Origin of the sequence: Lacinutrix himadriensis (genome assembly GCF_001418105.1) — a bacterium.
Classification (GTDB): Bacteria; Bacteroidota; Bacteroidia; order Flavobacteriales; family Flavobacteriaceae; genus Oceanihabitans; species Oceanihabitans himadriense.
Genome location: NZ_LIQI01000027.1, coordinates 1 through 115,343 on the forward strand (window position 1 = coordinate 1; position 115,343 = coordinate 115,343).

The 115,343-nt window shown below is 32.3% G+C and carries 105 protein-coding genes and 2 pseudogenes (1 of these 107 running past the window's edge); 53 read left to right on the forward strand and 54 right to left on the reverse strand.

The window, feature by feature from the left end; translation table 11 throughout:
- The 3 genes from AMD28_RS13180 to AMD28_RS13190 form a co-directional block, all read left to right on the forward strand.
- The coding region (locus AMD28_RS13180) for a BspA family leucine-rich repeat surface protein (protein ID WP_055444618.1) at positions 1–2,517 on the forward strand (2,517 nt) is incomplete at its 5' end.
- Between the two features lie 26 nt (positions 2,518–2,543).
- Positions 2,544–2,756, forward strand: coding sequence for a T9SS type A sorting domain-containing protein (locus AMD28_RS13185; protein WP_055444619.1), 213 nt, complete (start codon positions 2,544–2,546; stop codon positions 2,754–2,756).
- Positions 2,757–3,130: 374 nt separating this feature from the next.
- Positions 3,131–3,673 carry a hypothetical protein gene (locus AMD28_RS13190; protein WP_055444620.1) on the forward strand — a complete coding sequence of 181 codons (543 nt, stop codon included), beginning with the start codon at positions 3,131–3,133 and terminating at the stop codon, positions 3,671–3,673.
- A gap of 153 nt (positions 3,674–3,826) precedes the next feature.
- Here AMD28_RS13190 and AMD28_RS13195 read toward each other — a convergent pair whose 3' ends face one another.
- Both AMD28_RS13195 and AMD28_RS13200 read right to left on the reverse strand, forming a co-directional pair.
- The gene (locus tag AMD28_RS13195) at positions 3,827–4,462 is read right to left on the reverse strand and encodes a response regulator transcription factor (protein ID WP_055444621.1); all 636 of its coding nucleotides are present in this window, start codon (positions 4,460–4,462) and stop codon (positions 3,827–3,829) included.
- Positions 4,446–7,541 carry a sensor histidine kinase gene (locus tag AMD28_RS13200; RefSeq protein ID WP_161804639.1) on the reverse strand — a complete coding sequence of 1,032 codons (3,096 nt, stop codon included), beginning with the start codon at positions 7,539–7,541 and terminating at the stop codon, positions 4,446–4,448. Before AMD28_RS13200 ends, AMD28_RS13195 begins: the two co-directional genes overlap by 17 nt.
- 107 nt (positions 7,542–7,648) lie before the next feature.
- Here AMD28_RS13200 and AMD28_RS13205 point away from each other — a divergent pair, with 107 nt between their 5' ends.
- The gene (locus AMD28_RS13205) at positions 7,649–10,009 is read left to right on the forward strand and encodes an ATP-dependent helicase (RefSeq protein WP_055444623.1); all 2,361 of its coding nucleotides are present in this window, start codon (positions 7,649–7,651) and stop codon (positions 10,007–10,009) included.
- Between the two features lie 27 nt (positions 10,010–10,036).
- Here the strand turns inward: AMD28_RS13205 and AMD28_RS13210 are convergent, their stop codons facing one another.
- Positions 10,037–10,909, reverse strand: a complete 873-nt coding sequence (locus AMD28_RS13210) for an alpha/beta hydrolase (protein ID WP_055444624.1) — start codon at positions 10,907–10,909, stop codon at positions 10,037–10,039.
- A gap of 47 nt (positions 10,910–10,956) precedes the next feature.
- Between AMD28_RS13210 and AMD28_RS13215 the strand changes: the two genes are divergently transcribed.
- Both AMD28_RS13215 and AMD28_RS13220 read left to right on the forward strand, forming a co-directional pair.
- Positions 10,957–11,577, forward strand: a complete 621-nt coding sequence (locus tag AMD28_RS13215) for an L-threonylcarbamoyladenylate synthase (protein WP_055444625.1) — start codon at positions 10,957–10,959, stop codon at positions 11,575–11,577.
- Positions 11,578–11,800: 223 nt separating this feature from the next.
- Positions 11,801–12,148, forward strand: coding sequence for a VOC family protein (locus AMD28_RS13220; protein ID WP_055444626.1), 348 nt, complete (start codon positions 11,801–11,803; stop codon positions 12,146–12,148).
- A 334-nt stretch (positions 12,149–12,482) separates the two neighbouring features.
- Here AMD28_RS13220 and AMD28_RS13225 read toward each other — a convergent pair whose 3' ends face one another.
- The 4 genes from AMD28_RS13225 to AMD28_RS13240 all read right to left on the reverse strand — a co-directional run bounded on the left by AMD28_RS13225 (position 12,483) and on the right by AMD28_RS13240 (position 15,494).
- Positions 12,483–13,343 (reverse strand): OmpA/MotB family protein, encoded by an 861-nt coding sequence (locus AMD28_RS13225; RefSeq protein ID WP_055444627.1) that lies wholly within the window; start codon positions 13,341–13,343, stop codon positions 12,483–12,485.
- Positions 13,344–13,448: 105 nt separating this feature from the next.
- Positions 13,449–14,426, reverse strand: a complete 978-nt coding sequence (locus AMD28_RS13230) for a glycosyltransferase family 2 protein (protein ID WP_055444628.1) — start codon at positions 14,424–14,426, stop codon at positions 13,449–13,451.
- On the reverse strand, positions 14,423–15,049 hold the full coding sequence (locus AMD28_RS13235) for a DUF998 domain-containing protein (RefSeq protein WP_055444629.1): 627 nt from the start codon (positions 15,047–15,049) through the stop codon (positions 14,423–14,425). The genes AMD28_RS13230 and AMD28_RS13235 overlap by 4 nt, the downstream gene beginning before the upstream one ends.
- On the reverse strand, positions 15,042–15,494 hold the full coding sequence (locus AMD28_RS13240) for a type I restriction enzyme HsdR N-terminal domain-containing protein (RefSeq protein WP_055444630.1): 453 nt from the start codon (positions 15,492–15,494) through the stop codon (positions 15,042–15,044). The genes AMD28_RS13235 and AMD28_RS13240 overlap by 8 nt, the downstream gene beginning before the upstream one ends.
- 151 nt (positions 15,495–15,645) lie before the next feature.
- Here AMD28_RS13240 and holA point away from each other — a divergent pair, with 151 nt between their 5' ends.
- The 3 genes from holA (at position 15,646) to AMD28_RS13255 (ending at position 17,887) form a co-directional block, all read left to right on the forward strand.
- Positions 15,646–16,650, forward strand: coding sequence for a DNA polymerase III subunit delta (holA, locus tag AMD28_RS13245; protein ID WP_055444631.1), 1,005 nt, complete (start codon positions 15,646–15,648; stop codon positions 16,648–16,650).
- A gap of 34 nt (positions 16,651–16,684) precedes the next feature.
- Positions 16,685–17,050, forward strand: a complete 366-nt coding sequence (locus AMD28_RS13250; RefSeq protein WP_055444632.1) for a cupin domain-containing protein — start codon at positions 16,685–16,687, stop codon at positions 17,048–17,050.
- Positions 17,051–17,122: 72 nt separating this feature from the next.
- Positions 17,123–17,887, forward strand: a complete 765-nt coding sequence (locus AMD28_RS13255; RefSeq protein WP_055444633.1) for a head GIN domain-containing protein — start codon at positions 17,123–17,125, stop codon at positions 17,885–17,887.
- A 138-nt stretch (positions 17,888–18,025) separates the two neighbouring features.
- Here AMD28_RS13255 and AMD28_RS13260 read toward each other — a convergent pair whose 3' ends face one another.
- A complete protein-coding gene (locus AMD28_RS13260; protein WP_055444634.1) occupies positions 18,026–18,817 on the reverse strand; it encodes an SDR family oxidoreductase in 792 nt (263 codons plus the stop codon).
- Between the two features lie 64 nt (positions 18,818–18,881).
- Positions 18,882–19,778, reverse strand: coding sequence for a sterol desaturase family protein (locus AMD28_RS13265; protein WP_055444635.1), 897 nt, complete (start codon positions 19,776–19,778; stop codon positions 18,882–18,884).
- Between the two features lie 142 nt (positions 19,779–19,920).
- Between AMD28_RS13265 and AMD28_RS13270 the strand changes: the two genes are divergently transcribed.
- From AMD28_RS13270 to AMD28_RS13290, 5 genes are all read left to right on the forward strand, one after another.
- Positions 19,921–20,955, forward strand: a complete 1,035-nt coding sequence (locus AMD28_RS13270) for an o-succinylbenzoate synthase (RefSeq protein ID WP_055444636.1) — start codon at positions 19,921–19,923, stop codon at positions 20,953–20,955.
- Positions 20,956–20,957: 2 nt separating this feature from the next.
- Positions 20,958–21,938 (forward strand): CPBP family intramembrane glutamic endopeptidase, encoded by a 981-nt coding sequence (locus AMD28_RS13275; RefSeq protein WP_055444637.1) that lies wholly within the window; start codon positions 20,958–20,960, stop codon positions 21,936–21,938.
- Positions 21,922–23,010: an AMP-binding protein gene (locus AMD28_RS13280; RefSeq protein WP_055444638.1), complete on the forward strand. Its 1,089-nt coding sequence runs from the start codon at positions 21,922–21,924 to the stop codon at positions 23,008–23,010. Before AMD28_RS13275 ends, AMD28_RS13280 begins: the two co-directional genes overlap by 17 nt.
- 93 nt (positions 23,011–23,103) lie before the next feature.
- Positions 23,104–25,218, forward strand: a complete 2,115-nt coding sequence (locus AMD28_RS13285; RefSeq protein WP_055444639.1) for a VWA domain-containing protein — start codon at positions 23,104–23,106, stop codon at positions 25,216–25,218.
- A gap of 98 nt (positions 25,219–25,316) precedes the next feature.
- Entirely contained in the window at positions 25,317–26,792 is a 1,476-nt protein-coding gene (locus AMD28_RS13290) for a TonB-dependent receptor plug domain-containing protein (RefSeq protein WP_055444640.1), read from the forward strand.
- Positions 26,793–26,916: 124 nt separating this feature from the next.
- Here the strand turns inward: AMD28_RS13290 and AMD28_RS13295 are convergent, their stop codons facing one another.
- Positions 26,917–28,545, reverse strand: coding sequence for an acyl-CoA carboxylase subunit beta (locus tag AMD28_RS13295; protein WP_055444641.1), 1,629 nt, complete (start codon positions 28,543–28,545; stop codon positions 26,917–26,919).
- Between the two features lie 145 nt (positions 28,546–28,690).
- Between AMD28_RS13295 and AMD28_RS13300 the strand changes: the two genes are divergently transcribed.
- The 6 genes and pseudogenes from AMD28_RS13300 (at position 28,691) to ettA (ending at position 34,294) form a co-directional block, all read left to right on the forward strand.
- Positions 28,691–29,056 carry a DoxX family protein gene (locus AMD28_RS13300; RefSeq protein ID WP_055444642.1) on the forward strand — a complete coding sequence of 122 codons (366 nt, stop codon included), beginning with the start codon at positions 28,691–28,693 and terminating at the stop codon, positions 29,054–29,056.
- Positions 29,049–29,581 (forward strand): annotated as a pseudogene (locus AMD28_RS13305) (NADPH-dependent FMN reductase). Before AMD28_RS13300 ends, AMD28_RS13305 begins: the two are co-directional and overlap by 8 nt.
- Positions 29,582–29,642: 61 nt before the next feature.
- Positions 29,643–30,080, forward strand: coding sequence for a MarR family winged helix-turn-helix transcriptional regulator (locus tag AMD28_RS13310; RefSeq protein WP_055444643.1), 438 nt, complete (start codon positions 29,643–29,645; stop codon positions 30,078–30,080).
- Positions 30,081–30,208: 128 nt separating this feature from the next.
- Positions 30,209–32,233, forward strand: a complete 2,025-nt coding sequence (locus AMD28_RS13315; protein WP_055445035.1) for an NADPH-dependent 2,4-dienoyl-CoA reductase — start codon at positions 30,209–30,211, stop codon at positions 32,231–32,233.
- Positions 32,234–32,351: 118 nt separating this feature from the next.
- Positions 32,352–32,534 carry a CAL67264 family membrane protein gene (locus AMD28_RS13320; RefSeq protein ID WP_055444644.1) on the forward strand — a complete coding sequence of 61 codons (183 nt, stop codon included), beginning with the start codon at positions 32,352–32,354 and terminating at the stop codon, positions 32,532–32,534.
- A 68-nt stretch (positions 32,535–32,602) separates the two neighbouring features.
- Positions 32,603–34,294, forward strand: a complete 1,692-nt coding sequence (ettA, locus tag AMD28_RS13325; RefSeq protein WP_055444645.1) for an energy-dependent translational throttle protein EttA — start codon at positions 32,603–32,605, stop codon at positions 34,292–34,294.
- Positions 34,295–34,399: 105 nt separating this feature from the next.
- Here the strand turns inward: ettA and AMD28_RS18535 are convergent, their stop codons facing one another.
- From AMD28_RS18535 to AMD28_RS13335, 3 genes are all read right to left on the reverse strand, one after another.
- A complete protein-coding gene (locus tag AMD28_RS18535; RefSeq protein ID WP_152975611.1) occupies positions 34,400–34,597 on the reverse strand; it encodes a hypothetical protein in 198 nt (65 codons plus the stop codon).
- A complete protein-coding gene (locus tag AMD28_RS13330) occupies positions 34,598–34,834 on the reverse strand; it encodes a hypothetical protein (RefSeq protein WP_055444646.1) in 237 nt (78 codons plus the stop codon).
- Between the two features lie 83 nt (positions 34,835–34,917).
- Positions 34,918–35,703, reverse strand: coding sequence for an MBL fold metallo-hydrolase (locus AMD28_RS13335; RefSeq protein ID WP_055444647.1), 786 nt, complete (start codon positions 35,701–35,703; stop codon positions 34,918–34,920).
- A 170-nt stretch (positions 35,704–35,873) separates the two neighbouring features.
- On the opposite strand from AMD28_RS13335, the gene AMD28_RS13340 reads away from it, so the two are divergent.
- The 9 genes from AMD28_RS13340 to AMD28_RS13380 all read left to right on the forward strand — a co-directional run bounded on the left by AMD28_RS13340 (position 35,874) and on the right by AMD28_RS13380 (position 46,166).
- Positions 35,874–37,217 (forward strand): hypothetical protein, encoded by a 1,344-nt coding sequence (locus AMD28_RS13340; protein WP_055444648.1) that lies wholly within the window; start codon positions 35,874–35,876, stop codon positions 37,215–37,217.
- Positions 37,218–37,410: 193 nt separating this feature from the next.
- Positions 37,411–38,448, forward strand: coding sequence for a hypothetical protein (locus AMD28_RS13345; protein WP_055444649.1), 1,038 nt, complete (start codon positions 37,411–37,413; stop codon positions 38,446–38,448).
- Between the two features lie 64 nt (positions 38,449–38,512).
- Positions 38,513–38,875, forward strand: a complete 363-nt coding sequence (locus AMD28_RS13350; RefSeq protein ID WP_055444650.1) for a four helix bundle protein — start codon at positions 38,513–38,515, stop codon at positions 38,873–38,875.
- 77 nt (positions 38,876–38,952) lie between these two features.
- Positions 38,953–40,908, forward strand: a complete 1,956-nt coding sequence (locus tag AMD28_RS13355) for an AAA family ATPase (RefSeq protein WP_055444651.1) — start codon at positions 38,953–38,955, stop codon at positions 40,906–40,908.
- A gap of 10 nt (positions 40,909–40,918) precedes the next feature.
- Positions 40,919–41,572, forward strand: coding sequence for a hypothetical protein (locus AMD28_RS13360; RefSeq protein WP_152975612.1), 654 nt, complete (start codon positions 40,919–40,921; stop codon positions 41,570–41,572).
- 34 nt (positions 41,573–41,606) lie between these two features.
- Entirely contained in the window at positions 41,607–42,194 is a 588-nt protein-coding gene (locus AMD28_RS13365) for an NUDIX domain-containing protein (protein WP_055444653.1), read from the forward strand.
- Between the two features lie 60 nt (positions 42,195–42,254).
- Positions 42,255–43,490 carry a DUF6638 family protein gene (locus AMD28_RS13370; protein WP_055444654.1) on the forward strand — a complete coding sequence of 412 codons (1,236 nt, stop codon included), beginning with the start codon at positions 42,255–42,257 and terminating at the stop codon, positions 43,488–43,490.
- Between the two features lie 64 nt (positions 43,491–43,554).
- Positions 43,555–44,088, forward strand: coding sequence for a hypothetical protein (locus AMD28_RS13375; protein ID WP_055444655.1), 534 nt, complete (start codon positions 43,555–43,557; stop codon positions 44,086–44,088).
- Between the two features lie 92 nt (positions 44,089–44,180).
- Positions 44,181–46,166 carry a hypothetical protein gene (locus AMD28_RS13380; RefSeq protein ID WP_241492512.1) on the forward strand — a complete coding sequence of 662 codons (1,986 nt, stop codon included), beginning with the start codon at positions 44,181–44,183 and terminating at the stop codon, positions 46,164–46,166.
- A gap of 203 nt (positions 46,167–46,369) precedes the next feature.
- On the opposite strand, the gene AMD28_RS13385 is transcribed toward AMD28_RS13380, so the two are convergent.
- Positions 46,370–47,845, reverse strand: coding sequence for a helix-turn-helix domain-containing protein (locus AMD28_RS13385; protein WP_083478319.1), 1,476 nt, complete (start codon positions 47,843–47,845; stop codon positions 46,370–46,372).
- A gap of 127 nt (positions 47,846–47,972) precedes the next feature.
- Between AMD28_RS13385 and aceB the strand changes: the two genes are divergently transcribed.
- Positions 47,973–49,571, forward strand: a complete 1,599-nt coding sequence (gene aceB / locus AMD28_RS13390) for a malate synthase A (RefSeq protein WP_055444657.1) — start codon at positions 47,973–47,975, stop codon at positions 49,569–49,571.
- A gap of 253 nt (positions 49,572–49,824) precedes the next feature.
- Positions 49,825–51,456, forward strand: coding sequence for an isocitrate lyase (locus AMD28_RS13395; RefSeq protein WP_055444658.1), 1,632 nt, complete (start codon positions 49,825–49,827; stop codon positions 51,454–51,456).
- A 171-nt stretch (positions 51,457–51,627) separates the two neighbouring features.
- On the opposite strand, the gene AMD28_RS19100 is transcribed toward AMD28_RS13395, so the two are convergent.
- The 3 genes from AMD28_RS19100 to AMD28_RS13410 all read right to left on the reverse strand — a co-directional run bounded on the left by AMD28_RS19100 (position 51,628) and on the right by AMD28_RS13410 (position 53,961).
- The gene (locus tag AMD28_RS19100) at positions 51,628–52,578 is read right to left on the reverse strand and encodes a GNAT family N-acetyltransferase (protein ID WP_083478320.1); all 951 of its coding nucleotides are present in this window, start codon (positions 52,576–52,578) and stop codon (positions 51,628–51,630) included.
- 70 nt (positions 52,579–52,648) lie between these two features.
- Entirely contained in the window at positions 52,649–52,939 is a 291-nt protein-coding gene (locus AMD28_RS13405) for a hypothetical protein (RefSeq protein WP_055444659.1), read from the reverse strand.
- Positions 52,939–53,961, reverse strand: coding sequence for a formimidoylglutamase (locus AMD28_RS13410; protein ID WP_055444660.1), 1,023 nt, complete (start codon positions 53,959–53,961; stop codon positions 52,939–52,941). Before AMD28_RS13410 ends, AMD28_RS13405 begins: the two co-directional genes overlap by 1 nt.
- Before the next feature lie 132 nt (positions 53,962–54,093).
- Here AMD28_RS13410 and AMD28_RS13415 point away from each other — a divergent pair, with 132 nt between their 5' ends.
- Positions 54,094–54,978 (forward strand): hypothetical protein, encoded by an 885-nt coding sequence (locus AMD28_RS13415; protein ID WP_055444661.1) that lies wholly within the window; start codon positions 54,094–54,096, stop codon positions 54,976–54,978.
- A 53-nt stretch (positions 54,979–55,031) separates the two neighbouring features.
- Here the strand turns inward: AMD28_RS13415 and AMD28_RS13420 are convergent, their stop codons facing one another.
- The 6 genes and pseudogenes from AMD28_RS13420 to AMD28_RS13445 form a co-directional block, all read right to left on the reverse strand.
- Positions 55,032–55,601: a hypothetical protein gene (locus AMD28_RS13420; RefSeq protein ID WP_152975613.1), complete on the reverse strand. Its 570-nt coding sequence runs from the start codon at positions 55,599–55,601 to the stop codon at positions 55,032–55,034.
- Positions 55,585–56,819 (reverse strand): annotated as a pseudogene (hutI, locus tag AMD28_RS13425) (imidazolonepropionase). Before hutI ends, AMD28_RS13420 begins: the two are co-directional and overlap by 17 nt.
- 84 nt (positions 56,820–56,903) lie before the next feature.
- Positions 56,904–57,248 carry a T9SS type A sorting domain-containing protein gene (locus tag AMD28_RS13430; protein ID WP_055444662.1) on the reverse strand — a complete coding sequence of 115 codons (345 nt, stop codon included), beginning with the start codon at positions 57,246–57,248 and terminating at the stop codon, positions 56,904–56,906.
- A gap of 26 nt (positions 57,249–57,274) precedes the next feature.
- The gene (locus tag AMD28_RS13435; RefSeq protein ID WP_083478321.1) at positions 57,275–58,333 is read right to left on the reverse strand and encodes an FG-GAP repeat domain-containing protein; all 1,059 of its coding nucleotides are present in this window, start codon (positions 58,331–58,333) and stop codon (positions 57,275–57,277) included.
- Between the two features lie 108 nt (positions 58,334–58,441).
- Positions 58,442–59,839 carry a class II fumarate hydratase gene (gene fumC / locus AMD28_RS13440; RefSeq protein ID WP_055444664.1) on the reverse strand — a complete coding sequence of 466 codons (1,398 nt, stop codon included), beginning with the start codon at positions 59,837–59,839 and terminating at the stop codon, positions 58,442–58,444.
- A gap of 290 nt (positions 59,840–60,129) precedes the next feature.
- Complete coding sequence (locus AMD28_RS13445) at positions 60,130–61,305, reverse strand: dicarboxylate/amino acid:cation symporter (protein ID WP_055444665.1); 1,176 nt, start codon at positions 61,303–61,305, stop codon at positions 60,130–60,132.
- 372 nt (positions 61,306–61,677) lie between these two features.
- On the opposite strand from AMD28_RS13445, the gene AMD28_RS18720 reads away from it, so the two are divergent.
- Entirely contained in the window at positions 61,678–61,851 is a 174-nt protein-coding gene (locus tag AMD28_RS18720) for a hypothetical protein (protein WP_162838505.1), read from the forward strand.
- 196 nt (positions 61,852–62,047) lie between these two features.
- Here the strand turns inward: AMD28_RS18720 and AMD28_RS13450 are convergent, their stop codons facing one another.
- The 4 genes from AMD28_RS13450 to prfB all read right to left on the reverse strand — a co-directional run bounded on the left by AMD28_RS13450 (position 62,048) and on the right by prfB (position 66,447).
- Complete coding sequence (locus AMD28_RS13450; RefSeq protein WP_055444666.1) at positions 62,048–64,453, reverse strand: TonB-dependent receptor; 2,406 nt, start codon at positions 64,451–64,453, stop codon at positions 62,048–62,050.
- Positions 64,454–64,566: 113 nt separating this feature from the next.
- Positions 64,567–64,872: an ArsC/Spx/MgsR family protein gene (locus AMD28_RS13455; RefSeq protein ID WP_241492513.1), complete on the reverse strand. Its 306-nt coding sequence runs from the start codon at positions 64,870–64,872 to the stop codon at positions 64,567–64,569.
- A gap of 106 nt (positions 64,873–64,978) precedes the next feature.
- Positions 64,979–65,323: an arsenate reductase (glutaredoxin) gene (gene arsC, locus AMD28_RS13460; RefSeq protein WP_055444668.1), complete on the reverse strand. Its 345-nt coding sequence runs from the start codon at positions 65,321–65,323 to the stop codon at positions 64,979–64,981.
- A 13-nt stretch (positions 65,324–65,336) separates the two neighbouring features.
- Positions 65,337–66,447 (reverse strand): peptide chain release factor 2 gene (gene prfB / locus AMD28_RS13465; RefSeq protein ID WP_152975614.1). Its coding sequence is split into 2 segments (ribosomal slippage): positions 65,337–66,383 and positions 66,385–66,447, totalling 1,110 coding nucleotides; the frame shifts between segments, so codons are not numbered across the junction.
- A 93-nt stretch (positions 66,448–66,540) separates the two neighbouring features.
- On the opposite strand from prfB, the gene AMD28_RS13470 reads away from it, so the two are divergent.
- On the forward strand, positions 66,541–67,560 hold the full coding sequence (locus AMD28_RS13470; protein WP_055444670.1) for a threonine aldolase family protein: 1,020 nt from the start codon (positions 66,541–66,543) through the stop codon (positions 67,558–67,560).
- A 210-nt stretch (positions 67,561–67,770) separates the two neighbouring features.
- Positions 67,771–69,447 (forward strand): OmpA family protein, encoded by a 1,677-nt coding sequence (locus AMD28_RS19105; RefSeq protein WP_055444671.1) that lies wholly within the window; start codon positions 67,771–67,773, stop codon positions 69,445–69,447.
- A 68-nt stretch (positions 69,448–69,515) separates the two neighbouring features.
- Here the strand turns inward: AMD28_RS19105 and AMD28_RS13480 are convergent, their stop codons facing one another.
- The gene (locus AMD28_RS13480; RefSeq protein WP_055444672.1) at positions 69,516–69,839 is read right to left on the reverse strand and encodes a YbaB/EbfC family nucleoid-associated protein; all 324 of its coding nucleotides are present in this window, start codon (positions 69,837–69,839) and stop codon (positions 69,516–69,518) included.
- 82 nt (positions 69,840–69,921) lie between these two features.
- Here AMD28_RS13480 and AMD28_RS13485 point away from each other — a divergent pair, with 82 nt between their 5' ends.
- The 3 genes from AMD28_RS13485 to capB all read left to right on the forward strand — a co-directional run bounded on the left by AMD28_RS13485 (position 69,922) and on the right by capB (position 74,503).
- Positions 69,922–71,982 carry a S9 family peptidase gene (locus AMD28_RS13485; protein WP_083478322.1) on the forward strand — a complete coding sequence of 687 codons (2,061 nt, stop codon included), beginning with the start codon at positions 69,922–69,924 and terminating at the stop codon, positions 71,980–71,982.
- A 63-nt stretch (positions 71,983–72,045) separates the two neighbouring features.
- Complete coding sequence (gene capA, locus AMD28_RS13490) at positions 72,046–73,086, forward strand: cysteate synthase (RefSeq protein ID WP_055444673.1); 1,041 nt, start codon at positions 72,046–72,048, stop codon at positions 73,084–73,086.
- A gap of 157 nt (positions 73,087–73,243) precedes the next feature.
- Complete coding sequence (gene capB / locus AMD28_RS13495) at positions 73,244–74,503, forward strand: cysteate-C-fatty acyltransferase (protein WP_055444674.1); 1,260 nt, start codon at positions 73,244–73,246, stop codon at positions 74,501–74,503.
- Positions 74,504–74,546: 43 nt separating this feature from the next.
- Here capB and AMD28_RS13500 read toward each other — a convergent pair whose 3' ends face one another.
- From AMD28_RS13500 to tsaD, 10 genes are all read right to left on the reverse strand, one after another.
- Complete coding sequence (locus tag AMD28_RS13500) at positions 74,547–75,728, reverse strand: THUMP-like domain-containing protein (protein WP_055444675.1); 1,182 nt, start codon at positions 75,726–75,728, stop codon at positions 74,547–74,549.
- Between the two features lie 7 nt (positions 75,729–75,735).
- Positions 75,736–76,824 (reverse strand): AI-2E family transporter, encoded by a 1,089-nt coding sequence (locus tag AMD28_RS13505; RefSeq protein ID WP_055444676.1) that lies wholly within the window; start codon positions 76,822–76,824, stop codon positions 75,736–75,738.
- Between the two features lie 52 nt (positions 76,825–76,876).
- Entirely contained in the window at positions 76,877–77,377 is a 501-nt protein-coding gene (locus AMD28_RS13510; RefSeq protein ID WP_055444677.1) for a TrmH family RNA methyltransferase, read from the reverse strand.
- Positions 77,378–77,406: 29 nt separating this feature from the next.
- Positions 77,407–78,585, reverse strand: a complete 1,179-nt coding sequence (locus AMD28_RS13515; protein WP_055444678.1) for an MFS transporter — start codon at positions 78,583–78,585, stop codon at positions 77,407–77,409.
- Positions 78,586–78,621: 36 nt separating this feature from the next.
- On the reverse strand, positions 78,622–78,960 hold the full coding sequence (locus AMD28_RS13520) for a gamma-glutamylcyclotransferase family protein (RefSeq protein ID WP_055444679.1): 339 nt from the start codon (positions 78,958–78,960) through the stop codon (positions 78,622–78,624).
- Positions 78,961–78,989: 29 nt separating this feature from the next.
- Entirely contained in the window at positions 78,990–79,631 is a 642-nt protein-coding gene (locus AMD28_RS13525) for a DUF4159 domain-containing protein (protein ID WP_055445039.1), read from the reverse strand.
- 4 nt (positions 79,632–79,635) lie between these two features.
- Complete coding sequence (locus AMD28_RS13530; RefSeq protein WP_055444680.1) at positions 79,636–80,340, reverse strand: 16S rRNA (uracil(1498)-N(3))-methyltransferase; 705 nt, start codon at positions 80,338–80,340, stop codon at positions 79,636–79,638.
- Entirely contained in the window at positions 80,340–80,966 is a 627-nt protein-coding gene (locus AMD28_RS13535; protein WP_055444681.1) for a peptidylprolyl isomerase, read from the reverse strand. The genes AMD28_RS13530 and AMD28_RS13535 overlap by 1 nt, the downstream gene beginning before the upstream one ends.
- Before the next feature lie 100 nt (positions 80,967–81,066).
- Entirely contained in the window at positions 81,067–81,393 is a 327-nt protein-coding gene (locus tag AMD28_RS13540; RefSeq protein ID WP_055444682.1) for a TfoX/Sxy family protein, read from the reverse strand.
- A 15-nt stretch (positions 81,394–81,408) separates the two neighbouring features.
- Complete coding sequence (tsaD, locus tag AMD28_RS13545; RefSeq protein WP_055444683.1) at positions 81,409–82,431, reverse strand: tRNA (adenosine(37)-N6)-threonylcarbamoyltransferase complex transferase subunit TsaD; 1,023 nt, start codon at positions 82,429–82,431, stop codon at positions 81,409–81,411.
- A gap of 102 nt (positions 82,432–82,533) precedes the next feature.
- On the opposite strand from tsaD, the gene AMD28_RS13550 reads away from it, so the two are divergent.
- The 6 genes from AMD28_RS13550 to AMD28_RS13575 all read left to right on the forward strand — a co-directional run bounded on the left by AMD28_RS13550 (position 82,534) and on the right by AMD28_RS13575 (position 92,177).
- A complete protein-coding gene (locus AMD28_RS13550) occupies positions 82,534–86,937 on the forward strand; it encodes a translocation/assembly module TamB domain-containing protein (RefSeq protein WP_241492514.1) in 4,404 nt (1,467 codons plus the stop codon).
- 153 nt (positions 86,938–87,090) lie between these two features.
- Entirely contained in the window at positions 87,091–88,077 is a 987-nt protein-coding gene (gene pfkA / locus AMD28_RS13555) for a 6-phosphofructokinase (RefSeq protein ID WP_055445041.1), read from the forward strand.
- 60 nt (positions 88,078–88,137) lie between these two features.
- On the forward strand, positions 88,138–89,139 hold the full coding sequence (gap, locus tag AMD28_RS13560; RefSeq protein ID WP_055444684.1) for a type I glyceraldehyde-3-phosphate dehydrogenase: 1,002 nt from the start codon (positions 88,138–88,140) through the stop codon (positions 89,137–89,139).
- A gap of 61 nt (positions 89,140–89,200) precedes the next feature.
- On the forward strand, positions 89,201–90,064 hold the full coding sequence (locus AMD28_RS13565) for an N-acetylglucosamine kinase (protein WP_055444685.1): 864 nt from the start codon (positions 89,201–89,203) through the stop codon (positions 90,062–90,064).
- The gene (locus tag AMD28_RS13570; RefSeq protein ID WP_055444686.1) at positions 90,064–90,432 is read left to right on the forward strand and encodes a methylglyoxal synthase; all 369 of its coding nucleotides are present in this window, start codon (positions 90,064–90,066) and stop codon (positions 90,430–90,432) included. Before AMD28_RS13565 ends, AMD28_RS13570 begins: the two co-directional genes overlap by 1 nt.
- 32 nt (positions 90,433–90,464) lie before the next feature.
- Positions 90,465–92,177 carry a phytoene desaturase family protein gene (locus AMD28_RS13575; RefSeq protein WP_055444687.1) on the forward strand — a complete coding sequence of 571 codons (1,713 nt, stop codon included), beginning with the start codon at positions 90,465–90,467 and terminating at the stop codon, positions 92,175–92,177.
- 193 nt (positions 92,178–92,370) lie between these two features.
- On the opposite strand, the gene AMD28_RS13580 is transcribed toward AMD28_RS13575, so the two are convergent.
- The 5 genes from AMD28_RS13580 to AMD28_RS13595 form a co-directional block, all read right to left on the reverse strand.
- Positions 92,371–92,598 (reverse strand): VF530 family protein, encoded by a 228-nt coding sequence (locus AMD28_RS13580; protein ID WP_055444688.1) that lies wholly within the window; start codon positions 92,596–92,598, stop codon positions 92,371–92,373.
- Between the two features lie 11 nt (positions 92,599–92,609).
- Positions 92,610–92,768: a hypothetical protein gene (locus tag AMD28_RS18635; protein WP_161804640.1), complete on the reverse strand. Its 159-nt coding sequence runs from the start codon at positions 92,766–92,768 to the stop codon at positions 92,610–92,612.
- Positions 92,769–92,807: 39 nt separating this feature from the next.
- A complete protein-coding gene (locus AMD28_RS13585; RefSeq protein WP_055444689.1) occupies positions 92,808–93,017 on the reverse strand; it encodes a DUF6500 family protein in 210 nt (69 codons plus the stop codon).
- Between the two features lie 15 nt (positions 93,018–93,032).
- Entirely contained in the window at positions 93,033–94,322 is a 1,290-nt protein-coding gene (locus tag AMD28_RS13590; protein WP_055444690.1) for a DEAD/DEAH box helicase, read from the reverse strand.
- Between the two features lie 149 nt (positions 94,323–94,471).
- The gene (locus AMD28_RS13595) at positions 94,472–95,200 is read right to left on the reverse strand and encodes a hypothetical protein (RefSeq protein ID WP_152975615.1); all 729 of its coding nucleotides are present in this window, start codon (positions 95,198–95,200) and stop codon (positions 94,472–94,474) included.
- Positions 95,201–95,369: 169 nt separating this feature from the next.
- Between AMD28_RS13595 and AMD28_RS13600 the strand changes: the two genes are divergently transcribed.
- The gene (locus AMD28_RS13600; protein WP_055445042.1) at positions 95,370–96,464 is read left to right on the forward strand and encodes a DUF3667 domain-containing protein; all 1,095 of its coding nucleotides are present in this window, start codon (positions 95,370–95,372) and stop codon (positions 96,462–96,464) included.
- A 109-nt stretch (positions 96,465–96,573) separates the two neighbouring features.
- Here the strand turns inward: AMD28_RS13600 and uvrA are convergent, their stop codons facing one another.
- Complete coding sequence (gene uvrA / locus AMD28_RS13605) at positions 96,574–99,360, reverse strand: excinuclease ABC subunit UvrA (RefSeq protein ID WP_055444692.1); 2,787 nt, start codon at positions 99,358–99,360, stop codon at positions 96,574–96,576.
- Positions 99,361–99,597: 237 nt separating this feature from the next.
- On the opposite strand from uvrA, the gene AMD28_RS13610 reads away from it, so the two are divergent.
- Together AMD28_RS13610 and AMD28_RS18725 are read left to right on the forward strand one after the other, a co-directional pair.
- Positions 99,598–100,182 (forward strand): RNA polymerase sigma factor, encoded by a 585-nt coding sequence (locus tag AMD28_RS13610; RefSeq protein WP_055444693.1) that lies wholly within the window; start codon positions 99,598–99,600, stop codon positions 100,180–100,182.
- A gap of 50 nt (positions 100,183–100,232) precedes the next feature.
- Complete coding sequence (locus AMD28_RS18725) at positions 100,233–100,379, forward strand: hypothetical protein (protein ID WP_162838506.1); 147 nt, start codon at positions 100,233–100,235, stop codon at positions 100,377–100,379.
- Between the two features lie 238 nt (positions 100,380–100,617).
- On the opposite strand, the gene AMD28_RS13615 is transcribed toward AMD28_RS18725, so the two are convergent.
- Both AMD28_RS13615 and AMD28_RS13620 read right to left on the reverse strand, forming a co-directional pair.
- Positions 100,618–101,175 (reverse strand): hypothetical protein, encoded by a 558-nt coding sequence (locus tag AMD28_RS13615; protein ID WP_055444694.1) that lies wholly within the window; start codon positions 101,173–101,175, stop codon positions 100,618–100,620.
- 164 nt (positions 101,176–101,339) lie between these two features.
- A complete protein-coding gene (locus AMD28_RS13620) occupies positions 101,340–101,996 on the reverse strand; it encodes an endonuclease III domain-containing protein (protein WP_055444695.1) in 657 nt (218 codons plus the stop codon).
- A 32-nt stretch (positions 101,997–102,028) separates the two neighbouring features.
- Between AMD28_RS13620 and bcp the strand changes: the two genes are divergently transcribed.
- On the forward strand, positions 102,029–102,481 hold the full coding sequence (gene bcp / locus AMD28_RS13625) for a thioredoxin-dependent thiol peroxidase (RefSeq protein WP_055444696.1): 453 nt from the start codon (positions 102,029–102,031) through the stop codon (positions 102,479–102,481).
- A 73-nt stretch (positions 102,482–102,554) separates the two neighbouring features.
- On the opposite strand, the gene AMD28_RS13630 is transcribed toward bcp, so the two are convergent.
- Positions 102,555–104,009, reverse strand: a complete 1,455-nt coding sequence (locus AMD28_RS13630; RefSeq protein WP_055444697.1) for a hypothetical protein — start codon at positions 104,007–104,009, stop codon at positions 102,555–102,557.
- A 129-nt stretch (positions 104,010–104,138) separates the two neighbouring features.
- Here AMD28_RS13630 and AMD28_RS13635 point away from each other — a divergent pair, with 129 nt between their 5' ends.
- Positions 104,139–104,900, forward strand: coding sequence for an MBL fold metallo-hydrolase (locus tag AMD28_RS13635; protein ID WP_055444698.1), 762 nt, complete (start codon positions 104,139–104,141; stop codon positions 104,898–104,900).
- 12 nt (positions 104,901–104,912) lie between these two features.
- Complete coding sequence (locus AMD28_RS13640) at positions 104,913–105,416, forward strand: hydrolase (RefSeq protein ID WP_241492516.1); 504 nt, start codon at positions 104,913–104,915, stop codon at positions 105,414–105,416.
- Positions 105,417–105,497: 81 nt separating this feature from the next.
- On the opposite strand, the gene AMD28_RS13645 is transcribed toward AMD28_RS13640, so the two are convergent.
- The 5 genes from AMD28_RS13645 to AMD28_RS13665 all read right to left on the reverse strand — a co-directional run bounded on the left by AMD28_RS13645 (position 105,498) and on the right by AMD28_RS13665 (position 110,742).
- Positions 105,498–106,154: an alpha/beta hydrolase gene (locus tag AMD28_RS13645; RefSeq protein ID WP_055444699.1), complete on the reverse strand. Its 657-nt coding sequence runs from the start codon at positions 106,152–106,154 to the stop codon at positions 105,498–105,500.
- A 2-nt stretch (positions 106,155–106,156) separates the two neighbouring features.
- Positions 106,157–106,501, reverse strand: a complete 345-nt coding sequence (locus tag AMD28_RS13650) for a hypothetical protein (RefSeq protein WP_055444700.1) — start codon at positions 106,499–106,501, stop codon at positions 106,157–106,159.
- Complete coding sequence (locus tag AMD28_RS13655; RefSeq protein ID WP_055444701.1) at positions 106,501–107,754, reverse strand: dihydroorotase; 1,254 nt, start codon at positions 107,752–107,754, stop codon at positions 106,501–106,503. Before AMD28_RS13655 ends, AMD28_RS13650 begins: the two co-directional genes overlap by 1 nt.
- A complete protein-coding gene (locus AMD28_RS13660) occupies positions 107,751–109,673 on the reverse strand; it encodes a BatA domain-containing protein (protein WP_055444702.1) in 1,923 nt (640 codons plus the stop codon). The genes AMD28_RS13655 and AMD28_RS13660 overlap by 4 nt, the downstream gene beginning before the upstream one ends.
- A 61-nt stretch (positions 109,674–109,734) precedes the next feature.
- A complete protein-coding gene (locus AMD28_RS13665; protein ID WP_055444703.1) occupies positions 109,735–110,742 on the reverse strand; it encodes a glycosyltransferase family 2 protein in 1,008 nt (335 codons plus the stop codon).
- 256 nt (positions 110,743–110,998) lie between these two features.
- On the opposite strand from AMD28_RS13665, the gene AMD28_RS13670 reads away from it, so the two are divergent.
- Together AMD28_RS13670 and AMD28_RS13675 are read left to right on the forward strand one after the other, a co-directional pair.
- Positions 110,999–112,891: a M61 family metallopeptidase gene (locus AMD28_RS13670; RefSeq protein WP_055444704.1), complete on the forward strand. Its 1,893-nt coding sequence runs from the start codon at positions 110,999–111,001 to the stop codon at positions 112,889–112,891.
- A 130-nt stretch (positions 112,892–113,021) separates the two neighbouring features.
- Entirely contained in the window at positions 113,022–113,354 is a 333-nt protein-coding gene (locus AMD28_RS13675) for a DUF6799 domain-containing protein (protein WP_055444705.1), read from the forward strand.
- 1 nt (position 113,355) lies between these two features.
- On the opposite strand, the gene AMD28_RS13680 is transcribed toward AMD28_RS13675, so the two are convergent.
- Together AMD28_RS13680 and AMD28_RS13685 are read right to left on the reverse strand one after the other, a co-directional pair.
- Positions 113,356–114,129 (reverse strand): TIGR02757 family protein, encoded by a 774-nt coding sequence (locus tag AMD28_RS13680; protein WP_055444706.1) that lies wholly within the window; start codon positions 114,127–114,129, stop codon positions 113,356–113,358.
- 14 nt (positions 114,130–114,143) lie between these two features.
- Complete coding sequence (locus AMD28_RS13685; RefSeq protein ID WP_055444707.1) at positions 114,144–114,713, reverse strand: hypothetical protein; 570 nt, start codon at positions 114,711–114,713, stop codon at positions 114,144–114,146.
- Positions 114,714–114,923: 210 nt separating this feature from the next.
- Between AMD28_RS13685 and AMD28_RS13690 the strand changes: the two genes are divergently transcribed.
- On the forward strand, positions 114,924–115,343 hold the 5' portion of the coding sequence (locus tag AMD28_RS13690) for a tetratricopeptide repeat protein (protein ID WP_055444708.1). 1,764 nt of this gene lie beyond the right edge of the window; only the first 420 of its 2,184 coding nucleotides appear in the window; its start codon is at positions 114,924–114,926; the stop codon falls past the right edge of the window.

Below are 115,343 nucleotides of genomic sequence, written 5' to 3' on the forward strand. Positions count from 1 at the left end.
ATCCAGTATTTAGATTTAAGTAACGTTGGGAATTTATATACCTTAAATTGTAGAAATAATGACTTAAGTTATTTAGATATTAGTAATGGGTTTAATTCAAATATAATTTTCTATAGGTCAGATGGTAATCCTAATTTACAATGTGTAAGTTTAGATTCACAAGAGGTTGTAGACGATTGGAATTATAGAACAGATACACCAACAACATTTCAAGTCGATGTATCCACTACTTTTAGCATAGACTGTTCATCTGCTTTTATCACCACTTGGAAAACGGATAATCCAGGCGTTTCAAATGATAATAGTATTACTATACCTGCAAATGGTTCAGGCCCATACAACTTTACCGTAAATTGGGGAGATGATACAGTGAGTAGTAATATAACGTCTAGTATAACACATCAATATGCAACCGCAGGAACATATACTGTAACCATAACTGGTGAGTACCCATGGTTTTGGTCTGGTAATACTGGAGATAAAGATAAATTACTTTCTGTAGACCAATGGGGAGACCAAATATGGTATTCAATGGATTCTAGTTTTTATGGTTGCTCTAATGTCGTTATTAATGCTTCAGATACTCCAGACTTATCTCAAGTGACTTCGTTTTATCGTATTTTTCGAAATGCTCCTGCTATAAATCAAGCGGTTATTGGTACTTGGGATGTTAGTACCATTACCAATATGGAACAAGCCTTTACTAATGCCACAACATTTAATCAAGATTTAAGTGACTGGGACATGAGTAATGTTACTACTACACTTAATATGTTTTCTGGTGCAAATGTATTTAATCAAGACATAACTGGTTGGGTCGTTGGAAATGTTACTAATATGGCGCATATGTTTAGAAACGCGGTAGCTTTTAATCAACCTATTGGAAACTGGAATGTTAGTAATGTAACGCTTTTAAATAATATGTTCGAAGGTGCAGTTGCCTTTAATCAAGATATAAGTGCATGGAATGTAAGTAGTGTTACAAACATGGCTAGTATGTTTTCTGGAGCTTCAGTTTTCAATCAAGATATAAGTACATGGAGTGTAAATAGTGTTACAAACATGTCTAGTATGTTCGATTCTGCCTCAGTTTTTAATCAAGATATAAGTACTTGGGATGTAAGTAGTGTTATAACCATGCGTAGTATGTTCCAATATGCCTCAGTTTTCAATCAAGATATAAGTACTTGGGATGTAAGTAGTGTTACAATCATGCAAAATATGTTCAATAGTGCTTCTAATTTTAATCAAAATCTTGGAGAATGGATAATTGGAAATATAGAAAGTGGTACTTACGAATTTAATCACGATTTTTACGATTATAGTTTATCTATGTATGGTATGTTTTCTGGAACAAACTTGTCTGTAGCAAACTACGATAATACATTAATCGGTTGGAGAGACCAACCAAATACACCAAGATACATTAGATTTTTTGCCGGAAGTCTTAATTTTTGCATTTCTGAAAACGCTCGAGGCTATCTAATTAGTAACTATAAATGGATAATAACAGATGGTGGTAAAAGCTGCTTTACTACGCCATCAACATATTTTATTAGCACATGGGAAACTACTACAGCAAATGAAACCATTACCATCCCTACAACAGGAGAAGGTTATAATTACGATATAGATTGGGATAACGATGGTGTTTTTGATGACTTAGGGGTTACAGACAATGCAACACATACTTATACAACTGCAGGTACGCATACAGTGTCTATAAGAGAAGATTTTCCGCGAATTTATTTTAACAATACAGGAGATAAAGACAAAATAAGTACTATAGAACAATGGGGAGCAATAGCTTGGCAAAGTATGGAAGCTAGTTTTTATGGCTGTTCTAATTTAGTTATTAATGCAAATGATACCCCAAACCTTTCACTTGTTACTTCTTTAAATAGTGCTTTTCGTAATGCATCAGCTATGAATCAAAATCTTAGCGAATGGAATGTAAGTAACATTACTAATATGTCATTTATGTTTTCAGGTGCTACTGTTTTTAATCAAAACATTGGTTCTTGGAATGTAAGTAGTGTTACAGACATGTCTAGTATGTTCTTAGATGCTTCCGCATTTAATGGAAACATAAGTAATTGGAATGTAAGGCAAGTAACTAGTATGGCAACTATGTTTAAGGATGCAGCTTCTTTTAATCAAGATATTGGGAATTGGAATATTAGTAAGGTAGCTATAATGGAACGAATGTTTGAAAATGCTACTGCTTTTGACCAGGATCTTGGAAATTGGGATATAAGTAGTATAGGGACTAGTTTTATACCTTATTATTCCCTTGCTAATATGTTTAATGGCGTTACCTTATCCTTATCAAATTATGATAGCTTGTTAATGGGGTGGAATACGCTTAGTGGGCTTGAAACTAATATTCCTTCAGATCTCCTTTTTAGTGGTGGTAATAGTAAATACTGTTCAGGAGAAGCAGCAAGAACCAATTTAATAAGTACATATCGTTGGGGTTTTACAGATTCTGGAATAGACTGTTCTACACTAGGTTAAATGAGGACACATTTAAAGACTTACGTATGTATCCAAACCCTGTAAAAAACAATATAACTATTTCATTACAAGACAATGCTACCTATTCGCTTTTAGATATAAATGGTAGATTAGTTAAACAAGGAGAGTTAATGCGTGGAGAAACTGTTTTAAAACTATCTGCATTATCCAGTGGCTTGTATATCATGAAACTGAAAACAGATAATCAAATAACCATCAAAAAAATAATAAAAGAATAACCCTAGCTATTAATCCATGTTTAAAAGCGTCTTCTTACTATACTATAGTTGGAGGACGTTTTTTTTGTTTTTATCTAGTTTTTAGTTTGTAGCCGATTTGTAATACAAATAAAGAAAATAAGAGGTAAAATATTTTTAGGTTATAAAAATTTGAATATTAGTGGATTAAGTCGTTTTTGACTACTACGTACCCCTACGTAAATTGATGTGTCCCTACTGCGTTTTTCAATAAAATACTATAATTTACATGACAAGATGGTAAATAAGTGAAACATAAATGGCTTAACAATATCTTGGTTTAGGAAAGTGTATTTAAAAGAAACCAAATAATCAAGAATACTAAAAATGAGTAATTACAAAAAATAACAGATCTTATGGATATGCAAGTTATTACAACAAAAATGTATAAAGATACTAGATTTACTACTGTAGAACTACTAGAACAACTAGCAAGGGTAGGTGATTTAAGAGCAGGTGGTGTCGTTTTTTGGGTAGACCCAAAGGATAATACACACGGGTTGGTTTGTGCTTTAGAAGATCAAAGTGATGGTATAAGGTGGGGAACTTCTGCAATAACAAGTGCTAATGCTTTGTCTATTGGAAGAGGAGCAGATAATACCAAAGCTATTATAGCAACAAATTATAATTTAGAAGAAACAAGTTATGCTGCAGGTTTGACTAGAGCATATCGTGGAGGAGGTTTTGAAGATTGGTACTTACCAAGTGATGCGGAGTTGCACGAAATGTATCAAAACAGAGTATGTATTGATAAAACTGCAATAGCTAATGGAGGTCAGATATTCTTTAATTCTGGCAATACTATTTTAGTTCTTCAGAGCTTAGTCCTAATGAAGAATATGCCTGGTGTAGAAATTTTGCGTCTGGCTCACAAGTCTATATGCGCAAGTATAACTTAGGCTGTGTGCGTGCAGTTCGCTCTTTTTAGTAATTTAATATTAATACAGTTGTTGGAAGTAGTGTAAAAAAAAGGACATTACTTATTTCGTTAACGATTCGCTGAGGTACTCCTAAAATGTTTCAACGTCAATATTTCACATGTAGTGAGATATTTATGATTCTAAAAAGACAAGCTCTTTATTTACTTTAGTCCAATCTAATAGGTTGTTCGTATTTAATTTTGCTATAATATTTGTCCGGTGTTTTTGTACGGTTCTTACAGAAATAAAAAGAGATTCAGCGATGTCTTTGGTGCTTTTGTCTTGTGAGATTAGTTGAAGTATTTTAATTTCAGATGGCGATAAAGTCTGTAGTTTTTCAAGCTCTGGAGAAATTTGATTTTCATAAACAGCATTAAATTCCGAGCTAAAATAAGTGTCTCCATTATGTATAGCTTCTATACATTTTTCTATTTCATTAAAAGGTTCGTCCTTTAGTAAATATCCAGAAATATTTAGTGTTTTAGCTTTAAGCACATATCTGTTTTCTTTGTGGGATGTAAGCACTATGAATTTGGTATTTATGTTTTTATTCTCACATTTTTTAATTACATCAAATCCCGAAAGTAAAGGCATTTGTATATCCAGAATAGCAATATCTGGTTTGTGTTTTAAAATTAATGCTAAGGCTTTTTTTCCATCTTCAGCGGTTGCAATAACATTATAATTATTACTTATTAATTCTTCGGTTAATCCTTTTAATAGCAAAGGATGATCGTCTGCTACTATAATTTTATTTTTTTTCGGCATATTTCACTGGTATTTGGGCGGTAATAATTGTTCCTTTTTTTGGATTGCTATCTATCGTCAATTCCCCTTTTAGTATACGAATGCGTTCGTATATCGTTTTTAGGCCTAAACTATTTTTTATTTTTGCATGGGTAAGATGAAATCCTTTACCATTATCCTCAATAGTTATTGTAATCGTATTTTGTTCTTTTATAACACTTACAGATAATGCTTTTGCTTCGGCATGTTTTAAAACATTATTGATGCATTCCTGAATAAAACGATAACAGTTTAAGGCTTGTACTTCATTAAAATAAGGATCGATTTTATTCACTTCTCCAGAAACAAATAAGCTGGTCTCTTTATCTATATCTAAAATTAACTGTTCAATACTTTCGGTGAGTCCAAGTTGTTTTAATAATGGCGGATATAACCCACGAGAAAGAGTTCGTACTTCTTCTAAAGTGTTATGGGTAAGCGTTGTTATTTCGTCTTGATTGGTGTTTTGTGCTTTCTTTTTAATTAATGTAAGTTGCTGACTAATACTATCATGAAGTTCTATGGCAATTCGGCTACGTTCTTCTTCTTGAGATTGTATTAAACCTTGAGAAAAGTTTTCCTGAAGGAGTTTTTTTATTTGCGCCTGTTTTAACATCCATAATAAAATAGCTATAATGAAGAGGCTAATTAACGCAATAAACCACCAGGTTTTATAAATAAATTCTCTACTCTTTATAGTGATGATTAAGGAATCTGCTATTTTTTTTCTAGAAAAATCTAAGGCTTCAATTTCTAAGGTATAATTTCCTGCTGCTAAATTCGGAATTTGAATTACATTCTGGTGTTTTAAGTCTACCCATTCCTTTTTGTTTAAGCGATACCTAAAATTGTAATCTTGCGTAATTTTGACTGCGTTTTTTAACCCAAAATGAAGCTCTAACGCTCTGTTTTCTGTTGGAAGTATAATGGGGTTGTTAGACTCTAAATCGACACGATTAAAGTTGGTCGTGTATTTTTTTAAGTCTTTATCATATTTATTCACCTGAAGTAAAACTAATTCGGAAGCATCTTTTTTTACTTCTAAATCTTCTGGTCTAAAATAGTTTAGTCCTTGAATAGTACCAACTAAAAATGCGTTGTCCTTTGTCTTTAAGGCACTATACCTATTGGCTTCGTTATTGCTTAAGCCTTCATTTTTAGAAAAACGTGTTGAGGTTTTGTCTTTTGGGTTATAAGATACAATGCCGTTAAAAGTATTAATCCACCAAAGATCCTTATTAAAAAGAATAGTCGCAATTCCTGCTTGTAAATCGTCTTTATAAAGTGTTGTGAAACTTTCGTTTTCCGGATTAAAGCCTATTATGTTTCCTGCTCTTGTTCCTAATAAGTAGCCATAATCTTTATGATAATCACACATTAAAATATATGCATCTTCCAGCTGGGTTTTATCATTATAGAATTTATGTTCTTTTGTTTTTAGATTATAGGTTAGAAGCCCTTTGTCTGTTCCTGCGACTACTAAATTGCTGTTTTTTTGTATTTCAAGATCATAAATATATAAGGAGTCTGTTGCAACTAACGGTTTATGTGTTTTTGTATTAGTGTTGAATTCCATTAAATTATAGTTTTGTGTACCATAAATAATAGTGCTATCGGTAGGTCGCTCCATACATATCACGGTGTAATGGTTAAAACTAGCTGTATTTAATGTCTTTATATTCGTTTTTAAAATGGCACCTTCATTGCTACTCCAAATAATACTATCGTTTTCTTTAATTATGTTTCTAGAAGATTTTGGAAGAAGTAATTTTTTATTTTTTTTAAGTTTTAAAGGAAGTACTTTATTTGTTGTAGTATTTAAGTTATACCATCCCTTAAGTTCCGTAGATACTAGGTAATTAGAAGTATCTATTTCGTAAATAGATCGTATACTTTTTGTTTTTAAATAGGTTTTTATTTTTTCGGAAGGAAACTCATAATAATGTAATTCATTATTATAGGTCGTCCAGAATCCTTCTTTTAAATTATTGGAAACAATTTCAAAACCAAAGTCAACATCAGAATAACTAACCTTTTCTGTGTGAATAGTTTTAAAACCATCCGATTCTAAAAGGTCAAAATGCATTTCTCTTTTTAATAAGGATATTATAATATGATTCCCTAAAGCATCATTATATGCATTAAAATAGGTTTTTGAAAGTGTTGTGTTTTTTATGTCAGAAGGTGTGATTTTTTTAGTTTCTTCATGAATCGTATATAACTGTGTTCTATTACGAATAAAAGCATAAAAACTAGAATCTACTTTGAATATGTCTTCCATCCAAAACTTAGTTTGGCCTTTTTTAGGATGGTTAAAAGCTTCTTGATCTTGTTTTTGTAATAGCTTTCCATTCCAATCAAATGCCATTGTTGGGAAGGAATTATCTCCAATAATACAATAGTCCTTAAAGGGAATAATCCGTGTCGAGGCAGATATTAAATATTGGTTATCTAAATAATCATAGCTAAATATAGGTTGTAAATCAAGGTCGTTTCCTATAATGTTAATTGTGGTTTCAGTTCCTGTTTGCGTTAAAATATAATCTTTCTCTTGGTATGTAAATACATTGGAAAGTTGCACTTGATCCTTTATCGATTTTCCAGTTTTTATTCTTGTAAAAATAGTAGTAATCGGATCAAATAAATATAAAACATGTCCAATAGCAGTGACCGCTTTTATATAAAACTTACCATCATTACGTTTATAGATTTGTCCTACTTTGTTGATGGGCTCTGCTAAAATAGGTAATGGTATATTATGAAAAGATTTTCCGTTAAAGCGTTGTAAGAATAGTTGCTTGTTATTTAAAACAATAGTTCTTACCTCATTATTCGTTCCGCCTAGCCATAAAAAACCATCATTATCTATACACATGGTGGTTACATGATGTAATTCTAATCCGTTTTGCTTTGTAAAGGTTTTTTTGAATAGTTTATTCGATTGCCCAAAAGAAAGGATAGAGAATAAAAATAAAAAGAGCAACAGACTTTTATGCATCAGGTTAAATTTGGGGATTTGTTGTACTTTTTTAGAAGAAAGTACATGGGTAAAGATATTCAAAAATAAAAAAAAGGAAGCAATACTATAATTGTTTATAATTATTAATAATTCTGAAGCATAAAAACTCAGGGATTGGTTATTTTCACGCTTTATAAAAGGAAAGAGATTTGGAGAAGTATTTAAGTCAGTTAAACGAAGCACAATTAGCACCAACTATTCAAAAAGATGGTCCTATGATCGTCATTGCAGGAGCAGGTTCCGGTAAAACACGTGTGCTTACCTATAGAATTGCATATTTAATGAGTCAAGGTGTAGACTCGTTTAACATATTAGCGCTAACCTTTACCAATAAGGCAGCAAAAGAAATGAAAGAACGTATTTCCAGTATTGTTGGTAATGAAGCCAAGAATTTATGGATGGGAACGTTTCACTCTGTATTTGCTAAAATCCTTCGTTTTGAAGGACACCATTTAGGATTCCCAAGTAATTTCACCATTTATGACGCGCAAGATTCACAGCGTCTTTTGGGTTCTATTATTAAAGAAATGGGCCTAGAAAAAGATATCTATAAAACGAAACAAGTTTTTAGTAGAATATCTTCCTATAAAAATAACTTAATAACCGTTAAAGCATACTTTAAGAACCCAGAATTAATGGAAGCCGATGTCATGACACGACGACCAAAAATGGGAGAGATTTACAAAGAATACGTAGATCGTTGCTTTAAAGCGGGTTGTATGGATTTTGATGATTTGTTATTACGTACCAATGAGCTATTAACGCGTTTCCCTAATGTTTTAGCACAATATCAAGATAAATTTAGATATATATTGGTAGATGAGTATCAAGATACAAACCATAGCCAATACCTTATTGTTCGTGCATTAGCAGATCGTTTTCAAAATATATGTGTGGTAGGAGATGATGCGCAAAGTATTTATGCTTTCCGTGGGGCAAACATTAATAATATTTTGAATTTCCAAAAGGATTATGACGATGTAAAACTTTTTAGACTAGAACAAAATTATCGTTCTACAAAAAATATAGTTGGTGCTGCCAATTCGGTTATTGAACATAATAAAACCAAAATTGATAAAGTAGTTTGGACCGCAAATGACGAAGGCGAAAAAGTAAAAGTAAATCGTTCCTTAACCGATGGTGATGAAGGACGTTTTGTTGCAGGAACTATTTGGGACGAAAAAATGAACAAGCAACTTCATAACAGTGATTTTGCAGTTTTATATCGTACCAATGCGCAATCTCGTTCTATTGAAGATGCCTTACGTAAACGCGATATTCCGTATCGTATTTATGGCGGATTGTCCTTTTACCAACGTAAAGAAATTAAAGATGTAACCGCATATTTACGTTTAATTCTTAATCCATCGGATGAGGAAGCTCTAAAACGTGTTATTAATTATCCAGGAAGAGGAATTGGGCAAACCACTATTGATAGGTTAGTGGTGGCTGCTAATGGCTACGGGAAAACAATTTTTGAGGTTTTACAAAACATTGATAAAGTTGAGATTAATATAAATGGTGGTACAAAAAATAAGTTGCGTGATTTTGTGACTTTAATTGAAAGCTATCAAGTAATGAATAAAACGGCAAATGCATTTGATTTAGCCGAACATGTTACCAAAAGTAGCGGATTAATACGCGAATTTAATAAAGACGGAACACCAGAAGGAATCGTGCGTTTAGATAACGTACAAGAACTTTTAAATGGTATTAAAGATTTTGTGGAAGGACAAATGGAACTAGCAGATGCTGGAGATTCTTTGGCTGAATTTTTAGAAGATGTAGCTCTTGCTACAGATTTAGATGCAGATAAAGGAGATGCAGATCACGTAGCATTAATGACCATTCACTTAGCAAAAGGATTAGAGTTTAATAATGTATTTATAGTTGGTTTAGAAGAAGATTTATTCCCTAGTGCTATGAGTATGAATACCCGTAGCGAACTAGAGGAGGAGCGACGTTTGTTTTATGTGGCACTTACTAGAGCCGAAAAACAAGCCTATTTAACCTATGCTTTGTCTCGTTACAGATGGGGAAAATTAGTAGATTCAGAACCTAGTCGTTTTATTGATGAAATAGATGAGGAATTTGTAGAAAATACTACTCCAAAAGAAGAAAGAAGATTTAACCCAATGTTAGATTCGGATATTTTTGGAGATACACCTCCTAATAAAATTAGATTTAAAAAACCGAAAGAACTTACTTTTAAGAAAAAAGGAGCCGCTAAAAAAGAACCAGAAAACTTTAAAATAACAGCACCAAAGCATTTAAAACCTGTTGCAAAAGTTACCGCAAGTACTAGCGAAAACACAAACACAAACACAAATACAAACTTGTTTGACGGAGAATTAAGAGTTGGTAGTGTTGTAAAACATATGCGTTTTGGAAAAGGAGAAGTTTTAAAAATTGAAGGTGTAGGCGGTGATATGAAAGCAGAAATTAAGTTTCTAACTGGTGGCGTTAAGAAATTATTGCTTCGTTTTGCTAAGTTGCAGGTGATAGGATAGGTTTGTTCAGTGTTCAGTGTTCAGTGTCTAATCTAAATGCGCTTCAATAAAAGTGTGTAGCTTAATCGTGGTATCTAGTAAATTTAAGTCGTCCCAACCATGACCCTCTTCTTGGTATAAGGTGAAATCATGAATAGCACCAAGGTCTTCCAATTTATCACGCATTGCTGCTCCTTGTGAAGTTGGTATTAAAGGATCTTCTCCACCATAAAATAAAATAGTTGGAGGCGCACTTGCGGTTACTTGGTGATACGGACTTACCTCTTCTAAATACGCAGTGGTTGTATCTACGCCAAATGTATTCAATATCGCTTGTAAGTTAGGATCTGTACTGTCTAGGTATGCAGGATCTGTAAAATTGGTAGGACCAACAATACTGCAAAGCATTTTTGTTTGGTTATTTATATCAAAAGCATAGCTCCAAAGCATCGATAGATGTGCACCAGCACTCACACCAAGAAAACCTAAATCGTCGGAAATAACATATTCGTTTTGCTTGTTTTTAAGGTGATTTACAACCGTTGTAATGTCATTTATTTGCATTGGGTACGCTTGTGTAGTATTATCTGCCAACCTATAATTCATGTTTACAATTGCTATATCTGGCAAGTTTTGTTTCATATAAACCTTAAAATCATTCATATCTGTTTTGTCGCCAGAAATCCAGCCGCCACCATGAACTAGTATCATGATTTTAGTTTCTAATGTTCGGTTTGCAGGAAGATATAAGTCGAAAACTTGGTTACTATCTGCACCATAAGAAATATTCAATTCTTCATAATATTCTAAAGGATTTAGAACGATTTCCTCCTCGTTATCTACGCTATTAGTTGAATTATCACACGAAAACAACCCAATTATAAGAAGGAATACGAATAAATGCTTGAAGATATTTTTCATAATAAATTAATTAACTACTTTGTAAACGTTTTTTAAAGATAGTTATTATGGCTGAGTTTATTAAGATTTATGAGGAAAACCCTAACAGTAAGATGATTAGGAAGGTGGTAGACGTTTTAAAAAAAGGAGGATTAATTATCTATCCTACAGATACGGTCTATGGTTTAGGCTGTGATATCACAAATACGAAAGCTTTAGAGCGTATTGCAAGAATAAAAGGAGTAAAGCTTGAAAAAGCAAACTTCTCTTTTATTTGTCACGATTTAAGTAATTTAAGTGATTACGTAAAGCAAATAGATACTTCCACTTTTAAAATATTAAAACGCGCGCTTCCTGGTCCGTATACTTTTATTCTTCCCGGAGCTAAAAGCTTACCTGTTGTTTTTAAAAAGAAAAAAACGGTAGGTATTCGTGTGCCAAATAACAATATTGCACTAGAAATTGTGAAAGCGCTTGGTAACCCAATTATTTCTACTTCCATTCGTGATGAGGATACTATTTTGGAATACACCACAGATCCAGAACTTATTTTAGAGAAATGGGATAGTCTAGTCGATTTAGTAATTGATGGTGGTTACGGAGATAATGAGGCGTCTACTGTTATCGATTTCTCGGAAGGCGATCCAATAATTGTAAGAGAAGGAAAAGGAAGTTTAGATATTTTTTAAACCAAAATCTTTTATTACATGTCACTTCGAGTGATTTGCGACGTAGGAGCTAATTGTATCGAGAAGCGCAGTGATTTGCGACGTAGGAGCTAATTGTATCGAGAAGCGCAGTGATTTGCGACGTAGGAGCAAATTGTATCGAGAAGCGCAGTGATTTGTGAAGCATGAGCTAATTGTATCGAGAAGCGCAGTGATTTGCGAAACTTTAAACGGAAACAAAACAATGAAACCAACCAACAACCACATCAACTACATAGAATTTAAAGCAACTGATTTAGAAGCAACCAAAGCGTTTTATACGAAGGTGTTTGGTTGGACGTTCACCGATTATGGTCCAACGTATATAGCTTTTGAAGATAGTGGAATTGCAGGCGGTTTTGAAAAAACAGAAGCAGCAATTACCAATGGTGCTCTTGTAGTTTTATACCATAAAAACTTAGATAAAATAAAACAACAAGTGATTGAAGCTAATGCTAAAATTAGCGTAGATACTTTTTCTTTTCCTGGCGGAAAACGATTTCAGTTTTTAGATCCTTCTGGTAACGAACTTGCGGTTTGGTGTTATGATTAATTCTTATTCCTGTGAAAGCAGGAATCTACATTAGATTCTGAATCCAGTTCAGAATGACAAAATCTAGGTTCGCGTTACAAAACTTAATCTTAATTTTTAATTCTCCACCTTTTTTAAAGAGAAGTGCTTTGCTCTTTTTTGAGCAAATTCGAGGTGGTTTTCGCGTTAAGGATAGAAAGGTTTGTTTGAGCTCATCTTTGATAGCGAGCCTGGATAGCCTGACTTTTTGCGATCCTGCTAGGTTTTAAAAACCTGGCAGGTATGAGTAAAAAGGAACGCCATAAAAAAAGCCCAACCTTGCGGTTGAGCTTTTAAATCTATTCTTTTCTAAAAATTAGTTTTCTTCAGAAAGTGCTTTCATTTCCGTTTCAATCATTTCATAAAATTGATCGATTTTTGGAAGAATGTAAATTTTAGTTCTTCTGTTAATTGCTCTGTTCTCTGCAGTATCATTAGATACTAAAGGTAAATGATCTCCACGTCCAGCAGCAATTAATTGTTCTGGTTTAACACCTAAACTTTGTAATGCTCTAACAATGGAAGTACTACGTTTTACACTTAAATCCCAGTTGTCCACTAAAACACCACCTCTATTATATGGTACATTGTCTGTATGACCTTCTACCATTGCTTCAAAATTAGGTTTACCATTAATTACAGTAGCAACTTTTCCTAAGATTTCATTTGCTCTATCCGAAATATTGTAGCTACCTGTTTTAAATAATAACTTGTCGGATAAAGAGATGAAAACAACGCTTTTCTCTACGTTAATTTGAATATCCTCGTCATTTAAACCAACTTCTTTCTTTAAACTCGTAACTAAAGCTAGTGTTACACTATCTTTTTTAGTTAAAGCATCTTGTAATCTAGAAATTTTAAGATCTTTTTCTTTTAAGCTTTCTAAAGATTTTTCAAGATTTGAAGCACCTTTAGTCGTTAATACAGTCATACCTTGAGTAGTTTGTATTAAATCTTTATTGGTGTCTTTCAAATTTGCTAATTGCTCTTGTAATGCAATTGCACGAGCACTTACAGCCGATTTGTCTTCTAAACAAGAGTTCAGTTTGACCGTTGCTGTATTTAATAAATCTTGTGTTGTTTTTTGTTTGGCTTCCATAGCAGCAAATTCTTTTTTAGAAACGCATGAGCTTAAAAGCAAAAGTGCTGTTGCACTTAGTAATACAATTTTTTTCATAATAAATGAATGGATTAAATAATGTTAATTTAACAGGACAAAATTATACAAAAGAATGATACAATATTCCATCATTAACAAAAACTTTAACATTTTTATAAACAATTAAAAAGTCTTGTTACCTTTTATAAAATAAGAAAAAACGATCGATTTTGTATGGTAATAATCCTTTTTCTTCGGAAGTGTTTTTCGCTCTTTTAATAATCTTGGTAATGCGGAGTAATAACTAAAATGCGCTTTAAATATTGCACCGATATGTGTTATTTTAAATTGAAGCAAAAACTTAATTGCTGCAACACCATCTAAAACTAATCTGTTGAAGATTAAAAAGAATAAATCACCGGAAGCATTTTTGGTTAGCGTGAATAAGCTATTTCTAAAATTTAGATAGGTTTTTTTAGGATTACTAGTTTGTAAAGTTGCACCACCAACATGATACACCGTAGAAGCGCCAATATATTTGGTTTGGTAGTTTAAGTTGAATGCTCTCCAGCATAAATCGATTTCTTCCATGTGCGCAAAAAAGCTTTCGTCAAAACCATCTAGCGTTTTAAAGGTTTCTTTTTTTATGAAAAAACAAGCTCCAGATGCCCAAAAAATGTTTGCATCTTGGTATTGGTTTTGGTCTTTTTCAATAGTATCAAAAATTCGTCCTCTGCAATACGGATAACCATATTTATCTATAAACCCGCCAGCAGCACCAGCGTACTCAAAGTATTCTTTGTTTTTGTAATCTAATATTTTTGGTTGAATGATGGCAGTTTCGCTATTGGTTTTAAATTCTTGAAGAATAGGAGCGAGCCAATTTTTGGTTACTTCAATATCGCTATTTAAAAGACAGAATATATCTTCTTCTACATGCTGTAAAGCTTGGTTGTAGCCTTTTGCATAACCGCCATTTTCGGTATTCTGTATGATTTTAATTTCCGGATAATTCGCTTTTACAAAAGCTACCGAATTATCGGTAGACGCATTATCTGCCACATAAATGGTTGCTTCTTTAGAGTATGCAACCACAGAAGGTAAGAACTTTTCTAAAAGTGCTTTTCCGTTCCAGTTTAATATGACGACAGCTATTTTCAAACGTTATTTTGGTTTTTAATATATAGCGCAAAGTTAAGCAACCAAAACAAAATAGAAGCTTCTAAAAGTCTTTGTTGTAAACCAATAAAATCACCTGCAGGATTACTCGAAATTAGAAAACTAAAAACGAAAGCAGCTATTCCACAAATAATAGAAATTAAGGTAATGTTTTTTCCGTATTTGTCCTTTTTCAAACCAAGTCCTATTATAATCAAACAGATTGGAGTAATTAAATAGGTCAAAGCACCAATGATATTATGAATGATTTGAGAGATACTCGGATTAATAAATTCTTTATTACAACCAGCGTCACAAGGGAAAATGCCTACTATAATGGTTGCAATACCGTAGCATAAAGCGAATCCTAATAGTCCCAGTTTTATCCAATTAGATTTTGGGAAAAACTTCATTGCCGAAATAGCGAATATGCTAGTAAATATCCCACTTGGTATGTATCCTAGAATTCTAAGGTATAGTCCGTATTGTGTGTCAATAGCGTAACTTTCGCTTATAAATTGTTGTATATGGTTGTAGTCTACAATTAGTAATCCTCCTAAAATGGATGGTACAATAAAAAATAGTGCACCTAGTAGGGCAAACCAAAAAGTAGTAGTTCTATTCATTTTTTACATAATCTGGAATATCTTTCAAAAACTGATAGCGTTCTGCTTCAAAATCCATTTCACAATAATAATGATTAATTCCGTTAGTAACCATTAAATAAGTAGCGTTTAAAGCTAAATTATAACGTGCAATTTGGTCAAAAGTAGTTTGGTCAATATTTATTTTTGCCGATTTACATTCTACTATTAAATGAATACTTCCGTCGGGATTAAAAATAACAATGTCGTAACGTTTACGTAAGTTGTTTACCTTTAATTCTTTTTCTACATTAATTAAAGATTTAGGAAATCCTTTTTCCTCCATTAAATATTTTACGCAATGTTGCCTAACCCATTCTTCGGGTTGTAAAACCATAAATTTTTTGCGTATTTCATCATAAATAAGCGTTTTATTTTCGCTATTTTTGAATCGAAACGAATATGTAGGGAAATTTAGTTTTTGCACTACACAAATTTATAATTATAATGTTACTTCTAGTGATTTTTGTGGAAAAGATTATCGAGAAGTTTTTGTTATTTTTTATATAAATTATAGTTATCCGTCAAGCGGAATGCAATCGTACTCCATGTGACAACATTAAAACAATTTATTTATTTTGGACGAAGTTAAGCAACTGATATTAGACATAAAAAAAGGAAACCTGAAACCCATTTATTTTTTAATGGGAGAAGAAGCCTATTATATAGATAGTGTTTCCGATTATATTGAAGCTAATGTTTTAGCCGAAGAAGAAAAGGGTTTTAACCAAATGGTGCTTTATGGTCGTGATGTAACAATTGATGATATTGTTGGTAATGCAAAACGATATCCAATGATGGCAGAGCGCCAAGTAGTTATTGTTAAAGAAGCACAGGATTTATCTCGTTCTATTGAGAAATTGGCTGCTTATGCTGCTAATCCGCAACCAACAACCGTTTTAGTATTTAATTATAAGTACAAAAAGCTAGATAAACGTAAAGCTCTATATAAAGCTTTAAAGAAAGTTGGAGTTGTTTTTGAAAGTAAAAAACTATATGAAAACCAAGTAGCAGATTGGATTCGTCGTGTGCTTTCCGGACAGAATTATACCATTTCACCAAAAGCGGCTCAAATGCTTGTGGAGTTTTTAGGAACCGATTTAAGTAAAATTAACAACGAGCTTTCTAAATTAAAAATTGTTTTACCAGCAGGAACCGAAATTACGCCAGAGCATGTTGAAGAAAATATTGGTATTAGTAAAGACTACAATAACTTCGAGCTACGTAAAGCAGTTGGAGAAGGCAATATCTTAAAAGCACATAAGATTGCACACTATTTTGCCGATAACCCAAAGGATAATCCGATGGTAGTAACGGTTTCTTTGCTTTTTAATTTTTTCTCTCAGTTATTACATTTACACGGATTAAGCGATAAGAATCCTAGAAATGTAGCTTCTGCTTTAAAAGTGAATCCGTATTTTGTAAATGAATATATTACTGCAGCTAGACATTACCCTATGCGAAAAGTAAGTGAAGTTATTGCTACTTTACGTGAGTTTGATGTGAAGAGTAAAGGTGTTGGTAGCAATTCTGTGTCTCAAGGAGATTTGCTAAAAGAATTACTGGTTAGAATAATGAACTAATTAAAATAGATTTCCGCTTTCGCGGAAAGTAAACATGAAAAAACTCATCATATTCCTTTTTTGTATTTCCCTTTTTTCCTGCAAAGAAAAAACTACACTTCCAGATCCTCTACAAGCAGGTTGGGAAGGAGAAAGTGTTTGTGAAATTGTGCATGAAGATAAAGAAGTACGTGTTTTAAAATGCACCTTTGCTCCAGGAGTTGGACACGAAAAACACGAACACCAACCACATTTTGGCTATACCTTAAAAGGAGGAACATTTAAAATTACAGATGCAAATGGCACAAAAACCATTAATGTAAAAGCAGGAACTAGCTGGAGTAAAGATACAGTAACACAGCACGAAGTATTAAATGTTGGCGATAGCACTTCTGTTTACTTAATAGTAGAGTACAAGTAAATTTTTACAAACTGTAACAGTTTCAAAAAAAGAATGTCTTTAGTTTATATTTATTCATTTAAAACATAACCAATGCATACTTTTTTTAAATTCAGAGCAAATCTTAGTATCCTTTTTATAGCAACATTTTTATTGCAAGCATTTGCAATTCAAGCACAATCCAAAACTTTTGCAGTAAAGACTTTCGATAAAGTAATTATTAGTCCGCATATAGAAGTTGTTTTTAAAACTGGAGATGAGGAAAAAGTCGTTATTGAAATGCTAAGTGAAGATCTAGATGAAATCCATGTAGAAGTGAAAAGTAAAACACTTCAAATCTATTTAGAAGATGCAAAAACAACTACAAAAGCCGATAAAGAAAAAAGTAGTAAACACAGAACGGTTGCTGCTTATAAAGGAACCGTTGCAAAAGCGATTGTGTATTATAAAAAAGTAAAAACCTTTTCGTTACGTGGCGAAGAGCGTTTTCTTTTTGAAGATCCAATCATTTCCGATAAAATAATATTTAATATTTATGGCGAATCACAAATAACCATGAAAGACGTTACTTTAAAAGAATTAAAAGTGGCTATTTATGGAGAAAGCTATTTAAAAATTGAAAACGGAAGCATCCAAAGTCAGAAAATCACTGGTTACGGAGAGTCTGTTGTCGACTTTTTACAAGTAAATAATAAGGAAACAAAGATTACTGCTTATGGTGACGGTAGCTACCAATTTAATGTTAGTGATAATCTTAAAATCACTTCTTATGGAGAACCAACAATAAACTATAAAGGAAGTGCTATTTTAGAAAACGGTATTTCTATTGGTGAAGTAGATATCAATAAACTGGATTAAGTAGCTCTTCGGGAAGTAATAAAGACGACTTAAATAATATTTTGGACAGCCCTAAAGTCGCCTCAAGGGGACAACTCCCAAGGTTTAATCATAGGATTGCCCCCTTGAGGGGACTTTAGGGGTGTTTTTTTTAATGATTTATCGCACTTTACTGCGCAACACCAATTTATGCAACAATCTAGGCGAGATTCGTTTTAAGTAAATCGCAAATCTTTCCTTTTTTCCAATATATGCTTCAAACTTTTCTTTACGGATTGCTTGAAGCATTTTTTTTGTAAATACATCTACATGCAATCCTTTTTCGGTCATTTCATCTTGATCTCCTTGTTTGCTACCGTCTGCTGTTAATGCATTTCTAGCCACATTAGTATTCACAAATCCAGGACAAATCATAGTTACTTTTACTTGGTCTTTTCCGTGTTCTAACCGCATGGCATCAAAAAAGCCATGTAATGCATGTTTTGCACCACAATAGGCAGAACGTAACGGAGAACTAAATTTTCCCATAAGACTTGAAACCACCACATAATGACCAGATTGATTCGCAACAAAATGGGGTAGAAGTGCTTTGCTTAAAGCAACAGTTCCTAAGTAATCCACTTCCATTAGTTTGCGATCTACTTCTAAAGTAGTTTCAATGATCGCAGAACGTTGGCTAATGCCGCCATTATTAATAAGCACATCTATTTTTCCAAATATAGAAATAGCATGGTTTGCTATAGAAGTTAAGGAATCTGTTTCTGCTAAATCTAAAGGTAACACCGAAACATTTTCCGAATGATTACATAATGCTTTTACCTTTTCTAATGCTTCTTTTCTTCTAGAAGAAAGTATCAGTTTGCAATTTTCTTTCGAAAGAGCAATGGCTAAGCTTTTACCAATTCCGCTGGAAGCTCCAGTAATCCAAACTACTTTGTTGTTAAATGTCATCTTGTGCTCGCGAAAGCGAGTATCTTTTAAATTAAACTTTTTTTGTCACGAATGCACGAATATTTTACTTACTGCCAACTGATTCCTCCCATTCCGCTCTCAAATCACCACTCAATTTTCCCGTTCCATCATGTTTCCATCCTGGAGGTTTTACTAAATACAAAAACCTGCTTTTTAAAGATTTCTTTCCTGAAAAGGCATCTTTAAACATATTAATCCATTCTATAAAAGCAATTTTTACAGGATTGTAGGTGTTTATGTTGCTAACCAAACCATAAATCACTTTTTCTTCTTTAAGTTCCGGCTGAAAGGTGCCGAAGAGTTTATCCCAAATAATTAAAATTCCGGCATGATTTCTATCTAAGTATAACGGATTACTTCCATGATGCACTCTGTGGTGCGAAGGCGTATTCATAACTGCTTCAAACCACGAAGGCGTTTTGTCAATAGCTTCCGTATGTATCCAGAATTGGTAAATCAAACTTATCGACATTTGTAACACGATCATTCCTGGATGAAACCCTAAAAGTGGTAACCATATCCAAAATATAAAAGTGTAAAATCCGCCAGACCATGTTTGTCGTAACGCGGTACTTAAATTATAATGTTGTGACGAATGATGCACCACATGTGAAGCCCAAAATATTCTGCATTCGTGTGAAATTCTATGAAACCAATAATAAGAAAAATCGTCTGCAAAGAAAAGAAGTATAAAGCTCCACCAAACAACAGGAATGGTGAAAATCCTAAAGTTTTCATACACATAAAAAAAACTTAGAAAAACCAAAGCTTTACTAAAATAGCCTAAAAACACATTTCCTAAACCCATGGTAATAGAAGTAAAAGCATCTTTTTTCTCGTAGGTTTTTATATTTTCTTTGGCAGTAACATAAAGTTCTAACAACATAGAAATTATAAAAAACGGAATGGCATAAAGGATGATATCTGGAAATTCAGTCATTTTGTTTTCTTGTTAAATGGATATTATTATACGAAGCGCATTTATCTTCTAAGGCTATAGCGAAGTTAGATTCGAAGTACAAATAGATCCATCTTTATACTTTGCAAAATACAAAAAATATTGTCTATTTTTGAAGCGAACTATGATAGCAACGTACAAACAATACATTTTAAACTTTAAACAAGCCAGCGGAACTTCGCGAGGTGTTTTAAAAACGAAAGAAACTTGGTTTCTAATTGTAGAACATCAAGGTAAGAAAGGGGTAGGAGAATGCGGACTTTTTAGAGGTTTAAGTATCGATGATGTTCCGCATTACGAAGAAAAACTACAGTGGACTTGTAACAACATCGATAAAGGTTTAGCCTTTTTATTAGCGGAACTCGTTGAATTTCCTAGTATTCAATTTGGACTAGAACAAGCTTTTGCTTCCTTAAAAAGCGATAATCCTTTTATTCTATTTCCTTCAGAATTTACAGAGACAAAAGCGAATATTCCTATTAACGGATTAATTTGGATGGGAACCGAAGCTTTTATGAAGCAACAAATAAAAGATAAAATCGAAGCTGGTTTTAGTTGTATAAAAATGAAAATTGGCGCCATAGATTTTCAAACGGAAATCGATTTACTACAATCTATCCGAAAAGAATTTATTTCTAAAGACATCGAATTGCGAGTAGACGCTAATGGTGCATTTTCTCCTTCGGAAGCTTTAGAGAAATTGAAAATACTTTCCCATTTAGATTTACATTCCATAGAACAACCTATCAAACAAGGGCAAATTCAAGAAATGGCAAGGCTTTGTGAAAACACTCCTTTGCCAATTGCTTTAGATGAAGAATTAATTGGTGTTTTTGATGTAACAAAGAAAGAAGATTTACTACTAACTATAAATCCGCAATACATTATTTTAAAACCAAGTTTGGTTGGCGGATTTGCAGGTAGTCAAAATTGGATAGATTTGGCGGAAAAACAAAATATTGGTTGGTGGATTACCAGCGCATTAGAAAGTAATGTAGGGTTAAATGCGATTGCACAATTTACCTACACATTACAAAGTAAATTGCCACAAGGACTTGGTACAGGTAGTCTTTTTACCAACAATTTTGAAAGTCCGTTGCAAGTAAAAAATGGTACATTGCAATACCAAAATAATAATAACTGGAATTTTAAATTATAAGTATGTATATAGAACAAGCGTTTAAATCATTACATGAGTGGTGGAGGTATTTACTAGGTTTCATCATTATTTTTATAATATGGCAATTAATAGGATCTATTCCGTTAATAGCAGGAATATTTTATTCTTTAGGATTAGAAGGAATACAAAATGGAGATTTTCCGACAGATATTTCAGAAATGGCTGAAATTTTAGGCAGTAATATGTTTTTATTTTTAATGCTATTATCGTTTGCTATTGGTTTGGTTGGTGTATTTTTTAATTCTAAAGTAATTCATCAACAATCTATTACAGCGTTAACAACAGCGAGAAAAAAAATAGATTGGAGTAGATTCTGGTTTGTCTTTATTCTTTGGGGAGCGGTGTCTTCGTCTTTTGTTTTAATAGATTATTTTATGGAACCAGAAGGTTATGTTTGGAACTTTGAATTAGTGCCATTCTTAACACTAGCAGTAATTGCAATACTATTTATTCCATTGCAAACGAGTATGGAAGAGTATCTTTTTAGAGGCTATTTAATGCAAGGATTAGGTGTTATTACGAAAACAAAATGGTTTCCATTATTTTTCACTTCTATTGTTTTTGGTTTAATGCATTTAGCCAACCCAGAAGTAGAGCAACTAGGTTACATCATCATGGTGTATTACATTGGTACAGGATTCTTTTTGGGTATTATGACACTTATGGATGATGGTTTAGAATTAGCCTTAGGTTTTCATGCTGCTAATAATTTATTTACGGCTTTATTAGTAACTGCAGATTGGACCGCTTTTCAAACCAATTCGCTTTTTAAAGATGTGTCTGAACCAACTTCGGCAGGATTTATAGATGTATTTATGCCTGTTTTTATCGTTTTCCCTATTATTCTTTTTATTCTAGCTAAAAAATATAAATGGAGTAATTGGAGTGAAAAACTTTTAGGACGCGTAGAAGAACCAGCAAAAGAGGATTATAAAATAATTGGTGATGATTCCAACATATAATAAGATACACAATCGTTTTAAATTAAATAGTAGCTCTTTTTTATATGAAGATCTTGAAGAAGTAGCCTATAGTTATGTAAAAGAAGGATTGCCTTTTGAAAAGGAAATTGGCGATTTTTTGATCGATTGGTTAGATGATAAAGATTATGTTTTAGCGCAAACTTCTGGTTCTACCGGAAAGCCAAAATCTATAAAATTGCAAAAGCAAGCCATGGTACATTCGGCAATTGCAACTGGTGACTTTTTTAATTTGCAACCAGGAGATACCGCATTACATTGTTTGCCAAGTCGATATATAGCAGGTAAAATGATGCTAGTTCGTGCTATGATTTTAGGTTTAGAGTTAGATATTACAGAACCAACGAGTCAGCCAGTATTTGATTATGAACAGCATTATGATTTTTGTGCAATGGTACCTTTACAACTTCAAAAAGTAAAAGCCTATTGTAATAATATTAAAACGTTAATTGTTGGAGGAGCTGCAGTTTCTAGTAGTTTAAAGGAAGCCATTCAAGGTATTAAAACCAATGTGTTTGAAACCTATGGCATGACGGAAACCATCACACATATTGCTGTTAAGAAGATTAATAATTTTAAAATTGAAACAGAATGTCATGCTGAGCTTGTCGAAGCATCTCATTTCAAAACCCTTCCAAATATTCATATTTCTCAAGACGAAAGAAACTGTTTAGTAATAGAAGCACCAAAGCTTTCTGAAACTAAAATAATTACCAATGATGTTGTAAAATTACATTCTGAAACTTCTTTTGAATGGCTTGGTAGATATGATAATGTGGTAAATTCTGGCGGTGTAAAATTATTTCCAGAACAGATTGAAGCAAAACTAGAATCTAAAATGAGTACGCGCTTTTTCATTACGAAAGAAAAAGAGGAAACGCTTGGAGAATGCATCATTTTAGTAGTGGAAAGCAAAAGTAATACGGTGGATGCTTCCGTTTTTTCTGGATTAACAAAATTTGAAATCCCAAAGAAAATCTATTCCGTAGAAAAATTTATAGAAAGTGCTAACGGTAAAATTCTTCGTCAGCAAACTTTAAAAAGTTTAAAATAGTACTTCACGCATTCAAAAGCATCGTTCACGCATTTGCGATTTTGTAATCTAAAGGTTTGGCATAAGTTTACGTAAACTTTAAAACCAAACCTTATGAAAAAAGTATTACAATTATTTTTTGTGTTGTTGTTTATAATACAATTACATGCGCAAGAAAAAGCAATATCTGGAGTTGTTAGTGACGAGAATGGTCAACCACTTCCAGCAGCAGTAGTTCTTGTAAAAGGAACAACCAACGGGACTTCTACCGATTTTGATGGAAAATATGCTATAAAAGCAAATGAAAAAGATACTTTAATTTTTAGCTATGTTGGCTATGCTAACAGATCTGAAATTGTTGGTAAATCGAATATTATTAATGTTTCCCTACAACCAGACAATACTTTAGATGAAGTGGTTGTTACTGCTTTAGGAATTAAAACATACAGAAATAAACCTCAGACGGCCATGGAGGTTGTGAGAGCAGCGGAGTTGAAGCAATCTTCCAATCCTAATATTATTCAAAGTTTAACTGGTAAAGTTTCAGGACTGCAAATTAACACTAAAAATAAGAGTCAAAATCCAACTACTCGTATTGTTCTACGTGGTAATCGTTCTACAGCAGGAAACAACAAAGCGCTAATTGTTATTGATGGTAAAATTGCTTCAGAAGAAGAATTAAGTAAGTTAAAACCTAATAAAATAAAAGAGGTAAATGTTTTAAAAGGAGCAAGTGGTGCTGCTTTATATGGAACTAGTGGTGGAAGTGGCGTTATTGTAGTGAACACCAAAAAAGGATCCTATCAGGCAAAGCAACAATTAAAAGTACTTAATGAATCGTACACCAAAATTCATGAAAATAAATTTAAAACCACAAGCGATTCCCCATTATCTACTTTTTCTATTGATGTAGATAAAGCGGCTTATAGCAATGTTAGAAGAATGATTAATAATGGGCAAAATATTCCTGCAGATGCTGTGAAGATTGAAGAAATGGTAAATTATTTCGACTATAATTATGCACAGCCAACAGGAGAACATCCTTTTTCCATTCAAACAGAATTAGCAATAACACCTTGGAATAACCAAACCAAATTAGTGAAAATAGGTTTACAAGGTAAAACGTATAGCAACCAAGAATTACCAGCAAGCAACCTTACTTTTTTGATAGATGTTTCTGGTTCTATGAGTTCACAAAATAAATTACCTTTATTAAAATCAGCTTTTAAATTATTAGTAAATCAGTTACGTGAACAAGATAAAGTGTCCATAGTTGTTTATGCAGGAGCAGCTGGAGTTGTACTAGAACCAACTTCTGGAAAAGATAAAAAGAAGATTTTAAAAGCATTAGATAAATTACAATCAGGAGGATCTACTGCTGGAGGAGAAGGTATTGAACTTGCGTATGCTTTAGCTGAAAAGAACTTTAAAAAGAAAGGCAATAACCGAGTCATTCTTGCAACAGATGGCGATTTTAATGTTGGAGCTTCTACGGATGCTGATATGCAAACCTTAATTGAAGAAAAACGTAAATCAGGAGTGTTTTTATCTGTTTTAGGATTTGGTTATGGAAACTATAAAGATTCTAAACTAGAAACATTAGCCGATAAAGGAAATGGGAATCATGCATTTATAGATACCATGCAAGAAGCACAAAAAGTATTTGGAAAAGAGTTTGGAGGTACATTGTATACTATTGCAAAAGATGTGAAAATCCAAGTAGAGTTTAATCCGAATAAAGTACAAGCATACAGATTGATTGGATATGAAAATAGAATGTTAGAAAATGAAGATTTTATGGACGATACAAAAGATGCTGGTGAATTGGGTAGCGGACATACAGTAACTGCTTTATATGAAGTGATTCCTGTAGGCGTAGATAGTGCGTATTTAAAAAGTATTTCGGATTTAAAATATACAAAAACAGAAGTGTCTACTCATTTTCAAGACGAATTATTAACCGTAAAGTTTCGATATAAAAAACCAGATGGTAAGAAAAGCATAGAAATGGTACATGTGCAAAAAGACATCGTTGTTACTGCTTCTTCAGATATGCAGTTTGCAGCAGCTGTAGCATTATTTGGTATGCAATTAAGACAGTCTCAATTTTATAATAATTCGAATGTTGAAGATGTAATTTCTTTAGCAAAAATAGGCAGAGGAGAAGATACACTTGGTTATCGATCAGAGTTTATAAGGCTGGTTAAATCGTATGAAAGTTTAAAATAACCATAAAATCAATTTAATTATAAAATGTAAGTTTAGTCTTATAATTTGTATCTTATATTTAACAATAAAAACCATATAACAATAAAAACCATATAATTATGAAAACTCTATTACACATATTATGTATCGGTATCTTTTTTCAAGCACAAGCTCAAACAGATACAACCAATACATTGAAATCTGATAAAACAACATTTATAGATACTATTGAAGAAGAAGAATTAATAGAATCTGCATTAGGACTTAAAAGAGATAAAAATGCAATAAGCACTGCATATACTGTGGTAGAAAGCGAGGATTTAGTTCATGCTAATACCTCAAATATTATTGAAAGCCTTTCGGGAAAAGTTAGTGGACTACAAATAGTGACAAAACGTGATGGGTTAAAAGCTTATTTACGTGGTGGTACTCGTTCATTATATGGTAAGAATGAAGCTTTAATTGTTGTAGATGGAATAGTTACGGATGGAAACTTTTTAAAAGCTATAAATCCTAACTCCGTAAAATCTGTAAATGTAATTAAAGGAGCTAATGGAGCAGCTTTATATGGAAAAGATGGCGGTAATGGAGTTTTAGTCATTACCACAAAAGGATCATTTAAAAAGAAAAACACTGTACCAAAATCTATTAATAAACTGAAATTATATAAAGGAAGTTTAAAAGTTAAAACCCATAAAAATAAGGCTAGTTATATGAAAATATATGCATCTGCAAAATCGGCTCAAGATGCGTATGAAATATTTTTAGACCAAAAAGAAACGCAAGAAAAAAATCCAGCTTATTATGCAGATGTTTTTAGTTATTTTATAGCATGGAATGCCAAAGATCAAACAAAAGCGGTATTAAATAATATTCTACAATTAGAACCAAATAATGTGGAACTTTTAAAGGCTATGGCATTCCAATTAGAAGCAGTAAAAGAATATGATTTGGCAGGTTCCGTATATCTTAATATTTTAAAATTAAGACCAAAAGATTCGCAATCGTTTAGAGATTTGGGCTTAATATATGCCGAAACAAATAAGCCACAACTTTCTTTTGATTTGCTTAATAGTAATTTATATGATGATTTAGATGAAGCATTATCTAGTTCTGCAAGTAATGAAATTATTAGTATGCAACAGATATCCAGAAAAGAAGTAAATCATTTATTGCAAAATAATACAGTAATGAATACGGAAAAGTTGGAGGAATCTCAAATTGAAAATGCCAAATATGATTTAAGAATTGTTTTAGATTGGAATCGTGCAAGTGCAGATTTAGACTTACAAGTAATAGATCCTTTGTTAGAAATATGCTTTTATGGATATCCTAAAACGCAAATAGGAGGCGCTTTAACATTAGATGTTAAAGATACGTATGGACCGGAAGAATATACTTTAAGAAATGCGAAAAAGGGTGATTATTATATTAAAATAAATTATGATAATGCTGTAGATAAAAAAGAGGTGCCAACATTTTTAAAGATTACTACATTTAAAAACTATGGTAAATCTAATGAGGAAAAAGCGGTGAAAGTTATTCGATTAAACAAAAATAGAGGAGATGATATTTTAGCTAAGATTACCGTTTAGAATAATACCATAAATATTTATTAAACAAAAAGCAGCACTTTAGTTAGTGCTGCTTTTTTGTTTGTAAACACAGTAATATTAAAATTAGACTGTATTTTATTTATTGATGTTTTATTCTTTAGAACTATACTTGTAAAACGCCCAAATTAAATTTCTTTTCAATAGGAGCATGGTCTGCAGCTTCAATTCCCATACTAATCCAAGTTCTGGTGTCTAATGGATTGATAACAGCGTCTGTCCAAATTCTAGAAGCCGCATAATAAGGTGATACTTGATTATCGTATCTGTCTTTAATTTTATTAAAAAGTTCTGCTTCTTTTTCTGGTGTAATTTCTTCTCCTTTTTTAAGTAAGGATGCTTTTTCAATTTGTAATAAAACTTTAGCAGCAGAATTACCACTCATTACGGCAAGTTCTGCACTTGGCCAAGCAACAATAAGTCTTGGGTCATAGGCTTTTCCACACATAGCGTAGTTTCCGGCTCCATAACTATTACCAATAATTATAGTGAATTTTGGTACTACAGAGTTACTAACCGCATTTACCATTTTTGCACCATCCTTAATGATTCCTCCATGTTCACTTTTGCTTCCAACCATAAAACCAGTAACATCTTGTAAAAATACTAATGGAATTTTCTTCTGATTGCAATTCGCTATAAAACGCGTAGCTTTATCTGCACTGTCATTATAAATCACACCTCCAAACTGCATTTCGCCTTTTGCATTTTTAACTAGTTTTCGCTGATTGGCAACAATACCAACAGCCCAACCATCAATTCTTGCATAGGCAGTAATAATGGATTTTCCATAGCCTGCTTTATATTCGTCATACTCCGAGTTATCTACCAAACGTTTAATAATCTCGAACATATCATATTGATCTGCTCTCGACTTTGGAAGAATCCCAAAAATATCCTCTTGCTTTTCAATAGGTTTAATCGCCTTTGCTCTATTAAAACCAGCTTTATCATAATCACCAATTTTATCTATTAATCTTTTAATAGTATCTAAAGCGTCTTTATCGTCTTTCGCTTTATAATCGGTAACACCTGAGATTTCACAGTGTGTAGTTGCTCCACCTAGTGTTTCGTTGTCAATACTTTCTCCAATGGCAGCTTTTACCAAATAGCTTCCTGCAAGAAAAATACTTCCTGTTTTGTCTACTATTAAAGCCTCGTCACTCATTATTGGTAAATACGCTCCTCCAGCAACACAACTTCCCATAACTGCAGAAATTTGCGTAATTCCCATACTACTCATTACCGCATTGTTTCTAAAAATGCGTCCGAAGTGTTCTTTATCAGGAAAAATTTCATCTTGCATAGGTAAATAAACACCTGCAGAATCCACTAAATATATTATTGGTAATCTATTTTCTATCGAAATTTCTTGTGCGCGTAAATTCTTTTTTCCTGTTATAGGAAACCAAGCTCCAGCTTTTACTGTAGCATCGTTAGCAACAACAACACATTGCTTTCCTTGCACGTATCCAATTTTAACAATCACTCCTCCTGAAGGGCATCCACCATGTTCTTCGTACATTCCGTCTCCAGCAAAAGCACCAATTTCTATGGATTTTGCTTTAGAATCTAAGAGGTAATCCACACGCTCTCTAGCTGTCATTTTACCTTTTGCATGATGTTTATCAATACGTTTTTGTCCGCCACCAAGTTTAACTTTGGCGAAACGTTTTGTTAAATCTGATACTAGAAGTTTATTGTGATCTTCGTTTTTATTGAAATTGATATCCATAAATAAGAATTATTTGCTACGAATTTACAAAACCAAACCTTGTATAAAAAGTGAATGTTTTGTTAAATAATATTACATGGTAATATGTACCTAGGTAGGCATATTGTTTTTATAGTATATTTGCTTCCAATTAAACGAACTAAAAATGAAAAGAGATAAAATTATTTTTTATGTAGCCACAGGATTACTAACGTTATTGATGTTGTTTTCCGTTAATATGTATTTTTTTAAACATGATGATGTAGCACAAATGTTTACCAGTTTCGGGTATCCAACCTATATTATTTATCCTTATGCTGTTGCAAAACTTCTAGGGTTATTTGCAATTTGGAATCCTAATTTTAAAATTATTAAAGAGTGGGCTTATGCAGGTTTTTTCTTTGCCTTTATCTTGGCATTCTTTGCACATTATATGATTGGGGATGGCGGGCAAACAGCAGCGTTAGTAGCAATAGTTTTATTAATTACATCATATATCTTTAATAAGAAAACACAAAAAAAACATGAATAAAATAATAGCATTCGCAGGTAGTAACAGCAAACAATCTATAAATAAACAATTAGCAACTTATGTTGCAAACCTTGTGGAAGAGGCTCATGTAACCGTATTAGATCTTAATGATTTTGAATTACCTCTATACGGAATCGACCATGAGATCACACATGGTATTCCTGAAAATGCTAAAGCGTTTTTAGAGAAGATTAAAGCATCGGATGGTATTGTACTTTCTTTAGCAGAACACAATGGTGCGTATGCAACCGTATTAAAAATATTTTTGATTGGATGTCAAGAATAGACGGAAAATTATGGAACAACAAACCAATGCTACTTATGGCAACTTCTCCAGGAGCAAGAGGAGGAGCGACTGTTTTAGAGATTGCTAAAGGACGTTTTCCGTTTATGGGAGGAAATATTATTGCTGATTTTTCATTGCCTTCGTTTAATGATAATTTTGTAGACGGAAAGATTACAAATGAAGAAATAAATAAGCAATTATTAGTAGAGGTAGAAAAGTTCACAAAAAATCTAATATAAAAACTGGTTTTTGCGCAAGAGTAATACCGATTACTGCAATTGAAAACTGAAAACTAAACAAATGGGAAATATTTCTAAAGACCTAAATTCTACATTTCCAAACCTTAAAATCAAAGCGATGCTTAACATTATGTTTACGGCAAATTGGATCCACAGTTATCATTATTCTTTTTATTCGCCTTTTAAAATTTCGTCACAGCAGTATAATATTTTACGAATTTTAAAAGGAGCAGAAGAAGCTTTAAAAGTGCAGACTATTAAAGAAAGAATGGTTGAAAAATCTCCGAATACTACTCGCCTAATGGATAAGCTTTGTGCTAAAGATTTTATCGAACGAATTGCTTGTCCAAGTGATAGAAGAGTAGTGCATATAAAGATTACAAGCCAAGGTCTAAAATTATTAGAAGATATTTCTAAAGCAAACCGTAAAGATTTACTTAAAAACCTAACGGATGACGAAGCAATTCAATTAAGTGATTTACTGGATAAAATAAGATAGAATTATGAAGAAAACAGTATTTTGTATGTAACTTATCAAAGTTTAATAACGACATTATATGACTTTTTTAAAAAAAATGTATATTTTTGAAGTATTATGCACGCATAACAAAATTTAGAAAGATCATTATGAAATACAAGCATATTTTTGAACCGTTAGATTTAGGATTTACTACTTTAAAGAATAGAATCTTAATGGGTTCGATGCATACCGGTTTAGAAGAAGAAAAAAACGGATTAGATAAAATAGCTGCTTATTATGCCGAAAGAGCAAAAGGTGGCGTTGGACTAATTGTTACCGGAGGAATATCTCCTAACATACAAGGTTGGACTGGTCCTTTTTCTTCCCGAATGAGTACCAAAAAACATGCACGTCATCATAAAGTAATTACAGATGCTGTGCATAAAGAAGGTGGTAAAATATGTATGCAGATCTTGCATTCTGGCCGTTATGGCTATCATCCTTTTATTGTAGCTCCTTCTAAAATAAAATCGCCAATAACACCTTTTAAACCTTTTAAACTAAAACAATCTGGTATTAAACGTACCATTAGAGATTTTGTAAACTCGGCAAGACTTTCTAAAGAAGCTGGTTATGATGGTGTTGAAATCATGGGTTCCGAAGGCTATTTAATCAATGAATTTCTAGTAGAAAGAACCAATAAAAGAACCGATAATTACGGAGGGAGTTATGAAAACCGTATGCGTTTACCTATAGAATTAGTAAAGCTAACTAGAGAAGCTGTTGGTACCGATTTTATTATTATCTACAGACTTTCTATGTTAGATCTAGTAGAAAAAGGTAGTACTTGGCAAGAAGTCGTGCAACTTGGTAAAGAAATTGAAAAAGCGGGAGCTACAATTATCAATACTGGTATTGGTTGGCACGAAGCTAGAATTCCTACTATTGCAACCTCTGTTCCTAGAGCTGCATTTACTTGGGTTACCAAAAAAATGAAAGCAGAAATTAAGATTCCTCTTATAACTTCTAACCGAATTAATATGCCAGAAACTGCCGAAAAAGTATTGGCAGATGGAGATGCAGATATGGTTTCTATGGCACGTCCATTTTTGGCAGATCCAGAATGGGTAAACAAAGCAGAACAAGAAAGAGCAGACGAAATAAACACATGTATTGGTTGTAATCAAGCTTGTTTAGATCACGTTTTTGAACGTAAAGTAGCAAGTTGTTTGGTGAATCCAAGAGCTTGTCATGAAACCGAATTGGTGTATAGTCCAACAGAAAATAAGAAAAAAATAGCAGTAGTTGGCGCAGGTCCAGCTGGATTAGCTGCAGCTACCATCGCAGCGCAAAGAGGACATGATGTTACTCTTTTTGATGCCGACAAAGAAATTGGTGGTCAGTTTAACGTAGCAAAACAGATTCCTGGAAAAGAAGAGTTTTATGAAACGTTGCGTTATTTTAATAAGCAAATAGAACTGCATAAGGTCACTGTAAAGTTAAATACGAGAGTTACTACAGAAGATTTAATCGCATCTGATTTTGATGAAATAATAATAGCTACAGGAATTAAACCTAGACAATTAAAAATGGAAGGGATTGATAATGAAAAAGTATTAAGTTATCTAGATGTTTTAAAATACAAAAAACCGGTTGGAAAACGTGTAGCAGTAATTGGTGCCGGAGGAATTGGTTTTGATGTTTCCGAATATTTATCGCATGAAGGGGAATCTACATCACAAAATATTGATGCATGGTTAAAAGAATGGGGAATTGATAAAACGTTGAAATCACGTTCGGGAATAGAAGGTGTAAAACCAGAATTTCATCCATCACCAAGAGAGATTTTCATGTTTAAAAGAAGTAAAGGTAAATTTGGTGGGAATTTAGGGAAAACTACGGGTTGGATTCATAGATCTACTTTAAAAAAGAAAAAAGTGCAGTTTATTAGCGAAGTATCTTATGATAAAATAACGGATAAAGGTTTGCATTATACACAAAATGAAGAAGCTAAAATTTTAGAAGTAGATACAATTGTTATTTGTGCCGGACAAACACCATTTAAAGAGTTATATCAGCCATTACTAGATGCTAATAAAAACGTGCATGTTATTGGAGGAGCAGATTTTGCATCCGAATTAGATGCAAAAAGAGCCATAAATCAAGGGGCTAGATTAGCAGCATTTTTATAAGGGAATCCATTTTTATATAGATTTTAATTCCTAAATGGTATAAAAAATATCTATCGATATTGGTCATTAAACTAACAAAAAACCGATATTTGTATATTAACTAAAATTGAAATAGAAAATGGCAATGAATAAAAATACAGTATTAGCTTGGGCTACATGGATTATGATTTTTGTAGGTTTAGCTTTAATTGCTTTAGGAGCATTTAGATATGATGATGTAGCAGGATGGGGATTCGCAGCAGTAGGAATTGGATTCTTTTCTATTGCATGGGTTTTCAATGCTTTAAAAGGAAGAATGTAATTCTAGTTATTTACTAAATTTAAGAATGAAAAAAAGTATATCAATATATTATACAACGTAAAAATATTATGAGTGACGATAAAAAAGTAATTTTTTCAATGTCTGGTTTAACCAAGACATTTCCAAGCGCACAAACGCCAGTTTTAAAAAATATTTATTTAAGCTTTTTTTACGGAGCAAAAATTGGAATATTAGGACTTAATGGTTCTGGTAAATCTACTTTGCTTAAAATTATTGCTGGAATAGATAAAAATTATCAAGGGGATGTTGTTTTTTCACCAGGCTACACGGTTGGTTATTTAGAACAAGAACCACAATTAGATGAAGACAAAACCGTTATGGAAATTGTTAGAGAAGGTGCTGCAGAAACGGTTGCCATTCTTGATGAATATAATCGTATTAACGACCAGTTTGGATTAGAAGAAGTATATAGCGATGCCGATAAAATGGAAAAGCTAATGAACCGTCAAGCGGAACTTCAAGATCAAATTGATGCTGCTAATGCTTGGGAACTAGATACCAAACTAGAAATTGCAATGGATGCTTTGCGTACTCCGGATGGAGACAAAAAGATAAGTGTACTTTCTGGAGGAGAGCGTCGTAGAGTAGCTTTATGTCGTTTGCTTTTACAAGAGCCAGACGTATTGTTATTAGATGAGCCTACCAATCACTTGGATGCAGAATCTGTACATTGGTTAGAGCATCACTTAGCGCAATATAAAGGTACTGTAATTGCTGTAACGCACGATAGATACTTCTTAGATAATGTTGCAGGTTGGATTTTAGAACTAGATAGAGGTGAAGGAATTCCTTGGAAAGGAAACTATTCTTCTTGGTTAGATCAGAAATCGAAACGTATGGCAAAAGAAAGCAAAACAGCTTCTAAACGTCAAAAAACATTAGAACGTGAGTTAGAATGGGTTCGTCAAGGTGCTAAAGGTCGTCAAACCAAACAAAAAGCGCGTTTGAAGAACTATGACAAACTGATGAGTCAAGATCAAAAACAGCTGGATGAAAAACTAGAGATTTACATACCAAACGGACCACGTTTAGGAACAAATGTTATTGATTCTGTTGGTATTAGTAAAGGGTATGATGATAAATTACTTTATGAAGATTTAAACTTCAGCTTACCACAAGCTGGTATTGTTGGTGTTATTGGTCCTAATGGAGCTGGTAAAACAACCATTTTCCGTATGATTATGGGAGAAGAAACACCAGACAAAGGAGAATTTAAAGTCGGTGAAACTGCTAAAATTGCTTATGTAGATCAAAAGCATTCGAATATCGATCCTGAAAAAACCATCTGGCAAAACTTTAGTGATGAGCAAGAATTGGTAATGATGGGAGGAAAAGAAGTGAATTCTAGAGCCTACTTAAGCCGATTTAATTTTTCTGGTGGTGAGCAAAACAAAAAAGTAAAATTACTTTCTGGTGGTGAACGTAACCGTTTGCACCTTGCTATGACACTTAAAGAAGAAGGTAACGTATTGCTTTTAGATGAGCCTACCAATGATTTAGATGTAAATACATTGCGTGCATTAGAAGAAGGTTTAGAAAACTTTGCTGGTTGTGCAGTGGTTATTAGTCACGATAGATGGTTTTTAGATAGAATTTGTACACACATTCTTGCTTTTGAAGGAGAATCTCAAGTTTATTTCTTTGAAGGTGGATTTAGTGAATACGAAGAAAATAAAAAGAAACGTCTTGGTGGTGATTTAATGCCAAAACGAATTAAGTATAAAAAGTTAGTACGCTAACTAATAAATATTAAGAATAAAAAAACCTGCTAAATGCAGGTTTTTTTGTTTTGTATTTTTTATAAGAATAACCAGATTTTTTTCTAATCTAGAACAATAGAAATATTACTTGTATAAGTGGCCAGAACCTAATTGGTAATCTGTAATTTCTATTTCTTGTATAGCTTTAAAATTGGTATCAAAAGTATCCAGTTCGTTTGATATATCTGCTTCGTGTTCGTTAGTGTATAAGTCTTTCTTTATGAAAAAAGCTAAAATTAAAATCACTATACAAAAAGTAACGGTACATATTGTAGTCAGCATTTATTCTTTTTTAGTAGTTTTACTATACATGTGTCCTTCTGTAAAATCGGTATATTCTTTATCTTCATCATCTAATAGATGATCTGTAGCTTTCATTAGTTTTTCGTTTTCCGATTTTAATTTATAAGATTTCCTTAAAACAAGAATTAAAACAATAGAAAAGAAAATAACGCTAACACTTAAAAGAGTAACAACACTAATTTGTTTTATTAAAGCAATAAAATGTGAAGTTATCATGGTTAAATGTAGATTGTATTTTTGAAATAATCTGCTCCAAATATATAAAAAACATTTTAAGTAATGTGTTCATTATTAAAATATTAATACCATTTTAATTGTATAACTTCAATATTCTTATTGCTATTATTAACAATAGTTTTAAATAATGCAACATCACTAAATCCTTCAGTGCCTCTAAAATGATATGGATATACTTGTTTTGGTTTAAATTCTAAAACAGCATTTGCAGCACTTTCAATAGGCATAGTATATGGTAAGTTCATGCAAACAAAAGCTTTGTCAATATTCTTTAAAGTGCGCATTTCTGGGATATCTTCCGTATCACCAGATATATAAATACGTTCTCCACCAAGGGTGATAACATAACCATTTCCTCTTCCTTTATCGTGAAATTTTAAAGCTTCCTTTCTTAAATTATACATTGGTATCGCTTCAATAGTATGCTTATTTACGGTAATTGTTTTTCCATTGTCTAAAACAATACGCTCTAAGGCGTTTAGTTCTGGTAGTTTTTCGGATACCGCTTTTGGCATCACAACAACAGCATTACTTAAATCTAGACTTTCTAATGTTTCTGTGCTTAAATGATCTCCATGAATATCTGTAATCAAAATTATGGAAGGCTTCTTTTGGTCTTTAAAAGCATCCGCACCACCAACAGGATCTGTGTAAATCACAGTATCTTCATATTCTAAAACCATAGTTGCGTGACTTATTGGTGTAATTTTTAAACTACTTTTTATTTCCGGTTTTGCCGCTGTATTTGCTTCTGTTGTAATTGCGGTTTCTGAATTGGTTTTGCTTTCGTTCTTACAACTAGAAAAAATTAGAAGCGTAAGAATAAGAAGTGATATGGTATTTTTCATAATATAGGTATAGATTTAATTTAAAGATAATATTCCAAAAGGAATTAATTAAATATGTAACAAAATATTATGATTCGCTACTTATATTTTAACGATTTCTTTTTGATACTGATATTTTTTATCGAAATTGCTTATCCAAATAGAGTTCAACTTAAAACACACAATACAATATGTCTGACGATTTTGATTTATTAGAAACAAACTCCAGCGAGAAAACGGAGAAAGTAGATGTTAACTGGGGAAAAGCCATAGACCAAATGAAGTCTAAATTGGCACAGGAAGATGATCCAGAAAGTCGTCAAAAAATCTTAAATGCAACATTAGATAATGTTGTAGATATGGCAGAAAAAGACAGAACTACTTTGTTAGATGCTATTAAAGATTTAACAGACTATCAAGACGAAGTTGGTATTATGTTCGAAGGCTTTTCCGCATTAAACCCAGCAGAACAAAAAATTATAGACGACGCTATTAAGCGTTTAGAGCGTGCAAAAGTAGAACTAGAAGATGCAAACGCTAAACCAGATACTTTTTGGAATAACCTTTGGGGAAGAAAAGGAAAAATAAAAGATGCAGAACAAGAACTGCAACAAGCACAAAAAACACGTGACGAAGCAGACAATAAAGCAAAAGCATTATTTCAACAACGTATAGAAAGTGCAGATGTACAAACCTTACTAAACGAGCTTTCTTTTAAAAGTCAGGCAGCAGTAAAACGCTTAAAAGACAGGGAAATTGAAATTAAAGAAGTAGAAGAAAGTCTTAAAACAGCTATTGTAGAAGCTTCCAATAACCATACAAAAGCACTACAGAAAAAGAAAGAAGTAGAAGATAAACTAGAAGCGCAATACGCGTTATTAAAACAAGCACGTCAAGCACTAGAAGAAGTAGCAGATAAACAGTCGGAAGAATATTCCAAAGCATTATCGGCAGTAACAATTCTAGAGCAAAAAGTGGAAGAGTTAGAAGGACTTAAAAACGCATACACAACACTTGCAGCTTCTAAAGATAGTTTTGTACACAAGCATAATTTAACCATTAAAGTATTAACTTCTTTACGTAGCAATTTACAAACGCATCGTGCAAAATTAAAGAGTGATACCGACGAGCGTCTTAAATATTACGATGGTTATGTAGTTGCTTTAAAAGCAAGAACAGATCAAGAATTCGCTGCAATTTTAGAGCATTTAGGTGTGAAAACCGATGAGCATATCGGAGAAACTTTAGCGTCTATGCATACTGCAAGCGCAAGAGCACGTCAAGAAATGATGGATAATATTCCGGTGCATGAAAAAGTAATGCAAGGTGTTTATGGTAGTTATGCAGAGGCTTTAAGCGAAATCAGAGCTAAAGATTCAGCAATACAAAAGAACTTTGCAGAGCGTTACGGAATCGATATGAAAGAGATTTTTGAAGATTACTATAAAGCAGATGCTAATGCACCTTCAGGTGGAGGAGACGAACCAGCAGATGCTCCTAAACCAGAAGCTAACGACGACGATTTATTAGGATAATTTAAAGAAGGCATGTCCAACGTAGCTTTTAATGCGAAGTTGGGCGTTTCCCTCTTTCGCTGAAAAGCTTCAGAGGGTCAGGCTTTCACTACTCGCTCTCTGCGAGGAGCTCAAACAAACCGTTCCATCCTTAACGCAACATTCGTGTAGCCATAAACTAAGAGCCCAAAGCTATAAGCTAATAGCAAAAATAATGATAGTAACACCTCTAGATTCCGCAGTACTCGACTCCAAAGAGCAATACGTTTTCTATCACAACATGGTAGATTTTGCACTTAAAGAACTCCTAGTAGCTGTACAACAAAAACAAATATTAAGCGAGCAAGAAATCCTTCTGTTTAAACAATACAGTGATTTACTATTGTATTCGGTAGAAGCCATGCGTGTAAAATACATGTATGACGATGAGGAAAACATGAAAGTAGATTTAACAGATTCTGGTTTTCCAAACTATTTAGAATTCCGTTATCTATTTAACGATTTAGAATTACGCGAAGAATACTTAGGGAAACTGACCAATATTGAAACTTTAAAAGAAGAATTTTTAGATACTCTACTTCATAAAAAAGAACCAATCAGTAAACGAAAATTATTTCAAGCAGCTTCCATAGTCTATTACGCTTCGGCAAAAAAGGAATATATATTCAATCGTTTTGTACAAGGTAAAATATTAGAAGCACCAGAAAATACTCCAGGAGAACATCTAGTAAGTTGGAGTTTTTATGATGTGTCACATAACCGACCATTTATTTGCTACATGTATTTTGATTATGATGGTAGCGATGTACAAAAAGAAAGAGACGAAATCTACAAGACGCTTAAAACCGTTGCAGATAGAGACATGAATCTAGATACCATGGCGTATGGTATTGATAAACGTTTACCAAAAGTGTTTCCTAAATTAATAAAACGTGTGGATTTAGGACCAATACATAATGTGTTTGCAAAAGATGAAAATCAAGTAACACACGCTATTTTAGAAGGTATTGCGAGTAAAACCATTCCGTTAAACTCTTATGCAATTTCTTTTAAAATAGATGAACTAAAGTCGGAAAGCGAATTTAAAGAAGGTAGTTTCTTTAGTAAGCAAACCTTTCAAAAATGGGATGCTATTTTTAGACAACGTTACGTATTTGCGCCACATCGAATTATACAATTACTATATAATAAAACACCAGAAATCATGAATAAGTTAGCAATGGCTCCGATTCAGATTTCAGAATTGAAATAAAAATAAAAAAAGTAAGCAGTCTGCAGTAATCAGTAAGCAGTCGATGAATGTAAAATGAGAATAAATGTCGTTTAAAACATTATTAGCATATCAAAAAGGGTTTGATTTAGCAATGGAGATTTTTCATTTGACTAAAGATTTTCCTAAATCGGAAATGTTCGGACTCACATCTCAAATGGTACGTTCTAGTAGATCTGTATGTTCAAATATATCAGAGGCTTATAGAAAAAGGCAATATGAAAAACATTTTAAGAGTAAATTGTCTGATGCAGATGGAGAAAACTCTGAAACGCAATTATGGTTAGATTTTGCAGTGGCATGTAAATATATTTCCGAAGAAAAAAATAATGAACTTATGAGTAAGAGCCTGGAAATAGGTAAGCTTATTAATTATATGATGAATAACCCAGGGAAATTCGGGTTATAAAATTATTAAAAACAGCAGAGTAAGTCCGTAACAGTAAGTACTGAAGACTGAAGACTGCAAACTGAAGACTAAAATAAATGGAACACAACTCAACATTCCCAATAAAACAAAATGAATTAGATATGCTTCGTGATGAAGCAACTAGTTATATAAAATCGGTGCAATGGGAACAAAGCCAACGTGCAAAAAATAAAGATAAGGACGCAAAAGACGAATCCATATTACTGTATTTGTCACGAGCAAATAACGGAAGCAATGTGAGTTTAACGTCTGTTTCTAAAACTATTTTAGCTTTAAAAAAGCGTTTGTTGCCAGAATCTGTAGCAATTCCAATTCATTTAAATCACACGCTTTACGCAGTTCAAGAAGGAATTACATTAGGTATTTGGATAAAAGATAGTTTTTACGACGCTTCCGGTTTATCTACCTTGATAGATAATAGATCTGCTTTAGATAGTGACGGAAAACGAGAATATGAAAGTAAAATGCACACAGCAACAGCATACATGCTTTTTGCTACTGCATATAAAATTTTATACGATTTAAAACCACATGCTTCCGACGATCTATCGGTTATGAAGCAAAAGTTTGCAGGCATTCCAGAAGTATCATTGCTTTCCCCTTTAAAAGGAATTGCTTGTCAGTTGTTTTATTACGATAAATACCTATCGCATCCAGATATTATAAAATCGGATAAAGATGTCATCGATTTTACAGTGGTTTATTTTGAAGCATTAATCGATGAAATTCAGCTTCGTAAAAGTAGTTTAGAATACACCGAAACGATTGTAGATAGAACCTATAAACTAGAAAAAAGTGATTTTGCCGTTTCTGGTTGGGATAATGTATTTCAAGGAACCGCAAAAAGTATCGAATTTAATAAAATAGAATTCGAACAAATTGTTGGAAACAGAGATGCAAAACACTTTGCAAGACGTTTAACAGAACGTATGCTGAGTTACGATTTTGAAGCAAAAAAGAATCCGTTTCAAGAACTTGGTGGTTTTATGCCTGTTTTTATGGGGTACGGAATTCCGGGAACGGGAAAGAGTATGCTTATTGCAGCTATTGCCACACGATTGAAAATGCATTGCGATAATTTAGATATTCCGTTTTTATTTCACCCAATGCCAGATACTTTAATTAGTACCTTTCAAGGTGGTTCTGCCGAGAAAATGGTGGAGTGGATGAAGCCTTTACAAGATCCTACCAAATTAATTTTTGCACCAATTGATGATGCCGAAAATAATCTGCAAGAACGTACCGCACAAGGTGTTTCGGCAGGAGTTAAAGAAGTAATTGGTGTGTTTTTAAGGTACACAGAAGGTGCTTATGCTGTGAATTATGGAAATAGTTCGGTAGGTTTATTTACCAATCTTCCAGAGATGTTAGATAAAGCGGTTATTTCTCGTGTACAAGGACGTTTTAAAATTGATGGTGCAAGAACGGAACATGACTTTTTAGATCAAGATCATTTATGGTGGCGAAAATTAGATACTACCATGCCAGATTTTGTAAATATGCAAGGTCCAGAAAACTATAGTTATCTGCAAGATCAAGGTTTAGCAAAAAGTATGGGAGAAATTCTAAATGTTTCTAACAAACCAACAGAACAGCGTGTTTTAGATGCGTATGGTAAAGTAGAAAAGCATTTTAAAACCAACCATCATTTGTTTTATGCGAATCTGTATATGGAGATTCAAAAGATATTTCCATTCTTTTCTTCTCGTGATGTGCGTAATATTCAAAGTGCGGTTTCGCTGCGTTTAACCGATTTCGATTTAGAAGAAGATTGGTTCGATAATCCGGAAATCTATTTCAAAAAAGATTACGATACCAAATTCAATATGCTGCAAGAATTAATGCGTGCCAATATGAAAGGTTTAGATTTTTCAGAAATAAGAAGACAAGAAGTAGTGCGCTATTTAGATAATGTAGCAACTATTGCAGATACCGACTTTAAACGTAAAGTAGATGCAAGAGTGAATCAAATGAATATAGATTTAAAGGCTAGAGAAACTTTTGGGAAATAAATAAGAGGGAATGAAAAAAGCTTGGTCGATATGTAAAGAGTATTACGTCACTTATTTGGTAATGGCTTTTGTATTTATGTTGTTTTTTTATTTTTCAAGTAAATCACCATCTGATTTGGAGAGATTTAAATTTTTAGCCATTTTTATTTCTATTTTCCTTGTGTTGATTGCAACAGCAGAATATTTAAGTCATACATATTATAGACCTTGGAAAATAAATAAAATGTTAGTTTCAGATCCTTTTTTGAAATTTTCAAAAAAAGGTTTTACTACCAATAAAATTGAAAATACGCTAATTGGAGAAATTGAAAAGTATACCATTTTAATGGGGATTCTATGGACAAATGATTTAAAAATGCCTGTCTATTTTTATCAAGTATTATTTAATCCGTATCAAAGAAGTCAGTACATACAAGAAAAAGAATACGATACCTATCAAAAGGAACTAAAGAAGGAGGGGCAAGTAATTAAGCTTAATAGTATTGTTAAAGAATACAATAGAAATAAACTTTTTATTAATACCTCTTATGAGAAGATGCATCAAGATATAATGGATTCTATTATTTTTCTAAAGGAAAAGAATTTGGATAGCATTAGTTTTGATGATTGGGAAGCATTAATTCCTGAAATAGAAAAGTACGGTAGAAGTTTACAAAAGATATAAAGAATAAAAATAGTATCGCTTTCGCGGAAATAAAATGAACAAACTAAAAAACATAACAAACAAAGTACTCTCTAGCGAATGGGCAACTTTAAATCAAATCGATTACGATTATCAATTTAACGATGGAAGCTGGAAGCGGGTATCTAGAGAGAGTTACGATAGAGGCAACGGCGCGTGCATTTTATTATACAACAAAGAAAAAGGGACTGTTATTTTGACGAAACAATTCCGAATGCCAGCCTATGCAAACAACAAAAATGAAGGTATGTCCATCGAAGTTTGCGCAGGAGCAATAGATAATAATGAAGCTCCCGAAGTTTGTATTATTAGAGAAGTAGAAGAAGAAGTTGGTTATAAAATACCAAAAGCAACTAAGGTTTTAGAAGCGTACACTTCTCCAGGAGCAGTTACCGAAAAAATGTATTTGTTTGTGGCAGCATATACAGATGCCATGCAAGTAAATGAAGGTGGCGGTTTAGCAAGCGAAAATGAAGAAATTGAAGTTATGGAGGTTCCTTTTACTAAAGCTATTGACATGATGAATAATCAAACTATTCTGGATGCAAAAACTATTATGTTATTGCAGTATGCACAAATACATAATTTGTTAATTCCTGCGTAGGCAGGAATCTCATGAATAAAAAAATAATAGTAACCAGATTACCGTTTTCACGGAAACAAGATGCAAAAACTAAAAAACGCAAATTTATACCAAAGCGAACTAATTCCAATAAGTGGAAAATTAGTAGCGCGTTACAACAAATGCCTAGCGAAATTAGGTTTTGATGCTACTTCGCTCACTCGTTTTTCTATCGACGGAATTGGTTGGAGTCCAGAAATAGCTGCAGAAAAAAAGGACATGCATTACCTAAATCATGGCGATGCAAATCCGCACGGAATCATCATTACACCATTACAAAAAGGAAAACCAGTGTACATTCCGTATCACACTTTCGATCGTGAAATGATGAAGCTTGTTTTTAGTACTTACGAAGCTAAAATTAACGACATCACCAGAGATTGCGCTATTTGTTTAGATTTCAATCAGCATATTGATGCTTTTTATGAGCCGTTAGATGTGCTTAAATACGATACGGTTTCTATAAATTTTCATCTGATAAATGAATTGTATCATGTACAAAAAGACCAATTTGAACTGATCGAAAAGTTTAAAAGAGGTAATCATTTTATAGACGAAGATTTACAGCAGCAATTATTAAATTCAGCGAAAACCTACGGCGATTTACGTCAGAGAGATTTAGAATTACCAGTATTAGAATTTAAAACAAACTCTTTTTATACAAGAGCACTTGGAGGTGTATATGTATTGCGCGATTTTATTAGTGAAATTGTAGTTTTCGAAGACAAGAAAAGCTATAAAGAAGCGATAAAAGATACTATTCATGACGTGTTAATTTATCATATCGAGCAACCGGAACTGATGGAGAAATTGCGAGATCACATGTTAATTGAATGTGATTTAGAAAAAGTTATAGAGAAGCCACAATACAGTCGTGTGAAAAAAATGATGCTGTATCAAGAATTAAAGGAAACCAAACATCCTATAAAAGATATTCTGAATGATAATGTGTTATTTAGAAGATACTTAAACACCATAGGTGTAGAAGCTTTAAAACGCGTAAATGGCGTAGAAATTTATTTAGAAAAAATAGAACGAAGCAACGCTTTTAAGATTCATGATTTAGTAGATCAAAAGTTTTATGATGCATTACACCAACCACATTCTTCCTTAAATGCAAAACACCAAGATTTAATATGGAAGTTGCTAATTAATGTGTCGCCTAAAGATGTGCTGTTTTTATATTGGTACGATAAAGAAGCATTTTATAAGGCTTATCAAACCTATAGCGACTCTATGAAAGATTGGGTTATAGAAACAATTAGTAACAATATCTAAAGAAATTAGACTAATTTAGTAGAAGAAACTTTTAACTTTTCACTCTTAACTTTTAACTTAGATTATGACACTAGAACTAATCATATTTATCGCATCCATTTTATTCGGAATTCTTTTGTATTGGAGAGAATCACAAGGAAATGGCGTATATCGCTTTTTTAATAAACTATTTAATGCTAAAGAGTTACAAATGCCTGCTACAAGTAAAAAAGGCTTTGTGTATCAGCAATCTTTATTGTTACGCATCGTGTTTATTACTTCTTTGTTTTTAGTAGGAATTGTTATCGCACGATTTTTAATTCCTATAGATATTGCAACTATTTCTTTATTTGCTTCTATGATTGTTGGAACCTTGGTAGGAACATACATCGCTAATTTTGTGTTTAAATCTGGCGAAGTGATAGACGAAAAAAGCGAATCTATTGAAGATGTTTTTCATGAAACTATTGAAAAAGGAAAAGATTTTATGGAAGACTTAAAAGAGAAAGGAGAGAAATCTTTTCATAAAACCGAAGATAAGATAGAAGAGATTAAGGAAGATGTAAAGGCGGAAACGAAAAGTGCAAGAGATCGTTTGAAGGATAAAGGATTGATGTAGCAAATTCCTGCGAAAGCAGGAATCTCATAAAAGAAAAATAAAACAAAAAAATAAGATTTCCATTTTCACGGGAATAAAAAAATAAATTTTCAATGATTAAAAACTACTGGAAAAAAGGAGGGAAGCAAAAAAGAATAGTAATTATAGGGTTACTAGTTTTAATCATCACACTATTTGTATTGCGTGACGATTATCAACCAGCTTTACTATTTGTTAGAAAGTACATTTTTGTAATTCTTTTAAGTGCTATCGTGCTCTTTTTTGGTTTACGAAGATTTAGAAATACGGCATCCGGAGGAAGTAGAATTGGTGTTTTGGTAATGATGATGCTGTTCTTTGGAACCCTTTATATTGCAGGTTGGCATTTTAAAATGTACGATTACATGAAAACATACAATGTTTTTAATAATCTCAATAAAATTGAAATCAACGAATTGCCTTTAACGCAAAACGAACGTATTCAGCCTTTACGAAATATTTATTCTATGGCTAACGAAAGCGTTGGTGAAACTAAAGATGTTTCTTTGCCACATTTAGTTAGAGTGGATGGCTTGAATAAATGGACTATGGCAATCCAACCTACAGAGAAATACGTTTGGCAAGGAATGAGTGATAATACCGAAGAAGTTTTTGCGGTATCTAGTACCACACCTTTTCCTCGTTTTTCTAGCGAAAACAGAATTTCGGTAACTTTTTCTATTGGCGAATCTTTAAAGTTTAGTAGAAATACATACAATGCAGTAGTGCAACGTTTTAATCCTTGGATGCTTTTTAATTACGAACCAAGCGATACGTTTTATATGAAAAATGATTCCGGGAAATGGGTCGAAGTAGTAAGTTTAATCAAGTGGAAAGGTTTCTTATTTCCATATCCAACATTTGGAGGTGTTATGGTTGTAGATAGTGGAGAACACGATTTTAACGATTATCTAGAACGTGTTACTATTGGTAAAGGAACTTTTATTTCACCTGTAGAAATGCAAAACCATCCATATTTAACGAAGCAGAATACCTTATCGGAAAAAGTTTCTCGTTTACAAGCAGAATCTTTAAAGTTTCTTGGCGGATTTAGTGATCCATTACCATGGAATATGAAAACAGCGGTGAAGATTCCGAATTTACCAAACGATCAAAATCAGCAACCATTTGTAACCGATTTCGATTTTTCAGATACCAAAGTAAGTGCGTATAGTGGTTTATATCATTGGTTCGGTTTAGAGCCGGTTGGTGATGAACGCACCAGTTTAACCTATAGTGTATTTGTTCCTGCAGATGGTACAGATGCTTTGTATTATTATGATCATGCTTCAAAAAAGCAAGGGTATGCTGGAGTTTCGGCAATGCCTTTAAAAGTAATAGAGTCTAGAAAAGAATATGATTGGTCGGTAAACAAACCCGTAGAATTTAGACCGTATATTAAAGATATCGCTGGTAGAAAACGTATGTTTTTCTTAGGAACTGTTTCTGCTATTAGAGATGAAAGTGCTCAATTTGATGGCTCTGCAACTCCGGATTTGGCCTTAATTGATAGCGAATACAGAGATGTCGTTTGGATTGATGCTAAACACCCGAGTCAATGGGAGAAAACAGTGTACGACCAATTAAACGAAGCTTGGAGATCTAGTGAAGGTATTGGTTACTATTTTGTAGACGAAACAAAAACCATAGAAACTGCCCAGAAGATTTTAGATTCTATTAAATCTATTCCTGCTGTAGATAAAGAGTCGTTGCAAATTGAAAAATTACAACGTCAGATTGATTCTATTAAGGCTTTAGAAGTTGAAAAAAGTATAATTAAAAGTGTCGATATAAGTGTTGAAAATGTAAAAATAAAAAAGGACAATGAGTTTGCTTGGGCTGTAGTGGGAATGATTAGAAACTTGACGTCTTCAAAGTTAAAAGGATATATAAAAATAAAATTTATTAATGATAAAGGAGATATTGTATATAATGCGATGACTAAAGTTAATGATGGTGATTTTATTAATTCAAATCAAGCTTCAAATTTTGAATATTATACGGAACCTGAAAATTTTAAGGGTGTTACAGATTTTTCGATTGACTTTATAAAAGAGTAGGTATTCTTTTGTTTAAATTAACTCCTCTTTCTTCTGATTTTCTTTACGGAAAATCAAAATTCATTCTCCTCTTAAAATAAGAGGAGAGCTCAAATAATTAAATACGTGTTATTAGAACTGGCTCCTCCTTTTAGTTAAAAGGAGGTGGATTTCTGGATAAAGAAATTCGGAGGATTTGTAATTCACAGTGAAACAAATTCTTCCTAACTAAACCGCTCATTTAATTCTGCAACCACATTTTCAATTTTAGTATTTTTTTCTATGCGATCTAAAAATATAGCTGGCGCTTTTCTAACTTCACAATTTTGAATGGCACATCGCTCACAAGTAACACCAACATCTTGGGTTATTATCTTTTTGTTTTCCGCAAACTGAAGCTTTTTAAGAAGTTGTTTATTTATTAGTAATCCAATACTAATACTTCGGTAATGGTTTTCTCTAAACGGATCTTTAGTCGCAGAGGAAAGCACTAAATACTTCATGTTATCACTTGGATAATTCGATATTTGCATATCAAATACATGTTCTTTATTGTTGACGCTAATTTCTTTTAATACATGTAAAGAAACCCAACGTCGGCAATAACTCTCGTTGGTTTCATTGGCGCGAGGAGAATGTTGATGCGATAAATGCAATTCTTTTTTAAGATGATATTTATCCGTTCCTGCTTTATGCGTAAATCGTAAAAAGAATAAATTCTGAATATTAAATTCCTTAGGTAAAATATTCGTTAAACGTTGGTAAAAAGATTCTGGCGAAGCATTAAAACTTTGCATTGTTTTCTCAAAAAGCGAAGTGTCAAAAGTCTTTTTATTAAAAAGGAGTTTTAGTTTTTCTGTGATTAATGCTTTAGGTAAAATCAATGCTCCTGCAAAATACGAAGCATAAAAATTATTTAACACCTGATCAAAATTCTCAAATTTTATCCATGAGAACGTGTATAATCTATCTTCTAATTTTAAATAATTATAAGCTAATTCTTTCGCGTAAATAAAAGTACGTTGTGCATCATCAATTTCACTTGCTAACAGTAAGTTTTTGTTTTTTGGGACAAAAACAGAACGCAAATTATCTAAGCTTTTATGTTTGTCTAATTCGTTATTATGAATGGTATAACCGTATTCTTCCACTAAAATATCTTCCAGGTCTTTGGAAGTAATCGGTTGGGTTAAATCGACTTGATATGCTTTAGCGAAAGCAATAACACTTTCCTCTAAATCATTAAAATAATTATTGTTTGCTTCTTGATACGAACGAAGCGAGGCTAAGTAAAAACTTTCTTTACTAAAGTTATAATGCTGTGCAATTTCAATAATGGTACTAATAAAAGCATTCACTTTTGCAGGAGCATTCGCTACAATCTCTATTAAGGTACTTTCTTTGATTCCGAAGACTTCTAACGGAATTTCTTTTAAAATCTTCGATTGAAGAATCTCACCAATAGGAGCGAGGTTCTTATCCAGTTTTAAAGATACCATTTGATCGTAAGGGATATCTAATTTTTCCGAAAGTGTTGCAATTTTATCCGGTTTCGGATATTTTTTTCCTTTTTCAATTTCGTTTAAATACGATTTTGAGAGTCCAGAAAGTTTCGATAAACCAAAAAGCGATAAATCCTTGTCTGTGCGTATTTGCTTGAGTTTCAAGCCAAATATGAGCTTTATATATTCTTCTTCCATAATTATAAAATCAAAGATACAAAATATTGCGAACTTTATAAAAAAAGCGGAAATATAAAATTTAGCGAACGTTCGCTTGTTTTATTAAAAAGTTTGTTTTAATATTGTAGAGTAAAATCATAACAACATGGAAAACACACTTTTAAAACAAACGAAGATCCAATTCGCGAAATCCGTAAAAAATTACTATCCTGAAATTTTAACCGATAATGCGCTCGCTTTTATAACTGCTTTGCATGAAAAGTTTAATTCGAAAAGAGTAGAGTTATTAAGTAGAAGAGAACAAGAACAAGCCGTTTTTGATACTGGAAAGTTTCCAGAGTTTCCTAGAGAGACTAAAAATATTAGAGAAGGCGAATGGACTGCAGGAAGAATTCCTTTAGACATGCAAGACAGACGTGTTGAAATTACGGGTCCTGTGGACAGAAAAATGATTATTAATGCCTTAAACTCCGGTGCCAAAACGTTTATGGCCGATTTAGAAGATAGTAATGCGCCAACTTGGTCGAATACTATTGAAGGACAACAAAACTTAATAGATGCCAATAATAAGACGATTTCTTTATATGATGCTAGAAAAGATAAGTCGTACCAATTAAATAGTAAAACAGCGGTTTTATTAGTAAGACCAAGAGGTTTACATTTAAACGAAAGACATATTCTTATTAATAATGAAGAGGCTTCAGGAAGTTTAGTAGACTTTGGTTTATATGTTTTTCATAATGCAAAAACCATGATGGAAAACGGAACGGCTCCTTATTTCTACCTTCCAAAATTAGAACATTACTTAGAAGCACGTTGGTGGAATGAGGTATTTACTTTTGCACAAGAATATTTAGATGTACCACAAGGAACCTTTAAAGCAACGGTTTTAGTAGAAACGATTACTGCAAGTTTTCAGCTGGACGAAATTATTTATGAATTGAAAGAGCATATTGTAGGATTAAATTGTGGTCGTTGGGATTATATTTTTTCCTATATCAAGAAATTCAGAAACCATCCAAATTTTGTAGTTCCTAATCGCGATCAAGTAACGATGACTACGCCGTTTATGGATGCCTATTCGAAGTTAGTTATTCAACGTTGCCATAAAAGAGGAATTCTTGCTATTGGTGGAATGGCAGCGCAAATTCCGATTAAAAATAATGAAGAAGCAAATGCTGCGGCTTTAGAAAAAGTTAGAAAAGATAAAGAACGCGAAGTCAAAAACGGTCACGATGGCACTTGGGTTGCACATCCAGATTTGGTTGCCGTTGCTATGCAAGAATTTAACAAATACATGCCAACACCAAACCAATTAAATGTGCTTCGTGAAGATGTACATATTACCGCTGAAGATTTAGTCGAAATCCCTCAAGGTACCGTAACCGAAGCAGGAATTAGAAAAAATATTAACGTTGGTATTTTATATACCGAAGCTTGGCTACGAGGTCATGGCGCAGTAGCACTTTACAATTTAATGGAAGATGCAGCAACGGCCGAAATATCCAGAACACAAGTTTGGCAATGGCTTAAAAACGAAGTCCAACTAGAGGATGGCAGATTGTTTACAAGAACCTTATTTGATGCCATTTTTGATAGTGAAGTCGAAAAAATCATTACCATAATTGGTTCCGATAAGATAGAGGATACCAAGTTTGAATTAGCAATTCAGTTGTTTGAAAAATTAGTAACACAAGAAAAATTTGAAGAGTTTTTAACGCTTCCAGCATACCAATACATTTAACCCATAGCATACAATAGAAAATCTATTACAGCTTGGAGCTACTGCAAATACTATCGCTGCGCAGCGCCTTTTATTTTCACCATAACAATGCTATGCTAAAAATAAAAAACACTAGTATTTATTGTATCTCCAAACTTCACAACGAAGTTCTATCGCATACTAAGGGAAAAAAAAGTCTCGCAACTACTGCAATAGTTTGCGAGACAACAATATCAAAATCTAGAAAAAAATCTTAATACGTAAATACAAAATTATGAAAAATTTAGCAGAAAGTAATTATAGTTCAGCTTTAGAAACAGTAAGAAATCTTAAAGCAAAGTATGGAAATACTTGGAATGCAATAAATCCAGAAAGCGCAGCTAGAATGGTGACACAAAATCGTTTTAAAACAGGTTTAGACATCGCGAAATATACAGCAGCAATTATGCGAGAAGATATGGCTGCTTACGATGCCGATTCTTCGAATTATACACAGTCATTAGGTTGCTGGCACGGATTTGTGGCCCAACAAAAAATGATTGCCGTTAAAAAACATCATAAAACAACAAGCAAAAGATACTTATACCTTTCTGGTTGGATGGTTGCTGCATTACGTTCAGAATTCGGACCTTTACCAGATCAGTCTATGCATGAAAAAACAGCAGTACCAAGTCTTATAGCAGAAATCTATGATTTTCTACGTCAGGCAGATGCCATCGAATTAAATGATTTATTTAAACGATTAGAAAAAGGGGAAGATGTACAAGATCAAATCGATAATTTTGAAACACATATCGTTCCAATTATAGCAGATATTGATGCTGGTTTCGGAAACGAAGAAGCGACGTATTTATTAACTAAAAAAATGATTGAAGCAGGAGCTTGTGCGATTCAGATAGAAAATCAGGTGTCGGATGCAAAACAATGCGGACATCAAGATGGAAAGGTAACCGTGCCACATGAAGATTTTATAGCGAAATTAAATGCTATTCGTTATGCCTTTTTAGAATTAGGAATAGAGGATGGAATTATAGTAGCAAGAACAGATTCGGAAGGAGCAGGTTTAACACAAAAACTTCCAGTAAGTCAAGAGCCAGGAGATTTAGCGTCGCAGTATTTAGCTTTTGTAGAAGCAGAAGAAATTGCTATTGATGAAGCTAGAGAAGATGATGTATTACTTAAAAGAGATGGTAAATTAGTACGTCCGGTACGTTTACCAAACGGATTGTATAAATTTAAAGACGGATCAAACATCGATCGTGTGGTTTTAGATTGTATTACCAGTCTTCAGAATGGCGCAGATTTATTATGGATTGAAACACCAACACCAAATGTGAAACAAATTGCACATATGGTAAATAGAGTGAAAGAAGTGGTGCCAAATGCGAAATTGGTTTATAATAATTCACCATCTTTTAACTGGACATTAAATTTCCGTAAACAAGTATTTGAAGAAATGCTTGCAGAAGGAGAAAACATGACTGCTTATGACAGAAATAATTTAATGAATGCAGAATATGATCATACTGAATTGTGCTTCCGCGCAGACGAAAAAATCAAAACATTCCAAAAAGATGGCGCAAGAGAAGCTGGTATTTTTCACCACCTAATTACATTGCCAACGTACCATACCACAGCATTGCATATGAATGATTTAACCGAAGGTTATTTTGGGGAAGATGGTATGTTAGCTTATGTAAAAGGTGTACAAAGACAAGAAATTAGAAAAGGAGTTTCTTGTGTGAAGCACCAAAGAATGGCAGGTTCTGATCTTGGAGATGATCATAAAGCCTTTTTTGCAGGTGATAGAGCTTTAAAAGCAGGAGGAGAAAATAATACCTCTAACCAATTTGAAGTGAAAGAAACTAATAATGCTAAAAAAGAAAAACTAGGTGTTGTAGCATAAACTATAACACAAGAGATGAACAAATTTAATATTTAAGTTTAATGGATTAAAAGACGCTTCTAATTTTTGAAGCGTCTTTTTGATTTCAATTTCATATGTCGCGCAGTCGAAATACTTTTAAAGTAAGTTCTTTAATTTTTGGACAGCGCTCCAACAGACATCTTTTCTTGTTTATAAAGGATATTCCATTTTAATATCACTACGTTGGTATGGCGAATCTTTTTCTAATGGCTGTTCTATGAATCCGTATTTTCTATAAATGTAGATTGCATTTTCTAGTTTTCGGCTCGAGTAGAGTAGTAGTCTTTTAAATTCTTGTTCTCTTGCAAAATCTAAACAATGTTGCATGAGTTTTTGTCCGATTTTAAAACCTCTATGTGCAGGAGAAACTGCCATTTTTGTTAGCTCGAAAGTTCCTTTTTCTTCTATTGGCATTAATGCTACTGTGCCAACAATTTCATTTTCTAGTTTAGCAAAAAAGACATAACCACCTTTAGCTATAATATATGTATCAGGCTTACTAATCACCTCTTCATCATAAGGCTCAACAACAAAATATTTTTTTAACCATTCTATATTTAAGTTGTAAAAATCTTTAGCGTACATGTTATCATAAGCAATGATTTCTAATGTTGTTGGTGTATTCATTTTTATTTTATCTATTATTAATTGACTTAAAGACTGTGCATTTAGTTTGCTTTCTAATTTGTTTAAATGTTCTATTAATGAGGATGAAGAATCCATGGTGAATTCTTTAATTATAGAATCGATGCCATTCCAAATAGGTATAATTTGAATAAGAAAATTTTTTCCTTTTTTGGAAAGCTGAATATTTTTTTTTCTTTTATCTGTTTTTGAAGCTGTTACCGCTATTAATCCTTTTTTAGATAATTTGTTTAATGCTTGTGTAACGGCAGGTTGTGATATGTTTAAAGACTCCTTAATTTCTGTATTGGTAACTCCTTTTTTATTGGCTATTATTTTGAAAGTGGGAAACAAATACGGGTCAAAGTCTATGTTAAAGTGATTGTATACGAGTTGCGTTTCCTTCATCATAAACTCACTAATTCGTTTTAATCTGGAACCTATTGCTAATTCTCCGAAACCTTGTAATGCATCCATGAATATAAATAGTTATATAAGTACTTATATAAAATTAATGTTTCGTTTTTATTTTTCCTAATAAATAGTATTATTTAATAAATATTATAGCAAAGAATAGGAGTAATAAAGATATTGAAGATATAAAAAAGGTAAGGTTGAAGATCGATTTATCGGCTACTTTTTTTCGAATTAAATCGATAACCAACCAAATAGGAATAAGGAAACTGACAATAAAAACAGGAGTAGAAAGTATTTTAGAAAAATCACGAAACCAATCGGATTTGACTTGATTTATTTCCATAAACAATAGGGTTATTATAAATATAAAAATAGCGAATGAAAAACCTAATCGCAGGAATTCTAATTGAATTTTAGACATTATTTGGTGGTGTTTGCTCTAATAAAATCGGTGATTAAATAGCTTATTAATTTACCGACTTGTGTTTCGTTTTCTGGAGTGGCAACCGCTTCACAAATATGTAAGTACGTTGCGTTTTTATGTTTAGCGAAATAATCTACAAAGCTTCTAGCTTTAGTAACCGAGAATCCACTTGGTGTCATGGCGCTACTTGGTATGTTTTCAATGGCATCACAATCTATTTCAATACCAAAAGGTTTTGCAGAAACATGTTTTAAAGCGCGCTCCATTTCTTTTTTAAACTTTAGTTCTCTTCGAACAGCAATTGCTTCAAACGTATTAAAAGCAATCCGTTTTTGTTTTACAATATGGTTTAAAATATTTTGTGAATTATAGTTTTCATGTAATCCAAAAATAAAGTAATTATTTAAAAACCCTTCCGCGAAAGCGTAGCTAAAACCATTACCGCTATGCCTTCCTTCTTCATCTCTAAAATCGGTATGTGCATCAAAATTAACAGCATTTACAGAGGTGTTTAAAGCGAGCGAACTTCCTTTAATATTACCATAAGCGTTGTTATGTCCGCCACCAATAATAATTGGTATTTTACCAGCCTTAACAATGGTATGCACTAAATTAGACACCTGTTTGTCTATTTTTTGTATCATTTTTCGAGCTTTTTCTACATCTTTCTTTTTAGTTTGATCTAGCGTTTGTAGTTTTTCTTGTGCTTCATTAAAATCTAAATGTCCTAAAATAAGGACTTTATTAGCATGTGTAAATTGGTTGCTTTGTATATTTAACAAAATTTTAATTGCGGCATGAAAAGTAGTGGAAGTGCCTGGTTTTCCGTGATTTGCGAAAACTCCTACATCTTCAGGTAAACCAATTAAAACATAGCTAACATCTAAATTTATAAGTTGCTCGTATATATTGGAAACAGCGGATAATACTTTAATGTGTTCGCCAAATTTTGACTCTTTTGGTCTTTTGCTAAGCAAGCTTTTTAGTTTTGTGTCGTTAAATAAAACCAATTTGTCCATAAAATGAAATCTGTTTTTTTAAGTAATTAAAAGTACATTTTTTTTACACGAAACAAGAATTATAATATTAAATAATAAATATATTTGAAACAACAATTACGCTCTAAATTTTAACCTTAAAAACAAGTAATTATGACAGATAAAAAAAATAGCATAGGATTAAAAGTAGCTTTAGGTATTGCATTGGCTTTATTTTTAGGAACTGGATTTTATACTTCTCAATTATATCAAGAGAAAAAAGAAAACGAGGTACAGCTTACTAAAGAAAAGCAATTAGTAATGAATGATTTGAGTAATATGGCAAAACAATACGACATTGCTATTGGTGAGAATGATATTTCTAATGAAAAATTAGTGGAAGCTAAGGAACGTATTCAAGGATTAATGGATTCTTTAAAAGTATCGGAAGCTAATATTGGTAGCTTATGGAAATACAAACAAAAGTATTTATCGTTACAAAAAGAAATGGATGTTCTTTTAGTGGAGAACGATAGATTGAAAGTAGAAAACCAATTATTAGCAACCTCTTTAGATAGTACGAAAGTTAGATTAGAAGAACGTACGATGTTTACAGATTCTCTATTAGTACAAAATACTGCTTTAGCTGAAGTTGTTGAAACTGCTGCCGTTTTAAATACGGTTGGTTTAAAAGGATATGGTGTTATAGAACGTAGTTCTGGAAAATTAATTCCTACAGAAAGAGCAAGACGTGTAGATAAGATTAGAGTTTGTTATACGGTTGCTAAAAATAGATTAGTACAGGCTGGAGATCAAGAGTTTTATGTGCAAGTAATTGGTCCTAATAATAATATTTTAGGAGAAAATGCGCAAGTACAGTTTGATGATCAAAGCTTAAATTATAGTGTTATTAGTAAGTTTAATTATGAGAATAATTCTTTAGATGTTTGCGAATTTGTTTCTGCAAGAGAGGATAGCGATTTTGAAAAAGGGCGTTACGTAGTAAATGTTTTTAATAACAAAGAATTAATTTCAAGCAATGAGTTTTCTTTAAAATAAAAGTTAGTAATTAATCCATTTAAAAGTCTGAAGCTATCTAGTTTCGGGCTTTTTTATTTGCTTAATTGTGAAATACAAGTTTCTCTTATATTCCAGATTTCTGAAAAGGAATAGGGGATGTTATTATCTTTAATCCAGGTTTTAATATAGTTTTTATGAAAAGCTAGCTTGTAATCTCCTATTTGTTTCGGAAGGATTTCTTCTTCAAATAGAATAGCATTTTTAAAGGAGGTTTGACTTTCTTCTATTCTTGTAAAATCTAATATTTTATTCTGAAACTTTAAATACGTGTGTGCTTCCGGAATATACGCTAAATTATAGTTTGCTAAAATTTCACCAATTCCTATAGTATTGGCTTCCTTCATTTTATAAATGCATAAATAAAACAGCATATGATCTGCTTCATTTTCCATAGCAATTTCTTTTAAAAAGGCGTGTTTTGTAGAACAAGTCCCTTTGTTTTCTTGTAGAATAGAAGTGTAGTTAGCTCTGTCTGTATTTCTTCCGTAAGGTAGTTCTTTTACATAGTTACAAACCGAAACAAAATCTGTTAAACCCAATGCAATGCAGGATTTAGATACTGGTTTGATATTCTTTAAGTTAAAGTTATAGGATGGTTCCATTTATTATTACAGTATCTATATGGTTTTCACCAAAAGCGTACGGTAAAAAGTTATAGCTTGGTACCTGTTTTGTGATGATTAGATTTGCTTTCTTTCCTCTGGTAATACTTCCGTATTGATGTGAAATCCCCATAGCATAGGCACCATTTATGGTTGCTGCATTTATAGCTTCTTCTGGTGTCATTTTCATTTTTATACAAGCAGTGCTTACTACAAAATTCATGTTTCCGCTTGGTGTAGAGCCTGGATTATAGTCTGTAGCTAAAGCCAAAGGCAATCCGGCATCTATAATTTTTCTAGCAGGCGTATATGGGATGCTTAAAAAGTAGGAGCAAGAAGGTAGTGCAACAGCAATGGTATTACTACCTTTTAAGGCTTGAATGTCTTCGTCTTTTAATTCTTCTAAAGGTCTACTGAAAGTGCATTATGTTTTACCCCAAGCGCAATTCCGCCAAAAGCGTTAAATTGATTGACATGAATTTTAGGAGTTAGGCCATGTTTTTTTCCTGCTGTAAGTAATCGATCGGTATCTTCTAAACTAAAATAGCCTTTTTCGCAAAACACATCCATATAATGGGCAAGCTGTTCTTTTTCAATTTTAGGAAGCATCTCGTTTATTATTAAATCGAGGTAGCCTTTTTTATCTTCCTTGTATGTTTTTGGTAAAGCATGAGCACCTAAAAAAGTTGCTTTTACTTTTATAGGGAATTCTTTTTTAATGCGTTTTATAACACGAAGCATTTTTAATTCTGCTTCTACCGTTAATCCGTATCCAGATTTAATTTCTAATGCACCAGTACCAAGTTTCATGACTTTGTGTACTCGTTGGATAGATTGTTGGTATAAATCTTCTTCGCTTGTGTTTTGAAGTTTTTCGGCTGAATTTAAGATACCGCCACCACGATTTGCAATGTCTTCATAGCTCAATCCGTTAATTCTATCTACAAATTCTTGTTCTCTGTTTCCTGCATAAACAATGTGTGTATGCGAGTCACACCAAGTAGGTAGTACAGTCTTTCCTGTGGCATCTATTACTTGCTCCGCTTCTAAGGAGGTTAAATCTTGCATGCTACCATATTCTACAATAGTATCATCTTCTATGTATAGGTATGCGTTTTTAATGGTAGGAAGTATTTTCATTTCCTTTCCAGAAACCTTTAAAACGTTGGTATCTCTAACTTGTAGTAGTTCTTTAATATTGGTAATTAGTACGGACATAGATTTTTATTAAAGTATAAATTTAGGGAAATAAAAAAGCGTTGGCAATATGCCAACGCTTTAAATTTTATAAAATGTAAAAATTTATTGTTTTACAAACTTGTACGTAGTGTTGTAGTCGTTAAACTTAATAATGTAAACACCATTGGTAAGTTTAGAAACATCTAAAGATTGTCCAAGTTTTACAACGTTATTTATAACGCGTTTTCCTAAAACATTATAAACAGAAACGTTTAAATCTCCAGCAATATTGCCTTTAAAATGTAAACTGTTTGTTGTTGGGTTTGGGTACATTGTGATTTCTTGGATAGTGTTTTCTTCTACGTCAAGAGTAATTAATTTATTTTCAAACCAGTTTAAGTCATTTTGATAATAGCTAACAGTTGCAAAATCTAAATCTCCATCATTATCAAAATCATTAATGGTCATACCAAAAATAGTAGATTGTGTGTTATCTAATGGGATTTCTGAAGAAAACCCACCAGAATCATTACTTTCAACCAGATTACATCTTGGGGTTGCGTAGCTCTATCAGATGCTACTAATAAATCATTTTTTGCATCATTATCAAAATCTGCAACTTTTACTAAAGAAGTTCTAGTAATGGATGTAGCTATAGTAGTTGGCTCAAATGTAGTTGCAGTACCACTACTATTTTTAGTGTAGTAAGCAATGTTAGCGCTACCTCCACTTGGGTTGTTATCTGATTTTAAAATGTCAAGAGTACCATCATCATTTACATCTTTAACTTCTATATCAAATAAATAACCATTTCCAGAGCTTACCGTATTCATATATTTTGTAAAAGAAACAGTTCCTGCACCGCTAGGTAATAGGTTGTTATCATAAATTTCAATTGTACCAGCATCTGTATTAGCAATAACTGCATCTAAATCACCATCTGCATCATAATCTACTAAATCAATAGCTCCAGGACCAGTTGATGGAACTGATGCTATAGTATTAGGACCTGTAAAATTACCAGAACCATCATTAGAAAACCAAAAGACATCACTGGAACCATATGCAAGAACGGCAACATCTAAAGTTGAGCCTGCATCAATATAACCAGTAGTTACAGCTCCAGCTCCAGAAATAAGTGAATTACCTATAGTTACTGCATTAGCAAAAGTACCGTCACCATTATTTGCAAACCATACTAAATTACTGTTTCCATAACTAGTAGCTAAAATATCATTACCATTAATTCCGTCAAGATCTGCAATATGCACACCTTCAACATATAATAAAGCTTCTGCTCCAGTAGCAACTAAAGTAATTGGAGTATCAAAAGTACCATCTCCGTTGTTTCTGTACCATTCAACAGTATTACCTCCATCTGTACCAATAACTATATCTACAAATGCATCATTATCTAGTAATCCAGAATCAATGGCATACGGGTTAGCTCCAGTAGAACTATCTATTATAACTTTTGATTCAAAAGTTGTTTGAGCGAATATCATTGTACTTATAGAAAGTATAGATAAACAAGTAAGTAATTTTCTTTTCATTTGTTTTAGATTTTTTTTTAAGGTAAATACTTTGTAACTATTTGTTTACAAATATATTAAAATAATTTAAATTTATGTTTTTTATCGATAAAACAAAGCGGTTAATCGTTATTTTAAGCCACCAACCATGTTCTCTGGCTTTACCCAAGCGTCATAATCTTCAGCAGTAACATAGCCAAGATTTATAGCTTCTACTTTAAGTGTTGTACCATTTTTATGTGCTGTGTTTGCAATTTCAGCAGCTTTATAATATCCAATTTTGGTATTTAAAGCAGTAACTAACATTAAAGAGTTGTTTAGTAATTCTTTAATAACCGCATGGTTAGGTTCAATTCCTGCAGCACAATGTTCTTCAAAACTTTTACAAGCATCTCCAATTAGTTGGGCAGATTGTAACACATTTGCAGCCATCATTGGTTTAAAGACGTTAAGTTCATAATGTCCTTGCATACCACCAACACTAACCGCTACATCATTACCCATTACTTGTGCGCAAACCATTGTTAAGGCCTCACATTGTGTAGGGTTCACTTTTCCTGGCATAATAGAACTTCCAGGTTCGTTAGCAGGAATAGAAATTTCGCCAATACCAGAACGAGGACCAGAAGCCATCATACGAATATCATTTGCTATTTTATTTAAAGAAACTGCTAGTTGTTTTAAAGCGCCATGTGTTTCTACTAATGCATCGTGTGCAGCAAGAGCTTCAAATTTATTTGGTGCAGTAATAAAAGGTAATCCTGTAAATTCTGCAATAAATTCGCTAACACGTTTTGCGTATCCTTTAGGTGTATTTAAACCAGTACCAACCGCTGTTCCACCAAGTGCAAGTTCACTCAAGTGGTCTAATGTGTTATGTAGTGCTTTTAATCCGTGATCTAATTGCGATACATAACCAGAGAATTCTTGACCAAGTGTAAGTGGTGTAGCATCCATTAAATGCGTTCTTCCAATTTTTACAACGTCTTTAAATTCTTCCGATTTCTTTTTTAACGTATCTCGTAGTTTTGTTACGCCAGGAATGGTATTTTCTACAATTTTCTTATAGGCAGCAATATGCATTCCTGTAGGAAAGGTATCATTAGACGATTGTGATTTGTTTACATCATCATTTGGCTGAATTACTTTTTCACCTTCACCAATAACTCTTCCTGCAATTTGTTGTGCTCTATTCGCAATAACTTCATTTACGTTCATGTTACTTTGCGTACCAGAACCCGTTTGCCAAATTACTAACGGAAACTGATCGTCATGCATTCCAGTTAAAATTTCGTCACATACTTGTGCAATAAGATCTCTTTTTTTAATAGCTAAAGCACCTAACTCACAGTTAGTAAATGCTGCCGCTTTTTTTAAGTAAGCAAAACCGTAAACAATTTCTAAAGGCATAGATGCAGTTGCACCAATTTTAAAGTTGTTACGAGAACGTTCTGTTTGCGCTCCCCAAAGTTTGTCTGCAGGAACGTTAACGTTCCCCATTGTGTCTTTTTCTATTCTGTATTCCATAATATTGATGCTAATTTTAACGATGTAAATTTACGTATTTATGGTTTATTGGAGGATATGTTTTTGTGTTTATTTGTTAGAATATTATTTGATTTTTAGAAAATGAATACGAGAAATATTCAGAGTAAAAAAGGGAATTCGCTTTCGTATAGGAAAATAGGGGATACCAATTCTTCCGTTTGAAGCGACAGCATAAACATCTGACCAATACAAATGCTACTAGAATTATTCCAGAGCACTTCGTAAGGAAAAAAAAGAAAACCTATAATTTTTCGTCTATAACTTTAAAATTAAGCAGTTGCTTTTTCTTTGGTTATTTCGTTAACGACTAAAGAAATCGCGCCATCACCAGTAACGTTACAAGCAGTTCCAAAACTGTCCATTGCAATATATAAGGCAATCATTAATCCTAACATTTCTTCATTGAAACCTAGCATAGATTGTAAGATCCCAATAGCAGCCATAATTGCTCCTCCAGGTACTCCAGGTGCTGCAATCATAGCGATTCCTAATACAAAGATAAATCCTGCAAAGAGTGTGAAATCAAAAGGCATACCATGTAAAATCATTAGTGCCATAGCGCAAGCAGTAATTTTCATAATACTACCAGAAAGATGAATGGTAGCACATAAAGGAATAACAAATCCTGCAATTTTTTCTGAAACACCATTGTTTAAAGCTTGCTTTAAGGTAACCGGAATAGTAGCTGCCGAAGATTGCGTTCCTAATGCCGTGAAATATGCAGGCATCATAGTTGCTAATAATTTTAATGGATTCTTTTTTGTAAGAATACCTGCAATAGTATATTGAAGTAATAGTAGTAAAATGTGTAGGGCAAAAATAACTCCGATAATACTGATAAATACAGAAAGAATAGAGAATACTTTTCCGCTAAAAGACATGCTTGCAAATATTCCTAAAATAAAGAGTGGTAATAATGGTACAATTACGTTTTCGATTAATTGCATTATAATTTTCTGAAAATCTTTGACCACCGATTTCAAAGTAGATTTCTCCTGTGCGGCAAGTCCTAAACCAATTACAAATGCCAGAACTAAAGAAGACATTACATCTAATACTGGCGGAATATTGATACTAAAATAAGGTAATAATTCTGGACTAGAATCGGAAATATGAGCAGCGTCATTAACATGAGATTCTAAAAGTAGTGGGAATATATTAGAAGCAGTAAAATACGTCATAAACCCAGAAAACAAGGTCGAACCATAAGCAATACCAGCGGTAAGTAATAATAATTTACCAGCACCTTTTCCTAAATCGGAAATAGCAGGCATTATTAAACCCATTATAATTAACGGAATTGCGAAATTTAAAAACTGTCCAAAAAACGCATTGAAAGTGGTAAAAACTCGATTTATGGATTCAGGTAAATATTGTCCGAAAACAATTCCTAAAACTATTGCTAGAAAAACTTTAAATAGTAAGTTCGAAAATAGGGACTTCATAAGTATATGCTAATTAATAGTAAACAATAACTGTTTTATTTTAAGCTCGCTAATATACAACCAATCTTAGTACAGCACATTTTATAATGCTTTTTTTATGTGTTATAATTCCCTTAGGTTAGTTGGATAGTTTTATCATTAATACTTTAAAAACAGTGAATAGCTTTATAGTTGTTCTTTTCGATTTTATTCTAAGATACAAAGTGCATTTATGTAGAGTAGATATAGCTGAAATGTATTTCATCAAATTTTTAGAATAAATCTAAAAAACTACTATTAATAACTCTGTTAATAATTCTACATTTTATATTGCATAAAAAAACACTTTGTTTTATATTTGCAATATCAACAAATAAGATACCAAAAAAAATTATGTTCGAATTTGACCAATACTTAGGCTTTTTAGCATTCTTAACCATTTTAACTATAGGTTTCTGGTTAATGATATTTTTAATGACTTTTATTATACCTTACTGGATTGGTGGTTCTTTAATGGAGTTTTTAAAAGAAAAAAGAGACGAGAAAAAAGCTGCGCGTAACGCATAAGCTTTAAGTTTATATATTAAAAAGGGGAAACACAATGTGTTTCCCCTTTTTTTTGTTTGGGACCCTTTTAATATTTCTATGGATCAAATTTTACCATAAAAGAAACAGCTCCTACCTTTTAATAGGGTAGGAGCTGTTTCTTAATTTATGAGATTGCTTTATAATTTGCAATTTCAAAAGGGTATGCTATTATATGTTATCCTTCAAATTCTTCATCTCCACCACTTCCTCTAGAGCCTCTTTCTTTTTTCTTTTGATTAAATCTGTAGGTAAAAGATAAGTTGAAACTACGTTCTCTCCATTGAAACTCACTAGTACTAAAAAAAGTATCTGTGTTTGTTTCCATAGTACGTTTTCTAGAGTTAAATAAATCGCTAATATTAAAAGCAATAGACGCTTTGTCTTTAAATAAATCTTTACTAAATGCTATATTGGTTGAAAAAACACCTTCACGTTTGTTTTGTGCGTCTTCACTCGGACCACTATAATTCATACTTGTTTGCCATTCTATATCTGCAGGTAATGTATATTTAGTATTTAATCTTGCATACCAACTCGTGTTTTCGTTACCTAAATCTGCTCCGTTTGGATCTACACCTTCGGTTTTAGATTTAAAGACATTAAAGTTTGCGCTGGTATTAAATTTACGAGATGCTCTGTACATAAGTGTGAATTCAAAACCATATCTATCTTCGCTAGATAAATTAATAGGTGTACGTTGTATTATGGATACATCTTCACCATCTACATTTACGGTTTCTCCTGTGTCAAAACTGATAAAGTTAAATACGTCTGTAGCATGTTGGTAATACGCAGATGTATTCAGTGTTACTTTTCCAAAACGGTTTAAATAACCAAGATCAAAAGTACCAGAATAACTAGGATCTAAATCTGGATTTCCTTGAAAAACACTAGATACACTAGAACGAGATGGGAATGGATTTATATATCTAGAACGAGGTCTACGTAAACGTCTGCTATAACCAAGCGTTACATTTTCTGCATCTGATAATTCATAATTTAAATTTACAGTAGGAAATAAACCGGTGTAATCTTTTTTACTATAATCATAACTAGATGGCTGGTCTATAGTAATTCTAGTATTTTCTAAACGTAAACCTAATAAATAAGAAAATTTTCCATGTTTACTACCATATTGTGTGTAAACAGCGTTTATATATTCTCTATAGTTTAATATATTGGATAGATCGTTATCTACATAAAAAGCATTGGTATCATCTAAAAGTGCTACCTCATAATCTGTAGATAGATTGTTGAAGTTACCACGATAACCTAATTCAAATTGTGCTTTTTCTCCAATTGGTAATACATAATCTCCTTGTAATAAAATACGTTCTTGATCTTCAAGCGTACCTACTTTTTCAGTTAAAATATCGTTTACTTCTACTAGAGAGTTTTCATCTTCTGTACTGTCTTCGTATTGAAAATCGAAAGTAAGCTTGTGTCCGCTAGTTTTAAAGTTTTTTGTAAAATTAGCAGCGTATTGAATGGTTTTGTCATCTTCTAATTCTGGGTCAAAACGAGAACTTGAACTAGTTAGTGCATTGTTAATGTCGTATTGAACTAAGCTATTTGTAGTGTTACTTTCATTATTGTTATCGCTATAAAAAATAGAAGTAGTTAATGAAGCAGAATCATTAATGTACCATTCTAAACCTAAATTCGTATTAAATCCTTTTCTAATACGTTCGTAATCTTTCGTTTCTTTAATTCTATTTCCAGCATCTTTATAGGTTGTATTTGTAAAAGAACTTCCTGGTGATTCTCTGTAATTGTAAGCAGTGGTATTGAATATGTTTACATTTCCTGTTCTGTAGTTTATGTTTCCAGATATTCCTGCGGAAGGGTTATAACCAGCGTTTGTAGTTATTGCTCCATTTAATCCTTGTAATTTACTTCTTCGTAAGATTATATTTATAATTCCGGCAGTACCTTCTGAATCATATCTTGCGGAAGGCGAAGTAATAACTTCTACTTTCTCAATAGATTCTGCTGGTAATTGACGTAATGCTTCTGTAGAGTTTAAACCAACTAATCCGGAAGGTTTTCCGTTAATTAATATACGTACATTTTCTTGTCCTCTTAAAGATACATTTCCTTCCACATCTACTGCAACCGAAGGTACGTTGTCTAATACATCACTTACGGTACCACCACGAACGGTAAGATCTTTACCAACGTTATATATTTTTTTGTCTAATTTAATTTCTACAGTAGTACGTTCTGCAATAATTTCTACCACATCCAAAGATTCTGCATCTTCACTAAGAAATAGTTTTCCTAAATTAGTGTCTGCAAAAAGTTTTTGATCTGCAATTGTCTTTGTACCAAAACCAATAAATTCAACCGATACATCATACAGTCCAGCAGTAACAGGGATACTGAAGTTTCCATTTTGGTCTGTAATACCTCCAGTAACCATTCTGTTTTCCTTTTTACTAAAAAAAGCAACTGTAGCATATTCTAGAGGTTGTAGCGTTTCCTGTTCTAAAATACTTCCTGTAATGGTTACTTCTTTTTGAGCAAAAGAATGTAATGTGAAAAATAAAATGCAAATGAATGCGAAAAATTGTTTAGTCATGATTAGTTTTTAGCGTAAGACAGCAAAAATAAACCATGGTTTAAATGGGTTTGGTTAAAAGTTTGTTAAATAAAAAAAAGCTCCAAAATAATTAAATCTTGAAGCCTTCTATATTAGCTAGCTAGTATGCTTAGTATTTTTTCTGGCGGCTTGCAAATTGCTGCTTTGTCGCCATTAATAACAATTGGTATTTTTATGAGACTTGGAAATTCAGTCATCATTTTTATGTATTCTATATCTTCAAATTCGTCAACATTAGAAACTAATTCTTGGTAATGATCTTTCCAAATAGTAGCTTCTGTTCTAATGAGTTGAATGGGCTTAATATTTAAAAGTTTAACTATTCTTTTTAGTTTTCTTTCGGTTAATGGGTTGTCTATATGTCTAATTACCTTATGTCTTTTTTTTATTTTTTTCAAAATATTAAGACACTCAATAGACTCTATTGATTCTGGGTTGTGGTATATTAAAATCATAATGTAGGTAGGGATTTGGGCTTATTTTTGTTTTAGGGATTATTGTAAGTTATGTTATTAATTCAAGTATTAGTTCTGGCGGACGACCAATGACTGCTTTATCACCTTTTATAACTATAGGTCTTTCTATTAGCTTTGGGTATGTAATCATTGCATCTATTATTTGGGCGTCTGTTAATGCTTTGCCTTTGTAATTCTCTTTCCAAATAGCTTCGTTTTTTCTTACTAAATCTATTGGGTTGATTTTAAGTAAGTTAATTATTTTGGTTAACTCTGCTTTATTGGGAACGGTTTCAAGGTAATTAATTATTTTATATTCTTGACCAGAATTCTTTAATATTTCTAGTCCGCAGCGAGACTTACTGCACCTGTTATTATGGTATATTGTTATCATATAGCGCTTTAGGTTATAAGTTATTTGTTTCTGTAGTTTGCTGCCCCATCATCATGAGATATGCCTTTAAAAAACCACCAATATCGCCATCCATTACCGCATCTACATTTCCAGTTTCATGCGCAGAACGAACATCTTTTACTAGTTTATAAGGATGCATTACGTAATTACGTATTTGGCTTCCCCATTCAATTTTCATTTTACCAGCTTCTATATCTTCACGTTGTGCCAATTGCTTTTGTAATTCCATTTCATACAATTGCGATTTTAGCATTTGAAGTGCTCTAGAGCGATTATCGTGTTGCGAACGTGTTTCAGAACAGGATATTTGAATTCCAGTAGGTTTATGTGTTAATTGGACTTTAGTTTCTACTTTATTTACATTCTGTCCTCCAGCACCACTAGATCGAGCGGTTACAATTTCTATATCTGCAGGATTGATTTCAATTTCTATGGTATCATCTACTAAAGGGTACACGTAAACAGAAGCGAAACTGGTATGACGTTTTGCATTACTATCAAAAGGAGAAATACGTACTAATCGATGTACGCCATTTTCGCCCTTAAGCCAACCAAAAGCAAAATCACCTTCAATTTCTAGCGTAACGGTTTTAATTCCGGCTACGTCGCCTTCTTGATAATTAAGTTCTTTTACTTTAAAACCACTTTTTTCAGCGTACATTAAATACATACGCATGAGCATACTTGCCCAATCGCAACTTTCTGTTCCTCCAGCACCAGCAGTAATTTGTAAAACAGCACTTAAGCTATCTCCTTCTTCAGAAAGCATGTTTCTAAATTCTAGATCTTCAATAGAAATTGTTGCTTTTTCAAAACGAGTTTCTACATCTTGTAAAGTAGCTTCGTCTTCTTTAAAGAATTCATAGATGACTTCTAAATCTTCCACTAATGTTTTAGAGGTGTCATAATCAGTAACCCATTTTTTCTTCTCTCGAAGCGATTTCATAATCACTTCCGCAGCTTTAGAGTCATTCCAAAAATTAGGATCGAAAGTTTGTTCTTCTTCGTTTTGTATTTCAATTAACTTAGCATCTAAGTCAAAGATATTGCCTTAGCGCACTAAGACGTGTATTAAGATCTTTAATTTGATCTGTAGTAATCATAATGTAGTATGTTTTCAACAAAAATATACTTTAATACGCTGTCTAAAAATTTATTTTCGTTTAATTTTACAGTAGTTTTAAATAGAAACCATAATGATAATAGATTTAAGAAGTGATACAGTAACAAAACCAACGAAAGCAATGCTAAATGCTATGATGGAAGCATCTGTTGGAGATGATGTATATAAGGAAGACCCTACGGTTAATGCTTTAGAAGCCCGTATAGCGGAAATGTTTGGTAAACCGAAAGCAATGTTTTTCCCTTCAGGAACAATGGCAAATCAAACAGCTATTAAGTTACATACAAATCCTGGAGAACAAGTAATTTGTGATAAATACGCACACATCTATAATTATGAAGGAGGAGGAGCAAGCTTTAATAGTGGTGTTTCTTGTAAGTTAATAGAAGGACACAGAGGGATGTTTACAGCGCAACAAGTAATAGATAGTATTAATCCTCCAGAATTTTATCATAGTGCATTATCGAGTTTAGTGGAAGTTGAAAATACAACCAATAAAGGAGGAGGAGCTTGTTGGGATTTTAACGAACTACAAAAAATTAGAAAAGTTTGTGATGATAATACACTTGGTTTGCATTTGGATGGAGCAAGACTTTGGAATGCTTTGGTTGCAAAAAAGGAAACTACAGAACAATATGGAAATGTATTTGATACCATTTCTGTTTGTTTAAGTAAAGGATTAGGTTGTCCTATTGGTTCTGTATTAGTTGGAGATGAAGAAATAATGGAAGGAGCCATGCGTATTCGAAAGATTTTTGGAGGTGGAATGCGACAAGGAGGCTATTTAGCTGCTGCAGGAATTTATGCTTTGGATAATAATATACAAAGACTAGAAGAGGATCATACTAAAGCTAAAGAATTAGAAGCAATTTTAACCAAAGCAACCTATGTTAAAAAAGTAGAGCCCGTGGAAACAAATATTGTAATCTTTGAATTACAAAATGAGATCGACTCTAAAGCCTTTATCCATAAATTAGAAAACAAAGGAGTATATATAGTAGGAATGGGGGAAAACAAACTCCGATTAGTTACACATTTAGATTACACGAATAAGATGCACACCTATGTTTTAGACTTGCTGAGCGATTTTTAAAGTTTTCTGCCTAATAATCAGTAATTTAAAAAACGACTAAGTGTTTCATCGAGTAAAAATGTATTTTATCGAAATGTTAAAGAGTTCTTAATGTTTAATCAATAATTAGTTTGATAAGTTTTAATTTTGTTGGAAATTAGAGTTGTTACTACTCGTAAAGTATCTGAAAATTAGAACAATATTAATATTTAACCATTAAATTACTTAAAAATGAAAAAAACCTTACTAACAATCTTATCTTTTGTCGTTTGCATTTCTGCAGTTGCTCAAGATTTACCAACAAATCCTGAACCAGGAAAATGTTACGTTCGATGTGTAACACCAGATGTATGGGTGAATCAAGATGTAACTATTCAAGTATCTCCAGCGTACAAAAAGTTAAGTACAGTACCAGCAAAATATACTACGGTTACGGAAGACGTAGTTGTTGCTAATGCAAGCCAACGTTTAGAAGTTGTTCCTGCTGTATATGAAACACAAACTTTTGAAGTAACTGTACAAGAAGCTTCACAACGTTTAGAGAAAATTGCTTCAAGAACAGAAACACAAACGGAAACGGTTGTAACTAAAGAAGCTTCTCAACGTTTAGAACTTGTTCCTGCTGTTTACGAAACGCAATCTTTTCAAGTTGTAACGCAACCAGCTAGCCAAAAATTACAAATTGTTCCTGCTGTTTACGAAAACCAAAGCTTTACTGTTGTAACTAGCGAAGCTGGTCAACGTTTAGAAGTTGTTCCTGCAGAATACGGAACAGAAACTAGAACTTACAAAAAGAGAGAATATGGTACTTCTTTAAGAATTGTACCTGCATCTTTCTCTTCTAACTACCAAGTTATTGAAACAAAACCAGCTACTGCTAAATGGCAAATGAGTGATACTCCAGCTGCTGAATGTCAATCTGCTGATCCTAACGATTGTAGATACTGGTGTTATAAGAGCGTACCTGCTCAAAACATTACTGTAAATACTACGGAATTATCTGCTGATGCTTCTTTTATTAGAACTCCTGATTGTGATACATCTTCATCTAACGATGATTGTGGTATGGGAACTTATTCAGTTAAAACTGTTGTAAGACCAGCTACTACTAGAGTAATTGATATTCCTGCTGTAACTACAGAGGTTAACAAAACTGTAATGGTAACACCTCCAACAACAAGAGTTATTGAAATTCCTCAACAAGTAAAAACAATGAAAAGAGTTGTAATGGTAACACCTCCTACAACTAGAGTAATTGATATTCCTCAAGAAACTAAAACAGTAACAAGAACTGTTATTATTCCTGAGACTACAAAAGTGGTTTCTATTCCTGCTGTAACTAAAACGATGAAGCGTACTGTAATGGTAACGCCTCCAACTACAAGAGCTATTGATATTCCTCAACAAACTGCTACATTAAAGAAAACAGTTTTAGCTGAAGATTCTAAAGTTGTTGAAAATACTGTTCCTGCTATAACTAAAACAGTATCTAAAGAAGTTTTACAAACAAAAGGTGGTTTAACTACTTGGAAAGAAGTAGAATGTACTTTATTAGAATACAATGACCTTAACATAAACTGGAACTTAGGTTCTGCTACTTTAACAGAAGCTGCTAAAAGAGAAATTGATGCAAAATTATTACCTGCTATTGCTGGTGGTGTTTCTGTAGAGATTGCATCTCACACAGATTCTAGAGGTTCTGCTTCATCTAACAGATCTTTATCTGAAAGAAGAGCGCAAGCGGTTACTAACTACTTAATCTCTAAAGGAATCAATTCTTCAAGAATTGTATCTAATGGATATGGTGAAACTAGATTAGTAAACAGATGTGCTGATGGTGTTTCTTGTACTGAAAGAGAGCACTTAGCTAACAGAAGAACTCAATTTAGAGTACTTAGTCAACAATAATCAATAGTATTGATATATAAAAAGGGGAAGCTAATTAGCTTCCCCTTTTTTTTTGCTTTAAACTTTCGTTATTTAAACATATCCATTCCTGGAATGTTTGGCATACCATCTTTGGCTACTGCGGCAACTTCCGTTTCATTGACTTGTGTTGCTCTTGCTATAGCTTTATTTAGTGTTAGAATTAAATAATCTTCTAATTCCTCTTTGTCTTCTAATAAAGCATCATCAATAGTTATAGATTTAATTACTCTGTTAGCAGTTATAGTAACCTTTAACTTCGCATCATTACTTTGCTCGTCTACTAAAACAGAATCTAAACGCTTTTTAGTTTCTTCTACTTTTTTTTGAGTTTCTTTAAGTTTACCCATCATACCTGCAAGGTCTCCAAACATAATTTTATAATTTATAATTTCATGCAAAACTATTTAATTTTTCTATTTTTGAAGAATATAATTTTAGAATTAATTATTTCATTTGAAAAAAGCACATACTCCTCCAAAAGCGAAACAAATTCAAGAAAAACTTGTAGCGCATAAGCACGAAAGAATCGATAATTATTTTTGGCTTAAAAACAAAGAAGACCAAGAAGTTATAGACTACTTAAATGCTGAAAACAAATACACTAAAGAAGTTTTAGCGCATACAGAGCCTTTTCAAGAAGATCTTTTTAAAGAAATGAAAGCTAGAATTAAAGAGGATGATGCTTCAGTTCCATATAAGCTGAATGGCTATTGGTACATTACTAAATTTGTAAAAGGTAAAGACTATCCTATTTACACACGTAAAAAAGACACCTTAGAAGCTGTAGAAGAACTACTGTTTGATTGTAATGAAATGGCAAAAGATTTTAACTACTTCAAATTAGGAGGCGTTTCTATTAGTCCGGATAATACCATGGCTGCTTTTTCAACGGATACCGTAAGTAGAAGACAGTATAATATTAAAATTAAAAATTTAATTACTGGCGAAATTTATTCCGAAGAAATAAAAAACACAACAGGAGGAATTACTTGGGCAAATGATAATACGACCTTGTTTTACACAAGAAAAGACGAAGTTACCTTACGTTCACATAAAGTATATAAACACAAGTTACATACCAAAGTAGAAACCGATACAGAGGTGTTTCATGAAGAAGATGAAACGTTCAACACTTTTGTATATAAAACGAAATCTAAAAAGTATTTAGTGATTGGTTCTTCTAGTACTTTAACTTCAGAATATCAAATTCTAAATGCAGATGATCCAGATGGTACATTTAAAGTTTTTCAGAAAAGAGAAAGAGAATTAGATTATGCTATAGCACACTATAAGGATAGTTTTTTTATTATTTCTAATAAGGATAAAGCGATAAATTTTAAGCTTCAAAAAACAAACGAAAACCAAACTGAAAAGGAGTATTGGCAAGATGTTTTACCACATAGAAAAGATGTTTTATTAGAAGATATCGAAATCTTTAAAGATTATTTGGTAGTAAGCGAAAGAGAAAATGGCTTAAATAAAATTAGAATCATAAGCTGGAATGGTAAAGAAGATTATTATTTACCCTTTGACAATGAGACCTATACTGCAAATACAGGCAGTAATCCCGACTTTGATAGTGATGTTTTAAGATATAGTTATAATGCACTTACCACTCCAAGTTCTGTAATCGATTATAATTTTAAAACGAAAACCAAAGAAATAAAAAAAGAACAAGAAGTTTTAGGAGGTACTTTTAATAAAGATAATTATACCTCTAAACGTGTTTGGGCTACTGCTAGAGATGGCGTGAAAATTCCAATTTCTTTAGTATATAAAAAGGGATTACAATTAGATGGTACCAATCCGTTATTGCAATATGCGTACGGTTCTTATGGTTCTACCATAGATCCTTATTTTTCAACCATACGATTAAGTCTTCTAGATAGAGGATTTATTTTTGCCATTTCACATATACGAGGAGGGGAATATTTAGGAAGAGATTGGTACGAAACAGGGAAATTAAAACTAAAGAAAAATACTTTTCATGATTTTATAGACTGTTCTAAATACTTAATTGAAGAAAAATATACTTCCAATAAACATTTGTATGCCAATGGCGGATCTGCAGGAGGCTTACTAATGGGAGTAATTGCTAATTTAAATCCGGAGTTATACAATGGTATTTTAGCTGCCGTTCCTTTTGTGGATGTAGTTACAACTATGTTAGATGATACTATTCCGTTAACTACGGGAGAATATGATGAATGGGGAAATCCTAACGATAAAGAATATTACAATTATATGCTTTCCTATTCGCCTTACGATAATGTAAAAGCGCAAGATTATCCAAATATGTTAATTACAACAGGTTTGCATGACTCGCAAGTGCAATATTGGGAACCAGCAAAATGGGTTGCAAAACTTAGAGAATTAAAAACAGATAATAATAAATTACTGTTACATACAGATATGGAATCTGGTCATGGTGGCGCATCCGGAAGGTTTGAAAGCCTGAAAGAAGTCGCTTTAGAATACGCATTTTTATTAGATTTAGAAGGAATTAATGAATAATAAAAAATTTTACGTATTTTTGCCCAGTTTATGTTACTTCTTGTAGCAGAATAAAACGTATTTATGGCACAAAAAAATCAAGTATTTGATAACGTTTTAGATTTAGTAGGTAATACACCATTAATTAAACTAAATACTATTACAGCTCCTTTTAAAGGTGAATTTTACGCAAAAGTAGAAGCTTTTAATCCAGGACACTCATCAAAAGACAGAGTTGCATTATATATTATAGAACAAGCTGAAAAGAAAGGAATTTTAAAACCTGGCGATACCATTATAGAAACTACTTCTGGTAACACCGGATTTAGTATTGCTATGGTTAGTATCATTAAAGGATACGATTGTATTTTGGCAGTAAGCTCAAAATCTTCACCAGATAAGATTGATATGCTTAAAACCATGGGAGCAAAGGTATATGTTTGCCCAGCACATGTAAGTGCAGACGATCCTAGATCGTACTATGAGGTTGCAAAGCGATTACACGAGGAAACCAAAGGTTCTGTATATATCAACCAATATTTCAATCAGTTAAATATAGATGCACATTATAACTCTACTGGCCCTGAAATTTGGGAACAAACCGAAGGAGAAATTACACATCTAGTAGCTTGTAGCGGAACAGGAGGAACAATTTCTGGAACTGCAAAATACTTAAAAGAGCAAAATCCTAATGTTAAAGTAATAGGAGTAGATGCTTTTGGATCTGTAATTAAAAAATATCATGAAACTAGAGAGTTTGATGAAAAAGAAATTTATCCATACCGAATTGAAGGTTTAGGAAAGAATTTAATTCCAACAGCAACCGACTTCGATGTTATTGATTCTTTCGTGAAAGTTACCGACGAAGAAAGCGCACATACCGCAAGAGAAATTGCAAAAACCGAAGGTTTATTTGTAGGTTATACTTCAGGAGCAGCGATGCAAGCAGTAAAACAACTAGAAGAAGCAGGTGAGTTTGATAAAAACTCTAAAGTAGTAATTTTGTTTCCAGATCATGGTTCGCGCTACATGAGTAAGATCTACAGCGATAAATGGATGACAGATCAAGGCTTTTTTGATAGTCAAAACAAAGTTGCAGCAGAAAGCATTCAGTATATAAAATAATAAAACATAACATAATTAAAGATAGAAAGTTTCCTAAAAGTTGCTTTCTATCTTTTTGTTGTTAATAATAGAGTATAAAAACATTGTGTTTAGTGCACAGAAATATTTAATTTCGCAGGACTAAACTAAGGCAGAACTAAACTAAGATAGATAGCAGATGAAAGATTTATTTGAAAAAATTTACAAAGATAAAGGTCCGTTAGGAAAATGGGCAGCACAAGCAGAAGGGTATTTTGTGTTTCCGAAACTAGAGGGAGAGATTTCAAACCGAATGAAATTCCAAGGTAAAGATGTAATTACATGGAGTATTAACGATTACCTAGGATTAGCAAATAATCCAGAAGTGAGGAAGGTAGATGCGGAAGCAGCTGCAGCTTATGGTTCTGCGTATCCAATGGGAGCTCGTATGATGTCTGGTCACACAGAGTTACATGAGCAACTTCAAAATGAATTGGCTGCATTTGTAAGTAAAGAATCTGCTTATTTATTAAATTTTGGTTACCAAGGGATGGTTTCTACTATAGACGCTTTAGTATCTAAAGATGATATTATTGTTTATGATGTAGATGCACATGCATGTATTATTGATGGTGTACGTTTACACATGGGAAAACGTTTTACTTACAAACATAACGATGTAGTAAGTTTAGAAAAGAACTTAGAAAGAGCCACTAAAATGGCAGAACACACTGGAGGAGGAATTCTTGTTATTTCTGAAGGTGTTTTCGGAATGCGTGGAGAACAAGGTCGATTAAAAGAAATTGTTGCACTTAAAGAAAAATATAATTTTCGTTTATTCGTAGATGATGCACACGGATTTGGAACTCTTGGTAAAACAGGAGCAGGAGCAGGAGAAGAACAAGGTGTTCAAGATGATATCGATGTGTATTTTGCAACTTTCGCAAAATCTATGGCAAGTACTGGAGCTTTTATTGCTGCAGATAAAGAAGTAATTGATTACTTAAAATATAATTTACGTTCTCAAATGTTTGCAAAATCTTTGCAAATGCAATTGGTTGTTGGTGCTTTAAAGCGTTTAGATATGCTACGTACTATGCCAGAATTGAAAGAGAACCTTTGGAAAATTGTTAATGCGTTACAATCTGGATTAAAAGAACGTGGTTTCGATATTGGTACTACACAAAGTTGTGTAACTCCTGTTTATCTTAACGGAAGTATTCCAGAAGCAATGGCATTAGTTAGAGATTTAAGAGAAAACTACGGTATTTTCTGTTCTATTGTGGTGTATCCAGTAATACCAAAAGGATTAATATTATTACGTATGATTCCTACTGCAACACACACTTTACAAGATGTTACAGAAACTTTAGATGCTTTTGAAGCAATTAGAGAAAGATTGGTAAACGGAACGTATAAACGTATGTCTGCTGCTTTAATTAAAGCAATGGGAGAATAGTTGTAAATACAAGTACAATATATATTAAAAAAGGTTGCATATTTTATGCAACCTTTTTTGTTTGTATAACCATTTTATTATTTTCTAAATCTGTGGTAAAAAAGAGATATACATTTCCGCCATCTTTTATTTTATGCTTTTTTCGGATTTGTTCTACACTTTCCGGAAAGTTACGCGTAGTAATATTCGCTTTTTCAAAACCTTCCTTTTTTAGAACCTTCTTATTATAAGGCATTACTTTTTCAATTTTAAAAACTCTTCCAGGGAAATCTATTAAAGTATCGTTGGTATATAAATGCGAATGTTGCTGTAGTTTAAAAACTTCTAGCGTATTTGTAATCGTATGAAATGCGCCAGATTTCATTATTGCTGCATTAGGCTCATATAAATATGCTAAAGGCAAACTATATTGGCTAATGGTAGAAATCTCTTCTTCTAACGGAAAATTAAAAGTTTCAGCGCTGTCTTTTTTAATATTGCAAGTTTCTATAGTTACTCCATCTGTATAGTCCTTTTCTAAAACCCAAAGTAATTCTTTTACTTCATTGTTCACTGCAACGATATGAATGGTTTTCACGTGTTTTAATTCGTTTAAACCAATAGTAAGATCTAATAGTGGCGACGTTTTAATTAAAATGTTATTCGCTTTATTAAAGAGTACATCTATATGTTCTGGTACGTTTGGTAAACAATCCTTTAAAAAGAAAACCTTGCCTTTGCTATCGTGTCTTCTAGAAGGATCTATATAAATCCAATCTAAAGAAATTTGAGTACTCTGTAAATATGCTAAACCATCTTGCGCAATAGTTTCGATATTTTCTACTTTTAATTGTTTGTAATTATGGGCTACTATTTGTGAGAGTTGTTCGTTAATTTCACAATGAATAACCTGGTTAAAATGTTTAGCAAAATAATAACAGTCTACACCAAAACCTCCTGTAAGATCTATAATTGTCTTTCCTTTTAATAAACTGGCTTTATGTTTTGCTGTAGTTTCAGAAGAAGTTTGCTCTATATTTAATTTGTTAGGATAGTAAATCTCTTCCGTAGAAAACCAGGTAGAAAGCTTTGTCTTACAACGTTTTTTTGCTTCTATCTGTTCTATTATTTCCTTTGTTTCTAGGGAAGGGAAATCGATTCCTTTTAATAACAAGGAAGCAATATTAGTATCTAGATTGCTATTTATAAAGGCTTGTATTTCTGTATTTAGAAGCTGTTTATTCAAAATATAATTATAAACCTTTAGTGAGTTTTTTAACGATTTTATTATCCGATAAAAATTCTTTTAAAATCACTTTAATCGCTGTGTATGCAGGAACAGCAACAATAAGTCCAACAATACCGAATAAAATACCAGCAATTAAAATAACTAAAAATATTTCTAGTGGATGTGATTTTACACTTTTAGAAAATATTACGGGCTGGCTAACAAAATTATCTACAAGTTGGCCAATTAAGAATACTACAAATACCCAAAATGTTTTTGGTAATACAACATCTTGAAAGCTTTCGCCAAGGCTACTCGTCATGGTTAATGTTAGCATTAAGAAGGCACCAATTAACGGACCAACATAAGGAATTAAGTTTAGTAATGCACACATAAAAGCAATAACTATAGGGCTTTCTACACCAATAATCATTAAACCAATAGTGTAAATAATAAAGAGGATTAGTATTTGAAATATTAAACCAATAAAATATCTAGATAGCAAATCTTTAATTTTTACCGAAGAGTTTTTCCAACGAGATTCATTTCCATCTGGAATAAAAGTCATTATGCCATTTTCAAAAAGTTTACTGTCTTTTAAAAAGAAAAAAGAGATAAACAAAACGGAAAATAAACCAATACTAAAGCTTCCTAAACCACTAATTAAAGAATTAAAAAAATTAGGTATTAAGGAATAATCAAGCTTAGAAAGTAGGTTAGAGTTTTTTATAGATTGCTCTACATCTATATTATTTATTTGAAAGTAAGCAATTGCTTCACCATATAAATCTTCTATATTACCTTGTAATTGATCAATATCTAAAAGGGCTAAATTATGTCCTTGTTCTACAATTAAAGGAATAAATAAACGTACCAAACCAAAGAGTAAACCAATTAAAATAAGCATGGTTACTATTACTGCGATCGTGTTTTTAAATTTTAATCTTCTTCTTAAAAATAAAATAATAGGTCTTCCAATTAATGAAATTACGGCTGCAATTGCGATATACACAATTACCGATTGAATTTTAAATAGAAACAAAAGGATTAAAACGACACCAAGAATAATTCCTAGTGCTTTTAAAATACCATTAGATATTTGATTTGAAGTCATGTTGTAAATATAATTAATTCCGGTGAAGACAGGAATCTAATTTTGTAACTTATTAAGAAAGCTGTTTCGTCATTTCATACAAAGCGATGGTCGTTGCTTGTACCACATTCATACTACTATTTTGTCCAAACATATCAATATGAAGTACAGCGTCACATTGTTTTAAAATATCTTGCGAAACACCAAAATTCTCATCACCAATTACAATTGCTATTGGTTTTTCTTTGGGAAAGTTGCTCGTGTGTATCGATGTACTTTCACTAGTAATTTCTAGAGCAACCACATGATAACCTTCTTCTTTGCATTTGGAAACCACTTCGGAAGCATTTTCTTTCCCTTCAAAAGGCACCACTTTTTCTGTCGCACGCGACGTTTTTGTCATTTTTCTTCCTAACGGAATCTGTTCCCCACAAAATACTATTTTTTCAACACCAAAGGCATCAGCAGTTCTAAAAAGGCTTCCAATATTAGGAGCATTGGTAACGTTCTCACAAATAATAGTTATAGGGAACGTACGTTTGTTAAAGTTGGTATTATAGTGATTGAGTTGCATTTGTTTCAAATAGAATTTACGCGAATATATTATATTTTTAATGCATTTTTCTTCCGTAACATAATCAAACCAAAAATAGGCCCTATAGCCAAGATAGTATAAATGCTATTAGAGTCTGTTAATTCTAGCATTTTAGTGATAAGCTGAATACTAATTATAGTTATTGAAAATCCAATACAATTAACAATGGTAAGTGCTGTCCCTTTTATTTCGGATGCTGCATTTTGAGCTACTAATGTAGATAATAGAGGGGAGTCTGCAATAACTACCATTCCCCAAAAAATAAGAAAACTAATAAATAAATTTTCAAAATTACTAGAAAATAGTAAAGGAGAAATAAGACAACAAATACAAGATAAAAGTAGTGCTACAAATGCTGTTTTTTTGGTTCCTTTTGTTTGTGCAATATAGCCGCTAAGAATACATGCGAAACCACCAATTCCTATTATAGCGAAAGATAGCAACGGTATGTTAAATTGTACGAGATCATGCTCCTCGCTATATTTTTTAAGCATTATTGGTACAAAAGTCCAAAATGCATATAATTCCCACATGTGTCCAAAGTAGCCAAAAGATACAGATCGAAATTCTCTGTTTTTAAAGACTCCTAAAAAAATGGAAAGATCTGTTTTCTGACTAGGTTTTCTGTAAGGGCCATCTGGAACAAGAAATACCATTAGTAATCCTCCTAATAATGCAAGAGAGGAAGTTGCAAGGATTACAGATTCCCACGAAAAAGTATCTGTCATTTGATTTAATATATGCGGAAAAGCAGTTCCTATTACCAATGCACCAACTAAAAAACCAAGGGATTTACCGAGTCCTTTTTGGTAATAATCGGCAGCTATTTTCATTCCAACAGGATAGATTCCTGCAAGAAAAAAACCGGTAAAAAAACGAAAGATTAGTAAACTAGTTAAGGTGTTGGCGTGATACATTACACCTAAGTTAAACAGGGCACCAAGTACAGCGCTAATTAAAAATACTTTGGAAGGTGAAAAACGATCGGCAATAGTAAGAATCGCGAAAACAAGTGTTCCTATAATAAATCCGAATTGTACAGCAGAAGTTAAATGTCCTAAAGCATCTGCTTTTAGGTTAAAATTAAAAATTAAATCGTTTATAACGCTATTTCCAGCAAACCAAAGGGAAGTACAGCAAAACTGAGAGATTACAATAATAGGAAGTATTAACTTGGATGGTTTCATGTATTGTGATATCTCGCAACTGGTAATTATCGTTTTTTATCCGTTATTTTTTAAATATACAAAACCAGTTTCACCAGATTTAAAAGTGATTTCAACACGTTTATAATCGTCTACTTCGTATGTGTCTGCATGGATTAATTCTTCATCGGTCAAATCAAATAAAGTTCCTTTTACAAAATCTGTTATGTTTCCAGTATATTCCAGAATCGGGTGTATGTTAGTGCCACTGGAGGCAATTACTTTTGGATCGGTAATTTTTATTTGAGATAGGATGAATTTCTCTAAGACTTCATTACTTCCTATTAAAATTCTTCCAAAAACATCTTGTTGCACCTTTTTCATTTGAAGCGTTCCGTAAGAGAATAGTTTTGGCATATCTAATGTATCTGGTTCGACGCTTTCAATTAATTAGAAAAAGCATATTTAATAATATTCGCTCCCATTTGTAGTGCTTTTTCTCTTATCTCTGCAGGATCATTATGTACCGCTGCATCTTCCCAGCCATCACCTAAATCACTTTCCACAGTAAAAAGTAATACTAATCTGTTTTCGTGAAATAAACCAAAGGCTTGCGGTCTTTTACCATCGTGCTCATGAATTTTTGGTAATCCTTTAGGAAAGGAATACGCCATATTAAAAATTTCATGGTTTGCAGGAAGCTCTACTAATTCTTGATTTGGGAATACTTTTTTTAATTCTTTGGTAACATATTGTTGCATACCGTAGTTGTCATCAATATGCAAAAAACCTCCAGAAGTTAAATAGTTGTGTAGATTTTCGGCTTCTGCTTCACTAAAAAAAACATTTCCATGACCTGTCATGTGTAAAAAAGGATACTGAAAAATATCGGTACTGCCAGTTTCTACCGTTTCTGGTTTTGCAGTAATTTTAGTATTAATGTTATTGTTGCAAAAAGTAATTAAGTTTGGTAATGCTGTAGGATTACTATACCAGTCGCCACCGCCTTTATATTTTAAAATGGCTATTTCTTGGGAAAATGAGGCAAACGTAAATAACGAAAAGGCAATAGTAAAAAGTAGTTTCATAAAATTACTCATTTATAAATGCTACAGAATGACATGCAACAATTGCCGCAGTTTCTGTACGTAATCGGGTTTCTCCCAAAGTTACAGGAATAAAATGAGACTGAAGAGCTTGCTCGATTTCTTTAACAGAAAAATCACCTTCTGGACCAATTAGAATAGTAATATTTTGTTTGGCTCTTAATTCGTTTTTCAACGATTTCCTATGCGTTTCTTCGCAATGCGCAATAAATAGGTTGCCAGAAAAGTCTTGTTTTATAAAGTCTTTAAAAGCAATTGCTGGATTTAATTTTGGTAGGTAACAGTTTAGCGATTGCTTGGTTGCCGACTGTATTATTTTTTCGAAACGTTCGGGCTTAATAATTTTACGTTCGCTATGATCACAAATAATAGGAGTGATGCTATCGATGCCAATTTCGGTAGCTTTTTCTAAAAACCACTCGTAACGATCATTCATTTTTGTAGGAGCTACAGCAAGATGAAGCGTATAATTCTTTTTAGCTTGTAATTTTTTATCGATAATTTGTACCACACATTTTTTGATATCTGCAACCGTAATTTGTGCCGTAAATAGCCAACCATTTCCATTAGTAATTTGTAAGGTTTGGTCTACCGATTTACGAAGCACTTTTACAATGTGCTTGCTTTCCTCTTTATTGAAAGAGAATGCTGTGGTGTTTTCTGTTATATCTGGATTATAAAATAATTGCATTATTTTAAAGGCTCTACAATTTTTAATACTTTAATTTCTTGAATCTCTTTTGGGTCAAAGGTTTTTAAAACTACATAATACCATTGGTTTTGTACAATATCTATGGTGAAAACATCTCCAATTTTATAAATGCTATCCGATATTTCTGCTTCAAAAGTAGGATGTGTAACCCCTTTTTCAAACCATCCTAAATCTCCTCCATGATTTGCATTGTCATCCATAGAGTATTGTTTTGCTAATTGGCTAAAAGGTGTTCCTTCTTTATATTTTTTAAGTATTTTATCTCTAGTAGCATTAATTTGTGAGATGGACATTTTTAAACCATCAAAGAAAATATAACTAACTCTGTAATTTGTAGTTGTGGTTTTTTCTACGACTTTATATTTTGTTTTTTCAGTATCACTTTTTACAATAGCTCGTCCGCTTTTATACAATTCTACAGCTAATCCTGTTTGATGCTTTGCTTCATTAAACGTAACAATTTTATTTTTTTCAGATTTATTTTCTTTCATGTATTCTTTTGCTTCTTTCATGTTTACAATGGAGTCAAAATCTTTGACTTGTGCATCTTGAGCAGAAATAGTAATAGAAAATAATAAGGCTACTAGTAATAAAAGTTTATTCATCTGTATTTGGGATTTAATCTTATCTAGCAAAAAAACAAAATTTATAGATTATATGAATGGTTTTCTATAAGGTTATTAACAGAAATTTCAACATCTGTAGTTATAATTTGCTTTTTGCGTGCTCTAAACCTAATTCGAGGTAGTGTAAGAGTTGTGTTTCGGTTTTAATACCTTCCAAAGAAACGTATACAAATTCTTTGATTGGCTTTTTTGTAAAATCCATTGGTCTTACAGCATCTTTGGCTAATTCTATTTCCATTTTATCGGAAATAATGCGAACCATCAAATCCTGTTTCATAACACCAACAGTCATTTTCCCTTGATATAAAAACGAAATCCCTCCAAACATTTTCTTTTCTGTAAACACTTCCGAATAATAACGAAGTTGCTCTCTAATCCTGCTTGCTAGTTGCTCGTTATATGCCATAGATTTGTCTTTGTATTATATCTTCAACCTAGAAGAAGCAGTAACATCTTGTGCTGTAAAATCACCTTCTAAATATTTTAAATAACCAACAATACCAATCATTGCCGCATTATCTGTAGTAAATTCAAATTTAGGAACATAGGTAGTCCAACCAAATTTTTGTTCGCCATTTTTCAACGCTTCTCGTATTCCCGAATTTGCAGAAACTCCACCACCAATAGCAATATGATTAATTCCTGTTTCCTTGGTTGCGAGTTTGAGCTTGTCTATTAAAATACCTATGATGGTGTACTGTATAGAAGCACAAATATCATTTAGATTTTCTTCAATAAAACTAGGATTTATTTTTACTTGCTTTTGTATGAAATATAAAATAGCTGTTTTTAATCCAGAAAAGCTAAAGTTTAATCCAGCTACTCTAGGCTTTGTAAAAGCAAAAGCTTTCGGGTTTCCTAGTTTTGCGCGTCGGTCAATTTCTGGACCAGCAGGATAGCCTAGACCAAGAATTTTTCCACTTTTATCGAAAGCTTCACCAACAGCATCATCTATAGTTTCGCCAATAACTTCCATTTCAAAATAATTGGAAACCTTCACAATTTGTGTATGTCCGCCAGAAATAGTCATTCCCAAAAACGGAAAAGGAGGTTTACTAAAACCTTCTTCATCTATAAAATGCGCCAAAATATGCGCTTGCATGTGGTTGACATCTATTAGCGGAATATCTAAACCAAAAGCCAAAGATTTTGCAAAAGAAGTTCCAACAAGTAAAGACCCCATTAATCCGGGACCTCTTGTAAAGGCAATGGCATGAAGCATTTCTTTCGTTATTTCAGCTTTTTCAATGGCTTGATGCACCACTGGAACAATATTTTGTTGGTGTGCTCTAGAAGCTAATTCTGGAACCACGCCACCATATTCTTCGTGTATTTTTTGGCTAGCTACAACATTACTTAAAACCTTGCCGTTTAGTAAGATAGAAGCTGCTGTATCGTCGCAAGAGGACTCAATTGCAAGTATGTAAATATTTTGTGAGGACATTAGTAAATATTAGGCACAATAATTGTTAATTTTGACTTCAAAGTTATAACTTTAAAACGTATCAAAAAATTTTTAAAAATAGCATCCAAAATAGTAGCAGTCTTGCTACTGCTTTTCATCATATTGGTGTTGGTAATTTCTATTCCTGCTGTTCAAACGAGACTAGGTAAAATTGCTACCAATTGGTTAAATACAGAATACGGTACAAATATTAATATTAATAGAGTAGGACTTCAGTTTAATGGCGATGTGGAGCTTAAAGAAATTCTTATTAGAGATTATAAAAAAGATACGCTAATAAGTGCTGTAGAATTAAATACTTCCATCCTAAATTTTAAAAATCTTATCAATAGCAAACTTGCTTTTGGAGATATCGATTTAGAAGGATTAATTTTTAATATTAAAACCTATAAAGGAGAAGAAGATACCAATCTAGATATTTTTGTTGCTCGTTTTGATGAAGATAATCCAAGAAAAAGAGAGAATACTTTTTTAATGTCTTCTAGTGATATTTCTATTTATGATGGTACATTTCGACTTATTGATGAAAATAAAGAAACGCCAAAAATTTTAGAATTTTCTGCGATTGATATTAATGCAACTAATTTTTTAATTAATGGTCCAAACGTAAGTACTAGAATAAATACGCTTGTATTTAAGGATAGTCGTGGTTTGGTAATGAAAAATCTTTCTTCTAATTTTTCGTATACCCTTGAAAATATTAAATTCGATAATTTAAAACTTAAAACAACAAACTCTTCTTTAGAAGGAGATTTAAAGTTTTCTTATGATAGAGAAGATTTTTCAGATTTTACAAATAAAGTATTAGTAGACGCTAATTTTACAGATGCTAGCGTTGCTTTAGATGAATTAAATGTTTTTTATAATGAATTTGGTATTGGACAACGAGCAAATTTTAATGCTAAAATATCTGGAACATTAAACGATTTAAATGTTGATAATCTAAACCTGACTACCAATTCTAGAACAAAGATTTATGGCGACTTAAACTTTAAAAACTTGTTTCATGCTGCAGATAATAATTTTTCTATGCACGGAAAATTCTCTAATCTAACCTCTAATTATAAATCTTTAAAAGCATTATTACCAAATGTTTTAGGAGAAGCCATTCCTTCGGTTTTTGATAAATTAGGAAACTTTAGTATTAATGGAACCTCGTTTATTACAACTTCGACAATAAAAGCAGATCTTAAAATTGAAACAGATTTAGGCTATGTGGTTTCTAATCTAGAAATGAAAAAAATTGACGACATTGATAATGCAACTTATAAAGGAAATATTATTTTCGATGACTTTGATATTGGTACTTTTTTAAACGATCCAAATCTGAAAAAAGCGTCTTTAAATCTAGATGTAGACGGAAAAGGTTTTACCCAAGAAAACTTAAATACAAAAGTAGAAGGAGATATTTATTCTATAAATTATAATGAATATATCTATCAGAATATTCTTGTTTCGGGTAATTTAAAAGACAAGGTCTTTAACGGGAAAGTAGATTCTCAAGACAAAAATTTTAAACTTAGTTTTAATGGTCTAGCCGATTTTTCAGAAGAAATAAACAAATTCGATTTTGTTGCGAATGTAGATTATGCCAACCTAAAAGCGTTAAACTTTATAAAAAAAGACAGTATGTCTGTATTTAAAGGTATTGTCGATATGAAAATGCAAGGCACAACTTTAGATAATGCTGTTGGTAGTATACAATTTAATAAAACCTATTATCAAAACGAAAACGATGAGTATTTCTTTGATGATTTTGCCGTAGAATCTACATTTGAAAATAAAGTAAGATATATTAAAGTAAACTCGCCAGATATTATTGAAGGACAAATGAGTGGTGTTTTTCTTGTCGATGATATCGATGAATTATTTATTAACGCTATTGGTAGTTTGTATACAAAATATAGTCCTTATGAGGTTTCTACAAATCAATATATAGACTTTAATTTTAAGATATATAATAAGATTATTGAGGTCTTTTTGCCGGAATTAACACTAGGTAAAAATACCTTTGTAAAAGGAAGAGTAGAAAGTGACGAAAAAGAATTTAAACTTACTTTTAAATCCCCTAAAATTGAATGGTTAGATTACTTTGCAAATACTATTGAGTTGCAAGTAGATAATAAAAACCCATTATTTAATACCTATGTAGAAGTAGATAGTTTACATACGGATGTGTATAATATTTCAAAATTTAATCTCATTAATGTAACTATTAATGATACGCTTTTTATGCGTTCTGAATTTAGAGGAGGAAAAACAAATAACGATTTATACAACCTAAGTTTCTATCACACTAAAAACGAAGCAAACCAGTCTATTGTTGGTTTTAAAAAATCAGATGTAACCTTTAAAGGAAACCAATGGTACATCAATGAAGAGAAAAATAATTATAACAAAGTAACTTTCGATCCGGATTTTGAAAATTTCAATTTAGATCAATTTGTACTCAATCATAATGAAGAAGAAATTCAGCTTTCGGGAATTATAAATGGTAAAAACACCAAAGATTTAAAGCTACATTTTAAGAATGTATTATTAGATAATATAACGCCAGATATTAATGATTTAAGTCTAAAAGGATTAGTAAATGGTACATTAAATGTGGTGCAACAAAACGGAAATTACCTTCCAGAGTCTACTATAACTATTGATGATTTAGAAGTAAATGATTTAAATTTAGGTTCTTTTGCAGCAAACATAAAAGGAAATCAATCTTTAACCAATTATACCTTAAACGCTAGTATTAAAGATGATGAGAAAAAATCGTTTAGTGCCATAGGAGATATCGACGTATCTTCAGAAGCATCTAATATAAATGTCGCAATTCTTTTAAAAGATTTTAATTTACAACCATTAAATCCATTTTTAGAAGGTGTTTTAAGAGATATTAGAGGTTTAGCAACAGGAAAAGTAAAAGTAACTGGAAGCTTGAAAAAACCAAGTATAGATGGCCAATTAGAGTTAAACAAAGGGGGGTTAGGTATTCCAGAGCTAAATGTAGATTATAGCTTTGCCGATAAATCTTCGGTTACTCTAAATAATCAAACGTTTAGATTTAATAGTATAGATATAACAGATACGGTTTATAATACAAAAGCAATTTTAGACGGAAGCTTAAGTCATGTAAACTTTGGCGATTGGAGCATGAATTTAAACCTAGAAACAGATAGACTTCTGGTTTTAAATACTACAGAAGATGAAGACCGATTATATTACGGAACTGGATTTGTAGGTGGTACCGCAAGTATTACTGGTCCGGCAAACCAATTAAGAATAAACGTAATTGGAGCCACTAAGAAAGGGACTGTCTTTAAAATTCCTTTAACAGATAACGAATCTTTTGGCGACAATTCTCACATTCACTTTTTAAGCCCTGAAGAAAAACAAGCAAAATTAGAAGGAATTGATATAATAACAGAAGATATTTCAGGATTAGAATTGGATTTCGATTTAGATGTAACACAAGATGCAGAAATTGAAATTGTAATGGACAAAGAAAGTGGAAGTACCATTAGAGGTCGTGGAGAAGGTGGTTTACTTGTAGAAATAAATACCAACGGAAAGTTTAGTATGTATGGCGATTTCTCCGTCTTTGAAGGAACGTATAAATTTAGATATGGCGGAATTATACAAAAAGATTTCACCGTAGTTCCTGGTGGTACGCTTGCTTGGGATGGTTCTCCTCTAAAAGCACGAATAGATATTAACGCTGTTTATAAAACACAAGCAAATCCTTCCCCTTTATTAGATTCTCCAATAAACAGACGTATTCCTGTTAACTTAAAAATAGCATTAACTGGTGAGCTTGAAAAACCTGAACCAGATTACGAATTTGAATTTCCAAATTTAAGTTCTACGGTAAGATCAGAGCTAGATTATAGATTAGAATCTAAAGACGATAGAAGTAATCAAGCAATCTATTTATTAGCTACAGGTTCTTTCTCCAGTAGTTTGAGTGAGCTTAATGTAAATGGTACTATTGAAGAAAGAATAAACGGAATTATAAATGGTTTACTTTCTGATGGTGATAATAAACTGCAAGTTGGATTAAATGTAGAGCTGGGTGAAAATACACCAGATTATCAGTCAGACGATAGGTTAGGAGTAACCCTACAAACCAATATTAGCGATCGTGTTCGTATAAACGGTAAAGTTGGTGTGCCAATTGGAGGAATTAGTCAAACAGCTGTAGCTGGAGATGTGCAAATAGATTTTCTTTTAAATGAGGAAGGTACATTCACTGCAAATGTTTTTAATAGAGAAAATAGTATTCGAAACTTTGGTGAAGAAATTGGATATACTCAAGGACTTGGTATTGCATATAATGTCGATTTTGATACTTTTAAAGAACTTATTCAAATTATCTTCAAAGGAAAGAAGAAAATTGCCAAAGAATTAGAGGAAAAAGAAGCCAAAGAAAAAGAAGCAAATGCTTTGCCTGATTTTATAGGTTTCAAAAAGAAAAACGATACTCTAAATTAACTTTCTCATTCCTTTTATCTTCTAAAAACTAAATACTTCACATTTAATTTAGCAACTAAAACGTTATAGTTTCAAGATTGTGTTAAATTATGGGGAAACCTTCCTTTTTTGTTAAATTTCTTTACTAGCTTTACTAAATAATAGATGAAAATAATGGCAAAAACCATAAAAAAAATTGGTGTTATGACTTCCGGAGGAGATTCTCCAGGAATGAATGCTGCTATCCGTTCTGTAGTTCGAGCATGCGCATATCATAATATAGAATGCTTTGGTATTTATAGAGGATATGAAGGCATGATAGAAGGCGATTTTATTAAAATGAATGCACGTAGTGTAAAAGGTATTATTAATAAAGGAGGTACTATTTTAAAATCTGCACGATCTAAAGAATTTAGAACCAAAGAAGGTAGAGCAAAAGCACATGAGCAATTAGTAAAAGCTGGTATAGATGCATTTGTTGTTATTGGTGGAGATGGTAGTTTTACAGGAGCAATGATCTTTAATCAAGAATATAATTTCCCTGTAATGGGTATTCCAGGAACTATCGATAATGATATTTTTGGTACTACACATACTTTAGGTTATGATACCGCATTAAATACTGTTGTAGAAGTAATTGATAAAATTAGAGATACTGCTAGTTCGCACAACCGTTTATTCTTTGTAGAAGTAATGGGTCGCGATGTTGGTCATATTGCTTTAAATGTAGGTGTTGGAGCTGGAGCGGAAGAAATTTTAATTCCGGAAGAAGACTTAGGTTTAGATAGACTTTTAGAGTCTTTAAGACGAAGTAAAAAATCTGGAAAATCTTCTAGTATTGTCGTTGTTGCTGAAGGGGATAAAATAGGAAAAAGCGTTTTCGAACTGAAGGATTATGTCGAAGAAAACATGACCGAATACGAAGTACGAGTTTCCGTTTTAGGGCACATGCAACGTGGTGGAGCACCTTCTTGTTTCGATAGAGTTCTAGCAAGTAGAATGGGAGTAAAAGCAGTAGAAAGCTTATTAGAGGGACATAGTAATTTCATGGTCGGACTTAAAAACGATATAATAGATGTTACGCCATTTGATCAAGCAGTAAAAGGAAAATCAAAAATTAACATGGAACTTCTTAGAGTTTCAGACATCATGTCAATATAAAATTAAATATCATTTAAACGTGTGTCTGTTAAAAGACCACATAATATCATTAAATAAATTATGTCAACATTAAAATTAGGAATTAACGGATTTGGAAGAATAGGAAGAATCGTTTTTCGTGCAACAGTAAAAAGAGCAAATGTAGAAGTAGTAGCAATTAACGATTTACTAGATGTAGATCATTTAGCTTACTTATTAGAGTACGATTCCGTTCATGGAAAATTTGATGGTACTATTGAAGTAAAAGACGGAAACCTTGTTGTAGACGGAAAAACAATTCGTATTACTGCAGAAAGAGATCCTAAAAATTTAAAATGGGATGCTGCAGGAGTAGATGTAGTTGCAGAGTGTACAGGTATTTTTACAACTTTGGAAACTGCAGATTACCATATTCAAGCAGGTGCTAAAAAAGTTGTTATTTCTGCACCAAGTAAAGATGCTCCAATGTTTGTAATGGGAGTAAATCATAAAGATGTAACAGCTTCAGATAAAATTGTATCTAACGCATCTTGTACTACTAACTGTTTAGCACCAATTGCTAAAGTAATTGAAGATAACTTTGGTATTGAAGAAGCTTTAATGACAACCATTCACGCAGCTACTTCAACACAATTTACTGTAGATGCACCATCTAGAAAAAACTATAGATTAGGTCGTTCTGCAATGAATAATATCATTCCAACTTCTACAGGAGCAGCAAAAGCAGTAGGAAAAGTAATTCCAGAATTAGACGGAAAAATTACAGGGATGGCTTTTAGAGTGCCAACTGTAGATGTATCTGTGGTAGATTTAACAGTGAAAACAAAAAAGAACACTTCTTTAGCTGAAATTAAAGCAGCTATGAAAAAAGCTTCGGAAGGAGAAATGAATGGTGTTTTAGGATATACCGATGAAATGGTAGTATCTCAAGATTTTGTAAGCGATGACAGAACAAGTATTTTTGATTCGGAAGCTTCTATCGAATTAAACCCAGGATTCTTCAAATTAATTTCTTGGTATGATAACGAGTTTGGTTACTCTAACAAATTAGTAGATTTAGCATTACACGTTAATTCACTATAATTAATAAAAAATTCTACAGCTGCTCATAGATTATGAGCAGCTTTTTTTTTACTTTTAGCTTATGATATTAATAGTAGATAGCGGTTCTACAAAATGCGATTGGATTGCAGTAGACGATAAAGGAAACCAATGTTTTGAAAAAGTAAGAACCAAAGGATTAAATCCTGCCATTCTTCCAGAAAAGAAACTTAAAAAAACAATAAAAAGTAGTGATGTACTTATGCAACATAAGAAAGAAGTCACTAATATCTTTTTTTATGGAGCAGGTTGTGGTACTCAAAAACCCAAAATGTTACTCAAAGGTGTCCTAGAATCTGTTTTTAAAAATGCAGTTGTCGAAGTGGAAGAAGATACCATGGCTGCTGTTCGCGCTACTTTAAATCATAAAGATGAAGCTGCTGTAGTTTGTATTTTAGGGACAGGATCTAATTGCAGCTATTTTGACGGACAACAATTACATCAACGTGTTAATTCTTTAGGGTATACACTTATGGATGATGCTTCTGGTAACTACTATGGTAAGCAATTATTGCGCGATTATTATTTTAATCACATGCCAGAAGATTTAAAAGTAGCCTTCGCTAGTAAGTACAATGTAGAGTCCGATTACATAAAATATAACTTGTACAAACAACCCAATCCTAATGCATATTTAGCTGCATTTGCTGAGTTTATGTTCTTAAATAAAGAATCTAAATATATTGCAGATTTAATTAAATCAGGAATTCGATTATTTACAAGAAATATGATCTTTCAGTTTACAGATGTATTACCAAATGTACCTGTGCATTTTGCAGGATCTATTGCTTTTTTCTCTCAAGAGGAAATAAAAGAAGTAGCTAAGGAATTAGGTTTTACGGTTGGTAATTTTGAAAGAAGACCTATTGAAGGTTTATTAAAATTTCATGTAAATAATTTAAGTTAATGGAAATTGCAATCATAGCACATGATGGAAAAAAAGCAGAAATGGTTCAGTTTTTAAACGAACATAAAGATGTTTTGCTTCAAAAACAAATTTCCTTAATTTCTACTGGTACTACAGGGAAAAAAGTAAAAAAAGCAGGTTTTGAAGTCACTAGATTACTTTCAGGACCACTTGGTGGAGATGCTCAAATTGCTGCTAGAGTCGCAGAAGGAAAATGTGATATGGTTTTGTTTTTTAGAGATCCGCTAGAAAAACATCCACATGAACCAGATGTACTTATGCTAATGCGTTTATGTGATGTACATGATGTTCCGTTAGCAACCAATCCTGCTACGGCAGAATTATTAATAAAAGGAATTATGTTATAAGAATTCTAAAAATTAGAATTATCTTGTAACGCATGAATAATGACGCTTCCTCAGAAAAAGTAAATAAAAATAATTACGATACTATTATTATAGGCTCCGGAGTTGGAGGCTTAACTTCTGCTATATGTTTGGCTCGAGCAGGACAAAAAGTTTTAGTCCTAGAACAACATGATGTTCCTGGTGGTTGGTGTCATAGTTTTTATTTAAACGGTTATCGTTTTACTCCTGGAGTACATTATGTAGGTTTAATGAGTCCTGGAGAATCTTCCAATCAATTATATTCCGGTTTAGGTATTGCTAATGATATTGGCTTTTATAGAATGAATCCGAAGGGATTTGATCATTGTTGGATTGGTGAAGAGCGATTTAACTATTCCGCAAATTGGGATGAATTTGAACAAGATTTAATTGCCCGTTTTCCACACGAAAAAAAAGGAATCACAAAATACTTAAAGTTAGTCCGAAATGTTGGTAGGCAACTACAGCTTATTCCTAAAGTAAAAGGCTTGTGGCAACAGTTAACTATTCCGTTTCGTACCAAACACATGGGGAAATATTCTCCTTTTACATTAAAACGTGTCATCAATTGGCATGTGAAAGATCCTTTACTTCAAAATATTTTAAATATTCAGTTTGGTAATCATGGATTACCTCCAGGAAAAGCGAGTTTTATTATGCACGCTGCTATTATGTGTCATTATGCCGAAGGCGGATTTTACCCAATGGGTGGAGGAGGAGCTTTGGTAAAAGCAATGACCAATAAAATAAAAAGCCATGACGGAAAAATACAAACAAGCACGTCTGTAAAACGTATTTTAGTAGAAGGTGAAAAAGATAAAAAGGCTATAGGAGTAGAGTTAGCTTCTGGTGAAAAGATTTTTTCAGATAGAATTATATCGAATGCCGATCCTGCAATTACCTATTTTGACCTTATTGGTGAAGAACATTTAAGCAAAAATATTTTAAAGAAATTAAACAAGACCACTTACTCTTGTACTTCATTAATGCTGTTTTTAACGGTCGATATGGATGTGAAAAAAGCAGGTTTAGATTCAGGGAATATTTGGAGAATACCAAACCAAGATATGGACGATTCTTATGCCGATATGCAGAAAAAAGATATTCTAGAAGGGGAAGAGTTTTCCGGAATGTTTATCAGCTGTACTTCGTTAAAAGATCCTATAAGTTTTGATGGTCGTTACCATACGCTGGAAGCGATAACGTATATTCATTATGATGCTTTCGAAAAATTTAAAAATGAAGATGTAGAACGTTCCCCAGAATATTTAGCTTTTAAGGAACAAATTATGGAAAAGTTTTTAGTGACTTTAGAAAAAGTAATTCCAGGTATTTCAGCAAAAATTGTACATAAAGATTTAGGAACACCGATGACCAATGAGTTTTATATAAATTCCACCGAAGGAAGTGTTTATGGAACTGAAAAAAGCTTACGCCATATTGGACCTTTCTCTTATAAGCCAAAAACCGAAATTGAAAACCTATATATGTGTGGTGCATCTATTGCAGCACACGGCGTAACAGGAGCTGGTTATTCTGGAGTACAAACAGCAGCGACTATTTTAGGTTGCATGCAAGACGATTTATTAAAAGAAGACAACACACAAGAACTACGAATTTTTGAAGCAGAAGATGCTTCTAATTATCCGGAGTGGATGCTTAAAAAAATGGAAGTTAAGAAATTGCGTTTGGCTAAAAATGATGTGTTTGCAAATGCAGATAAGTAGCGTTTTTATAAATTAGTATTGTCATTTCGAGCCTGTCGAGAAATCTCAATAATAATAATAATAATAAATCTCACAAAAGATTCCTCCATTGCAGTCGGAATGACACAGAGTTTCAACTTAATATTTAAGACTTATATAGTAAAGACGAGTCTGTCATTTCGAGCGTAGTCGAGAAATCTATTACAAGTAAACTTTAGCTTCTCTTTTTAGATAACATTTTTAAATACAAATTCTCCACTTTGGTTCTAGCCCAAGGCGTACGTCTTAAAAACTTTAAACTAGATTTTACCGAAGGATCATCCGTAAAACATCTAATTTTTATGGTATACCCTAAATATTCCCAACCATAATGCGCAACCAATTCATTTATGATTTGCTCTAGTTTAACACCATGTAAAGGGTTGTTGGGTTGTGTACTCATAATGAATTCGGTTATAAGGCTGGTTTGCTAACTTTTCCTGTAATCACTAATCCAATTCCGATACCAATTAACACTCCAGAAATGAAATCAGTAGCATCGTTTTCTAAAGTGAACTGAATTATAATTCCGATAACTAATAGCACTAATCCTATAATTCTTGTTTTATTCATAGTTTTTTTTCTTTGAAAGCGTTACGAAACAAAAAGTAACTATTCCACTAAAGCTTTAATCTTAACTGCTTTTTCAAAATGATCTAACTTATGTGTCATTATCCACCAAGTAGCAGCTTCCATTAATAATTCTGGATTGTCATTTTTATTTGCAAAGAATGCATAAAAAGACAATCCTACATTATCTCCTTTTTGCTGTATTTTTTGGTTACAGACTTTAATTATTTTATCCTTTAAAGCTTCCGTCACTTTATATGCTTTTGTTTAACGGCTACGTCTAGAGTTACCGCTTTTATTTCTGTTGGAATTATTGCTAGATTTGTTAGAGGAAGCTTTTCCTTTACTTCTAGAATTCGAATTTCCTCCTCCAGAATTTCTTCCTCTTCCTTGTCCTTGTTTTGCTGGTTCTTTTGGTTCGTTAGGATCTGGTTCAAAACCTTCTAAAGTTTCCGAAGGAATTTTCATTCCTACTAACTTTTGAATATCATTTAAATAACCTAGTTCTTCCGTACAAACTAAAGATAAAGCTTCTCCTTTTGCTCCAGCACGACCTGTTCTACCAATTCTGTGCACGTAATCTTCAGAGATATTAGGTATCTCGTAATTTACAACATGTGGAAGTAACGGAATATCTAATCCTCTTGCAGCAATATCTGTAGCAACAAGTACATTTACTTTTCCACTTTTAAAACCAGCTAATGCTTTGGTTCTTGCTCCTTGACTTTTATTTCCATGAATGGCAGCAGCAGGAATATTTGCTCCTATTAATTTTTTAGTTAAATTATTAGCACCATGTTTGGTACGTGTAAATACTAAAACTTGATCCCATTGACCATCAATAATTAGTTGTAATAATAAAGCTGTTTTTTTAGCTTTAGCAACACGATATACTTTTTGTTTAATAGCATCTACGGTTGTGTTTTCTGGTGTAGCTTCTACTTGAACGGGTTGGTTTAAGATACCATTTGCAAGTTTTTTAATGTCTTTACTAAAGGTAGCCGAAAACATTAAATTCTGCCTTTTAGCAGGCATTAACTTCATAACACGTTCGATATCTCTTAAGAATCCCATGTCCAACATTCTATCTGCTTCGTCTAAAACAAATATTTCTACACGCTTTAAAGATAATAAGCCTTGGCTTTCTAAATCTAATAAACGACCAGGAGTTGCGACTAAAACATCTACACCTTGACGAATGGTTGCTGCTTGTGGTTTTTGGTTTACACCACCAAAAATAACGGCAGATCTAATATTTGTAAATTCACTGTATTCTTTAACGTTAGCATACACTTGTGCAGCTAATTCACGAGTTGGCGTTAATATTAAAGCGCGAATTGGTCTGTATTTTTCTTTCGGGTTTTCGGAAAGTAAATGTAATAGTGGTAAGGTGAAACCTGCGGTTTTTCCTGTTCCTGTTTGTGCCGAGGCTAAAACATCTGCTCCTAATAAAATTGGAGGTATTGCTTTTTGCTGAATTGGACTTGGAGTAGTATATCCTTTTTTCTGGATTGCTTTCAATAAGGCTTCTGATAAGCCTAAAGATTTAAATGACATATAGTAATTGTTAAATGACAAATTATATATGCCATTTTTTTATAAGTTGCAAAGGTACGTTTATTTATTTTGGTGTAACTAAAAAACCTCACGAAGTCGCTTTGGGTAACTGTCTCGTGAGGTTCTTGTTATATTTTTATAGAGTATTTCTAACGCTTTGCTTTTTTTAGTTTTTTCTGCTTAACGGTTTTACCATTTTTTTTGTAGTAGTAAAAATCATCGTTGTTATAGTCGTTGTGATCATTATCCCAATCATTATGGTTATCAAAATGATTTATAGAACAAGAGGTCATTCCGCAAACCCCACAACCTTGGTTGCTATAGTTAACATGACCAGTCATACCTATAACATATCCATTTCTATCATAACGTATATGTAAACCACCAACTTGATCTAACATGCCGTATCTGTTATAGTTAATATATACAGAACCTAAACGTTTTACTTGTCCTTCTCTGTTATAGTTAACAAATACATTTCCAATTCTTCTAACTTTTCCATGGCTGTCGTGTGTTACAATAACACCACCATTTGGTATGCTTGAATTAGTATAGGTAACTCTAGTTCCAGGTGCTCCAAAAGTACGATTTACACTTCTTGTGCGTGTGCTTGTTATAGGAGTTCTAGTACGTGAATTTGTTGTTCTATAATAAGAATCTCCATTTGTGTAGTCTAGATTTGTATTAAAATCAAAACTTCCGTCAGGAAAGATTAAGAACTCCACTCCACGTTCTACAAACTGAATTGGTTGTGCAAAACTGTAGCGTGAAATATTTAAATCTTCACCTTGTTTTTGTGTTGCAGTAATTTTTTCTGCTGCTGTTACAGATGTTAATGTCATTAACAATCCTGTAAATAATAGTACTAATTTTTTCATAGTATTCAGGTATTAGATTATGCCTACTCATTTAGCTTTTCGGCGTACGCTATTTGTTTTGTAAGTTTCAATTGTCGTGCCAAAAATGTACACCTCTAACTTACAGGTTATTAAGTGTGTTATTTTATTGGTTTCTTTTTTCTATTTTTATACAAACCAACCAAATACCATGTCTGTACAGTTAAAAGATTGTAAGAATTGCGAAAAACCTTTTGATGAAGCTTATGAATTTTGTCCGCATTGTGGACAAAAGGATAAAGATGAATTAACCATTGGTGTTTTGTTTTATAATACCATTAGTAATTACTTTTCTTTTGATGCTCGTTTTTTTAAGAGTTTTCTTCCGTTGTTATTTAAACCTGGTTATTTAGCTGAAAAATTTATTGAAGGGAAACGTTTACTGTATTTGCATCCTGCACAAATGTATTTGTTTATTGCTATTGTGTTTTTCTTTTTAAATTCTTTTAGAGTAAGTAATTGGAGTAATAAATTAGATACAGAATTAGGAAAAGCATTTAATAGGGAAAAATTAATAGACACTATTACAGGAGATCGTTTTAAAGACTCTCTTAACGTAGTTAAACTTTCAAAAAAGATCCAAGAAGATTCTATTGCTAGAGCAGAAATTCGAGAAGCATTAGAAGCAAACAAGTTTTTAACTGGTATGGATGAAAAGGTAATAGATTCTATTGTTACTAATGTAAATCCGAATCCTATAAATTTTTCTTTTGAATCTAGTGAAGATAAAATAGATTCCTTAATTCGAGTAGGCGCTACAGATAAAACTATTTATAAAGAATTTGGTCTTGAAGACAACGCTGGAGCTTTTCAAAAACGAATTTATTCACAAGGCTTAAAAATGTATAAATCAAGAAAAGCAGGTGGAATATTCCAAACCTTTTTTGATACGATTCCTATTGCTATGTTTTTTATCCTACCAATATTTGCTTTAATCTTAAAATTATTTTTTAGAAAAACGGGCCGTTATGCACATCATTTAGTGTTTAGTTTTTACTATTTTACATTCCTATTCACCGTATTTAGTTTAATTCTCGGAATTAATTTTATTGTAGAAATTCCAGATGGTATAGATACATTAATTGTGTTTTCTACCTTTATATATTTGTTTTTAGCCATAAAACGATTTTACAAGCAAGGTTGGTTTAAAAGCTTTTTTAAGGCAAATTTAGTAACCTTACTATTTTTCCCTATAGCATTTATTGCTGGACTTATTGTATTTGGGTTTGCGGTTATGTCTTATTAGATCTGCTATAGTATAAATGCAGGAAGTGCTTTTCATGCTAAATGTATTTCGGCATCTTATTTCGTAGGAATAGATTTTAAAACGCGTTCAGAATGACGAAGTTTGCGTTTTAAAGTTTCTCCTTTAAATACTTTCCGGTAATAGAGGCTTTTACTTTTACAACTTCTTCAGGTGTTCCAAATGCAACTAGTTTACCTCCAGTTTCTCCTCCTTCAGGACCTAAGTCAATAATATGATCTGCACATTTAATCAATTCTAAATTGTGCTCTACAACAATAATAGAATGGCCTTTTTCAATTAAAGCATAAAAGGATTTTAGTAATTTTTGAATATCATGAAAGTGTAAACCAGTAGTAGGTTCATCAAAAATGAATAAAGCATTTTCTTGTCGGGAACCTTTTCCTAAAAAGGTTGCAAGCTTAATACGTTGTGCTTCTCCACCAGAAAGGGTAGAAGAACTCTGACCTAAAGTAACATAGCCTAAACCAACATCTTGCAATGGTTGCAATTTGGTTTGTATCTTTTTCTGTTCGTGTGCTGTAAAAAACGAGATAGCATCGTCTATGGTAAGATTTAAAATATCATCGATACTTTTATTCCCAAAAGTAACTTCTAATACTTCCTTTTTAAAACGCTTTCCTTTACAAGTTTCACATTCTAAATGCACATCTGCCATGAATTGCATTTCAATAGTAACTTCACCTTCTCCTTTACAAGTTTCGCAGCGTCCGCCATCTACATTAAAACTAAAATGCTTAGCAGCATAGTTTCGTATTTTACTTAATTTCTGACTCGCATATAAAGCACGAATATCATCATAAGCCTTTACATAAGTCACCGGATTAGAACGTGAAGAACGACCAATTGGGTTTTGATCTATAAACTCAATATGTTTTACGTTGGTGTAGTTTCCTTTTAATTCGGAAAACTGACCTGGTTTATCTCCAAAACCAATAAGGTGCTTTTGTATTGCAGGAAAAAGAATCTTTTTTACTAGTGTACTTTTTCCACTTCCAGAAACTCCTGTAACTACGGTAAGCATGTTAAGCGGAAAAGTGACATCTACATTTTTAAGATTGTTTTCTCTAGCGCCAATTACTTCCACAGCATATTTGGAAGTTCTACGTTTTTTAGGAACTTCAATTTTTAATGTTTCATTTAAATATTGAGCTGTTAAGGAATTAGAGGCTAAAATATCTTTAAATGTACCTGTAGCCACTACGTTTCCACCAAAAGTACCAGCTTCTGGTCCGATATCTATAATTTCATCTGCTTCCATCATGATGTCTTCATCATGTTCTACTACAATTACGGTGTTTCCTAAGTCACGAAGTGCTTTTAATACTACAATTAAACGCTCTGTATCTTTAGGATGTAGACCAATACTTGGTTCGTCTAATATATACATAGAACCAACCAAGCTACTCCCTAAAGAGGTTGCAAGGTTAATACGCTGACTTTCTCCACCAGAAAGCGAATTCGATTTTCGGTTTAAAGTTAGATAATCTAAACCTACATTAGATAAAAAGGAAAGTCTGTTGTTTATTTCTTTTAAAAGTCGTTTTGCAATAGTTGTATCATTATCATTTAACGCTAATTCCTTAAAGAAAATAGCCAATTTATTTAATGGCATTTCTACTAAATCTGTTATCGTTGCGCCACCAATTTTAATATAATTAGCTTCGATACGCAAACGTTTACCATTACAAACTTTACATTTTGTTTTTCCGCGGTAACGCGAAAGCATTACTCGGTTTTGAATTTTATATGCTTTGCTTTCTAGTTCGGCAAAGAAATTATTTAAACCTTCAAAGTATTGGTTACCAGTCCAAATTAGTTGCTTTTGTTCTGCGCTTAACTCAAAATAAGGTTTATGAATAGGGAAATTATAATGATGCGAATTATTCACTAATTGGTCTTTATACCAACTCATACTTTCTCCACGCCAAGGGAAAATAGCGTTTTCATACACCGAAAGTGCTGTGTTTGGAATCACTAAATCGTCATCGATACCAATAACATCACCATAACCTTCGCATTTAGGACAAGCACCATAGGGATTGTTAAAACTGAATAAATGTACATTAGGTTCTAAAAAGGTAATACCATCCAATTCAAACTTATTACTAAATTGACGTTGTTTATTGTCGCTTAACGTTTCTAGGAAACATTCTCCTTTACCTTCAAAAAAAGCAGTTTGTGAAGCATCTGCTAATCGGTTATAAAAATCTTCATCGTCTTTAGTGATAATTCGGTCTACAACAAGAAAAATATCTTTTACATCTTCTTTAATATCTTGAGTTTCGTCTAATCTAATTATTTGATCTTTGACTTTAATTCTTGCGTATCCTTGCTGATTTAAAACTTTCAGTTTGTCTTGTAACTCTCTTCCTTCTTCTAAATGAATAGGAGCGAGGAGCAAGAGTTTTTCTCCTTCGGCAAAAGATTTTACATATTTAATAACATCTGCAACCGTATCTTTTTTTACTTCTTGTCCAGATTTTGGAGAATAGGTTTTTCCAATTCTAGCAAATAAAAGTTTAAGGTAATCGTAGATTTCTGTACTAGTACCAACGGTAGAACGCGGATTGGTAGAATTTACTTTTTGCTCGATAGCAATAGCAGGAGCAATACCTTTTATATAATCTACTTTTGGTTTGTTTAATCGACCTAAAAACTGACGAGCATAACTAGATAAGCTTTCTACATAACGTCTTTGACCTTCGGCATATAAGGTATCAAAAGCCAAACTAGACTTTCCAGAACCTGACAAACCGGTAATTACGACTAATTTATTTCTTGGGATTACGACATCAATATTTTTAAGGTTATGCAATTTTGCACCTTTTATAATGATATTTTGTTTCGGATTTACTTCAGAAATATTAGTGTACATAAGCTTTTAAAGGAATAATTGTGCAAAGATACTACAACTAGTTCAGCTTAAAAAATAGATTATTGTGTAATAAAATGTTAAAAAAAGTATTTATTTTTTGTTTTTTAGGAATGATTCTTGTTATATTTGACTCATACTAACATAAATAACAAAATACTAGCTTATAGCATAACATTACTTTTTAAATTTTAACCCCAAGTATTAGAAGGCTTTCTTCTGTGCAAAAAAGTAATCATTATGCAAAAAGAACTTACAACCGACGCTACTCTTGTTAGTAACTACATTAAAGGAGATGAAAGCGCTCTAGGAATTTTAATTACTAGACACAAACAGAGAATTTATAGTTTTATATACTCTAAAGTATATGATAAAGATATCGCGGAAGATATTTTTCAAGATACTTTTATTAAGGTTATACGAACATTAAAAAAAGGTTCTTATAATGAAGAGGGTAAGTTTTTACCTTGGGTTATGCGTATCTCTCACAACTTAGTTATTGATCATTTTAGAAAAAGTAACCGAATGCCTAAATTTAGTAATACAGGGGAATTTAGTATCTTTTCTGTATTGAGTGATACTGCATTAGATGCCGAAAAAACAATCATTAAAGAACAGGTAGAACGTGACGTTAGACGTGTTATGGATGAGTTACCAGAAGATCAAAAAGAGGTTTTGGTAATGCGTATGTATAACGATATGAGCTTTAAAGAAATTTCGGAAAAAACAGGTGTAAGCATAAACACTGCTTTGGGTAGAATGCGATATGCTTTAATTAACATGCGAAAAATTATTGATAAGCATAATATTATTTTGACTAATTAACAATAATATAAAGTATGTTTCGTTTTTAGAGTATAACAAACACATTTTAAATGGCAAAACTTTACTCTAAACATCCTAAAAAGGAACAAGTTAATCAGAATCCTAAACAAGAAACAATAGATTTTCTTCTTAGTTATTCTAAATCTTTAAGTGTCTTACACTACAATAACTTGAAGTTTGAAACACTTCTAAACTAAATAATAAAAGTCCTGATTTTTAATCAGGACTTTTTTTTATTCCTACGTAAGCAGGAATCTCTTAGAATTAATTCTATTTTTTAATTAGGAATAGAAACAAAATATAACCTTAAAAATAGCTTCACACTTTAGGGCATACGCTCCAAATTTTCCATTTAGGAAAATCCAACTCCTCTTGACTAAAGAGAGGTGCAAGTTCTAATCATATTTTTTTAAACGACAATGCTATTATTTACTTTTAGAGTTGGTTTTTTTTTGTAAATAATAATTCTTCATAATTATACGTGTTTAAATAATCTATTCTAATCTTTTCTAGATGTTTGCTTATTAAATCTTTATTTTTGTAATCTTCAGATAAACAGTTTTTTAAATTTTCATCAAAAACGGTTAATACTAAATAGTAGTTTCCTTTTGATCTACTTGTATGTGCACTTTCTAAAATTGGATTATTTCCATTTTGTTCCCGTTTTGCATCTACTAAAATAGGAACTAAATTTATTGTTTTTGTTTCTCTTTCTGTTTCATAAAAAGATAAATAATAGGTTTCTCCATCTATTAGTATTGGTACATTGCTTTCTACATCTATGTAGTCTCTTTTAAATTTATTATTGATATAGGTATAAAAATGATTTGCATCTTTTGGGTCTTCAAAAATAAAAGCGTTTTGTTTTGGCAATCCTTTTTTGAATTTTTTAGCTACCATTAGTTTATAGGTCTCAATTTTTGGTGCTATTTTGGTTGGTATACAGGAAGTAAAAACGAATATAACAATAATAAATAATGCTGTGATTTTCATAAATATATTTTAGAAATAGCAACAATTAGTATGCCATGAATTCTTTAAAAATAGCTTCGCATTTTGGGGCAAACGCTCCGAATTTTCTTTTTAGGAAAATCCACCTTTCTTTAACTAAAGAGTGGATCAAGTACTATTAATAATTTTATAAAACGATAATATTCTTATTTGCTATTCGCGTAATACGCTTTTAAAACAGTACTTCTACCAATAGTTTTAGTAATAATATCCTTTTCTAAATCCCATCCTCTTGCTGGAGAATATTCTCTACCATACCAAATAATTTGTAAGTGTAAATCATTCCAAATTTCTTTAGGAAACAATCGCTTTGCATCTTTTTCGGTTTGCGTAACGTTTTTTCCATTGGTTAAATTCCATCGATACATTAATCGGTGTATATGCGTATCTACAGGAAAAGCAGGAATTCCGAATGCTTGACTTAAAACGACACCTGCCGTTTTATGACCAACAGCTGGTAGTTCTTCTAAATCTTCAAAACTTTGAGGAACAATACCATTATGCTTTTCAATTAAAATCTTTGATAAACCATAGATGCCTTTACTCTTCATTGGCGACAATCCGCAAGGCCGTATGATTTCCTTAATTTCTTCCACAGAAAGTTTTATCATATCATAAGGGTTATCTGCTTTTGCAAAGAGTAAAGGGGTAATTTTATTTACTCTTACATCTGTACATTGGGCAGAAAGTAAAACAGCAATTAGCAACGTATATGGATCTTTATGGTCTAACGGAATTGGTATTTCTGGATATAGAGTGTTTAACGTTGTTATAACAAAATCTACTTTTTCTTGTTTGGTCATTGTTGTATCTTTGAAAAACAAAAATAAGAAATATGAAGACATTAATAGTAGGAGATACCGTTCCAAATTTTACAGTTAATAATCAAGATGGGGAAGCTATTTCTTTAAGCGATTATAAAGGGAAGAAACTTATTGTTTTCTTTTACCCAAAAGCGAGTACTCCAGGTTGTACAACAGAAGCTTGTAATTTACGTGATAATTACAAAGTTTTACAAGAGCAAGGCTACGAGTTACTTGGTGTAAGTGCAGATTCTGAAAAAAGACAAACCAATTTTAGAAATAAATATGTGTTTCCTTTTCCGTTATTAGCAGATGAAGATAAAGTCGTTATTAATGCTTTTGGTGTTTGGGGAGAAAAGAAATTTATGGGAAAAACCTATGATGGTATTCATAGAAAAACTTTTATTGTGGATGAAAATGGAGTAGTAGCCAGAGTTATTGATAAGGTGAAAACAAAAGATCACGCCGCACAGATTTTAGAATAAAAAAGTGTAAAATTATACTATAAAAAAAGACCTTACTTAGTAAGGTCTTTTATCATTTTATAAAGTATTTAGCCTATTGATCTTCGCTATAAACTTCTTCTGTTTCGCAACTAAATAAACTTTTCTCTTTTATAATTTTAGAGACACCTTCAGGAAGCATGCCTTCCCAACCAGATTCTCCGTTAGATATCATTTTTAAAACCGTACGAGAAAATACAGAAAGTATTTTAGGATCATAATCTGCTATATCTACTACTTTTCCGTTGTATTTAAAGAATTTATATAATTCTTTCATTCTAGGATGTACTTTTAAATCTTCACTTGTTGTTAAAGTACCATCTCCATTTTCCATAGGATATAAGTACACACGTAAATCTTTAAAGAATAATTTACCAAATGCTTCTAGAATTCCTCCACTTAAATGACGATAATATTTCTCGTCAAAAATATCGACTAAGTTATTCACTCCCATTGCAAGTCCCATTCTAGCTTTTGAGTATTGTGAGAAGTATTCTACTAGTTTGTAGTATTCTTGGAAGTTGGATATTAAAACGGTTTGACCAAGAGAACAAAGTAATCTTGCTCTATCCATAAAGTCTTGCTCGTCTATTTCACCTTCCGCACGAAGATTAGATAACGTAATTTCAAAAATTACTTGTGTCTTTTCTTCATCTACTTTATTCTCTTTTATAAACATGTCATAAGATTTATGAAACATATCCATATTTACCTTTGTAACCGGTCTAAAGCTTCCACGAAGTGCTAAAATATTCTTTTTGTAAAGTACTCTTGCTGGTAAAACATTGTTTCCATCTGGAGCAAACATAATAGCGTCTGTCATGCCATTTTTAACCAGTTGTAAACTCATTAATCTATTATCTACATCTTCAAAAGCAGGGCCAGAGAAATTAATAGTATCAATTTCTAATTGGTCTTTATCTAAGTGATCGTATAAATATTTTAATAATTTTTTAGGTTCGTTATATTTATAAAAAGCACCATAAATAAGGTTTGTACCTAAAATACCTAAAGTTTCTTGTTGTAGTCTCGCATCGTTTTCTTTAAAACGAAGGTGTAATATTATTTCGTTATAATCTTGATCTGGATCTATTTGGTATTTAATACCAACCCAACCATGGCCTTTATATTTTTTAGCAAAATCTATAGTTGCTACCGTATTTGCGTACGAGAAAAATAATTTATTAGGATGGTCATCACGAGTTAATCGCTCTTCCATTAACCTAACTTCATGATTTAACATTTTACGTAAACGTGCTTCTGTAACATAACGTTTATCTTCTTCTATACCATAAATAGCATCACTAAAAGCTTTATCATAAGCAGACATTGCTTTTGCAATGGTGCCAGAAGCTCCTCCAGCTCTAAAGAATTGACGAACAGTTTCTTGTCCTGCGCCAATTTCGGCAAAGGTTCCGTAAATGTTTTCGTTTAAGTTTATTCGAAGTGCTTTTGTTTTTAACGAAGGGATTTCATCAAACTCTTTATCACCTTTAATGGTTATTTCCATTTTAAATTTGGTTTTCTTGCTATTAAATTACCATTTATCGATTGTAAGCATAACTGGTATAACAAAGATATTAAATAAGTGTACCAAACAAAAAAATAAACTTATTTTTGTTTTAAAATCTATATACAATTGAAAGTAACTTTTCTTGGCACAGGAACTTCTCAAGGCATTCCAGTTATTGGAAGCACGCATCCGGTTTGTTTAAGCGATAATCCAAAAGATAAGAGGCTACGTGTTTCTGTAATGATTACGCATAATGATAACGTATATGTTATAGATTGTGGACCCGATTTTAGAGCGCAAATGCTGAACCAAAATGCCACGAAATTAGATGCTATTTTGTTTACGCATGAACATGCAGATCATACCGCAGGATTAGATGATATACGACCTTTCTTTTTTAAACAAGGCGATATTCCTATTTATGCACATCAAAGAGTATTGAAATCCCTTAAAAGAAGGTTTGATTATATTTTTGAAACCGAAAATAAATATCCAGGAGCACCTAGTGTAGCGCAAAATATAATAACAAATACGTCATTTTTTATTGCGGATTTTAAAGTTACTCCAATTAATGGGATGCATAATAATTTACAAGTTTTCGGATTCCGAATGGAAGATTTTGCATATTTAACAGATATGAAAACGGTTGCAGACGAAGAGATTGAGAAACTTAAAAACTTAGATGTTTTGGTAATTAATGCTTTACGCGAAAAAGAACATATTTCGCATTTTAATTTAGAAGAAGCATTAGCATTTATTGAAAAAGTAAAACCTAAAAAAGCCTATTTAACACATATAAGTCATTGGCTAGGTTTTCATGAAGAAGTACAACAAAAACTTCCTGAAAACGTATATTTGGCTTATGATGGACTAACCATTAACCTATAACTAATTACCATTATGAAGAGTAAAATTTTTATGTACTTATTTATTTTCACATCATTACTTGTTGTTTTTCAATATGTAAATTCTAAAAATGTATTTGAAGCGGATACAGCCCAACTAGAGGGGTATAAAACGAAAATTGAAAAGTATAAAGATTCTGTTACTGTTCTAGGGGATAAAGCTTTTCAATATGCCGAATTTAGTTTAGGTTATTCTGATGAAGCTTTAGATTATATTGAAAAACGTGGTTATGAAAGTGACCAATTAATTGCTCTTATTGAAGAGTCGCTTTATGAGTTAAATTTAAAGGAAGGAGATAATCCTTTGGTGCCTTATGCTGCAATGTCCTCTGACGGAAAAATGATTATTAATGCCATTCGCGTTTTAAATCACAAATGGTTAATTTGTAACTTTAATGATGGGGAATATTGGGGCGAATTATTTTTAAAATATACTATTGGAGAAAATGGAGCACTTACTTTTGAAGTTGTAGATTCTTTATTATATCCAACGAACTAAATAAAATATTTATAAAAAAAAAGACCACTAATTTTAGTGGTCTTTTTTTTTATTTATTAATCAGATTATTAGTTTCTGTATTTATATTTTATCGGTTAACCATTCTTTTAGCGCATAAAAGTTTTGTGGTGCAACGCCATGACCTACAGGGAATTCGCTGTATTCATGTTTTATGTTTAAAGATTTTAAAAACACTGGCGCTTTTCTAGCCCAATCTACAGGAATAACTTGATCTTCACTACCATGAGAACAGTAAAAATTAAGACTAGAATAATCTTTAGTTTCTACATCTTCCGGTAAAATAGCAGGATTTATATAACCACTTAAAGCAATTATATTTTTTATTTTTTCAGGATAGCTTAGTGCTACACCATAACTTAAAATGGTTCCTTGACTAAATCCTAATAGGGATACATTATCTTTATTTACAGGATAGTTAGCAGTTGCTTCATCTATAAATTTTGCAATAAGATCTCTCGATTGTTTTGCTTCTTCGTCATCACTCCATTTGGCACCGGTTGCATCAAAATTGATAGTATACCATGCATTTCCATAAGGTTGCATGGCTTGCGGAGCTCTTACAGAAATGATAAATAATTCTTCCGGTAATTCGGCAGCAAAAGAAAATAAGTCGTTTTCATCACTTCCATAACCATGAAGTAGAATTAGTAAAGGTGCGTTTTCTTTTAAAGAAGATTCACGAATGATATGATGTAGGGAAAGGTTTTGTGTTGTCATTATTAATTAGAATCAGATTTACCAATATTTGAGAATAATTTTTGAAAGAAAGCACCAACTAAAGGTACTATTTGCATTTTTCCAGAAATGGCAGAAGAAATGCCATAAATAAATAATACAGCAAAACATAAATAAAAACTAGAACTGATTATCCAGCTATCAAAAGAAGAAATTACTCTTCCTAGTAATAAAAACATAATCCATAATCCGAGTCCTTGTCTAATATGAAAAGAAGAGAAATCGTTTTTCTTATCGTTGTTTAAAAAGTAAGCTACAATAGGACCAAATATAGTAATGTAAGCTACAATGGCTAATTTTTTTCCTTCTTCTATAGTTTGTTCTGTCATTATTTAAGAATCATTTTATTGTTTGCAATTATACCATAAACACTTCCTTTTAATGGCGTGTTTAAAAATATACTATTTTTAGATTTTGAATGTATGTTGGAGGTATCGAAAGTAAATTTACCATTGGGATTAAACAAACTTGCGTTTATTTTATTCCCTTCCGAAATTGTTGTGCTTTCTTGTCCGAATCTCTCTTTTCCTTTCGTTAAAATACTTACTGTTTTCTTTACAGAGAATAGTGTGTTTAATGCGCTGAAAGCACTTTCTAAACCAATAGTTCCATAATCGGCATAATCGAACTCAATATTTTTAAGTTCAATGTTTAACGGATTATGATCACTGGTAACCAAATCTATCGTACCGTCTTTTACACCTTCTATTAAAGCATCTACATCTTTCTGAATTCGTAAAGGGGGTTGCACTTTAAAGTTGGTATCAAAAGTAGTTAGTACATCGTCTGTAAAAAATAAATTGTGGATAGCAACACTGCAACTTACGTCTAGTTTTTTCTTTTTTGCTTCACGAATAAGGTCTACCGCTTCCGCAGTAGAAATCGTTGGAATATGTAATTTTCCGTTCGTGTATTCTAGTAAAAATAAATCTCTAGCAACTTGCAATGCTTCGGCAAGATTCGGGTTTCCTTTTAAGCCTAAAGTCGTACTTGTAATATTTTCATTTACTACGCCATTTCTGCTAATCGAATTATCCTGCGGATAGGAGTATACCAAACCATTAAAATTGCTAGCATATTGCAAGGCAATTTTAAGCATGTTGGCATTTTCAATAGGTTTTTTATAATCTTGAAAAGCACAAGCGCCAGCGTTTTTCATATCGAACATTTCTGCAAGATGCTCTCCTTTGCTGTCTTTGGTTAAAGCACCAATTGGTAATAAAGTTACTGCGTGATTTTGGGATTTACTATTTACAAAAGCGATGTTAGAACTGGAGTCTAAAACAGGTTCTGTATTTGCATTCATAGCAACGGTTGTAAAACCAGAAAGTGCGGCTGCTTGTAAACCATTATTTATGGTTTCTCTATCTTCAAAACCTGGTTCGCCAAAACAAACACTACTATCAAACCAACCTTGTGAAATATGTAGGTTTTCTAGATTAATTTCTTTGTATTTACTGGTGTTTTTAATGTTTTCAGCGATTTTGCTAATCACACCTTTTTCTATTAAAATATCCTGAACCGTATTATGGAACTCGCTTTTAGAGTCTATAATTGTAGCAGATTTTAGGAGTACGTTCATTTCAAATATTTTAAGATGGCCATTTCAATAACTAAAAATAGCAGTGCAAAAATAACAAACCATTTCCATAGCTCGTTAATTTTAGAGTCGCTTTTTAAAGTATTAAATAATTGGGTTATTGATTCACTTGTTTTTATATTTTCTAGGTTGCTTATATCTTGATATACCAAATTACTTTCGGTTCTATCTAAGTTATAGCTTACGTTTTCTATACTTTCGGTTTTGTTAATTATGGAATAAATTCCAGCTTCGTTTGGTGTTTCGTTTGTAATTATAGAAACTTTATTATTGAAGTATTGCTGCTGCGGAATCGTATTCACTTGTTCTTTTACCAACGATAAAATAGCATCTTGTTGCAGCGTTACAGCAACATCATATTTGTTTTCTTTTCCGATGGTGTAATATAAATCCGGGATTTGTAAACTACGTTTGGCAATGTTATACAACGTAGGAACAATTAAAGGGGAGTTTATAAAATTGGAATTTTTAGTGTTTAACGCGGAAGCAAATACAAATACATTTTTGTGGTTTGCTAAAAAGGATTTAGCATCTTCAAATTGTAATACTTTGGAAGCGTTTTCCGTTTGGAAGGTATAATAGCTATTTACTTTCGGATATTGAAAATTAGCCACGCGCTTATCAAAAACATTGGTATATAAAGGATGCGAATAATTAATAGTCGTTATCTTCTTTTCGGAAGCTGTTTTAGCGTTAAAGGCTAATCCCGATTGTAGCAGTAAATTATTGTAGGAGGAAAGCCCAATCTCTTCATTAGGAATTACAATTAAGAATCCGCCATTATCTGTAAAAGCAGTAAGTGCAGTGGATAGTGCGTTTGGTATTTCTTTTAATTCGTTTAAAACAATAAGGTTCTGTTTTTCAAATACACTATAATTTAACTGATTCTGTTTTGTGCTAGCATAGTTAAATTCACTTTCTGTGAAAATTCGTTTTAAGAAAGCATCGTTTCCATCATCAATGGTTAATACATTAATTTTTGAAGCTTTATTGATGTTAAAAAATAAACTATTATCAAATTGAAGCTGTGTGTCTTCAATAGTGATTTCTCCATTTATACTTTCGTTCGCAGGAATAGTAAAACTAGTAATCGCTTCGCCTTTTAAAGCAACTGCTGTTTTTGCAATAAGCTTTCCATCGTTTAGCAAGGAAACCGGAAGGTTCTCAATAGCAATTCCTGTGTTTTTTAATCGTACGCTGATATCGATATTTGTGGCAGTTGTTTTTGAAATGTAGACACTATCTACAGAAACATTATTTGTGTTTACTGGTTGTAAAGCAACGGCGTGAATTTGTATTAGTGAATCTGCTTTAGGTTGGAAACTTTTCTCTTTTTCTTGAAAATCGGAAATAAAAACCAAGTTCTTGATACTATTCGTATTCTTATTAAATAGGGTTTTACTTTTTAATAAAACTGCATCAGAACTTAATTGATTTGGCGCATATTCCAATTGCAATAAATCGTTTTTAATCGCTTTTAAAGTGGTGTTTTTAAACGTTTGGTTGTTGGTTATTATAGATATGTTTTCGTCTTCAGGAACTTCGGTAATAATATCTTGAACGGCTCTTTTAAGTAATTCTCCTTGTGTACCTTTTGCTTGTAAACTAAAGCTGTTATCTAAATAAATAACGGTCTCGGCTTTGGTAGTTAAGCTATTGGTTTTAGAAGTGTAAGGTTGAGCAAAAGCAATGATTGCGGCAGCTAATAAAAGTAACCTTGTAAGTAAGGTTAGCCATTTTTTTATAATCGCACTTTTACGAGTTTGTAAATTGACTTGTTTTAAAAAAGCAACGTTGGTAAATTTTTCAACTTGAAATTTACGAAGCTGAAATAAATGAACAATAATAGGAATAAGCAGAGCAAATAATGCGTAAAGAATTTCTGGGTGTTTAAACTGCATATTATTTTAGATTGGTCAAAGATAAAAAATGATTAGTAATTTGAAAGCAATTGTTTTTGTTTTAACAAAAGAAAAAATAATCGGTCATTGGTTTCATTTTATGTGTATCAAAATAAGTCGTTATTTCTTGCTGTGCTTCAGCGTTAGCAACGGTAACAATACATTGCGGATTCTCAATCTGTTTTAAATAATCAAAATTATGTAATTCTTGATGATATATATGTTTGCCAATTTTCTTCTTATTATCGCAAATCCAATAAAAAGGAATTTCTTTTTCAATTAAAGCTTTGGCAATATTCTTTCCTTTCGTTCCTGCTCCCCAAATAGTTATTGGTCTTTTAGAATCATAATCTAACGCTAAAAAATAATGCAATTTGATATCTAGAAAATAATTTTGGGCATAATGTTCATGCGTTCTAGAAGTTCTGGTGCTATAATCTCGCCATTGATGTAATACTTGATTGCAAGGAATACATTTAAAATTATGCTTGTAAAATCGAAAGGTTAAATCGTAATCTTCTGGATAACGGTTGGGATTAAAAGCATCCGCCGTAATAAAATCATCCCGATGTAGCATCCAACAAGGAGATGGGATTACACATTCCTTATAAATTTCAGAATAATTACTTCCTGTAATAGTTAAATCATTCAGCCACCTTTCATATCGTGCATAACCATTGCTAATGCCTTCGTCACTAAAATATTTCACCAAACCAACGGCAACGTGCTGTTTTCCGTTTTCGAGCAAACTAGTAAGTAAAACTTGCAATTTATCGGGATGCATAATATCATCACTATCCATTCTAGTGATATAGGTTCCGGTACTATTTTTAAAAGCTAGTTGTAAAGCATCTATAATTCCTACACCATCATTTTTTAAAAGTTTTATTCTAGGCTCTACTTTCGCAAAATTGGAAACTAGGGGATAACTAGCATCTGTAGAACCATCGTCTACAATAATAAGTTCCCAATTGGTGTAGCTTTGTTGGATAATGGATTGTAAACAATCGGATAAAAAAACTTCAGTATTTTTAAAAGGGGTAATAATACTTATAAGTGGGTTTTGCATGTAGCGAAAATAGTGTTTTAAGTTTAAAAATATTTAAAGTAATACGTTGCTTCCATTTAAAAGGACTTATAATTTGGTTGGAGGGTTTTTCATATTAGACGCTATCTTTAAATACTTTAGAAACTGTATCTGCTTGTAACAGATCTTATTTTAACAAAAAGTTAAGGAATTAAATTGTAACACATTGTATTTTTGAGCGTCAATTAATCAAACTAAAACCAATTTCTCCTAAAAGAGAACATTAAACTATTAATTTATGAAAAAAGTATTAGCCGTTATTGGCTTAAGTACCTTGTTAGTTGCTTGTGGAACTTCTTCTAAAACGGGATCCAATGATTTAGCAACAAGTACAGCAATTGAAACTGCTTTAGATTTAACTAAGGTTGTTAATGATAAAGTTCCTGTAACAATAAACCCAGGACGTTTTACCGTAGAAACAGTAACGTATAGATTGCCTAGAGTAGTACAAGGAACGTACTCTGTTAGTGATTTTGGAAAGTATGTAGACGATTTTAAAGCTTTTGATTACAAAGGAAATGAAATCGCGACGACTAAATTAGATGATAATTCTTGGACTATTGCAAATGCAACAAACTTAGACAAGATTACCTATTATGTTAATGATACTTTTGATACAGAAAGCTCTGGAGGAATTGGAGGAGAAAATCCTTTTTCACCAGCAGGAACTAATATAGAATCTACAAACTACGTTTTAAACTTACACGGTTTTGTTGGTTATTTTGATTCTTTAAAAAACGCACAATATAAATTAGACGTAACTGCACCAGCAAGTTTTAAACGCTCTTCTGCAATTCAAGAAGTTGGAGCAGAAACAAGTAAAGATGGAAGTGTTACAACTACTAGTTATTTTGCTCCTCGTTATTTTGACATTACAGATAACCCAATGTTTTATGGTAATCTAGATGTAGAAGAATTTCAAGTAGGTGACATTAAAGTAGTATTAAGTGTATATTCTCCAAACCAAGTACATACTGCAGCTTCTCTTAAAGAAACAATGTTTAAAATGATGCAAGCGCAAAAAGCATATTTAGGGAATGTGAATGCAACACCTCGTTATGATATCTTTCTTTATTTAAGTGAAGGAAAAGAAGATTCTCCAAAAGGATTTGGAGCTTTAGAGCATCATACTTCTACAGTTGTAGTAATGCCAGAAAGTTCTCCAGCAGAAGGTTTAGCAAAAAGTATGACAGATGTTGTTGCACATGAGTTTTTTCATATTGTAACGCCTTTAAGTGTACACAGTGATGATGTACATTACTTTGATTACGACCAACCAACTTTCTCTAAACATTTATGGATGTATGAAGGTGTAACCGAATATTTTGCACAACACTTTCAAGTATATGAAGGTTTAATGACAGAAGATGAGTTTTACGCTACCATGTTAAGCAAAATTAAAACTGCTGCTAACATGAACGATACCATGAGTTTTACGAAAATGAGTGAAAACGTATTAGACGAACCTTATGCACCACAATATTATAATGTGTATATGAAAGGAGCTTTAATTGGTATGTGTATTGATATTTTAATGCGTGAAGAAAGTAACGGAAACAGAAGTATGCTTTCTTTAATGAAAGAACTTTCTGCTAAATACGGAAAGAACAAACCTTTTAATGATGATACTATTATTGAAGAAATTACAGCAATGACCTATCCATCTGTTGGGGAATTTTTAACAACACATGTAGAAGGTACAACGCCAATTGATTACAATGCATTTTTTGCTAAAGCTGGTTTAGCATTTGAAGAAAGCAAAGTAAAAACAAACTACATTCAAAATGATGGTGAATTTATTTTTGCACCAAACAGAGAAACACAAACTATAGCGTTTTCTCCTGCAGTTGCAAATAATAGCTTCTGGAATGACAATGGTGTACAAGCTGGTGATATTGTAAAATCTGTAGATGGCGTTGCATTAACTATGGCTTCTGCACAACAAATTATTGGTGGTATGTATGCATGGCAACCAGGAAAAGAAATCAATGTTGTATTAGAAAGAGATGGTAAAGAAGTTGTTATTAATACAACACTTACACAGTCTTTTACAACAGGAAAGAAATTACAACCAAAAGCAGATGCTACAGCAGCACAAAATGCGTTACGTAATGCTTGGTTAAAAGGATAGAGAATTTAGAATTCCAATAAGAAAATGCCTGATGTATAAAACACATCAGGCATTTTTATTTTTACAAAGTACTGAAAATGAATAGAAAAAATATTATATTTATTAGGCTATTAATCCATTGTCTAATATTATGAAAAATATTTTTTTGTTATTCATGCTTATTCTTTTTACTACCGGAAGTCTTTTTTCTCAAGATAAAAAGGAAATTGTAGATGCTAATTTTTGTGTTTCCGTAAACGGAAAAGTTTTTAAACATGAGAATGGAGAAATCGTTTTGTTAGAGAAAATTATAAAGTTAAATAACGGAACTATGGTATATCCCAATGGTGGCTATAGACTAAAAAATGAAGATAAATTCTATTTAAAAGAAGGGGAATGTATTGGTTTTAGTGGAAAAGTCTATGAAAACCAAGAAAAGTTAAATGTGGTTTTATATAAAAAATTCCATAGACGTAATCAATAGTTTAAAACCCTTCAAAAACGCCAAGTCCGAATAAAGCAAAATCATATTTTACAGGATCTTTAGCGTCTAGTTTACGCAAAGCAGTATCTAATTCTAGTAATGCTTTTCCGTCGTTTTGTTTGCGCGTAAGTATTCCTAGTTTTCGAGCAACGTTTCCAGAATGCACATCTAACGGACAAGATAACTGACTAGGAGAGAGGCTTTGCCAAATGCCAAAATCTACTCCCGCATTATCGTTTCTTACCATCCAACGTAAAAACATGTTAATACGCTTTGCTGCAGAATTTTTAAGCGGATCACTTACATGCTTTTGGGTTCGTTGTACATGTTCTATTTCAAAAAAAGTTTGCTTAAAATGGTGAATAGCATGCTGTAATGAACCTTTTTCTACATGATTAGCAAATACAGCTTCCAATCCTTCACGCTCTACATAAATATGCTGTAAAGCCTTTATAAATGTTATAAAATCTAAACCATTAAATGTTCTATGGACAAAAGTTTCTAAGGCTTCTAAGTCGCTTTCTTGATGGTTTAGAATAAAATCATGCGGCGCATGATCTAGCATTTGCATCATGCGTTTGGCATTGTTAATAATGCTTTTTCTATTTCCCCAAGCTATCGTTGCCGTTAGAAATCCTGAAATTTCAATATCTTCTTTTTTAGAAAAGGTATGCGGAATTTGAATAGGATCGCTATCAATAAATTTTACATTATTGTATTCTACAACTTTCGCATCTAGAAATTCTTTGAGGTCTTTTTGGTTTAGTTTTTTCACAAGAACAAAGATACTTATTCTATAGTAATAGTTTCTGTTGTGGCTTCTAGCATTCTTCCGTTTTCTTCTATGGTTATTTTAACGGTGAATGCAAGTGACGTTCCTGCTGCTATTACTTCATTAAAAACCATTTCATTTCTACCATTATAATATCCGTTTTCTCTATTTAAATCGAGAATTACATTTTCTAAAACTTCGTTTTCTAGCGTTTCCGGATTTCTATAGGACAGTTTACTATTTAGCGAATTTCCAGCAGGAATGCCTAGTATATCTGTGTTTGCAGTAATTATAATTTCGGAAACATGCTCTTTTAAGGTGTAATTTTCATCACAAGAAGTAGCATAAGCTGTATTAGAGAATTTTTTTAATTCTTTAAAATTGGAAGCAATTATGTAATCATATACAGGATCTAGGTTTAATACTAAATCTGAAGAAGTTATTGCTGTTGGGTCTCCATCGACTTGATCTTCAGCAATAAAATATAGGGAATCATAATAGGTGTTATAGTCTTCAGAGCAACAAGAAAATAAAACTGCTTGCAAAAGGGCAAAAAAGGCAAAAGATTGAATGGTTTTCTTAATCATAGCATGTTTTATTATTAGATGCAGATGTTATGATTTGGTTGCGTGAATTTTCTGTAATTTTTTGAGAAAGATATATAAAGTGTTCTTCATTTGTTATTCAAAAATACTAACTTGGCATCACTGTAAATGCATAGTCATTAAACGATTTTTTATCTTTGATTTGCTATTTATTATTACAACAAAATGTTGCAATTTAATTAACCATTATCTATGAAAATTTTTGAAAAAATTGCAATATCTATTGTTTTAGTATGCTTTTTAGGTACTTTATTCTTGAACTCTAAGATTTCTAGCCTCTTTTTCTTCTTAAGTGTGACTTTATTAAGTTTTAGTTATCTAATATTTGGTTTCGCTCTTTTTAAAATAAAAGATGAAAACTCTTATTTTAGAGTATTCTCTGGAGCTCTTCTTGGAATTACATTAGGAACATTACTGTTTGTTTTAGATATGCCAAAAGGTGTACTATTGAAAACGATTGTAGCTATTAATATTCTTTTTTCTATAGCTTTGATTTTAAATTGGTTGATAAAGAAACAAGGCTTTTCTAAAGAAAAAAAGATGATATTATTTAGGTCCGTTTTTATAGCATTAATAACTAGTTTTTTTGCTTACGCATCGGTTCATAATTCA

Excerpts from the sequence above, each read along its gene's own strand:
- AMD28_RS13575 (WP_055444687.1), top strand. The coding sequence starts at position 90,465 with ATGAATAATGACGCTTCCTCAGAAAAAGTAAATAAAAATAATTACGAT.
- AMD28_RS13280 (WP_055444638.1), top strand. The coding sequence starts at position 21,922 with ATGATTCCAACATATAATAAGATACACAATCGTTTTAAATTAAATAGT.
- AMD28_RS13505 (WP_055444676.1), bottom strand. The coding sequence starts at position 76,824 with ATGACTTCAAATCAAATATCTAATGGTATTTTAAAAGCACTAGGAATT.
- bcp (WP_055444696.1), top strand. The coding sequence starts at position 102,029 with ATGAAGACATTAATAGTAGGAGATACCGTTCCAAATTTTACAGTTAAT.
- aceB (WP_055444657.1), top strand. The coding sequence starts at position 47,973 with ATGGAAAACACACTTTTAAAACAAACGAAGATCCAATTCGCGAAATCC.
- AMD28_RS13540 (WP_055444682.1), bottom strand. The coding sequence starts at position 81,393 with ATGGCATATAACGAGCAACTAGCAAGCAGGATTAGAGAGCAACTTCGT.
- AMD28_RS13360 (WP_152975612.1), top strand. The coding sequence starts at position 40,919 with ATGAAAAAAGCTTGGTCGATATGTAAAGAGTATTACGTCACTTATTTG.
- AMD28_RS18635 (WP_161804640.1), bottom strand. The coding sequence starts at position 92,768 with ATGAATAAAACAAGAATTATAGGATTAGTGCTATTAGTTATCGGAATT.
- AMD28_RS13355 (WP_055444651.1), top strand. The coding sequence starts at position 38,953 with ATGGAACACAACTCAACATTCCCAATAAAACAAAATGAATTAGATATG.
- AMD28_RS13220 (WP_055444626.1), top strand. The coding sequence starts at position 11,801 with ATGAAACCAACCAACAACCACATCAACTACATAGAATTTAAAGCAACT.
- AMD28_RS13350 (WP_055444650.1), top strand. The coding sequence starts at position 38,513 with ATGTCGTTTAAAACATTATTAGCATATCAAAAAGGGTTTGATTTAGCA.
- AMD28_RS13675 (WP_055444705.1), top strand. The coding sequence starts at position 113,022 with ATGAAAAATATTTTTTTGTTATTCATGCTTATTCTTTTTACTACCGGA.
- AMD28_RS13385 (WP_083478319.1), bottom strand. The coding sequence starts at position 47,845 with ATGGAAGAAGAATATATAAAGCTCATATTTGGCTTGAAACTCAAGCAA.
- AMD28_RS13285 (WP_055444639.1), top strand. The coding sequence starts at position 23,104 with ATGAAAAAAGTATTACAATTATTTTTTGTGTTGTTGTTTATAATACAA.
- AMD28_RS13665 (WP_055444703.1), bottom strand. The coding sequence starts at position 110,742 with ATGCAAAACCCACTTATAAGTATTATTACCCCTTTTAAAAATACTGAA.
- AMD28_RS18535 (WP_152975611.1), bottom strand. The coding sequence starts at position 34,597 with ATGCTGACTACAATATGTACCGTTACTTTTTGTATAGTGATTTTAATT.
- AMD28_RS13565 (WP_055444685.1), top strand. The coding sequence starts at position 89,201 with ATGATATTAATAGTAGATAGCGGTTCTACAAAATGCGATTGGATTGCA.
- tsaD (WP_055444683.1), bottom strand. The coding sequence starts at position 82,431 with ATGTCCTCACAAAATATTTACATACTTGCAATTGAGTCCTCTTGCGAC.
- AMD28_RS13620 (WP_055444695.1), bottom strand. The coding sequence starts at position 101,996 with ATGACCAAACAAGAAAAAGTAGATTTTGTTATAACAACGTTAAACACT.
- AMD28_RS13515 (WP_055444678.1), bottom strand. The coding sequence starts at position 78,585 with ATGAAACCATCCAAGTTAATACTTCCTATTATTGTAATCTCTCAGTTT.
- AMD28_RS13670 (WP_055444704.1), top strand. The coding sequence starts at position 110,999 with ATGAAAAAAGTATTAGCCGTTATTGGCTTAAGTACCTTGTTAGTTGCT.
- AMD28_RS13370 (WP_055444654.1), top strand. The coding sequence starts at position 42,255 with ATGCAAAAACTAAAAAACGCAAATTTATACCAAAGCGAACTAATTCCA.
- AMD28_RS13405 (WP_055444659.1), bottom strand. The coding sequence starts at position 52,939 with ATGTCTAAAATTCAATTAGAATTCCTGCGATTAGGTTTTTCATTCGCT.
- AMD28_RS13300 (WP_055444642.1), top strand. The coding sequence starts at position 28,691 with ATGAAAAGAGATAAAATTATTTTTTATGTAGCCACAGGATTACTAACG.
- AMD28_RS13410 (WP_055444660.1), bottom strand. The coding sequence starts at position 53,961 with ATGGACAAATTGGTTTTATTTAACGACACAAAACTAAAAAGCTTGCTT.
- AMD28_RS13615 (WP_055444694.1), bottom strand. The coding sequence starts at position 101,175 with ATGAAAATCACAGCATTATTTATTATTGTTATATTCGTTTTTACTTCC.
- AMD28_RS13185 (WP_055444619.1), top strand. The coding sequence starts at position 2,544 with ATGTATCCAAACCCTGTAAAAAACAATATAACTATTTCATTACAAGAC.
- AMD28_RS13265 (WP_055444635.1), bottom strand. The coding sequence starts at position 19,778 with ATGACTGAATTTCCAGATATCATCCTTTATGCCATTCCGTTTTTTATA.
- AMD28_RS13595 (WP_152975615.1), bottom strand. The coding sequence starts at position 95,200 with ATGAAAAAATTAGTACTATTATTTACAGGATTGTTAATGACATTAACA.
- capB (WP_055444674.1), top strand. The coding sequence starts at position 73,244 with ATGAAAGATTTATTTGAAAAAATTTACAAAGATAAAGGTCCGTTAGGA.
- AMD28_RS13345 (WP_055444649.1), top strand. The coding sequence starts at position 37,411 with ATGATAGTAACACCTCTAGATTCCGCAGTACTCGACTCCAAAGAGCAA.
- AMD28_RS13685 (WP_055444707.1), bottom strand. The coding sequence starts at position 114,713 with ATGATTAAGAAAACCATTCAATCTTTTGCCTTTTTTGCCCTTTTGCAA.
- AMD28_RS13510 (WP_055444677.1), bottom strand. The coding sequence starts at position 77,377 with ATGCAACTCAATCACTATAATACCAACTTTAACAAACGTACGTTCCCT.
- AMD28_RS18725 (WP_162838506.1), top strand. The coding sequence starts at position 100,233 with ATGGCAAAACTTTACTCTAAACATCCTAAAAAGGAACAAGTTAATCAG.
- capA (WP_055444673.1), top strand. The coding sequence starts at position 72,046 with ATGGCACAAAAAAATCAAGTATTTGATAACGTTTTAGATTTAGTAGGT.
- AMD28_RS13640 (WP_241492516.1), top strand. The coding sequence starts at position 104,913 with ATGAAGAGTAAAATTTTTATGTACTTATTTATTTTCACATCATTACTT.
- AMD28_RS13600 (WP_055445042.1), top strand. The coding sequence starts at position 95,370 with ATGTCTGTACAGTTAAAAGATTGTAAGAATTGCGAAAAACCTTTTGAT.
- AMD28_RS13375 (WP_055444655.1), top strand. The coding sequence starts at position 43,555 with ATGACACTAGAACTAATCATATTTATCGCATCCATTTTATTCGGAATT.
- AMD28_RS13580 (WP_055444688.1), bottom strand. The coding sequence starts at position 92,598 with ATGAGTACACAACCCAACAACCCTTTACATGGTGTTAAACTAGAGCAA.
- AMD28_RS13525 (WP_055445039.1), bottom strand. The coding sequence starts at position 79,631 with ATGAAACTACTTTTTACTATTGCCTTTTCGTTATTTACGTTTGCCTCA.
- AMD28_RS13365 (WP_055444653.1), top strand. The coding sequence starts at position 41,607 with ATGAACAAACTAAAAAACATAACAAACAAAGTACTCTCTAGCGAATGG.
- AMD28_RS13215 (WP_055444625.1), top strand. The coding sequence starts at position 10,957 with ATGGCTGAGTTTATTAAGATTTATGAGGAAAACCCTAACAGTAAGATG.
- fumC (WP_055444664.1), bottom strand. The coding sequence starts at position 59,839 with ATGGAATACAGAATAGAAAAAGACACAATGGGGAACGTTAACGTTCCT.
- AMD28_RS13480 (WP_055444672.1), bottom strand. The coding sequence starts at position 69,839 with ATGTTTGGAGACCTTGCAGGTATGATGGGTAAACTTAAAGAAACTCAA.
- AMD28_RS13315 (WP_055445035.1), top strand. The coding sequence starts at position 30,209 with ATGAAATACAAGCATATTTTTGAACCGTTAGATTTAGGATTTACTACT.
- AMD28_RS13450 (WP_055444666.1), bottom strand. The coding sequence starts at position 64,453 with ATGACTAAACAATTTTTCGCATTCATTTGCATTTTATTTTTCACATTA.
- AMD28_RS13430 (WP_055444662.1), bottom strand. The coding sequence starts at position 57,248 with ATGACCATTAATGATTTTGATAATGATGGAGATTTAGATTTTGCAACT.
- AMD28_RS13290 (WP_055444640.1), top strand. The coding sequence starts at position 25,317 with ATGAAAACTCTATTACACATATTATGTATCGGTATCTTTTTTCAAGCA.
- AMD28_RS13435 (WP_083478321.1), bottom strand. The coding sequence starts at position 58,333 with ATGAAAAGAAAATTACTTACTTGTTTATCTATACTTTCTATAAGTACA.
- AMD28_RS18720 (WP_162838505.1), top strand. The coding sequence starts at position 61,678 with ATGTTCGAATTTGACCAATACTTAGGCTTTTTAGCATTCTTAACCATT.
- AMD28_RS13470 (WP_055444670.1), top strand. The coding sequence starts at position 66,541 with ATGATAATAGATTTAAGAAGTGATACAGTAACAAAACCAACGAAAGCA.
- AMD28_RS13310 (WP_055444643.1), top strand. The coding sequence starts at position 29,643 with ATGGGAAATATTTCTAAAGACCTAAATTCTACATTTCCAAACCTTAAA.
- AMD28_RS13630 (WP_055444697.1), bottom strand. The coding sequence starts at position 104,009 with ATGGAAATAACCATTAAAGGTGATAAAGAGTTTGATGAAATCCCTTCG.
- uvrA (WP_055444692.1), bottom strand. The coding sequence starts at position 99,360 with ATGTACACTAATATTTCTGAAGTAAATCCGAAACAAAATATCATTATA.
- ettA (WP_055444645.1), top strand. The coding sequence starts at position 32,603 with ATGAGTGACGATAAAAAAGTAATTTTTTCAATGTCTGGTTTAACCAAG.
- AMD28_RS13520 (WP_055444679.1), bottom strand. The coding sequence starts at position 78,960 with ATGCCAAAACTATTCTCTTACGGAACGCTTCAAATGAAAAAGGTGCAA.
- AMD28_RS13380 (WP_241492512.1), top strand. The coding sequence starts at position 44,181 with ATGATTAAAAACTACTGGAAAAAAGGAGGGAAGCAAAAAAGAATAGTA.
- AMD28_RS13395 (WP_055444658.1), top strand. The coding sequence starts at position 49,825 with ATGAAAAATTTAGCAGAAAGTAATTATAGTTCAGCTTTAGAAACAGTA.
- AMD28_RS13610 (WP_055444693.1), top strand. The coding sequence starts at position 99,598 with ATGCAAAAAGAACTTACAACCGACGCTACTCTTGTTAGTAACTACATT.
- pfkA (WP_055445041.1), top strand. The coding sequence starts at position 87,091 with ATGGCAAAAACCATAAAAAAAATTGGTGTTATGACTTCCGGAGGAGAT.
- AMD28_RS13190 (WP_055444620.1), top strand. The coding sequence starts at position 3,131 with ATGGATATGCAAGTTATTACAACAAAAATGTATAAAGATACTAGATTT.
- AMD28_RS13415 (WP_055444661.1), top strand. The coding sequence starts at position 54,094 with ATGACAGATAAAAAAAATAGCATAGGATTAAAAGTAGCTTTAGGTATT.
- AMD28_RS13330 (WP_055444646.1), bottom strand. The coding sequence starts at position 34,834 with ATGATAACTTCACATTTTATTGCTTTAATAAAACAAATTAGTGTTGTT.
- AMD28_RS13535 (WP_055444681.1), bottom strand. The coding sequence starts at position 80,966 with ATGAATAAACTTTTATTACTAGTAGCCTTATTATTTTCTATTACTATT.
- arsC (WP_055444668.1), bottom strand. The coding sequence starts at position 65,323 with ATGATAACAATATACCATAATAACAGGTGCAGTAAGTCTCGCTGCGGA.
- AMD28_RS13255 (WP_055444633.1), top strand. The coding sequence starts at position 17,123 with ATGCATACTTTTTTTAAATTCAGAGCAAATCTTAGTATCCTTTTTATA.
- AMD28_RS13420 (WP_152975613.1), bottom strand. The coding sequence starts at position 55,601 with ATGGAACCATCCTATAACTTTAACTTAAAGAATATCAAACCAGTATCT.
- AMD28_RS13590 (WP_055444690.1), bottom strand. The coding sequence starts at position 94,322 with ATGTCATTTAAATCTTTAGGCTTATCAGAAGCCTTATTGAAAGCAATC.
- AMD28_RS13295 (WP_055444641.1), bottom strand. The coding sequence starts at position 28,545 with ATGGATATCAATTTCAATAAAAACGAAGATCACAATAAACTTCTAGTA.
- AMD28_RS13195 (WP_055444621.1), bottom strand. The coding sequence starts at position 4,462 with ATGCCGAAAAAAAATAAAATTATAGTAGCAGACGATCATCCTTTGCTA.
- AMD28_RS13250 (WP_055444632.1), top strand. The coding sequence starts at position 16,685 with ATGAAAAAACTCATCATATTCCTTTTTTGTATTTCCCTTTTTTCCTGC.
- AMD28_RS13650 (WP_055444700.1), bottom strand. The coding sequence starts at position 106,501 with ATGACAGAACAAACTATAGAAGAAGGAAAAAAATTAGCCATTGTAGCT.
- AMD28_RS13530 (WP_055444680.1), bottom strand. The coding sequence starts at position 80,340 with ATGCAATTATTTTATAATCCAGATATAACAGAAAACACCACAGCATTC.
- AMD28_RS13660 (WP_055444702.1), bottom strand. The coding sequence starts at position 109,673 with ATGCAGTTTAAACACCCAGAAATTCTTTACGCATTATTTGCTCTGCTT.
- AMD28_RS19100 (WP_083478320.1), bottom strand. The coding sequence starts at position 52,578 with ATGGATGCATTACAAGGTTTCGGAGAATTAGCAATAGGTTCCAGATTA.
- AMD28_RS13335 (WP_055444647.1), bottom strand. The coding sequence starts at position 35,703 with ATGAAAAATACCATATCACTTCTTATTCTTACGCTTCTAATTTTTTCT.
- AMD28_RS13340 (WP_055444648.1), top strand. The coding sequence starts at position 35,874 with ATGTCTGACGATTTTGATTTATTAGAAACAAACTCCAGCGAGAAAACG.
- AMD28_RS13270 (WP_055444636.1), top strand. The coding sequence starts at position 19,921 with ATGATAGCAACGTACAAACAATACATTTTAAACTTTAAACAAGCCAGC.
- AMD28_RS13445 (WP_055444665.1), bottom strand. The coding sequence starts at position 61,305 with ATGAAGTCCCTATTTTCGAACTTACTATTTAAAGTTTTTCTAGCAATA.
- AMD28_RS13645 (WP_055444699.1), bottom strand. The coding sequence starts at position 106,154 with ATGACAACACAAAACCTTTCCCTACATCATATCATTCGTGAATCTTCT.
- gap (WP_055444684.1), top strand. The coding sequence starts at position 88,138 with ATGTCAACATTAAAATTAGGAATTAACGGATTTGGAAGAATAGGAAGA.
- AMD28_RS13275 (WP_055444637.1), top strand. The coding sequence starts at position 20,958 with ATGTATATAGAACAAGCGTTTAAATCATTACATGAGTGGTGGAGGTAT.
- AMD28_RS13260 (WP_055444634.1), bottom strand. The coding sequence starts at position 18,817 with ATGACATTTAACAACAAAGTAGTTTGGATTACTGGAGCTTCCAGCGGA.
- AMD28_RS13570 (WP_055444686.1), top strand. The coding sequence starts at position 90,064 with ATGGAAATTGCAATCATAGCACATGATGGAAAAAAAGCAGAAATGGTT.
- AMD28_RS13225 (WP_055444627.1), bottom strand. The coding sequence starts at position 13,343 with ATGAAAAAAATTGTATTACTAAGTGCAACAGCACTTTTGCTTTTAAGC.
- AMD28_RS19105 (WP_055444671.1), top strand. The coding sequence starts at position 67,771 with ATGAAAAAAACCTTACTAACAATCTTATCTTTTGTCGTTTGCATTTCT.
- AMD28_RS13655 (WP_055444701.1), bottom strand. The coding sequence starts at position 107,754 with ATGAACGTACTCCTAAAATCTGCTACAATTATAGACTCTAAAAGCGAG.
- AMD28_RS13320 (WP_055444644.1), top strand. The coding sequence starts at position 32,352 with ATGGCAATGAATAAAAATACAGTATTAGCTTGGGCTACATGGATTATG.
- AMD28_RS13210 (WP_055444624.1), bottom strand. The coding sequence starts at position 10,909 with ATGAAAAATATCTTCAAGCATTTATTCGTATTCCTTCTTATAATTGGG.
- AMD28_RS13235 (WP_055444629.1), bottom strand. The coding sequence starts at position 15,049 with ATGAATAGAACTACTACTTTTTGGTTTGCCCTACTAGGTGCACTATTT.